The sequence below is a fragment of the Clostridium sp. C8-1-8 genome, assembly GCF_009928445.1.
GTDB lineage: Bacteria > Bacillota > Clostridia > Clostridiales > Clostridiaceae > Clostridium_AR.
Genome location: NZ_JAABNO010000014.1, coordinates 1 through 115,343 on the forward strand (window position 1 = coordinate 1; position 115,343 = coordinate 115,343).

Sequence of the window (115,343 nt, forward strand, 5' to 3'; positions counted from 1 at the left end):
TAATTGCTCGCTCATATAGCATCTCCTTCATGACCACTTAATTTCAACAATATTACTAAACATAGCTTAAATTTTTATTTTCTAAAATTTTTCTTATAAGGCGGAAAAAATTTAATAATTGATTTCAAAGTTAAGTGCTGCATTCTTAGTAACCTGCCAGATTCAAACTTCATATTATGGTAATAGGAGGGATGGCTATGGGAAGAATGAGAACCAAGATTAAAGTTAAAATTAATTATCCAACTACAAAAGAAGGTATAAAACGCTTTGAAGAAGCAAAAGCCAGAGGAGTTATTAGGGCTCTTAGAGCTAAACATAGTGAAGAGGAAGTAAGACTTGTAATAGAAAGGCTAAAACAAGAGTTAGAAGGCTCAGTTAATTAGATAATAAGTATACATAACATTAGAAAAGAAAATAATGAACATAAGTAAGGTGATTAAACTTATATTATTTGCCTTTTAGTACAAGTTGGATCTGCACCTTGACCAGTAGATAAATCTATATCTAGACCTTCTTCCTTGAAGAAACCTTGGCTCATAGCAGCGTACATAGGTGCATAGAATACTGATCTAGCAACCTCATTAAGCCTTACTTTAACTAATTTTTTTTCTCCAGATGTGTTGGTTTTAGAGCTTGTGCCTCCGCAACCAACAGCTGTAACAGCAAGTGCTGCTACTAATGCTGTAACTAGAAATGTTTTAATTTTTTTTATTTTCATCATCTTACCTCCTTGAAGCTGTTTATTTTTTTAAGATTTTATTGGCTCATCAAAACTCTATAAGTATTATTCAAGAGTTTTTAATTTCAACACAGTGTTTTATGGTTACTTATTTTCATATGTTTTGGTTTTGCATAGATGTACAACCTTCATAACAAACCTCTGATTTATAATATGATCGCTATATGTTAAATGTTAATTAATATAGTATATTTTGGTAATGAACATATTTTTGGTAAGTAATTGAAGATTGATATATTAGTATAAACAATCTGTTTCAATTGTAATAATATGTATAATTTTCATAGGGGGATTATAATTGAATTGATATTAAAACTTGAGTATAGTGGCCGTTGTAAGGCGCTTTATAATTAATATGTAAAATTTACATTAACATATTGAATTAACAAAAATCCAATGTTATATTGTTTTATGTGAATAGTAAGAAAATGTAATAGTGGAGGTGGCGTTTTTGATTACATGGAAAGATGAATATACAGTAGGTGTAAAGTTGATAGACGATCAGCATAGAAGATTATTAGAAATAGCGGATGATGTATATCAATTAACAAAAAATAACTTTATAACAGATAAGTATGATAAAATAGTGCAGGTAATAGAGGAGCTTAAGGACTATACAGTTTTTCACTTTAAATCAGAGGAAGAATATATGCTTAGTATAGGATATAAGAAGTTCTTATCTCACAAAGTAGAACATGATGATTTTGTTAATAAAATCAACAGCTTAGATCTTAAGCAAATCGATGAAAGTCAACAACAGTACTTATTAGAGATACTTGAATTTATCGTAAAATGGATAGATGAGCACATACTACAAAAGGACAAGCTTATAGTAGAATAAATACATATTTTTTTAAAAATAAAAATTAAAAGCCTAATCTAGTTGTTTTAGCTGGATTAGGCTTTTAATCATGTTCATAATTCGCATAGCAAATACTTGTAGTGTCAGGGTTATTTATTTTTATAAATAGTAGAATAAATGTTTATTGCTAAAGAAAAAATAGTTGAATAAGAAAGTTTTGGAGGTGTTATTTTGTTTAAACATGAAAAAAAGTTATTGCAAGATGTAAAAGTAGAAAGAGTAAATCCTCAATATGCTGTACTTATGCAAGAGCAACTAGGTGGAGCAAATGGAGAGCTTAAGGCAGCTCTTCAGTATATTTCTCAAAGCTTTAGAATCGAAGATCCAACAATAAAAGATTTGTTTCTTGACATTGGTGCAGAAGAAATGAGTCATATGGAGATGGTTGCTCAAACCATAAATCTTTTAAATGGCCATGAAGTTGATTATAGCAAAGTAACTTCAGGAGAAATAGAGTCCCAAGTACTGTATGGACTGAATCCAGGCCTAGTAAATTCCTCAGGAGATCCATGGACTGCACATTATGTAAATGCTACAGGAGATATATGTGCTGACCTTCTTTCTAACATAGCAGCTGAGCAAAGGGCTAAGGTTGTCTATGAGTATTTATATAGGCAAATTAACGATAAGTATGTAAGAGAAACTATAGATTTTTTATTAAATAGAGAAGAAGCGCACAATGCATTATTCAGAGAAGCTTTTAATAAAGTTAAGCTAGATGGTTCAAATAAAGATTTCGGAGTGACTGAAGACTCTAAGCTTTACTTTGACCTATCTACTCCAGGTAGATTCTTTGAAAACCCAAATCCTGTTCCACCGGAGTTTGTGAACCCAAGAAAATAGTAAAAAAGCTATGATAACTATAGATATTTTTCTTAATACAAATGATAATCATACTTATTATGGATATTAAGTAAAAAAGATAACTTGTTACCAAAACTCCTCTATAATAATAAATCTGTTTTCGAGCAAAATACTAATACGATAACCAATTAAGTAATTGAAATTTAAAATACTTAGTTTCTACTAAGGAAGTAAATAGACATTCTTAACTGAGTTATCAAATATATTATTTTAAAGGAGGACTTAGTCATGGCAAACAACAGAAATAGAGTTTTAGTACCTGAAGCAAAGGAAGGTCTAAGCAAGTTCAAATTTGAAACTGCTAGAGAGCTTGGAGTTGATTTAAAACAAGGTTACAATGGAGACCTAACTTCAAGAGAAAATGGTTCAGTAGGCGGATACATGGTTAAGAAAATGATCGAAAGCTATGAAAATGGATTAAAGTAATAAATGATATGGAGGCTCTGCAGAAATGCAGAGTCTTTATTTCTTTTAGAAAGTATAAAAAAATGCTAGCTATAACTATTTATCTCAAGTGCTTATAAAGCTATTTAGTATAAGCAATAAAAAAGAAATCTTATCATAATCCCAATTTTTATAATTTATATTTTGAAATGGAGAACAAAAAAAGGCTCACCTGAATTGATCAAGTGAGCTTCTATATTTAGGGATGAAAGTGGTATATATACCTGTGGTTAAAATGTAATATTTACACTGATTAGCTGTGTTGATAATTCATAATGATTGAATACATTTTAAATTTATATATTAAAATATAATATAGCAATATTTCACAGAAATATATCTAAGGACACTTTTAAAATATAATTTAGAAAATATCTAATTAAAATTGCTCTTGTAATACTTTATTAGCAGATTCAACATCTTGCTTAATTTGTTCTTGTGGGGTACCATATGCGTTATACCAACCTTTTGTTATTAGCATGTCAGATAACTTAAAGTGGCTAGCAATGCAGGCATTAAGTTGAGTACTTAATAACTGTCTAACCTCTGGATTTGTTGTTTCTGGTATAACCTTAGAAAGCATACCAATATCATTTTTAGACATTGCTAGTAAATCTAAAGCAATATCTTTGTCAGAAAGCTTAGTATTTCCGCTGTTTCCGCTTTGATCAGAACCTAATACTGTATCTATCCAAGACATTCTACTTCACCTCACATGTTTGTATTCTACTTACAATAGCTTGAAGATCATTTATATTAGTTTTTTTTGTGGTTAGAGTATTTTTCATGAATTCCTTTAATTCTTGATCCTTAACCATTGCCACAGTCGTGTTTAGTTTCTTTGCAGCAAGTACGCCTGTATTAAGAAGTTCATGCAGCTCTAGAGTTTCATGAGGAGCAAATTTGTTTATGTCATTCATGTTTATCACCTCCATGAAGATAGTATTTTAATAAGCATAGTTAGGTATACTGGTAATTATTTCACCTTTATAGGAAAATATATATTAGATAAAGCATTGGATAAGCATCAGTAGAGGGCTTAAATCAAAATATTTCCTAGGCAATTGTAGATTTAGACTTCTTTACATAAGTACAAGCAATGCTTATAATATTTATAAAAGGCAGAAAGGAATTTGATATGATAAAAGCAGTATTATTCGATCTAGATGGAACACTACTTGATACAAATGAGCTAATTATAAATTCGTTTAAATATACTTTTAAAAGTATGCTGAATATAGACGTTAGTGATGAAGAAATAACTAAAAACTTTGGATCACCTCTTTATGTATCTTTTAAGAACTATACTGAGGATAGAATTGAGGAAATGATAAAGGTTTATAGAGACTATAATGAAGAACGCCATGATACTATGTGTTATGCTTTTGATGGGGTAGAAATATTACTATCAAGCTTGAAGCAAATGGGTATTAAATTAGGTATAGTAACTTCAAAAAGAAGATCTCTAGCAGAGAAGGGGCTTAAAATAGCAGGAATATATGATTATTTAGATATAATAATAACTCCTGAAGATACAGAAAATCATAAGCCTCATGGTGAACCAGCATTAAAGGCTTGTAAGGAACTTGGTATATCTACTAAAGAGGCAATAATGGTGGGAGATTCACATTTTGATATTATGTGTGGAAAGAATGCTGGATGCTATACTTGTGGGGTAGAATATACAGCATTACCTATAACTTATCTAAAGGAACAAAACCCAGATTATTTTGTAAAAAGACCTGAGGAATTAGTTGATGTAGTAAAAAATATTAATGTTGCATAAGTTGATATAAGAATATATAAAGAAAAAAATAGGAATGAACCCCTATTTTTTCTTTTTTTTCTTCTGAACTGAGTAACCAAACTTGCCTATTGGTTTCTTAGGAAGAGGGTAGTATTCACCATGGCAGTAAGCGAGGAGATCAGCATTTTCAAAATGAATCTTTCCTCCAGCATCAATTAAGTCTTCATTAACGAGAGAACCTACAATATCAGCTGTGAACATATGATGAGAGCCTAGTTCTATGATATCTCTCACTTTACATTCTATATTTATAGGGCATTCAGCAATATGAGGAGTTTCGATGTTTTCACCTTCTAGCAGGGTGAAGCCCATTTCTTTAATCTTATCTACTTGTCTTCCAGATCTTACACCGCAATAGTCAACTTTTTTAGTAAGGCTTGAAGTAGGTAGATTCACAACAAATTCCATAGATTCTTTTATGTATTCATAGGATAGTCTTTCAGGCCTAATTGATATGGAGAGCATTGGCGGACGAGTACAGATTGTAGCGGCCCATCCCACGGTAAATACATTAACCTTCCCATCTCTATTTTTAGAAGTTATAAGTACTGCTGGTACAGGATTTAATATTGCACTTCCTTTAAATTTTCTCTTGTTCATAATATACTCCTAGTTAATTTATTTTCCTATGAAAAAGATAAACTTTTCCATTATAATTTGCAGAGGCTTTAGCCTTTATAAGCGATTTCTATATAAATAAAAATTAATAATACATAGATATAAAAATAAACAATCATATTAATTCTTTGCGCAAGCTCATCTAAGCATCGGATGACTGACAACTTAATTTCAACACGGTACTTTAACAGAGCCAAAAGTATAAATCTATATTAGTTAATTTACACTCATATCATTATACTAAAAAGCTGCCTATAACACAAAAATTATGTATTATAGACAGCAATATTTAAATTAGAATATATTCTTATTTCTTCTACTCTTTCTCTTTAACCTATTAATTGTTGCGATGACAAAAAGTATTAATACAATGACTATTATAACACCAGCTGCTAAACCAAAGTATAATCCAAGGTTTGCTTTTACTAGTTCAGAAGTTGAAATATTTGCTTTAACTGCATAGTCTTTGCTGTAATTTCTCTCTGCTACAGTAAGCTTTATTGAAGCGTTATCTTTAGCTAGTTTCCATGCATCCACATCAGTTAATTTAACATTCTGAGTAACTTCTTTTTTATTTATTTCATTTTCATAATACTTAACATCTTCTTGCACAACTAAAGGAACTTGAATTGTTTTTGTTGGACCAAAGAACTTAAGTGGTTTATAACTTACGTTCATTTTTTTTACTTCACTTCCAGACTTGATTAGAGTTGATTTATCTGCAGCGAAGCTATAGTCCATAATTTTCTTCATATCATTGAATACAGTCTGATCTTGAGCGTCATAGTAAGATTTAAGTACAACACCTATAATCTTATGTCCATTTCTTTCATAGATTGCGGCAAGACATCTGCCTGACTGAGAGGTATAACCAGTCTTTCCACCTATATTACCATCCTTATTAAGTTCCTTGTTTCTATTTTCTAGGTTTATTATTGCTCCATTGCTTATTTTAATAGATGATTTTTCTGTGGTCATTACTTCTTGAACCCAAGGTTGTTTATATGCTTCTCTAGCAATTACTGATAAATCGTAAGCAGTAGTATAATGATCAGGATCATGTAATCCATTAGGGTTTGCAAAATGAGTGTTCTTTAGATTTAACTCTTTTGCCTTAGCATTCATCATATCAACAAACTTATGATAATCACCATTTCCTATATAATCAGCTATCATGTAAGCTGAATCATTTGCTGAGTACATAAGAAGAGCTTTCATAACATCTTCGGCTGTCATCTTATCAGTTACTGCCATAGGTTTAAAGTTTACATTTAAAGAATACTCAGGTTGCTTTTTTGCATCCTCATTGTATGGAACTTCATCAGTTTTCTTAGCTTTTTCGCTGAACAATAAAGCTGTCATCATTTTTGTTGTACTTGCTGGATAGCGCTTAGCATCACCATTTTTGTAATAGATTATTTCGCCAGTATCATAATCTAATGTGATTGCTGAGTCTCCTACTATAGTTGGAAGCTTTGCTGTTGCTTTTTCTTCAGCTTTTGCTGTCAGTGGTGAAAACATGCTGATAGAAAAGGCGATTAAAAGTGAAGTAACTAATCCTTTGCGTTTCAAATCTCATCTCTCCTGTTTTTGGGTTACACGAAACTGCTAGTTTATATATGCGCGAAAATATTCAAAACATTATTTGATATGCAAATCTTATAATAAACTAAGGTGTAAATAAATTTTTTGTGAAATTTATAAAATTTTATCAATAATATTTTTGTACATGTATAAACTAAGTTTATAATAGGACCCTTTTTAATTTTTTTACAACATTTTAAGTATAGCACTAATAGTTTATAATAACAATTAAGATAAAGTTACATTTATGGCAGCTAGGAGGGGATTTAGTGGACTTTAATAACTTTAAACAATTATTTTCTAACCATAGGGCCAAACCTTTAGGACAGTATAAAGAAAGTTCAGTACTCATACCAATCTATAAGGAGGATGATGAACTATTTTTGATTTTTGAAAAAAGGGCATTGACCCTAAGAAGTCAACCAGGGGATATCTGCTTTCCTGGTGGTAGAGTAGAATTTGGTGAAGACAAGAAAGCAGCAGCTATAAGGGAAACAGTAGAAGAACTTAATGTTGCAATAGAAGATATTGAGTACTACGGAGCCATGGACTTTTTTATTTCTCCCTATGGGGCAATAATATATCCATTTGTTGCAGAACTGAAGCGATATCCTTCAAACCCAAGTTCAGAGGAAGTAGATCATATTTTTAAGGTTCCAATAAGTTATTTTATAAATAATAGCCCTATTAAGCATCAAATAGAAGTAGTGCCTAAGATAGGTGAAGATTTTCCCTTTGATTTGATACAAGGAGGAAAGGGATATAATTTTGCAAAGGGGAAAATGGATCAGTATTTTTATAAATATAATGAATATGTGATTTGGGGATTTACTGCAAGGATTGTGAAAGAGTTTTTAGATTTTATAAAATAAAATACTTTGATAAAATGCTGAAATTAAGTGGCCAGTCATCCAATGCTTTAATGAGCTTGAGATAATAAATAGCTCGCTCATAAGCATCTCCTTCATGACCACTTAATTTCAAAAACACTATTAAACTTAGACAAGTAGAAAAGAATAGTGTACTGATTACAAGAAAATTGCTTTAGCTATTTTTTTCTACATTGAAATATAAAAGTTATTACTATCTAGACCTAGTAATAATATTATTAAGTAGATTCAGTAAAAAACTTATTTTAGATTGCTTATCTAGTGACTCCTTTTCCAGAATCAGAAATATCTATAAGCTCTTCAGGATAAGGTTCCAAAAAGCTCTGCTCCAGAAGATATTCATTATTAAATCGTATGGCTTGTGATTTAAGAAGGTTTAGAAGGACACTTAGAGGTATCTTCCCAGCCCTATATTTTTCAACTACTGAAAGCATGAAGTCTCTTTCTTTCGGATTCAAGTATTCACTAAAATATCCAAACGCATGCATAAAAACATTGATGTTTGAAGTATATCTAGGAGTTTTTGAAAGAAGTTTTAGCAGTCCTGTATAATAGGCATTAATTATTTCAGTTTCTGATAGATAATCATGGTTGGCTACTATTCTACCTAGGTTCTTCAATTCAGTCTGATTGTAGGACATAAATAGTAACTTGTGTCTACTGTGGTATTTAAGGAGTGTTTGCAGATCTTGATGTTCTTGAACCTTTGAAAATTCCGATAAAGAAAATACGCTGGAAAGAAAATGATCTCTTATAGCAAAGTTTTTCAAACGGCCATCTTCCTCTATAGGTAGATAACTAAATCTATCCTGCACTAAACCGCCAAATATACCTTTCCCTTTAGAGCTTTGAGCTCCCTTGGCGGTACCTTGATATATCTTAACGTCTCTAGTTCCACAGGAAGGGGACCTGCTTTTTAAAAGGAAGCCATTAACTCCTTTTAAGTTATCAATGAAGTTTGTAGAAAAGTTAATCATATCTTCTGTATATTCCTTCAAAGAGCTAGACTCTACGAGCTTTATGTTATCTTTTTCTCTAACAAGTCTTATTACCTCTCTAGGAACTGGAAGGCCTATTGCCACTTCAGGACACACTTCTATAAATTCTACAAAAGGTTTAAGTTTTATATATAAACTGAAGGTAGATGCTTCACCGTTATATCTACAGGCAGTATTACCTAAACACTTACTTACAACTATTTTTGGCTTAGACCAAGTCTGCATATCGAATCCTCCATGTTTTTAATTTTTAGAGTTCCTCACTCAACTAATAATTTATACATGCCAGAAAGCTCCCAGAATCCGAGATTTTCGAACAAGTGTAAATTAAGTTTCCTTGTATGATCTCTATATATGAATATATTTTAATTAATAAATTTAATTATATACAAAGCAAATATATATTTATAAAAATATTAAATCATAAAAATTGCTTCTGTTAAACTACTGTATTGAGCATGACCATTTGATTTGAAGATTATTACTAAACATAGTCTAAAAATATAATATTTTATAGATAAATCAAAGGAAGCTGAAGTACAATATAGCAAATATTAACTGATATATATAATAGGATATAGACACAAAATAATATGGTAGAAAGTCAATTGTATAAGGTTTACATATGAATAGAGGTGGAGATAGTGAAGAAGACATTATGTATGTTATTGTTCTTTATTATCTTCTTTGGAAAAGAGGTTAAGTGCTTTCCGTTGAAATATCAGATGATTAATGATGACAAAGTAGTTGAGTATGTTCATAAAGTAAATTACGATAAAGTTGTCTTTTTAACCTTTGATGATGGGCCATCATATTTAAGTACAAAAAAGATCATTGATATATTAGATAGAAAAAATGTTAAAGCCAGCTTCTTTATTGTAGGAGAGAATGTGAAGAATAATAAGAATAGATTTACGGAAATGTATTATCATGATATGGATGTATTCCCTCATTGTTATAGTCATGTATATAAAAAGATATATAAAAACGAAAATGAATACCTTAAGGACTTAGAGAAATCAATGAGCATAACTGAAGTTTTAAGGAGTTCAGGTAGTAAAAAATTTGTAAGGTTTCCTGGAGGGTCGTATAATTCTTATTGTAAAAAAGATACTTCAACAAATATAAAAAACAATCTAAAAAAGTTAAATATTAATTATATAGATTGGAATGTAAGTTCAGGAGATGCTGCAAGTGCATTAGCCCCTAAAGAGGATTTAATAAAGAATATAAGAAGTATGGGAGATGCGTATAGGATTTCTGTGGTATTAATGCATGACGGAGATAATAAAACCACTACAGTTGAAGCACTTCCAGAAATTATAGACTATTATAAAGATAGAGGATATATATTTAAAAAATTAAGCGAGATGACCATAGAGGAATACGACTATCTAGAAAATATAAAAGTAATGAATAGAAGCTGAAAAATAATTGATACTTGGTCTATAAAGTAGAAAATTATCTGAATAATAAAAACAATCTCTAAGATAACTTAGAGATTGTTTTTATTAAGTCTACTTAATATATTTTCTTTAGCCTTATATTCAAGGGTGTCGTCTAGCGAATCTAAAGCTACTTCACCATACTTAAATTCAAGAGCATTTTTAATCATTCTATCAGCAAACTCTGGATTCTTTGATAGAAGGGAACCATGAAAATATGAGCCGTAGGTGTTTTTGTATATACAACCTTCTTGACCATCTTCTCCGTTATTGCCGTAACCATGAAGGCATTTTCCTAGTGGCTTATGATTATTTATAAAGGTCCTTCCAGAATGGTTTTCAAAACCTACATAAGTTTCACCGAACTCTTCATTTACAATAGCTGTATTGCCTATAAATCTGGTGTTTCCTGGTTCTGTATATATATCTAAAATACCTAGTCCTTCTAATTTTTCTCCTTCAGGAGTAGTATAGTATTTTCCAAGGAGTTGATAGCCTCCACAAATAGCTATAAATACTTTTCCTTCTTCAATATACTTTGCGATTGCATCCTTCTTAGTATTTATTAGATCATCAGAAACTATGGACTGCTCATAATCCTGACCGCCTCCAAAGAACACAATATCATACTTTTCTTCTTCAAAAGGATCATTAATTGATACATTGATAATATTAGTTGTAATACCTCTGCTCTCGGCACGATGCTTTAATATTAAAATATTTCCCATATCTCCATAAACATTTAATAAGTCTGGATAAAGATGGCATATATTTAGTTCCATAGTATCACCTCTTACCATAATTTTTTTATGTACCCTTTTGAATGCAGGTACTTTCTATAATTTATCATTGCAGTATAAGTAGCTAAGATGTATATTTTGTTACCAGTACTGATTTTTATATTTTCAGTTAGTGTTGAGAACTCTCCATCAATTTTGAACTTATCTACTGAAATTCCAGCTATTTTTAGTCTTATAGCCATGTCATACATTCTTTCACCAGATATAAATACATCTTTTATATCAAGTCCAGCTAACTTCTCAAAGTTTACGTCCCATATCCAAGAAACATCTCTTCCGTCAGCATAGTTATCGTTAAGCAAGAAAGCCACTGATAAACTGTCCTTGCTCAAACATAGAGTATCTATAGCTTGATTATAGCCTGCAGGATTCTTTACTAATATAATCTTTACTTCTTTGCCCTCAATATTTATTACTTCTTGACGACCAAAACTTGATTCTTGTTTATTTAAAGAGTTATATATAATTTTATCATCTATTCCTAGTTCTTTAGTAATAGCATAGGCACAAAGGGCATTGTAGATATTATATACTCCTGATTGAGTCACATTAAATTCCTTATGATTAAACTCTACTAAAGAGTTTTCAGAGGTTATATCTAATACATTAGTAAGAGTATATTTTAATTCTGGACGTTTATAGCCACAGCTTGGGCAATAAAAGTCTCCTAAGTGATTATAGGACACAAAATTGTATTCGTAATTTGTCTTACAGAACTTGCAAAACTTTGCATCTGAGTTTATGTCTATCACTTTGTCATTTGTAGGAGACAGACCAAAACCAAAATATGTAGTAGGGTTAGGCAACTTTAACTCACCTAACAAGGATTCATCGCCGTTTAATATTAACTTTGTTTCAGGAACAAGGGTAACACCTTCCATAATCTTAGAAAGGGTTGTATATACTTCACCATAACGATCCAGCTGATCTCTAAAAAGATTAGTTATAGTTATAGACCAAGGAGTTAGATGCTTAGTTATAAACTTTAAGTTTGCTTCGTCTACTTCTATAACTGCATAACGTTCTTTAGAACTGTTAAATTTATAGTTGTCTACAAAGCAGGAAGTAATACCGGGAAGCATATTTGCACCGGTACTATTAGTTATTACATCAAGCCCAGCTTCCTTTAAAATGTTATATATCATGCTAGTGGTAGTTGTTTTACCATTAGTTCCAGTAATCATGATAACTTTGTAATTCTTTGTTACGGTCTTTAGTATTGAATTATCCAATTTCAAAGCTACTTTTCCAGGAAAGTTACTTCCTCCCTTTAGGAACTTTTTTGAAAGAAATAATGTTAATTTTGCTGCGATTATACTAAATAAAGACTTAATTTTAATTTTTGACACCACCTTCATAATTAATTATATAACTATTTAAATATATAATAATAAATTAATAATCAATAAAGCTATATTTTTCGCTGATCTTAAAAGGTACATTAAAAGATCTTTCATTTAGATCCTTTATAACGGAATCTTTTTTTTCATAATCAATTATTATGAGCTTGATTCCAATTGAAACCGAGCTGTTTTTGTTAAAAACAAAAGAAAATTGGGGTACATAGCTTGTTTCTGTATTATTACAATTATTAACAAAAAATGTCTTGTTTATAAGTCTAAACTTATATTTATCATAACTATTTATAAGTACTAAATTTACACCTGTTTTAGAAAGAAAGCTAACATAATTATCAGTAAGAGGTTTTGAAGAGTTAACATAAACCACAACAGGTAAATTACTCTTTTTTAGATCCTCAATGGTAGAAAGCATTGTATTGAAATTATCTGAAGACTCATTATCTACATCTATATATAGAAAGTTTATTCTCTTACCTTGATAGTTTGCTTGAAAATATGATGAGGAAGAACAGTAATTAACACCTGTCTTGGATATGGTATCCAGTTGTGTATTACCTGCAAAAACTAAGTTAATTCCTTTTTCATTAATGAACTTTTTTATAAATGCACCATCCATATTCTCTGATCTATCTAAGTAACCTATAGTCAAGTCACTATTAGACAAAAGTGTTGAAACTATTTGTAGATTACTTGTTATAGGTACGGGGGTTAAATATATTTCACTTACATCATCAGAGTTTTTTGATTTCTGATAATCCATTTTATTTATATTTTTACCTAATAAGATTCCATTTAGAGAAAGGTTCATATTAGGAACAAATCTATATACAAGAATACCTAAAAAAATAAAAAGCAAGAATAATAATGCTAGCTCAACAATCCTTTTCCTTAATAAATTCATTCGCATCACAACCTACCTTATAAACTAAAGTATAGTATATCATAATATCAAATTTGTACCAACATGAAAGTGATAATAGGTTCCTGTATATATAGATTTTTTTTGTTCTTTTTGCTAGAATAATAGGAGAATTTAAAAATTGGAGGAATTATGAGTAAATTTACTGAATTCTTAAAAAGTGTGTTTAAAAGGGTTTCATCAAATGTAAGAAACATAAACTTAGTTTTTTTAAAGAATATTTATAAAGATAAATTTATACCTATGCTGAAAAAGATAAAAGGGTTTAAATTAAATAAACTTAAAAGTGGTTTGGAAAATGTGAATTTTAAAAATAAGAAGTTTAAGATTGCTGCTTTAGTTGTGGCTCTACTAGTAGTTGTAGCGGTTCCAACATCGTATTACTATTATAGACAAGCCCAGGATCAAACTGTGAAAATAGCTACAAACAAGGCTGAACAATATTTCTACAAAAATGAGTATGATAAGGCTTTAGAGGAATATACAAAGTTGAACGAAAAGGAAACTTGGCCTCTTTGGGATGTAAAGATAGCTGAAATATACTCAGTTGAAGGAAAGTTGGATAAATCAAGAGAAATTCTTAAGAAAGCATTAGATAAAAGAAATATTTATATAGAAAAAAATGGTGAAAAGAAGAAAGATTTTAAGGAAAAAGATGAATATCTACTAAACTATATAGTATTTACTAATTATATGAATAAAGATTTTGATGATGCATTAAAACAGGGAGATATAGCTCTATCAAAGTATAAAGATTATAAACCGCTAATAAAAACTATGTTTTCTACATATATGTCAAATAATAAAGTAGATAAGGCTAAGACTTTAATAGACACTTATCCTGTAGATACAAAGTCTGCGTATGACATGGCAGATTACTCAAGAATGAAGATGCTTGTAGATAATTGGGATGATGGCTTCAAATATCTTGAGAAAGCTTGGAATATAGATAAAGATGAGTATAAGGTATATGACGTACTATCACAAATAGCATCGTACAATAGGGACATTTTATTAGAAAAACTAATAGCACTTAAAGAGAAAAATAAAGATAGTGTAGCTTATACCATGTGGCTTGCAAAGGTTTATTCTATGACCTCAGAAACTTCTGATGATGCACTTAAGAATTTGGATGCTTTAAAGGATAAGGACACAGGTAAGATAGAAGTAAACCTAATAAAGGCTGCTGCTTTACAAAATACAAAAAATACAAAGGAAGCAGATCAGCTCCTTGACAAAGTAATAGAAAGTAATAAGGAAGACTATAGAGTTTATCATACTGCTGCATGGTATTACTTAGAAAAGGGAGATTATAAAAAGGCTTTAGAGTATTGTAATGATAGCATTCTTAAAAATAAAGATTATCCAGATAATTATGGCTTCTTAATGCCAGAAATTCTAAAAAAGATGAATAAAAACGAAGAAGCAGAACCTTTCTTTAGAACTGCTTTGCTAAAGGAACCGTACAATTATAATATTCTTCTAAATATAGCTAACTACTATTGGTATACAACACAAGATCTTAATAAGGCTTATGAATTCTTCTATAAGGCATCATTAATAAAGCCAAATGATAGTGAAATAGTATATAATATGGCTATCATAAAGCTAAAAGGGGATAAGAAGGATGAATGTGTTGAGTTGTTAAAGAAGGCTGTTTCTCTTAATGAATCAGAACCAAAGTACCATAGAACCTTAGGAACCATTTATTTAGGACAAAATAAAAATGCTGATGCTATAAAAGAAATAAGATATGCTTACGCTGCTGATAAAAATGATATTCTTACATTAAATAATGCAGGTTGTTTCTATATTTCAATCAATGGCGATCTTGAGAGAGGTATGGTGAACTTAAAGGCAGCTTATACTGGAATATTGGAATCAACTGATGAATATACTAAAAAAACAATTACAGATAACTATGAAAAAGCAAAAAAAATATATGATGATTATAATAAAGAAAATGGAGATACTTTAAAAGTTCCTGATTTTACGCTATTCTATTAATATGAGTCATTTATTGCTTGTTTTATTAAGCTATGGATTCATATTTTTATATATTTAATTAGTAAACATTTAGTTATTAAATTATACGTTTCACAGACATAATTTAATAAACGGGTTAGTTCTACAGTAATTTATACTATAAGATTCTGATCCTGTATAAACCAAAGGAGGAATACTATATGTATCCAATTATTTTTGATAATTTGTACTACGATAAGATCTGGGGAGGAAGAGATTTTGAGCTTTTTAGAGATAATCTTCCGGAAGGTGAAATCGGAGAAAGCTGGGATATAGCTTGCCACCCTAACGGAACAGGAATTGTTTCAAATGGACAATATAAAGGAACTTCATTTAAGGAATTAATTGAGAAGTTAGGTAGTGACCTTGTTGGAACTAAAGTAAGTAAGGAAAGATTCCCGCTTTTAGTTAAGTTGATCAATGCAAAGGATAAGCTTTCAGTTCAAGTTCATCCAAATGATGAATATGGTTTAAGAGTAGAGGGCGACTTAGGAAAGACAGAATGTTGGTATGTTCTTGAGGCTTTTGAAGGAGCAAATCTAGTTGTAGGAACTAAAAATTGTACAAAAGAGCAATTCGTTGAAGCTATAAATACCGGAAACTTTGACGAGTATTTAAATAAAATCGAAGTAAAGAAGGGCGAATTCTACTTTGTAAAAAGTGGATTAGTTCATGCTATAGGTGAAGGCGTTGTTGTTGCTGAAATTCAGCAAAATAGTGATACAACCTATAGAGTATATGACTATAACAGAGGAAGAGAAGTACATGTGGAAAAAGCTTTAGATGTTATAGATTTTGGCCTTAAAGGAGAAAACAACAACGGACTTAAGGCGATTCTTGATGGTGTAACAAAAACTTATTTAGCTCTATGTGATTATTTTACAATAATAAAATACGATGTAGAAAAATCAATAAAAGAAAGTAGTGATCCTGAAAGATTCTATATATTTACTTGCGTAGAGGGAAGTGGAGTTATAAAGTATTCTGAGGGAGAATTAGCAGTTAAAAAAGGTGACAGTGTATTCATCCCTGCAACTCTAGGACAATATGAAATAAGCGGAGAACTATCACTTCTTAAGAGTTTTGTACCAGATGTACAAAAGGTAGAAGAGGAAATACTTTCAGTAGTAAGAAAATAAGTTTTTCCTAAAAATCAAGCTGTAAAAGATATATCCAATGGATCTAGAAGAAATATTTTTATAGTTTAATTAATAGACGGTGTAACTAAAGTGCCAAGGAAAGGGTATGAGTAAATGTGCTCTATAATGAGTTGTTTATATCAGCTGCTTTTCTTGGTATTTTAAATTGTTTAGAGTAGTATAGAAACCTTTATTAGCCAAGTATAGAGGTGTAAGGGATGTATGACAAATTTTCGGATAAATAGTGAGAAAGTATATGATGCTGGCTTGCAAATTTGCCTAATATACATTCAGAAAGGCAACTACGCAAACAAAAGTTAATAATACTGTAATGCAAATTTAATAAATTTTTAATGGACAAAGGGTATACTAAAATTTATAATTAAGAAGTATGTCAAATAACAATTGAAAGTGAGTGAGCTTATGGCGTTAGATTTTTATTTTATTTTGAGAGCTATAATTGTTGCTATAGTAGAAGGTATAACTGAGTTTATTCCAGTTTCATCTACAGGCCATATGATAATAGTTGGAGATATAATCGGTTTTAGTGGTACTAAATTTACTAACATGTTTGAAATAGTAATACAATTAGGTGCCATATTAGCAGTAGTAGTATTATACTGGAACAAAATCTGGACTATGATCAAATCCTTCTTCAGATTTGAGAAGAAAGGTATAAAGTTTTGGATGGTAATAGTAGTTGGTACTATACCAGCATTTATTCTTGGACTAATCTTCAATGATTTGATAGATGAGTACTTATTTAGTGCAAAGACTGTGGCTATAGGATTTATAGTTGGAGGTATCTTATTAATACTTACAGAAAACAGTTATAGAAAAAGAGCAAAACATCTAAAGGTTGCTAAGGATGTTGATGATATAAGCTACGTTCAAGCACTCAAGGTTGGTATATTCCAATGTCTTGCTATGTGGCCAGGTATGTCTAGAAGTGCATCTACCATAATAGGTGGATGGGTAGGCGGCTTAAGTACAGCAATTGCTGCTGAATTTTCATTCTTTTTAGCTATTCCTGTAATGATTGGAGCTTCAGGGCTTAAGCTTAGAAAATTTGATTATTCTAAGATCACTTCAACTGAAGTAGTTGCATTAATAGCAGGTTTCATAGTTGCCTTTATAGTAGCTCTTCTAGTTGTAGATGGATTTATTGCTTTCTTAAAAAAGAAACCTATGAGAGTATTTGCTATATATAGAATATTTGCAGGATTTATACTTGTTGCATTAATCTTAGCAAATGTAATAAAATAATATTTGGAATTTAATTCAACACAAAAGATTAAAAAATTTGTGTTGAATTTTTTTGTTTTTAAGCAGATTATATTTTAATAAAGCTGTATATAAGTATGTGTACACGGCTTAAATTTAGATATCGGTGAAAGAATTAAAAAGAGAAATTATGCTGCCTGCCAGAATTTCTTTGCATATGATTAGAAAAATTAGATTTAGATAGAGATTATCAAATTTTGGGAAAATAAAATATTCATAGCAATGTGAAAACTTCCTCCTTTGCTATTGAATCTTTGAATTTTTAATATAGTTAAAGAGAACAATAAAATAAAAAGGAGTGATGATATGTCTGTTGCAGAAAGAATTAAAGAAATTATAGCTAAGAAGAAATGGAGTAAGAATGATTTAGGCATGTCTAGAATACAATTAAGTAAATTGATGATTGTAAAAAATAATTTGGTGCTGTTGATAAAAGGTGATACTATAGATGCACCAGTTTGGTCAAAGGTTGAGAATATACAATTAGTTGAAGAAGATATAATAATTTATTTCGATGGTGAATATGATATTGTATTAGGAAAAGAAGACTATGAAGATTACAAAGACTACGTGTCTAAAGAGGAATGGCAAGTATTATTTGAAACTGATACTGCTAAAAAATTAGAAGAAATGAATCTTATTGACGATAAAGGTTTTTATTTAGAGATGCATGCAAATATAAGAAAAACAGAGAATACAGGAGAAATTGAGAAATTTGAAGAAGTTTACAAGGAATTAATGATGAAATAAATCTAATTTTAAGAATATTTTATAAAATTTTCAATATTAAGAAAATATACTTTTCTTAGAGTTTTTAATGTGATATCATTAAATAGAAATTATAATGTACACATTTACAAAGTGTAATAAGAACAAGGAACAATAGGGTAAAGGGGGATATAAGATGGCAGATAAAGTTAAAAAAATCGCATTATTAACTGGTGGAGGAGATTGCCCGGGATTAAATGCAGTAATTAGGGCTGCTACGAGAACTGCTATATTACAATATGGGTACGAAGTATATGGTTACAAGTTTGGATATAGAGGTCTTTATAATAACGATATAGTTCCTCTAACACTTGACTCTGTATCAGGAATTCTTCATAGAGGAGGAACTATACTTTATAGTTCTAACAAAGATAATCTATTTGATTATCAAGTAGAAGAAGATGGAAAAATAGTAAAGAAAGATGTTTCAGATGTAGCTGTGGAAAACTTGAAAAAAGAAGGTATTGACACATTGGTAGTTATTGGAGGAGATGGAACTCTCACTTCTGCAAGAGATTTTTCTAGAAAAGGCATTAATGTAATAGGTGTTCCTAAGACAATTGATAACGATCTAGAAGCTACAGATGTAACCTTCGGATTTAATACTGCTATAGAGATTGCTACAGAGGCGCTAGATAGACTGCACACAACTGCAGAGTCACATCATAGAATAATGCTATTAGAAGTAATGGGAAGAAATGCTGGGTGGATAGCATTAGAATCAGGAATAGCTGGTTCAGCCGATGTTATACTAATACCAGAAATACCTTACGACATTAATAAGATTGTTGATAAAATAAGAGAAAGAGAAGCTCAAGGAAAGCCATTTTCAATAATAGTGGTAGCTGAAGGTGCTAAACCTCTAAATGGAGAGGTGGTTGTGTCCAAAGTTGTTGCAGATTCACCAGACCCTATAAGATTAGGCGGAATAGCTAACAAGCTTGCTATAGACTTAGAAAAGTTAATTAAAAATCATGAGGTTAGAAGTACTGTACTAGGTCATATTCAAAGAGGAGGAAATACTTCTACTTATGACAGAATACTTTCAACTAGATATGGTGTAGCTGCTGTTGAATTGATTAATGAAGGAAAATTTGGAAACATGGTTTGTCTAAAAGGTGATAAGATTTCTTATGAAAGCTTAGAAAACGTAATTGGCAAGACTAAAGATGTAAATCCAGATGGGGAGTTAGTAAGCATAGCAAAGAAAATAGGCATTTCCTTTGGAGATTAATATCAAGAGCACTAATTCTAAGAATTAGTGCTCTTATTTCAACAAATCATGAAGTGTAGTTTATAAATTAGCAAATACCAGCTTAATTTATATATGTTCTAAATATACCTTTTAGTTGGATCATGTATAAATTAATTGTTGGTTATTATATAAATTTTAACCTAAAATGAGGCGCTTACAATAAATTATAGGTTTACTAAAATAATATACTGCCGTTACAGAAAATTTGAATTTTATAAAGAAAAAAGCTGTTGTAGAATATTTATAAAATACTTCTAAATATTCTGAAAATATGATATAATTGATGTAGACATCAAACATAGAAAGCTGGAGGGTATTATGAAGGAGATAAAAAAATATTTAGAGACTAGGATCGGAACATATGGATTTTTCTTCGAGGATTTGGTGAGTGGGTATACTTATGGATTCAATGAAAACGTTAAGATGACAGCTGCAGGGTGTATGAAGTTACCAATAGCTATATCCATAATAAAGGAAGTTGAGTTAGAAAAGTTTAATTTCTTAGACAAGATACGAATCGAGAAAGAAGATAAGGTTTATGGAACTGGCATAATCCATGAGTTTAACGAAAGAGACTACACAATATTTGAACTTCTAGTAGCAATGCTTATTCAAAGCGATAATACAGCTGCAAACAAGATTATAGATATCGTTGGGATGGATAGGATAAACGAAATAATAAAAGAGATGGATTTAAAAAGTACTGAACTAAATAGGAAAACTAATGATGAAAGACATCAGCATTCTGATGTTGAAAATATAACCAGCGCTTATGATTTGTGCGTTATATGGAAGCACCTATATAGAGCAACTTATCTAAGTAAGGAAAACAGTACAATGCTAATAGATATATTAAGAAGACAGCAAATCAAAAATAAACTAGCTCTTTATATTCCTGATGACTTAAAATATGATATATCAAGCAAGACTGGAGATAAAACTGGTGTAGAAAATGATACTGAGCTTATAGAACTAAATAAAGGAAGTTTTGCTTTTTCAGTATTATCAATGGGAATACCAAATAGTGTATATGGCACCGTTACTTTAGCAAAGTGCGGGAAAATGATGTGGGATAATTTAATGAATAATTGGCATTGAGACTTGAGGCCTTGATAACTCCTAGGAAACTAGGAGTTATATTTTTTATTCTTCAGTAAATTATATTATAGATAAAGTGTGGAGAACTATGTGTAGATAGACTAAATGAATTTATTAGAGAAAGAATAAAAAAGAGAAATTATACCTATTTGATCCAAATGGCTTACGTGGAAAGTTTAATCTATTAATGAGTAGATAAAGATGGAACAGTATTAATTATACATTCAAAGATGACAAAAATAAATTAAAGAATAATTTTAGTTACAATAGCTCGAAAGTAATAGTTATAAATGCTTAATATTAATACAGAATTTAAGTATAAAAATTCAAAACTAGACAAATAAGTAAATAAATTGTAAAATGTAATGGTTGCTATAAAAGAACATATCTAAAAGGGGGATTTTTTTTGAAAAAGTTACAGAAAATTTGTGCACTACTGTTAGTAACATTAGTTACTATAATACCATTAACTTCATGTAGTGCTCCGAAATCAACACCAGAAGAAACTACAAAAGTTGTGTTAGATATATTGTTAAAGGATGATAAGAGCAATATAAGTAAGATTGGACTAACTGATAAATACTATAAAGAAATTAGAGATGATGTTGATACTGGTATTGATAAGGGTTTTGAGCAAGGCTTAGCTACAGGTGGTGTAGATAAAAGTGTACTTACAGATGATTTAAAGAAAGAGTTGAAAAAAGATATACTTACTGGTTTAAGTAAGATACAATATGATGTGACCAAAGTATCTGAAGATAAAAAATCTGCTAAGGTTCAAATAAAGGCAAAAGGGTTCGATATGAACAAAATTGTAGAGACAAGCAAGCCTAAGCTTTTAGAGAAAATAAAAGCAAATAAATCTATGACTGAAAAAGAAATGTATCAGGAGTCATTTAAGCTTGCAGGTGAAGGTATGGCAAATGGAATTTTAGTGGACACGCCTAAGACCTATGACCTTAATCTTACTAAAGAAAGTAATGTTTGGGTTCCTAACTCAGACGACTTAATTAAGTTAGCAATGGGTATATATGGCAACTAAGTAAAAGATAATGTAAATAATATTAAATAAAAATAATTATATAGATATGTTATACAACTAGAATGTTTTGTAGCATTTGAGCTATAAAGCATGAAACCTATGATACTAATTAAAAATATATGAATCAATAAAAATTAAGAAGTAGAGAAAATTTTAAAGATTTTCTCTGCTTCTTAATTTTTTAGGCTATGTTAAAGTACTGTGCTGAAATTAAGTGGTCAGTCATCTGATGCTTAGATGAGCTTGCGCTTATTGCTCGCTCATATAACATCTCCTTCTTAACCACTTAATTTCAACAATATTATTAACCATAGCCTCATTAAAAAATAATTCAAAGTTAAAAGTAGATACAAATAAGTATAAGAAAAGTTTGCTAGTTTAGTGGAAAGTTATTAACTAAGGTTATAACTGTACGAAAGGCAATAGGTGGCATAGCACATAATTCGCAAAGCTGAATATACTGATTAAGTAAATTATTTGCTAAGTGGAAAGGAAGAATTAATCTTTAAATTTATAAAATTATAGTTTTCTATAACATAAACCAATATTATCGTTTTTACTATTGTAGTATCCGATGACTAGTAATTTAAATTCGAAACATTTCTGTAACATTAACTTAATTAATTTTATAAGGGAGAAGTTTAATGAGAAAATTTAAAAATATTTGTATTTTACTTATAGTGGTATTACTTTCAACTTTGACACTTGTAGGCTGTGGAGAACCAAAAGTCACTCCAGAGGATAGTGCTAAGATTATTCTAGATATAATTATAAAAGATGATAAAAGTAACATTGATAAGGTTGGTATTACAGAAAAGGAATATACAAATATCAGAGAATCTTTTGAGGGTGGATTAATGAAGGGAATATCATCTTCTGGTTTAGACGAAAGTATATTAACAGATGAAGTTAAAAATAAATTGAAGAGTGATATACTTACAGGACTTAGTAAAGTAAGTTATGAAATTGGAGCAGTATCTAAAGAAAAAGATTCGGCCAAGGTAGAAATTAAAATAAAAGGGTTTGATATGGATAAGATATCTAAAACTGCTGAGGATAAGCTAAAAAAAGAATATGAAGACAATCAGTCTATGACGGAGAAACAGATATATCAAGAGTCTTTTAAGATAGTAGGAGAAGAGATTGCCAAGGGCACATTTGTAGAAAACCCTAAGACAGTGACTCTAACTTTCACAAAGGAAAATAATGTTTGGATGCCTAAGGAAAGTGAACTTGTGGATTTAATGAAGGAAATTTAGGGTTAGAGAAAAATTAAGACAATTAAGATTAAGTTGGATATACTATAATATTTTAGCTTGATAAGTTGACATCAAGTATAATAAATGGTATTCTATGTTTAACAATTAACCTTTAACTTGATCCAGAGAGATCAATAAGGAAGTTATATTAATGCTAAAATAGAAGATAGACCAAGATAATCTTTAGAATCATAAAATTGTTTGACTTAGGTAGTCAAGTTGTTAGCCACAAATTTTATGCTGGTTTATCTGAATGCCGAGATAGCGATTTATTATGCCTTCCTTTACAGGAAGGCTTTTTTATTCTTGAAAGATCCAATATAAAGTCTAGAGTCATTACAAAATTATAATGAAATTCAATAGTAAATTATATTTTTCATAAGGCTGTGGATAGGTAGGTGTAGAGGCCTAAACTGTAGATATTGGAGAAAGAATAAAAAGAGATAAGCGCCTGCTATATTTTTAGAATAGCTTTAAAATTGGCAGATTGGCAAAGAGCAACTAACAAAAGAGAAGTTGGCAATTCTAAAATATGCATTAGCATATATAAGAATATTAGCATTCTATATAGTTTTCCTTCTTTAAATTAACACAGGGATGTTAAAAAGGAGCGATGAATATGTTAAAAGGCAGAAGTTTAATAGACCCAATGGATTTATCTAATGATGAATTGGAAGATATATTGCAGTTAGCAAGTCAAATAATGTCATCTCCAGAGGAATTTTCTAAAGTTTGTGAAGGCAAGCTTCTAGCAACGCTTTTCTTTGAACCCAGTACCAGAACAAGATTTAGTTTTGAAGCAGCTATGATGAGATTAGGTGGGAAAGTAATTGGATTTTCAGAACCTAATTCAAGTTCAGTTTCTAAAGGGGAATCTCTTGCAGATACTATTAGAACAGTAAGTTGTTACGCAGATATAATAGCTATGAGGCACCCAAAGGAAGGGTCAGCTAAAGTAGCATCTATATATTCAGATATTCCAGTTATCAACGCTGGAGATGGGGGCCACCAACACCCAACACAAACCTTAACTGATCTACTTACTATTAAACAACTTAAAGGTAGCTTTAACAATATGACCATAGGAATATGTGGTGATTTAAAGTTTGGTAGAACAGTTCACTCCTTATTAAAAGCCATGTCAAGATATGAAAATAATAGGTATATCTTAATCTCTCCAAGTGAATTACAAATTCCTGATTATATTAGGGAAGAGGTACTAAAACATAACAATATAGAGTTTATGGAAGTTGAGAGCTTAGAAGAATCAATGGAATCTCTTGATATTCTATATATGACAAGAGTCCAGAAAGAAAGGTTCTTCAATGAAGCTGAGTACTTAAGACTTAGGGATAGCTATATATTAGATAGAGAAAAGCTAAAAAGAGCAAAGAAGGATTTGATGATTCTTCATCCACTACCAAGAGTAAATGAAATAGATTATTCCATAGATGAAGACGAAAGAGCATGTTACTTTAAGCAGGCTAAGTATGGAATGTATGTAAGAATGGCACTTATTGCAAAGCTTTTGGGGGTGAGATAATGCTTCAGGTTACAAGTATAAAAAGAGGAATTGTTATAGATCATATAACAGCTGGCATGGGCAATAGTATATATAAATATCTCAATCTAGACAATGCAGACTACTCAGTGGCACTTATAAAGAATGTTGAGAGTAAAAAGCTAGGAAAGAAAGATATTATTAAAATAGATAATGTTATAGATATAGATTATGAAATTCTTGGATTGATATCACCATCCATATCAATAAATATAGTAGAAGATGAAAGGATAATAAAAAAACTTAAGACAAGACTCCCAAATGTAGTTGAAAACTTAATAAAGTGCAAGAATCCAAGGTGTATAACTACTGTTGAAAATTATATTCCTCAAAAGTTTATATTAACTAACAGAGAAAAAGGAACCTATAGATGTGGATATTGCGATGAAGAACACAAGCTTACTATAAGACTGGAGGAATAAAAATGGATTTATTAATAAGGAATGCTAATATAGTTGATTTGAGTCACAACTTTTATGGTGACGTATATATAAGAGAAGGCAAGATTGAGGAAGTTGGAAGCAACATAGAGGATAAAGGTTGTAAAGTTATTGACGCAAAGGGAATGACTGTAATGCCAGCCTTTGTAGATATGCATGCACACTTTAGAGAACCAGGCTTCACATATAAAGAGGACATATATACTGGTTCAAGAACTGCAGCAAAGGGTGGTTACACAACTGTAAACCTAATGGCAAACACTAACCCTATTGTCAGCAGTAAGGAGATCTTAGATTATGTCTATAAAAAGAATGAGGAAGTAGGCCTTATTGACCTTCATCAATGCGTATCAATAACAAAAAACTTTGATGGTGCTACAATAGCTCATTTGGATCAGTTTTCTGAAGAAGTAAAAGCTATATCTGATGATGGAAAAGGAGTATCTGACTCCAGAGTTATGATGGAGGCTATGAAAAAAGCTAAGGAGATGGACTGGCTTGTTATATCCCATGCTGAGAGCCATGAATTTTCTGATATAGATATGAGATTAGCGGAGAACATGATGACTTGGAGAGATGTTAGTCTTGCGAAGTTTACTGGAAGCAAGCTTCATATGGCTCATGTAAGTACAAAAGAGGCGATGAAATATGTAATTGAAGCAAAATGTGATGGGGCAAAAGTTAGCTGTGAGGTTACTCCACATCATATAGCTTTAAGCGATGAGGTATCAAACTACAGAGTTAATCCACCAATAAGAGATAAAGAAGATGTGAATTTCCTTATTAAAGCTATAGCTCATGGAGATGTAGATGTTATTGGTACAGACCATGCACCTCACTCACAGGAAGATAAAGAAAAAGGTGCTCCAGGATTGATAGGATTGGAGACAGCATTCCCAATATGCTATACAAAGCTTGTAAAAGAAAAATATATCAATTTAAATAAGTTAAGTGAAATGATGAGTTCAAAACCAGCAGAACTTCTTAAATTAAATAAAGGTAAGATATGTCCAGGCTTCGAAGGAGACTTAGTAATTCTTAACCTAGGGGAATCTTTTAATGTAAGTGAAGAAACTATACTTTCAAAGAGCAAAAACACCCCATTCTTAGGTTGGGAGCTTTATGGCATAGTAGATAAGACGATTAAAGCTGGAAAAGTTATTTTTGATAGACAGGAGGCTGCTTTAAATGAGTAATCAAATAGTTGACAGATTATATGAAAAAGTAGAGAAAAATGGTGTGGTGTGTGTAGGCTTAGACACAGACATAAGCTACATACCAGAGGAAATAAGAAGTGATTTCGCTAATATTGAGGATGCTATTTTTGAGTATAACAGGAGAATTATTGATGCTACTTATGATGTAGTGGCTTGCTTTAAGCTTCAAATTGCTTACTATGAAGCGCTTGGTATAGCAGGGGTAATAGCTTATAAAAAGACCTTAGAGTATCTAAGAGAGAGAAAATTAATCACAATTGCTGATATAAAAAGAGGAGATATAGCAGCAACTGCTAAGATGTACGCAAAGGCTCACTTTACAGGAGAGTTTGAAAGCGACTTTATAACCTTAAATCCATATATGGGCATGGATAGTATAGAGCCATATCTTCCTTACTTAGAAAGTAAAAACAAGGGGATATTTGCACTGGTAAAGACTTCAAACAAGGGGTCAGGAGATATACAAGATTGCAATATAGATGGAAAAGGCACTGTATACGATCATGTGGGAAATATGATAGAAAGCTTAGGAAGAGATTTCATTGGGAATAGTGGATATAGCTCCTTAGGTGTAGTGGTAGGCTGTACTCATATAGAACAGGCAAAGAGACTAAGGGAAAACCTCCAATCATCATATTTCTTAATACCAGGATATGGGGCTCAAGGAGGAAAAGCTGAGGATGTGGCTGTATCTTTAAGAGCAGGTAACGGTGGAGTGGTAAATTCATCAAGAAAGATACTGCTTGCATATAAGGAAGAAGAAAACTATCTGCACTTTGAAGATAGCTCCAGAAAAGAAGCTATTAGAATGAGAGAAGATATAAGAAGATCAGTTCTTGAGCTGGAGGGGAAAAATGAAGGTTAACTATAAAAAAGTTAAGATTGAAAGTAATGTAAATCTATGTGGCAACATATTTAAACTTTCTATTCAGTGTGATGATTCAATAACAGCAGGTCAATTTTATATGTTAAAGCCTAGAAGAGCTCTTCTTGGAAGACCAATATCCATATGTGAAAAAAGTGATGGAATAATATCCTTTTTATATGCAGTGGTTGGTTCAGGTACTGAGGAGTTTAGAGATTTAGAAAAGGATGATTATATAGAAGTAATAGGACCGCTGGGCAACGGATTCGATGAAAAGAAAGAATATGGAAGAGTAGCTTTGGTTGCTGGTGGTATAGGCATAGCTCCAATGCTTCAGTTGGCTAAGGTTATAAAAGAAAATGGCAACTCTAAAACTTTAGATTTGTTCGCAGGATTTAGAGATGAAACCTACTTGTTAGAAGAGCTACAGGATTTTACCCATAATATATCCATAGCTACAGATAAAGGAACTTTTGGTCATAAGGGATTTGTTACAGATATAATAGATTACACTAAGTACGACACTATACTATGCTGTGGCCCAGAAGTAATGATGAAAAAAGTAATAGATAAGGCAAAGGAAAATGAAATTGCTATATATGCTTCTATGGAAAAGCATATGGCTTGTGGTGTTGGGGCTTGTCTTGTATGTACTTGTAAAACAAAAGAGGGAAATAAAAGAACTTGTAAAGATGGACCTGTGTTTAATGGTTATGATCTTGAGCTTTAGGGAGTGATGATATGCTAAAGGTAAATATAAATGGAATAGATTTCAAAAATCCTCTTATTGCTGCTTCAGGAACCTTTGGATTTGGAGAAGAATACGCAGATTTCTATGATGTAGGGATTTTGGGAGGTATAAGTTCAAAGGGATTAACTCTAAATAAACGCCAAGGAAATGATGGTATTAGGGTGTTTGAAACAGCCTCTGGGATGATGAATAGTGTAGGACTTCAAAACCCAGGAGTAGATGCCTTCATAGATGAAGTTTTGCCTAGGATGAGGAAAATTGATACTAACATAATAGCTAACTTAGGGGGGAGTACTATTGAGGACTACGAAATAGGTGCTTCAAAGTTAGATAAAACTGATATAGACATGATTGAATTAAATATATCTTGCCCTAATGTAAAATCTGGTGGAATGGCTTTTGGAATAAAGTGTGAAGTGGCAGAGGAAGTAGTTTCTAAGGTTAGAAAGGTAACAACTAAACCTCTCATGGTTAAGCTTTCGCCTAATGCAGAGAATATAGTGGACATGGCTTTAAGTTGTGTTAAAGCAGGGGCTGACTCCTTATCTTTAATAAATACGGTAAAAGCTATGGCTATAGATATAAAGAAGAGAAAGCCTGTGTTTGACAATACTTTTGCAGGTTTATCAGGACCGGCAGTTAAGCCAATAGCGTTAAGAATGGTATATGAAGTATCTAAGGCTGTAGATATACCTGTAATAGGTCTTGGGGGAATTATGAATGCCAATGATGTGATAGAATTCCTTATGGCAGGAGCAAAAGCTGTTCAGTTAGGTACTGTAAATTTTGTCAACCCTATGGCGGCAGTAGATATAATAAGAGATCTAGAAAGGTTCTTAGAAGAGCAAGGAATAAAAGATATAAACGAAATAGTTGGAGTTATATAAAAGTAATATATAAATTTATAATTTAAGAGGAGATGTAAGATATGGTTTTAGAGATATTAAAGGAAGTAGAAGCATTATTAGAGGGACATTTTTTGTTATCATCAGGAAAGCATTCAAATAGATACTGCCAATGTGCTAAGCTATTACAACATCCAGACAAAGCAGAAAAAGTACTAAGTGTTGTAGCAAAACAACTATCTGAAATTGATTTTGATATAGTAGTAGGACCAGCAATGGGGGGGGTTATAGTAGCTTATGAAGTAGGAAGACAGTTAGGTAAGCCTGCTATATTTACAGAAAGAGAAAACGGAGAAATGACTTTGAGAAGAGGCTTTACTATAAAACCAGGGCAAAGGGTTGTTATAACTGAAGATGTAGTAACTACCGGTAAATCCTTCAAAGAAGCTGCAAAGGTTATAGAAAGCCTAGGTGGAGAAGTTGTAGCAGTAGCTTGTATTGTTGATAGAACTACTAGTAAGGTAACTGATTATCCAATGGTAAGTGCTATAAAGCTTGAAATAGAATCCTATGAAAAAGATGAATGTCCATTATGTAAAGAAAATATTCCATATATAAAGCCTGGTAGCAGAAATATAAAATAGCATATATAATAATAAAAAATGTCTGTGAATACAGTACTGTTTTATTTAAACTCTCACTGTTAGTGAGAGTTTAATAGTTTTTTGCTTATTATACAATAAATGGTTTGATATGAGGAAATGTAGTTTTCTATTTTATGTAATTAGGTCCTCTAGGTTCCATTTACTTATGATAGTGAAATTGTTAAAGTATAAACAAAGATTATGGGTTTATATGCAAATTCATGTAGAAATACACCATAATTTAGGTATAATTTAATATAAGGCATAAAAAAATGATAATAGTATAATATATATTGAAACTGCATTTCAAATGAAAAAAGATATTAACAAATGTGTACTAATATAGTATAATATTAATATAATCTTTAAATGTAGCTATAAGCTGCAAAAAGGAGGTAATTTCATGTATAAACAATGGGATGGATTCAAATCAGGTACATGGCAGGAAAAGATTGACGTAAGGAACTTTATCCAAAAAAATTACACATTATATGAAGGAGACAAGAGCTTCTTAGTTGGTCCAACAGATAAAACTAAGAAAGTTTGGGAAATATCAAGCAATCTTATAGTTGAAGAAATTAAAAAGGGAATTATAGATGTTGCTGTAGATAGAGTATCAGGAATCGACAATTACGAACCTGGATACATAGACAAAGATAATGAAGTAATAGTTGGGCTACAAACTGATGCACCTCTTAAGAGAATTGTAAATCCTTTTGGTGGTTTCAGAATGGTAGAGCAATCTCTAGAAGCTTATGGCTATGAACTAGATAAAGATATAACTGAATATTTTCCTAAGTATAGAAAAACTCACAACCAAGGTGTTTTTGATGCTTATAGTGAAGAGACAAGAGCTGCTAGATCAGCAGGACTTTTAACTGGTCTTCCAGATGCTTATGGTAGAGGTAGAATAATTGGTGACTATAGAAGAGTAGCACTTTATGGAATAGATTATTTAATAGAAGAAAAGAAAAAGGACTTAAAAGAATTAAAAGGCGACTTTTTAGATGAGCTAATAAGAAAGAGAGAAGAAGTCTCAGAGCAAATAAGAGCTCTTAAAGATATTAAATCAATGGCTTCAAAGTATGGAGTGGATTTATCAGTTCCTGCAAGCAACGCAAAGGAAGCTGTTCAAGCTGTTTATTTAGGTTACTTAGCAGCTATTAAAGAAAATAATGGAGCTGCTATGTCTTTAGGAAGAACAAGTACATTCTTAGATATCTACATTGAAAGAGATTTAAGAAATGGTGTTATAACTGAAGCAGAAGCTCAAGAAATAATAGATCAATTTATAATTAAACTAAGATTGGTTAGACATCTTAGAACTCCTGAGTACAATGAGTTATTTGCAGGGGATCCAACTTGGGTTACTGAATCAATAGGCGGAGTTGGTATCAATGGTAAGCCTTTAGTTACAAAGAACTCCTTTAGATACCTTCATACATTGATCAATCTTGGAACTTCTCCAGAACCAAACTTAACAATACTATGGTCTGAAAAGCTGCCAGAAAACTTCAAGAAGTACTGTGCTGAAATGTCAATACTTACTGACTCAATTCAATATGAAAATGACGATGTTATGAGACCTATTTATGGCGACGATTATGCTATTGCTTGCTGTGTTTCAGCAATGAAGGTTGGAAAACAAATGCAGTTCTTTGGTGCTAGATGCAATCTAGCTAAGTCTTTACTTTATGCAATAAATGGTGGAGTAGATGAAAAGAAGGGATCACTTGTTATAAAAGGACTTGAACCTATTACGGATGAAGTTCTTGATTTCGATAAGGTTAAGGAAAGCTACGACAAAGTATTAGAATACGTTGCTAAGCTTTATGTTGATACAATGAACGTAATTCATTATATGCATGATAAGTATGCTTATGAGGCAGGCCAAATGGCACTGCATGATACGGAAGTAGGAAGACTTATGGCTTTTGGTATAGCAGGACTTTCAGTTGCTGTAGACTCATTAAGTGCCATAAAGTATGCTAAAGTTAAGCCAATAAGAGAAAATGGAATTGCTGTTGACTTTGAAATAGAAGGAGATTTCCCTAAGTACGGAAATGACGATGATGCTGTAGATGATTTAGCTGTACAATTAGTTGAAAAGTTCTCAACTGAATTAAAGAAGCATCCTCTATACAGAGATGCAAAGCATACACTTTCAGTACTTACAATAACATCAAATGTTGTTTATGGTAAGAAAACAGGAGCAACACCAGATGGAAGAAAAGCAGGTGAAGCTTTTGCACCAGGAGCAAACCCAATGCATGGAAGAGACGCTAATGGAGCTTTAGCATCCTTAAACTCTGTAGCTAAGATACCATATACTCCATTCTGTGAAGATGGTGTATCAAACACCTTCTCTATAGTACCAGATGCTTTAGGTAAAGAGCATGACATGAGAGTAGATAATCTAGTTTCAGTTATGGATGGATATTTCTCACAAGGAGCTCATCACCTAAATGTTAATGTATTTAATAGAGAGACTTTATTGGATGCAATGGATCACCCAGAAAAGTACCCAACACTAACAATAAGAGTATCTGGATACGCAGTTAACTTCAATAGACTAACAAGAAATCAACAATTAGAAGTAATAAGCAGAACATTCCACGAAACTTTATAATAAATTAAAGGAAGCTCAATAGAGCTTCCTTTATTTAAAGATAGCTTTTGGCTACAGTACAACAATTGGTAAAATTATGATTAAGCTTTAAAATAAGGCTATGTTTAAGAATATTGTTGAAATTAAGTGGTCATGAAGGAGATGCTATATGAGCGAGGAGTTATCGCAAGCTCATATAAGCATCGGATGACTGACCACTTAATTTCAACACAGTACTTTAACAGAGCCTAAAATAAAAGGGGTGGAAGCATGATAAAAGGAAAAATTCATTCTATAGAATCCATGGGGCTAGTTGACGGACCAGGTATAAGAGTTGTTGTGTTTTTTCAAGGCTGTAAGTTAAGATGTGCCTACTGTCATAATCCAGACACCTGGGACTGTAACAATAGCGGTACAGAAACAAGCGCTGAGGAGCTTATAAAGAAAATATTAAGGTTTAAACCCTATTTTGATAAATCGGGAGGAGGAGTGACCTTCTCTGGTGGAGAGCCGTTATTGCAGCCAGAATTTTTAATAGAGTGTTTAAAGCTATGTAAAGAGAATGGCATACATACAACCTTAGATACTGCTGGCTATGGCCTAGGCGCTTATGAAGAAATATTGGAATATGTGGACTTGATATTATTTGATATAAAGCACATAAAAAGAGAAGCGTATAAACAGTTAACTCTTTCAGAGGTAGATGAGTCTATAAAATTTTTAGAAGTAGCGCAAACACTAAATAAGAGGCTCTGGATACGACATGTTGTTGTGCCTGGCATAACTGATGGCGAGAAGCATTTAGAAGAGTTAGGACAGTATATATTGAATATTAAGAATGTAGAGAAGGTAGAGCTTCTTCCATATCATGTTTTAGGTGTAAACAAGTACGAAAACATGAATATGAAATATAGGCTTAAAGATGTTAAACCCATGGATAAGGAATATACGAAAGCATGGCAAGATAAAATTAACATTATGCTGAAAAATAAGTAGAATATTCTAAATGTAAGAGTTTTTTAGTTAAGTTCAAAAAATAACAAATAAAAAAACAAAGATTATAATTATAAATAACAAAAAGCTCTAGAATTCTAGAGCTTTTTCTTTAGTAATTATTATTCAACTACTGAAAATTGGTCCTTACCAACTCCACATAGAGGACATAGCCAATCTTCTGGAATATCTTCAAAAGAAGTTCCTGGAGCTATTCCGTTGTCTTCATCTCCTATAGCTGGATCGTAAACATACCCACATACATCACAAATATAACTTTTCATATCAAATTACCTCCTAAATTTATATAAAGTGTTATTAACAAATAATAATTATTAATTAATTCAATATTATTATAACATATGAAAATAATAAATCAAGTATATTTTTTCATAATTAGCAGAATTTATACTATAATATTAATAATGGAGGGAGGAGCTGTAATGAAAAAATTTGTACTCAATACTATTATAATCTTCATTTTTTTATTTTTTATAACATGTATTTTAACTTTTGGTATGCAACTAAGTCTAAAGTCTCAAATTAAAGCTACAAACAAGGTTGAATATAGGGTATCTGACAATAAGGTCTTGGTCCCACAACCTTCTCAAAGAGCTGTAGCTAATTATCAGTTTTCTAAATTATTTTTTGTTTTGAGATTAGTGGTCACTTTTTCAATACCTGCACTATTCATATTGTTAGGTGGGGTAAAAATTGCTTCTAGCTTAAAGGGAGTTGAGATAGTAAAACTTCTTAAGCTTACAGCATCTTATATGATCTTTGATCTTATTATATCTATACCACTGTCTTTCTTTAGCTCTTTTTATAGAGCAAAGATAATAGGAATTTCTAATTTGACTTTTTTGATGTGGTTAGAAGATTACATTAAGAACTTTACGGTTACTCTTATTATAACATTAATATTTGTTTTTGTTCCCTATATCATATTTATAAAATTTAAACGATGGTTTATTATATTAGGCCTTCTCACAATACCGGTGGGGTTTGTTGGCAGTATATTAGCGCCTGTACTTTTTGATCCTCTATTTAACGACTTTAAGCCTTTAGAAAATGTTCAAGTGAGGGATGCTATATCAGAAGTAGCCAAGAAGGCTAACATTGGAGATGTTAAGATATTGGAAGTGGACAAGAGTAAGGAAACAAAGGCACTAAATGCATATATGACAGGTATATTTAATACAAAAAGAATAGTTATATGGGATAATACTATAAACCAGTTAAGCACTGATGAGATCAAGTCCGTAGTTGCTCATGAGATAGGCCATTATAAGCTTAATCATATACCTAAGTCCATAATACTTTCTGGAATACTTTCAATACTGCTGTTATGGCTTACGGATTTAATATCAAAAAATATCATAACAAGGTTCAGTTTTCTGAAAAACAACATAAATAATTATAAATCTTTGGCTGCCATTCCGGTACTTATATTGGTATTTACCATATTATCTACCTTGTCAGATCCGCTTACCAATTGGTATTCTAGAAAAATTGAGATGGATGCTGATAAATTTGCAATAGAATTGACCCATGATAATTTAACAAATGCAAAATTGGAAGCAAGATTTATGGAGACTAATTTATCTATGGATGACGTAAATCCTATTTATAAGTTCTGGGTATATGATCATCCTACACCTAAGGAAAGGATAGATATGAGTAACGATTATAAACCTTGGGAAAGTGGTAAGTATAGATTTGATAAGATCATAAATGGAAGGTAACATTAATAATTTTATCAAAATCATGTGAAGAATATCAGCTAGGCTAGTGCTTTCAATAAGGTAACAATATATAAAGCTTTCATAGTGTATATTTTAAATAAATAAGATATAAAGCCCACAATAAGTTTAATAATAAAACTTATTGTGGGCTTTAATTAGAGTTATTATTTAGCCATCATTTTACTGAAGTATCCAGCTGGTATATGCTTTTGTTTTATCCCTTCTGTAACTGCAAGATAAGTTGCAGCTGTATCAAAACGTGCATCGTGGTAATTGCCGCTGCCTTCAAATAGGCTGTCTGCAGTTTGAGCAATCTTATCTTTGCTTATATTTAGAAATTTGATTAGTTCTTCTAGTTTAGGATTTTTGTATTCGCCGTTTGGCTTTAGCAGCTTACAGACATTCTTGTAATAATTCATAGTACAGAAGGTGCTTTTTGGTTCCCATTCTTCTCCCATGCCCAAAAGTTCGTGTTTTAAAAACTTTATATCAAAGGAGACATTATGTCCTATAACGAAGTCTGCTTTAATGAAGTCTTCATAAAAATCCTCTATTAAGTCCTCAAAGTACATACCGCTACTTAATTCGTATAACTTTTCCATTGAGAATCCATGAACTTCTTCTGCAGCAGGGTCCATCTGTTCAACTGTAAAGAAATAGTTTTTACCAATAGTTGTTTGAGGTTTAGTAGAAGAATCCACCACTATGTAACTTAGCTGGCATATGCTGCCCGGTCTAATACTTGTGGTTTCAGTATCAAAAAATAAAAGTTTCATTCTTATCCTCCAAAGTTATGTTAAGTCATCTAAAGTCTTATGTTGATTAAAGTTATGGCTTTACTAAAAATTTTGATTATACTGAAGTAATTTAAGTATAATCAAAATTTTTTTAATAAAGATAAAGTGCTTTTATAACACAAGACATAAGTAGATTAATTTTTTACATAAGTATCTCTAATAACATAATATAATAAAATTATTATTATGAAAAGTTTTAATAGTAAAAATTAATTGGTTATGTAGTAAAAAATTATGGCAGGCGACATAATTTCCTAAACAATAAAAAAATCTCGGATAAGAATCCGAGATTAGAGATTTTCAGATATTACTTTAAGCATTTTAATGCAGCTAGATAATGTTATATCTTCAACATCAAGTTTTGGATTAAACTCTACAAAGTCCATTGATCTTACTTTTCTAGTTGCTAGTACTGACTTTGTAATATCAGTAACCTCTTCTATTGATAAACCTTCACTTACAGGAGTTCCTGTACCAGGCACTAATGAAGAGTCTAAGCAGTCGATATCGAAGCTTAAATGAAAGTTGTTGATTTTAGCTGCTTGGATAGCATTATGAAATTCATTAATTACTGCTTCAGTTCCTTTATCTTTTATAGCTTTAGTAGTCCATACATTAAGCCCTAATTCTTTAATTAAATCCAATTCACCTTTATCTAAATCCCTTGCTCCTAATATAAAAATATTAGATGGTTTTACTTTTCTACCTTCTACATATATATCTACAAGCCCCTTGTAGCCTAGTCCCATTGAAGCGGCTAATGGCATACCATGTACATTTCCACTTGGAGAAGTAGTATCTGTATTTATATCACCATGGGCATCAATCCAAATTACTCCAAAGTCATCACCATGGAATCTAGCTGCACCAGCAACTGATCCTAAGCCCAATGAGTGATCTCCGCCTACAACGAAAGGAAAACAGTCAGAAGTTAAGGAATTATATACAATGTGAGCTAAATTAGTATTCACTTCAGTTATTGGAGATAAATACTTCATTACGCTATGGTTTATATATTTATCTTTTTCATCAACTGTCTCAACATATAAATTTCCTAAATCATAAATTTTGTGTTTACCATCTACACTAAGGATTTGTCTTAAATCATTATCTCTTAAGGCATTTGGTCCAAATTCTACGCCTGGTCTATCACATCCATAGAAAAGAGGAACACCTATCAAATTAATGTTCATATGAAGCACCTCCAATAATCTTTTGTTAGCCAAAAAAGATTATATATTATATTAGTACAAAATATAAGTATTTTTGAAAAAAAAATAAAAAAAATGGTATGTTAATTTTTCTTAACACAAATAAATGTTAAAAAAATATCATTCTACTTGATAATTATTATTAAATGATATAAAATATTGTTATAGGATAGTATATTTATAACTTAGCAAAAGGATACTAATTAATATATAGTTTTTAGTATAAAACATATTTTATACCAGTAACAAAATCCACTAATAGATTATATTTCTAACATAGGGATGAACATAAATAATATATCCTAATTCAAGGAGGATGATATAAATGTTAAGAGACAAAGCAAGTAAAATATCAATAATTGGAGCTGGATTTGTTGGTTCTACAACTGCATATGCATTGATGCTAGAGGGATTGGCTTCTGAGATTGTTATAGTGGATATAAATAAGGATAAGGCAGAAGCTGAAGCTATGGACTTGGCGCATGGAGCTGCCTTTGTAAAAGCAATAGATGTAATGGCAGGGGATTATGCAGATACTAAAGATTCAGATATAGTAATAATAACAGCTGGTATAGGGCAAAAGCCTGGTGAAACTAGACTTGATATAATAAATAAGAATTTAGCAGTTTTCAAGCAAATAGTTCCAGAAATAGTTAAATATAGCCCTAATGCTATACTACTTGTAGTTTCTAACCCAGTAGATATATTGACTTATATAACTTATAAGCTATCAGGATTACCACAAAATAGAGTTATAGGTTCTGGTACAGTTCTAGATACTTCAAGATTTAAGTCCATGTTAAGTGATCATTTCGAAATTGATCCAAGAAATATACACACTTATATAATTGGAGAACATGGTGATTCAGAAATAGCAGCTTGGAGTTTAACTAATATTGCTGGTATGAGTGCAGAAGACTATTGCAGTAAGACCTGTGAAAAATGCGACGGTGACTTTAAGTTTACTATACCAGAAAAGGTTAAGAATGCAGCTTATGAAATAATAAATAAAAAAGGTTATACAAACTATGCGGTAGGATTGGCTGTAAGAAGGATTGTGGAGGCTATTCTAAGAGATGAAAATTCAATATTAACAGTTTCATCCCTATTTAAAGGGCAATATGGTATTGATGACGTATATCTAGCTATACCGACTATCGTTAATAGAGATGGTGCTAACAAGATCCTTGAAGTACCTCTATCACAGGAAGAGCAGTCAAAACTTAACGAATCAGCAGAAATATTAAAGTCTCATTTAAGAGATGCGAAGCTTCAATAATATTAAAGTTTAATTGAACTTAAAAAAGAATAGTATCTGATGATAATAATTTAGCCATACTAAGGAGTTTCTTCTTGGTATGGTTAAATTTTTAATTAAAATTATGAGAAGAGTAATAATACTGTTAAAACTAATACGAAAATTTTTATCATGTTTGAAAGCGTGTTGAAAATACAAATTTGGATATACTAATTTTAGTAGAATTTATAAGGTATATTATATAAATTCTAATCTTAAGAAAGTATCTGTTCGCTGAAATAGATATTTGAAAATATTTAAATTTAAAGGAATCAAAGGTGATAGTTATGCAGAGCAAGGCTAAAAAAGTCTTTAAGATTACTTTTATAATATTATTGTTAATGCTTTTATCATGTTTATCGGCATATATTTATTTGAGAAATAGGATATATTCAAATGATGAAATAAGTTTTTTAGAAAAAGAGTCAGGTATTCCTAGATATTTTGATAGTTCATTCCAACAAATAAATCCTTTGGCAGGCACAATAGCTCTAGAAGAAAAAAATCAGGGCTTTAGTGACCAAGATTATAAAGAGCAAGAGGGAGTAACCAATGTACTGTTAATAGGTACTGATGGAAGGACATTGAATGAGAATTCCAGGTCTGATTCAATTATAATAGCTACATTAGACACAAATCATAAAAAGATTAAATATACATCAATAATGAGAGATTCCTACGTCCAGATTAAAGGCCATGGAGAAGACAAAATTAACAGTGCATTTGCTTATGGAGGGCCTAAACTTTTAATAGATACTATTTATAGAAATTTCAATATAAAATTAGATAAATACATATTGGTAAACTTTTGGGGGTTTGAAGATATAGTAAATGAATTAGGCGGTATAGATATAGAAATAAAAGATTACGAAATAAAGGAAATGAACAAATATATAGGAGAAGTAGATAAGGTAAAATCACCTAATATAGTAAGACCAGGACTACAGCACTTAGATGGACAACAAGCCTTGGCTTACTCAAGAATAAGAAAAGTAGGTAATGGCAGTTATGAAAGAACAGAGAGGCAAAGAAGGGTACTGACAGAGGTTGGAAGAAAAGTAATGAGTATAAATCCGGTTCAGTACCCAAGTATATTGAATACGATAATCCAATATTTTAAGACTAATGTTGAGCCAATTCAGTTGATGAATTATGCATATACCGCTTACACAATGGGAGATGTAGCCTTTGAAGGACTACAACTGCCAGCCAGTGAATTATGTGAAGGACAATTATATAGAGGAACCTGGGTATTTTTAATCGATAAACAGCAAAATGCAAGAATTCTTAATGAATTTATATTTAATGATAAAAAATACAATCCAAAGGATGTAGACCGAAAGCAAGTACAGAGAGTAATAGAACAATATAAGAATAATGAAGAATAAAAAAAGATATAGGAAGATGAACATCCTATATCAAACGAAAATAAAAATAAAGTTAAGAGGGCAAATTAAATTCCGTTCAAAGTATATATATTCGCCATATTAATAAAAATTCCTTCTATAATATATTGAAATATATAGTGAAGTTAAATAAAAATATACAAACTAACAAATTACCTATGGATATATTAATAATTAATAATTATCTTAAATTAACTAAACTAAGTTTGAAGTGTTGAACATATACATTTATAAAGGTACATTTATAAGTTTAAGCATAAAATTATTAAGTATAAAACGCTTCAGAAGTTTTTCAAATATGACACGGTTTATAGTTAAATATATGATAATTAATTTGAAGCGTATCTATAATAAGGGGGTTGTTAGTTTGAAGAAAACTTATGTACTTGATACCAACGTTTTGTTGTATTCGCCAGGAGCTGTGTTAACCTTCGAGGATAATGATGTGGTTATTCCAGAGGTTGTTTTGGAAGAACTAGACAATTTGAAAAAGACGAATAATGACTTAGGGTTAAATGCAAGACATGCAGCAAGATTACTAGATAAGCTAAGAAAAGAAGGTAATTTAAGTGAAGGCATTCAATTACCTGGTGGTGGCAGTTTACGAGTTGAATCAAATCACTATGGAACTAAAATACCTCCAAGCTGGGATGTTATGAAAGCTGATAACAGAATAATTCAAGTATGTAAAGCACTTAAAGAAAGCGGGGAGAATGTCCATCTTATAACAAAAGACATATTTGAAAGAATTAAAGCTGATACTGTAGGAATTGAGGTTGATGATTTTCATGAGGAAGTAGTCCCTGAGCAAGATAATCAATATACTGGTAGAATTGAAGTATATGCCCCTCAAGAAGTAATAGAAAAATTTTATAAAGATAAAGAATTAGATCCAAAAGAGCTTTATATATATGACGATACTAGGCAAATATATATAGAACCTAAATTAGAGGTTAACCAGTTTTTGATAATTCATTCGTCGGAAAATAATAAGCAGACTGCTTTAGGGAGATTCGATGGACAGAAGGTAGTTCAACTTATATATAAGGATAGTAAATCTTTTGGTTTATCTGCAAGAAATGTTGGCCAAAAGTTTATGATGGAATGCCTTTGGACCGAAGCTTCAAAAGCACCACTTACTATAATAAAAGGACCAGCAGGAACTGCTAAGACTCTATTTTCTTTAGCAACTGGACTTCAAAAAATATTAGAGGAAGCTAACAGTCAGTTTAGAAGAATATTGGTGTGTAGACCTAATGTAACCATGGACGAAGAAATAGGATATCTTCCAGGATCAGAACAGGAAAAAATAGCTCCTTTTATGAGGCCTATTTTTGATAATTTAGAAATACTTATAGACTCTGATGAAAATGAAAGATATAAGAATGAAAAGGAACTGAATGATAAAATAATGGAACTCTTTGATAGAAAGATAATTACTACAGAAGCAGTAGCCTATCTTAGAGGAAGATCAATAGTTAAGAACTGGGTAATAATTGATGAAGCCCAGAATCTTACTCCTAAGCAGGTAAAGGCTATAATAACAAGAGTTGGTGAAGGAACAAAACTTATTCTTATAGGGGATCCTGATCAAATAGATCAACCATTCCTAGATTCTAGATCCAATGGTCTATGTTATGCTTCGGAAAAAATGAAAGGAAGTAAGCTTTGCTATCAGGTCACATTGAAATATGACGAGTGTGAAAGAAGCCCAATTGCCTTTGAAGGTGCAAAAAGATTGTAAAAAAACTATAAACTCAATTGAATTATATTTTTGTTATGGATATAATAAAGCAGGTAGAAAATATTAAATACCTGCTTTTTTTATTTTTGACAAGTATAAACTTTATAAATTTAGGATAATAAAAGTAGTATAGTTATAAGTTAAATAACAAAAAAATATAACTCAATATAACCAATAAAGCACTAATGACTAAAAAAAGGATTTTTGTTAAAATTAAATAGAACTCTAAGATAAAATTAAGAGGTGTATAATTAATGGCTAAAAAAAACACAAATAAATCTTCAATTATGAAAAGACTATTTTTTCTATATTCTTTTATTTTAATGATATCTATAGTAGTTTCAGCATCAATTATAACTGTAAATAAATCGAAAGATACAGTAGAAATGGTAAAGAAAAGCGAAAACTTGGCAAGTAACAACAAAGAAAAAACTATTACTATTGATAACGAAAAGCAGGATACTATAGCTGAAAACAATGAGGCTAAGTTGACAAAGGATAAAGTTGATAATATAGCGCAAAAGGACTATAGACTTTTGCTTGTGAATAAGAATTATCCATTGGATAGTACCTTCAAACCTAATGAGCTAGTTCCCCCTAATGTTAAAAGAATTGGATCGGTTTCTTTAGAAAATAGAAAGATGAGTAGAGAAGCTGCCAAAGCCCTAGAAAGTATGTTTTTTGATGCAAAAAAAGATAAGATAAATTTAATTTTGGTATCTGCATATAGGAGTTATGAAAATCAAGCTGATGTATATGAAAGAAAAATTGAGACTGATGGAGCTACAGAAGCTAGTAAATACGTAGCTAAAGAAGGCTCAAGTGAACACCAAACTGGTCTTGCTGTTGATGTAAATTCTTCTCCATACTATGATTTAGCTGAAGATTTTGAAAAGACTAAGGAAGGAAAATGGGTTGCAGACAATGCTCATAAATATGGATTTGTTATAAGGTATCTAAAGGGTAAAAGTGATATAACAGGATATAATTATGAACCGTGGCATTTAAGATATGTAGGAACAGATGCGGCCAAATACATGTTTGATAATAATTTGTGCCTTGAAGAATATGTGCAGAAATTAGCATCGGAACAAAAATAACTTAAGTTCTATTGGAGGATTTTAATAGATGAAAAAAAATGAAAAGAAAAATAGAAGGTTTATTAATGTTTTTGGTCTGAATATATTTAATTTTATATTTGCAAATATTGTTATCGGACTTGTAATATCTGTGCCATTGGTTTTTTATGGTCCCTTTAATAACATAAAGGAATTAGTTGTTACTTCTGCTATGACTACACTTAGTCATCAATATTTAGCTACTGTATTTTTAAGTAAAGCTGAAATTGATGAAATAATGAACAAGAATAAAGTAGAAGACACTGTTAACTCAAATACCAATGAAATTAGTATACAAGAACCAACTTCTGATACTGTTAGCAAAGGTGATAGTGGTATAGAGTTAAAAGAAATAAAAGGTAATTCTTTTAATGGACATCTGCTTATAGTGAATGATGCTAAAAGGATACAACTTGGATTAACTGACAATTTAGGACGTTTTGGTATGAAGCTTGATGATATAGTGAAAAAAGAGAATGCAGTAGCAGGAATAAATGCAGGCGGATTTCAAGATGAAAATGGACAAGGTAACGGTGGTGTACCTACTGGAATGGTTGTAAAGGACGGTAAGATCGTCTTTGATGACCAGAAGGAAGATAAGGTTTCGCTTATAGGCTTTAATACAGATGGTGTTTTGGTAATGGGGAAATACAGTAAGAATGATATTGCGAGACTAAAGATTAAAGATGCAGTATCCTTCAGTCCTTTCTTAGTTATAAATGGACAAGGTGTAATTAAAAGTGGAAATGGTGGTTGGGGTATTGCACCTAGAACTGCTATAGGACAGAGAAAAGATGGCACAGTTTTAATGCTTGTAATTGATGGCAGACAAATAGGAAGCCTTGGAGCAACATTGAAAGATGTCCAAGAGATCATGATAGAAAATGGTGCATATAATGCTGCTAACTTGGATGGAGGATCATCAACTACAATGTTTTATGATGGTAAGATAATAAACAATCCTTCTAGTAAAGATGGTGTTAGATACATTCCAACTTCATTTATTATTAAATAGGGGGAAAATTATGATAAGATATATAAAAAACTTAGGAATATACATATTAGTAGCCATAGTATTACAGATTGGAGTATTATATTATATCAATAATAAGTATTTGGGTGGTTTTAGTGGAAGCTTGGAGCAAACAAAATCCAAAACAGTAGCAGCTAGTACTTCAGAAAATAATGTGAGCAAAGCTAATGGTACTAATTCCAGCAGTGTAACAGATGATAACATAACAAAATTTAATGTTCCAGAAGAAGCTAAAGAAATACAATTGTCAAAAGAAGCTGATAAATTAGCTTATGTTGTAGATGGCAATCTTCAGGTTGTATATAAGTCAGAGAAAGTATCCATAGACAGTGATGGATTGAAATTATTAAAGTATCAGTGGTTTAATGAAGGTAGTTTAATTCTTGCTTTAGCAAAAGAAAATAGTACATATGTATCTTTTTATAAATATGATCTTAGCACTAAGGATAAGACCTTATTATCCTCTTTGTCTCTTAAGGATAAAAAATCTTCAATTGATAGTATAATTAGTTCTCCCTTAAAAGACTTGATATTTGCAAGAGTGACTTCAAGTGCAGGAAGTAGCGATATATATAAATTAAATGTAAGAAATGAATTTGAAAAGGTTGATTTAAATGAAAGTAAAATTAAAGATGTATATTTAATACCTCATGAAGACAAGCTCGTGTATAATTCTTCTCTAAGTAATAATGTTTATGTAACTTACTTAGAAAATAAGTTGGCTTTCAATCAAAAAGGACTAACTAGAATACTTGGTGTGGATAAGTCAGAAAATGTTTATGTAGGAATAACAAGTGGCAACAGCATAAGTAAGATATTTTATGGTGCCATAAGTGAAAAAACCTCTAGCTGGAAAAGTATAATATTAAATAATCCAATACAAGTTGATGATTTGGATAGTATTTTTGTTGTAAATGATACTATATACAAGGTTAACAGAGAACAGAATAAATTAGAAGATTTAAATGGAAATAACAATATGTCTTTTAAAGGAACGTTTATTACTGTTTCTAATGGAAAGATTTTAAGCAAGGAAAATGGACAAGTATATATAAATTAGAAAAAATTATTTAGGATTTGCTAAAGTACATGTTGTAATTAAGTCGTCAGTTATACCACGCTTAAATGGGCTTGTGTAAAGAATTCGCTAGAGAAAATTGATTCTTTAGCGAATTTTTATTCCTACAAAGGATTAAATCTTATATAATTATGTTTAATAATATATAACAAATTTTAAATACCCTAATGGTAAGTAATTCTTATGTAGTAAGGATGGATTGAAGTAATCTGTGACTATATGATATAATTATACTTTAGACTAGACAGTATAGTATGCTTTTTATATTATTGTAAATAAGTAATAAAAACTCTGTAGTAAAGAGTGAAAAAGAATAGGAGAAAGTAGGACAAGATGAGAGAGAAACTATTAGATATTATCATAATGATTCCGGCTATATTAATCGGTTTTACATTTCATGAATATGCTCATGCTAAAGTTGCTGATATTGTTGGGGATAAGACTCCTAGGTTTCAAGGTAGATTAACATTAAATCCATTAGCACACATAGATCCAATTGGATTTTTATTAATACTTGTTATGAAGTTTGGTTGGGCAAAACCAGTTCAAGTGAACAGGAGAAATTTTAAAAACGGATATAAAGATGATTTAAAGGTTACAATAGCAGGCCCTTTAGCTAATTTATTTGTTGCTATAGTGTTTTCAGTCATATTTGGGTTAGCTTTTAGATTCTATTTTGTAGACAATTATTCACAGCTTTCTAAAGTTGTAATTGACATTTTAAATGCAATAATTGTGATAAATATTAACCTTTTTGTTTTTAACTTATTGCCGTTGCCGGGGCTTGATGGATTTGGAATATTAGAAGATTTATTTCCATCATTCTTTAGTAAGATATCTGATTCGCTTTATAGATATCAATTTATAATAATAGCATTGATAGCTTTTGGTGGTGCTAAATTTTTAGCTATACCAACGGGTGCTATTCAGGATTTGTGTGGTAAGCTGATTACAGCCATTGCTTTATAAATAGGAGGACTATATGAGACTTAGGAAAAAATGGTGGGCAAGACCAGAATTAGAACAAGCAGAAAATGTTGTTATCAATCCATCTGAGCTTAAAGGAAAGTGGAATGAGGAATTTAATAATAATAAACCTATCCACTTAGAGTTAGGATGCGGAAGAGGCAAGTTTATTAGTGAAAAAGCAGCAGCTTTTCCAGATATAAATCATATTGCAGTTGATTTAAAGGACGAAGTACTTATTTATGCATTAAAAAAAGTAAACGAAGCTGAGGTGCCAAATGTAAGACTGATACCAATGAATATATCATTTATTGGAGATGTTTTTGAAAAAGATGAGGTAAGTAAGATTTATATCAATTTCTGCAATCCTTGGCCAAAGGAAAGACATAAAAAGAGAAGACTTACTCATAGTGGTTTTCTGAATACGTATAAGAACTTCCTAGCGCCTAAAAGTGAAATTTGGTTTAAAACAGATGATATAGGTCTATTTGATGAATCTCAAGAGTACTTTAAGGAAAGTGGGTTTTCACTTGAATTTGTAACTTATGATCTACATAATTCAGATTTTAACGATAATATAATGACTGAGTATGAATCTAAGTTCACATCTTTAGGAATGAAAACTATGTTTTTGATAGCTAAACTTAAATAATTAATGTGGAAAGAAAGTCGCATCAGCGGCTTTTTTTGCTGTCTATGGAAGTGTAAAGTTTTTTCTGTATAAAACGACTAACTTCAAGGGCTCATAACATCTATTTAGGATTAACAGTAAAAAATAAAGTATATTAATCTGCTATATTTTCCTTACATACGTCAAGAAAGGTAGAAGCAAAAAATCAGCGATTTAGACATAGATAAGTAACATACATAAAAATAGTATTTAATCAAATAATAGATATAGCCATTAAAAGTTAATAAAAATCCTATAACACTAAAAGGAGTGGTGAAAATGAGCGAAAATTCAACAAGAACCATTGTAGGGGTTGTTAAGGATAGCAATGATGAGATAGAAGCATATAAGCTGGATAGCGGAGAGATAGTTCAAAAGGAAGAAGCTATAAGCCTAGCAAAGGAAGGAAAGATAACAGGAGTACAAGTTTCAACTTCTAGAAAAGGTGAGCCTTATTTGAGAAGTTATCCTGATGGTACTAAAGATAATAATTTAGATAGTTTACCAGAAGTAAAATATTAGGCAGATGCGAAAAAATAGCTAAAGAAAAACGCTTTAGCTATTTTATTCTTTAACAAAATACATTTTAAATATAACTTAGGATAATTATGGGTGGCCTGCTTAAAAGCTTATGAAATGAAAGAATAAAATAGAAAAAATATGTCGCCTGCCAGATTTTCCTCATATCCATTCGGAAAGGCAGATGCGAAAAAAATAGCTAAAGAAAAACGCTTTAGCTATTTTATTCTTTAACAAAATACATTTTAAATATAACTTAGGATAATTATGGGTGGCCTGCTTAAAAGCTTATGAAATGAAAGAATAAAATAGAAAAAATATGTCGCCTGCCAGATTTTCCTCATATCCATTCGGAAAGGCAGATGCGCAAAAAAATAGCTAAAGAAAAACGCTTTAGCTATTTTTTTACCACAACTAATTTCCTATCATAAATCTCATAAAATTTATTACTTGCTCTCATTGCTTGACCTATTTCTAAGATTAAATCATTTTCTGAGCTTAGACATAACAAAACTGTATCTTCATCTATGATTACCTCAAAATCCTTTATTGCCCCTTCTAAACTTCTGTCAAGTCCCTCAGCAATTCTTAAAAGAATACCTATACTTTCTATGGCGTCTATATCCATTCTGTTAATTATGCTGGAATACTTAATAAAAGGGAGCTGGAAATTGTTATTTCGATGCATTGATGCTATCAAAGCACTCATAAGGATCTCACGATGAGAGAGGCCGCTTATAGCTGAGTTAAGTATTATATAAAGGGAATGGATGTGATGATCATAGTACCTTATACTAGTTCCGCAATCATGCAATAGGGAAGCTGTTTTAATTATATTAGAATATTCATCTCCAAGTCGATGAAGTGGTTTTAGCTCTTTAAAAAGCTTACCAGTGATTTCGTGTACCTTAACAGCATGCTTTCTATTTATATTTAAGGTTTCGACTATACCGTCTATGCTATAATCCAATATATCATCCCAAGCTGTTGTATAATTGTTATTTAAGTATTCCTGAAGAATCCCTTCCCTGAGACCTCTGCCACAGATTTTTATATTCTTTATAGAAAGAAGTTGTACTAGTTTGTCAAGAATTATTATGCCGCCAAATATTACATCTGCTCTATCTACTGACAAACCTTCAACTTTACTTCGCCCTTTTAGATTTTTACATTTTAGAAGATTATATATTTCACTTAGATCATAATCATCAAAGGAATAATTGTGTAGAGTTCCTATTGGGTACCTCTTTGTGTGTTTTTGAATTTTAGCTATGTTTCTTATGGTGCCACCAATTCCTATTATGCTATCGAACTCAGTATCAAATAGCCAAGGTATACTTTTTATTGCATCTTCCACATAGCTAGTAGCTGCTAGACAATTATTGTAGCTTATAACGTCTGTAAGTTCATAGTCATTTGATATATTAATACATCCTAAGGGAATGGTTATCTTTTTTATTATTTCATTATTTTTTATCCAAGCTAAATGTGTATGATTGCCACTTATATCAACCATAAGTGAATTTTTATAATAAAGACTATTCTTTATGCTTAAATGATTATAGTAAATTTCTTCATCAAAGTTTAAAATTTTAATTTTTAAAGAAAGCTCTTTTTCTATTTTATCTTTAAGGATTTTTTTATTAGTAGCGCACCTTAAAGCTTCAGTTGCAACAAGAATAATTTCAGAGGCACCTGATTCTATACATAGAGCTTTAAATGCTCTTAGAGTAGATAAAGTCTTTTCCATCTTCTCTACAGATATAGCAGAGGTCTTTGATATATCTTCACCTAATCGTATAGTTTCTTTAATCTCATCAATTATTTTAAAGTAACCCGAATCTTCAACTTGAGCAAGCATAACTCTAGTTGAGTTAGATCCAAGATCTATTACTCCGAATCTTTTCATAAATAAATCTCCTTAACGTAGCCTATAATAAAATAGAATATTTGTTCAATAAATTCATAAAGGTATATTAATATATTAACATATTTAGCTGTACAACTTCATGATAAAATTTATATTTTTTGTTCTTTAGGTAACTATATTTTAGATATTTTTTGCATAAGTATATAGACATCTTAAATTTAGATATGGAAGAAAGAATAAAAAAAGCTTAAAATTTATTTATATTCAGTTGGTGTTGACAAGAAAAAAATTTATTGGATATAATATAGATAATAAAATAAAAAAAATCTAAGAAAAGAAGAGTACTTTACTTAATTCTTTTAGCGAGCAGGGGATGGTGTAAGCCCTGTAAGATAGAGTAAGGGAAAAGAGCCTTGGAGATGCTGCTTGAAAAATTGTAGTAGGGCATGCCGCATTATGCGTTATAATTATGAGTGGGTTATTTAACCAATAGAAGTGGTACCGCGGATATAAGTTCGTCTCTAAAAATCGAGACGGACTTTTTTTAACGTTTAAGCATTCTATATAAATAAAACAGTTTAATTAATAAGCAGAAGTTTGCCTTTTATAAAAGAAGCTATAAAAAGCAACTTTTAGAATTATATTTTTCTATGTAGAGTTTCAAGGCTATACAAACAAAAGGAAGAGTTGCAATAGAAATAAATTGCCATAGAGTAATTGTTTTTATATAGATTTAGGAGGAGATACAATGGATTATAAGAAGCTTACAGCTGAAAGACTAAAAGAGCATTTAGAAATAGATGTGGATACCTTAGAAGGCTTTATAGAGGTACCACCAAGACCAGAAATGGGAGACTTTGCATTTCCATGCTTCCAACTAGCGAAGTCTTTAAAGAAAGCACCTAATATAATAGCTTCAGAGCTAAAAGATAAGATCAATGCAGAAGGGTATGAAAGAGTAGAAAATTTAGGACCTTACGTAAACTTCTTTGTAGATAAAGGGACATTTACAAAAAATACAGTTGATAAGATATTAGTTGAAAAAGAGTGCTATGGTTCTTCAACAGCTGGCGATGGAGAAAATATAATAGTAGAATATTCATCTCCAAACATAGCTAAGCCATTTCATGTAGGACACTTATCAACAACAGTTATCGGAAATTCTCTTTATAAAATGTTTTCATTTGAAGGTTATAATGTGGAGAGGATAAACCATCTAGGAGACTGGGGAACACAGTTTGGTAAGCTTATATCAGCTTATAAGAGATGGGTTGATGAAGAAGCTTTAGAGAAACATCCTATTTCAGAACTACTTAGAATATATGTAAAATTCCATGATGAAGCAGATAAAGATCCTTCCTTAGAAGATGAAGGAAGAATGTACTTTAAGAAACTTGAACAAGGTGACAGTGAAGCTGTAGCTCTTTGGGATAGATTTAGAAAGCTTTCTTTAAAAGAATTTAACAATATATATGAAATGCTAAATGTAGACTTTGATTCTTGGGCAGGAGAAAGTTTCTACAATGATAAGATGGATAGCATAGTTAAAGAACTAGCGGAAAAGGGACTTTTGGTTGAGAGCAATGGAGCTAAAGTAGTTATGCTAGATGAGTATAACATGCCTCCGTGTATAGTGTTAAAGTCTGATGGCGCATCAATATATGCTACAAGAGATTTAGCTGCTGCTATGTATAGAAAGAAAACTTATGATTTCTCAAAGGCAATATATGTAGTTGGTAAGGATCAGGCGCTACATTTTAATCAAGTATTTAAGGTTTTAGAGTTAGCAGGTCATGAATGGGCTAAGAATTGTATTCACGTCCCATTTGGAATAGTAAGATTTGCTGAGAAAAAGCTATCTACTAGAAAAGGGGATGTAATACTATTAGATGAATTATTATCAGAAGCTGTATCTAAGACTTTAGAAGTAATAAATGAAAAAAATCCAACTCTTGAGAACAAAGAGGAAGTAGCTAAAAAGGTTGGAATTGGTGCAGTGGTATTTACTTATTTAAGAAATAGTAGAGAAAGAGATATAGTATTTGATTGGAAAGAGATATTGAACTTTGAAGGAGAGACAGGACCTTATGTTCAGTATACTTATGCTAGAGCAAAGAGCATACTTAGAAAAGTTGGAGAAGTATCAGAAGAAAGCGATTTTTCAAAGCTTCAATCAAAAGAAGAGTTTGAGCTTGTTAAGACTTTAGACGGATTCCAAGCTAGCATATTATATGCTATAGAAAAGCTTGAACCTTCTGTTGTTACTAGATATGTAATAGATGTAGCAAAGGCCTTCAATAAGTTCTATAATGCTCATTCTGTAGCAAATGTTGATGATATAAGCCTAAAGAGTGCCAGAATAAAACTAGTTGAAGCTACTTGTCAGGTAATAAAAAATGGCCTAGGTTTAATAGGCATAGAAACAGTTGAGAAGATGTAAGCATGGAGTTTATAACTCAAAACCATATTCTAAAGTTAGAGGAAGACTTATATAGTAAATATAATTTAAATAAGATTGCGTTTATTGATATAGAAGCAACTGGTTTTGATAAGCTAAATAATAAGGTCTTTGCTATCTCTGTAGGTAAGTTTGAAAATAAGATATTTAAAAATGAAATCTTGTTTTGTGAACATAATGAAGAAAAAATTCTTCTAGAAAGCTTTTTAAAGATTGTAAAAGATAGAAGGGTTTGGTGTACTTTCAATGGATTAGCTTTTGATGAACCATTCATACTTGAAAGATTGAGTATAAATAATCTTGAAATTCCTAAAATAGATAAACATATAGATTTTTATAGGGAGATAGCTCCCTATAAAAACTCATTAAACTTAAGTGGATGTTCGCTAAAAGATATGGAGAGGTATTTAGGAGTACAGAGAGAAGACAGTATTAATGGTAAAGAATGTAGAGATGCTTATTTTGATTATTTAAGTACTGGTGATGAAGAAATAAAAAAGAAAATAATACTTCATAATATGGAGGATGTGTCCAACTTGCCTTTATTATTTCTCATATTAAAGGATATCGAAATAAAAGGATTAAGAAGAGATGATTTACTTTCCAAAAATCAAAAACATTATATAAAGTATTTAAGTAAGAAAAAGGGTGTTGAATTAGACAAAAGAGCTTTTGGAAATATGTCAAAGAAAACTGCGTCTAAGATCATATATGAGCTTATTCAAAACAAAGTGAATACTAGTAAGATTAAAGAGATATTGGACAATAAGCAAGCTGGGCATCAATGATGCCCATAATATAAAAAAACGCTAAAGATTCTTTAGCGTTTTTTTATAATCTATTTCTTTATCGTTAATGGGGTAGTGCTAGATGAACAACCAGCACAGCTTGATGAAGAACAAGAACTACTACTGCTGCAATGACATTCACCTTTTGCAGAACTTCTTACGTTTTTAAATAATATAAAACCTGCAACTGCAACTATTGCTAAAGTTATTAATATTTCTATCATAAAAACACCTTCTTTAAAATATTAGTTTTCCTACAGTGAATACAATGAATGCTCCAATCCATGCAAGTATAAATTGATAACTTGCTGAGAAAGCAGTCATTTTGCCACCAAATTCTTTTTTCATAGTACCTAGAGCTGTAACACATGAAGTGTAAAGTAATACAAATACCATAAAGCCTAATGCACTTGCAGTAGTAAAGCCTGCAGATATAGCGGCATCTAGGTTACCTCCATATATAACTGTCATAGTTGAAACTACAGATTCTTTTGCAAGAACACCAGTTATTAAGGATACTGAAGCTTGCCAGTTTCCAAATCCTAAAGGTGCAAATATAGGAGCTACGAAGTTACCTATGTTAAATAAGAAGCTTTGATTTATGTCATCAACCTTACCAGAGAAGCTAAAGCTCTGTAAAAGCCAAATTAAAACAGTCATCGCAAATATTATTGTTCCAGCCTTAGCTAAGAAGCCCTTACCTTTATCCCAAGTGTTCTTAAGTACGGTTCTTACTTCAGGCATCTTGTATTCAGGTAGTTCTATAATAAATGGTTCTTCCTCTTTCTTGAATAAAGTATTCTTAAATAGCATACCTACTAAGAAAGCAACTACAATTCCTAGGAAGTATAAGCCGCCTACAACAAGTCCAGCTTTTGAACCGAAGAATAATGGAGCAAATACTGCATATATAGGTAATCTTGCGTTACAGCTCATAAGAGGTATAAGTAGCGCTGTAAGTTTTCTATCTTTTTCGCTTTCAAGTGTTCTTGCAGACATAATAGCAGGAACGTTACATCCAAATCCCATAAGCATTGGAATGAATGCTTTACCGGAAAGTCCAGCCTTTCTCATAAGACTGTCCATAATAAAAGCTGATCTAGCCATGTACCCGCTATCCTCAAGTACTGATACACATAAGAATAAAGTCATTACTAATGGTAGAAAAGTAATAATTCCACCTACACCAGCAACTATTCCATCTACTATTAAAGACTGGAACCATGGAGCAGTGCTTGATAAGAGATTGCTTAAAAATGGTATTAAGTTATCATTTAAAAGTCCATCCAATAAATCCTGCAAAGGCTTACCAACCCAAGCAAAGGTAAATTGAAATATAAAGGCCATAATAAGTACAAACATAGGATAAGCTAAAATAGGGTGTAATAAAACTTTATCTATCTTATCAGTAAGGGAAGTATTTCCTTTATCATTTTTAGCTCTTGAGGAAGCTATTATTCCGTCTATATAAGAGTATGCATCTTTTTCTGAATTGAAATAATAGTCATTATCATCTATTGTCAGTGATAATTCATTATTAACAAGCATCTTTTTAACCTGATCTATCCCCTTTTTCTTTGATGCTACCATAGGTATAACTTTTACTTTTAACTCTTCTTCAAGAGCTTTGTAGTCGATCTTAAAGCCTTTCTTTTCAGCCACATCTATCATGTTTAATAGAAGAACAATTGGTTTTTTAAACTGCTTTAATTGAAGTGTTAAGTATAAGTTTCTGTCTAAGTTAGAAGCATCTACTATATTGATTATAAGATCAACATTTTCATTTTCCAAAAAGGACTTTGATACCTTTTCTTCATTAGAGAAAGTATCCATTGCATAAATACCTGGCAAGTCTACTATTTTTATATTATTTAGCTTGCCTTCCTTTTTTTCAACTGTTACTCCTGGCCAGTTACCAACATATTGATTTGAACCAGTTAGCGCGTTAAAAAGAGTTGTCTTACCCACATTTGGGTTTCCCAATAGAGCTACTGTAGTCATTAAAAATCCCCCTTACTAAATTTCAATTACTTCTTTAATAGTATGTTTTTTGCATCGTTTTTTCTGATGGCTATATTAAATCCTCTTAAACTAATTATCAGTGGATCACCTAAAGGAGCTACTCTTTTTAGAGTTACTTCTGTTCCTTCGATACAACCTAGTGCCATTAATCTTTTTACTAATTTATCATCTCCAGAAATGTTGTCCACAACACCTGCTTGACCTGGTTTTAAATCATAAACGCACATTCTTTCCACCTCGCATTGAAAATCATTCTCAAGAAAATAATACCACCCTGTTAATAAAAAGTCAAGGATATACATGAAATAATAATATTTTGAAAAAACAGAAAATTTAGAAAAGGTTTTATAGATACTGTTGATAATGATAGATATGAATATAATAAATATATAAAAACCAAAAGAATAGATATTTATTATTGGTTAATAAACACTATTATCAAATGAAAAATGTTAATTTATAAACAAAGCTTTACTTAATAGAGGATTTCAATATATAATGGTATGAAAAATTATACAAAGTATTAATATGTGATAATATTATTAGCTTAGGAGGGATAACATGAAAAAAGTAGCAGCTTTTTTTGATATTGACGGAACCCTATACAGAGAAGGTTTAATAACAGAAATGTTCAAGAAAATGATAAAATATGAAATAATACAATCAGAAAAATGGTATAATGAAGTTAGACCGGAATTTTTGAAGTGGGATAAAAGACAAGGTGATTATGACGGATATTTACTTAAAATGATAGATATTTACCTAGAAGGAATAATAGGGCTTTATAAGCATCAAATAGAGTTTATTGCTAAAAAAGTTATAGAGCAAAAAGGTGAAAGATTATATACCTTTTCTAGAGATAGAATAAGATGGCATAAGGAACAAGGACATATGCTTATAACTATATCTGGTAGTCCTGAGGAACTAGTGAAAGAAATGTCCTTGAAACATGGATTTAATGACTTTAAAGGTGCACAATATTTATTAGATGGTGAAGGTAGATATACCGGTGAGGTTATTCCAATGTGGGATCATAAGAGTAAGATGGAAGCTATAAATTACTTTGTTAATAAATATGATATAGATTTGAGTGAAAGTTACGCTTACGGTGATACTGCCGGTGACTTCACAATGATGAGTCTTGTAAAAAATCCATACTGCATAAATCCAACAAGAGAATTGCTTAGCAAGATAGGAAGTGATAAGGAGGTAAAGGAAAAAATAAATATAATAGTAGAAAGAAAAGATGTTATATATAGTTTAAAACCTGACAGATTTGAAATTCTATAAGAAAAGAGTGATAAAGTGATAATAAAGGAGAGAGATGTACTGGTAGGAGAAGTTGATGATAGCTTTATTATAAAGGTTGATGATGAAGCCTATGATTGTAGCAAATCAATTTTCTTTGACTTAGAGCATTATGTTTACAAAAAACCTAAATGTGTTGGGGTTTTTGGTGCATGCATATATGATAAGGCCAAATCAGAGCTCATAGTTACTCAGTATATGATAGAAAACAAGTATGAAATAAAAGATATACTTATTTTAGCTGAGAAATACTTTTTAAATGCATATGAGGAGGGAAAAAGATACATAGTTACTTTTTCTGGCAATAACGATTTTACCGTTATAAACTATTTATTTAATCAATATGGCATTGAATTCAAATTTGAAGATTATTTTGTTTCTGTAGATCTTCAAAAAGAATATGAAAAATTAATAAAAATGGGAATTGGACTTAAAGCTTTAGAAAAGAAGTTTGATATAGTTAGGGAAGGGGAACTAATGAGTGGCTCAAACCTAGCTAAGACCTTTCACAAGGTTATTAAGGATAAAGATTATATCCTAAGAATGCCTAAGGAAAAGATAGATAAGATATTGCAGTATAACGAGCAAGATGTGGTGAATCTCTTTCATATATGCATGACTTGGAACAAGTACATCAAACTTAATGAGAATGAAGGAGATAATAACAGCACCTGTATTAATGAATAATACAGGTGCTGTTATTTTTTACTGTTAAGACCAGTGACCAGTATAAAATTTTTTGCTAGCTAAACCAACCAATATCACTGGCTTAGACTGGCTATTTTACTGATATATTGTTTCCGTCAGAGGTTATCACTATGGTTCCAGATAAATCAGTTCTATATACTTTTACCTTTAGCTGTTCTAAGGTTTTAAGTGTTTCCTTATGGGGATGACCATAGTCATTTCCTTTACCACAAGAAATAACGGCTATAGAAGGAGCTACCTTAGATAAAAAATCTTTGCCTGTTGAGCTACTGCTACCATGATGACCTACCTTTAGAACATCCGCCTTTAAATCATAATTTTTTTGAAGAACTTCTTTTTCTTCTAACTTTTCCGCATCACCGGTGAAAAGAAAAGAATTTTTTCCATAACTGATCTTTATTATAGGAGAATAATTGTTAAGATCCTCATACTTCTCACTATTTGGTGAGAAAACTTCAACCTTGGTGTTATCGCCTAAATTTATGTCGCTTCCCATTCCAGGTTTTAAAATATTTATCTTTAAATTTTTATCCTTTAAAGCAAGTATCATATTCTGAAAGGTTTTAGTGGTTGTAGTTGCTTTAGGAGCATAAAATTTTCCTATGGAGTAATCCTTAATTACACTTGTCATTCCACCTATATGATCTTCATGAGGATGAGTAGTTACAACATAGTCCAATTTCTTTATGTTTAGCTTTTTTAGATAAGTAAGTAATTTATCTTCATTTTCTTTTGGACCAGCATCTATGAGCATTGTTTTGTCATTAGTTTGAATTAATATTGAATCACCTTGACCTACATCGATATAATTAGCTACAAATTTGGAAGCAGTGTTATTGCTAGATCTATTATTAGTAGTAGCGGAATTTGAGCAGCCTAGTAACGTAAGGGATAGTGTTAAAATCAATATTATAGATACGTGATATAGTTTTTTCATAAATTAATCCTTTCCAATACTTTTATTAGATGTTTATCGAAGTTAAACATCAGTTTAGATTACTCTTATCAAAAATAGTTTATTATCAACTTTAACAAATGTAAAGTCTAAAATATTGCTTAAAGCCATAAGCACAAGTATAATAAGATGTGCAAGATACAAAGATGTACTATTTTAATCCGAAATGATACATCAACAACAATATAATTTTTGAGGTGTTTATAGTGAAAATTTATTTTTTGATGATTTGTTATGGTTTGTATATGATATTAGAGTTTTTTAGGGCAGGAGTTATATTTGTCTTAAAGAAGTTTTCTAGTAAAGAAACCGTAGACAGGTATGTAAAGAAGAAATATGTTGCGTGGGCCAGGTTTACCATGAATATATTAAATCATAAAATTGAATCAAAAGGTGTTGAGAATATTCCAGAAGGTCCTTGTGTATTTGTAATGAATCATCAAAGTATATTTGATATTCCAACTTTAGTTTTAAATGCAGATAGGCTTATAGGTTTTATTGCTAAAAAGGAACTTCTAAAGGTGCCTATTCTAGGATTATGGCTAAAAGCAGTACATAGCGTTCCAATAGATAGAGATAATATAAGGGAAGCTATAAATGTTATCAATAAAGGTGTAGATAATCTTCATGAAGGCTATTCTATGGCCATATTTCCAGAAGGTACTAGAGCTAAGGATGGGACGCTGAAGAGCTTTAAAAAGGGCAGCTTAAAGCTTGCAACAAAAGCAAATGTACCTATAGTTCCTGTAACTATAGACGGCTCTTATAAAGGCTATGAAGAAAGTAAGAAGTTTAGAGGAGCAAATATTAAAATTATATTTGATGAACCTATATATCCTGAAAAGCTTACAAAAGAAGAACAAAGAGATTTAGCAGAAATAATACATGATAAAATTGAAGAAAACTTGAAAAAAATGAGAGCATAGATAAAAATATATAGACTAAAAAAATTTTTGAACTATTACAAATATAACATGTGTAAACAAAAAAACGCTGAAGAAAGTTTTATCAGCGTTTTTTTGTTTTAAGCCAATTATATATAAGTATGTAAAATATTGGTTGAATTAAAGTTGAAAAGTATGGAATATAAGAATTTATTTACAAGGTTTTAAAAAAATAAGATATACAAAAAATAAAATATATTTATCTAGATATAAGTTAAAAAGGATGAAATTTTAATAATTAATTAAAATTATGAAGGAAAGTAGAATTTCAAATTCATTTTTTTTAATAAAATGATAATACTTAAAGATTTTCATTATGAATTTTATCACATATTTTCATTACTTTTTATACTATAATAATGAGGAAAAATGAAAAAAAGTATTGGTTAAGTTGCATAAGTTGTGGTATAATCGACTCAAGGTTTATATATTTATTATGAATATGCAATTTATAAAAAAAAAAGATTCATGAGGGGGCCGCAAATGCGTAAAGAATTTTCAATGAGCAATGACAAGGTGACTATTAATTTTACTGAGAAGTATTGCAGCAATTATGAGAGCTTATTACAAAGCTATGGTTTTAGAAGAGTGCTTGATACATTTTTCAAGAAAGCTCAAGCAAGAAATTCTCACAGTTATAAAATATTATCACAAAAACTAGGGACTACAGATATAAAAGAGATAAGTAAGGCTCTAGTGAGATCATTTCAATTATTAACAATAATGAGTGCTGATGAAATAATTTCATACAATGAAGATGTAGAAAAGATACTTGAAGATAGAGAAGGATTTATATCAATCATAGAGGATATATATTCATTTTGGAGAAGACTTGAAAGATATACAATAATTCATAATAATAGAATAAGAGACGGAATAGCATCTGTAAGCTTTTTGGAAGCAAATTCTCAATTTTCAATGCTAATACTTAATTTCTATAGAACTATTGAGAAAAATGTTGTTGGTACTATGCCTAATATATTTAGACAATTACCAGCTGGTGGAAATGCTTGCATATTAATAAATAATCCTGTTTGGACAGTACCAGAAGAGTATAAAGCTTTAGAAGAAATTCCTTTTATAGAAACAATAGCTCTTGAAACACCTTTTATAACATATCCTAAAAAGAATACAAGAGATGGTATGTTTAACGAAGTTTATGAAAATCCATTAGTGAATGCAAAGATTGATAAAGATAACTGGTTCTGCTATCCTGCAAAGATCGGTGAGCTTTTAGCATTTGTATATTTCCATAGAGATTTTATGGAACATGGTATAACTCTAAGTAACCTATTTGAACTTGCAAGAGAAGAGGAATATAGAGGGAAGAAACCTGACATTGTTTATACTTTTGGAGCAGAAGAAGAAGAAGGTAGTGAGCTTAAGACTGTTTTCTATGAAGATAAGAAGTATGATATAATGTTTGGTTATGTAAACTACAATGATAATATTGATTATTTTGGATATATGAAAAAGATGTGTTTAACTTTACACAATCTTATTATGATAAAGAGAGGCTATTTACCAATACATGGTGCTATGGTTAACATAGTTCTAAAGAATGGTAAAAATGCTAATGTAGTAATTATCGGAGATAGTGGTGCTGGTAAGTCAGAAAGCTTAGAAGCTTTCAGAGCATTAAGTGAAGATCATGTAAGTGAAATGACAGTAGTATTTGACGACATGGGCTCATTTAAACTTAAAGAAGATGGAATTTATGGATACGGGACAGAAGTTGGTGCATTTGTAAGACTTGATGACCTTGATCAAGGCTACGCATTTAAAGAAATAGATAGAAGTATATTTATGAACCCAGACAAAATAAATGCTAGACTTGTAATGCCTGTATCTACTTATAAAGAAATTATAAAGGGTTATAAGGTGGATATACTACTTTATGCTAACAATTACGAAACAGTTAATGAAGGTGGTAAGGCAATAGAACTCTTTGAAACTCCTACACAAGCAATAGATATATTTAAGGCTGGAGCTAGAATGGCAAAGGGAACAACTACAGAGACAGGATTAGTTACTTCTTATTTTGCAAATCCTTTTGGACCGGCTCAAAAGCAATCTGAAACAGATGTTTTAATAGATAGATACTTCAATAGAAGCTTTGAAGACAAGATAAAGGTAGGTCAAATAAAGACTTGTCTAGCAGTAGCAGGACTTGAGAAGAATGGACCAAAGAATGCTGCACTAGAATTATTTGATCTTATAAAGACACTTTAATTTCAACAATGTTCTTAGCAAATTCAAGTTTTAAGAACTATTAAAATGCAGGACAAAAAATCACTAAAGATTTCTTTAGTGATTTTTTATTGTTCATAAAGTTGTATTTTAGATAAAGCCTTAGATGAATAGCCTAGGTTCCTAAATGAATATGTATGAAAAAGAATAAAATTAATTATGGCGCATGACATATTTTCCTAATGTACATTTGAAAAGTCAGATGCGTAAAAAAACGCTAAAGAAGGTAGCTTTAGCGTTTTTTTTACTTTATTAAATCCCGAATAGAAGAGATTTTTTCTTTTAGTTCTGTAATTATAGTATTAAAGGAGGTTGATTTCATATCAGGAAAAGCTTTCATTAACCTCTTGTGATTGAAGTTTATCTTTGATAAGTTATTATTATAGTTGTCTACTAATTCCTTAAAACCATCTTCCATATCTTGTGCGGTACCCATAGCTTTCTCCTTAGTTGCTGAAACTATATATGAATACCTTCTCTTTAATTCTCCACTAATGAAAGTAAGTTTAGTAAGAATAATATTAAACTGTATCAGAGAACTAATAGTAAGTATCAAATCGATAATAAAATAGCTTACTAGAATATAAAAAACATATACACCTGTATTAAAAGCGGATACATTTACTAAAATATAAAAGATTGGATGAATTATTTTTATTATTGCAACAGCAGCAAGTCCCCAAGCTAATGAAAAGTGTAGGCATATTCTGCCGTGTAAGTTGAAAGGATCTTCTGTGTAGTCCCACCACTTAGATTTGAATATTTTTTCTAACAAATATCCCGTTACGTATTCTATTATAGATGTCAATAAAGTTGATAAGATATATAGAGCAATTAAATTATCTTTAAATTTATCAAGAAAGACAATTATAGCTACAAAACCCACTCCATAAATAGGGCAGAAGGGACCATATAAAAAGCCTCTATTAACAAAATAACCTCTATTAGTATAGGCATAAGCCACTTCAATACACCATCCTAAGAATGAATATATTGCGAAGAAAAATACTATTTCATATAAAGAAAAACCATTTAATATTGGTGTGAGCATGATTCACCTCCTTTTGAAGATTATGGACATTTAATATCTATTATATACTAAAATCTACAAGAGTAATTTACAAAATTGTAAATTATGAAATATTATCTATATAGATGCATAATTTCATATTAAAATGTATATTTTCAGAACTACTCTCGGAGCCAAGAGGAGTTCTGAAAATAGATTTATGATTGAAATGTTGAATATTTGTAAACATAATAATAAATCCCCTTAAATAATTAAGGGGATTTATTATTAATTATTCAGCATTATTAGTATATCTATCTTTTGCAAAGAATGAAATAGCATAAAGTCCTGCAATTCCTACAATTGCATATATAACTCTACTTATCGCTGACATATCTCCGAAGAGAGCGGCAACTAAATCAAATCGGAAAAAACCAATTAGTCCCCAATTTATTGCACCTATTATAACTAAAACTAGTGCTATTATATCTAGAGTTTTCATTCAAATCACTCCTTTGCTTACTTTTCTCTTATAGTATTGCCGCAAAATAAAATTTTATGTATACATATATAATTTATATATGTATTTATAAGAGTAAATAAAAGCATGTGGAATGGATAAAAGTAATTATTAAAAAGAAAAAGAGCAATATGCTCTTTATAGTTGAATATTACGATCAATTGGTTGAGATAATGAAATAAATGTATCAGTTCTTTCTATACCAGCTATTGTATTTACCTTATTCATAAGTATATCCTGAAGATCAGCGATACTCTTGCAAATAACTTTAGCAAATACAGAATAGTTTCCAGTGATAAGATGAAGCTCAACAACTTCTTTAATCTTTGATAACTCATCAAATACTGCAGAGAAAGAAGATGTTTTATCAACATAAATACCAACATAACAACAAACGTCATATCCTAACTTTGGAAGATTCAATAGTATCCTTGTCCCTTTTATGATGCCTAAGTCTTCCATTTTCTTCATTCTAACATGTATTGTTCCACCACTAACGTGACACATTCTTGCTATCTCTAAATAAGGAGTTCTACAATCTTTAATTAAAATGTCTAATATCTGCAAATCTAATTCATCCAAATTTACATTTTGCATATGCAAAAATTCACCTCTTCTATGTTTTATATCCTAATACTGTAAAAATACCATTGTTCAATTTATATTTTATCAAAAAAACCAATTCATTTCTACTAAAAAATTAAAAAAAGTAGGAGTATTTTTTTATAATCATCAAATTTAAGCTAAATTATGGGACAAGAACTATGTTTTATTATAAAAAGAGAAACATATGAAAGTGCTAGGAGATTTTAATATATTGAAAATGTTTAGATTTTCGTCTAATATATTAATTAAAGAATTACATTTTTTTCGTATTGGAGGAGCATAATAATGACGACTTTTATGAGAGTTCTTTTCCTGATATTATTTGCAATAATAGTCTTAGCTGTATTCAACTTGCTTAAGATATTTGTTTTGAGTAAGCTTAAGGTAAATAAGTGGATAGTATTAGCATTAGCAATCATAGCTTTTGTATTACCTATAGTGCTAAGAATACAGGGCAATATAGCGACACCAGTTTTTTCAGGCCTATTTGTGATTTTGTTATTGTGGTTTATTGATCTACAGCAAGGAAGAATTAAGAAAAAAGATGAGAAAAAGGTAAATATAAGACCTAAGGCTAAGCCAAACAGAGTTAAACATATGAACAAAGATAATAATAAATAGTTAACATAACCAAAATAAAAAACTCCTTTAGGAGTTTTTTATTTTTATAAAGATTGGAGAACTTATAGCCTCCTTATTATTTTTTTGAATAACTTTTATTACGTACCATTTCTCTTTTTCTGAGTAAGGTAGAGTTAAGGAATATTTAATGCTATATAGAGAAATGTTCTTCAAATGTTTTACAACTCTACCACCGTAAGAAATTATTTGAATTTCTTCAATAGGATGAAACTTATCTTCTGCAAATATATAAAAATTTAATGATTCATTTTTTTCAATTAGAAGCTCATCCCCCATAAAGGAATTGTTGATACTAAAATAAAATTTTAGGTTTCTAGATTCTGTGGAATAACATCTTCGGCATCTAAGTCCATCTATTATTGATGATTTATCTAGTTTGTTTACAATAACCACTGTTAGGTTTTCAGTATCACCAAAGTTTAGATGATGATTATCTTGAGCATTTACTGCACCTAGGATCCATCCCTTGTCAAGCATGGAGTAGTATCTTTTAGAGTATCTTTTATATTTGTTTGGGGGTGAACCGTTACCTACCTCTATGGTGTTAATAAATTTATTTAAGAATGGACTAAAAGGTATTTGTTCCACTATACTTCCAGGATGGTTAATTGAAATATAGCTATTTTTATTGGAAAGCATCCAAAGCATCAAATTATTGAAATTTCTAATTATTCCTGTAAAACATGAGGATGGATTAACAATGTTTAAATGACCCCAAGGGTTAGATCTTGCTTCAAAGCCAGGTATTGCTACGAAGTCATCATTCTTTTTATTAAATCTGTCTAAGTTCTTCTTAAGCTCATCCCACTTTGGGAACTTTTCGCTGTGAGAGCTGCTTGAAAAGTACCTATTATGATCTGTTAATATCATAAAGTCTAATTTATTTCTTTTGCCATATTCTAAGACCTCGATCACTGAACCCTCACCAGTAGAAATATTCGTATGACAATGAGGAATACCATATATAAATCTTATATTTGAAGGATCAAATAATTGTACATTCTCTGATCTATGTTTCCTATGTTTACTCAAAGTATGACTCCTATTATTGCTATAATATATAATATTATTCTTAGCTGTTTTTATTAACTATAATTTATACATTAATTATATTTTTATTAGACAAATCATTTTGCAACGAAGTGGTACATCTTTATCTTCTCTTTACATTAAAATGTTATATATAAGTATATTTATTTATTCTTTAGGAAATTATATTTTGGATAAAGTTGTGGGTAAGTATGTATAGATTGTTTAAATGTACATAATATGATAAAGAATAAGGAAGCTAAATTATGTAAGAGTAAATTAAACTCTATAAAATATGGATAATAAGCCTTTACTATGATAAAATAATAGTCATGCATGGGAGGAGATATAATGATTCATTCATTTGAAAATATTTATCCTAAAATAGCTGAAGGTGCTTATATAGCAGAGAATGTGGAAGTAATAGGAAAAGTAAATATAGAAGAAAAAGTTAATATTTGGTTTGGTACCGTTATAAGAGGTGATATAAACAGTATTTCCATAGGGAAATGTACAAATATTCAAGATAATAGCACTGTGCATGTAGATACAAACAATCCTGTTATGATAGGAGAGAATGTTACTATAGGCCATAATTCAATTATTCATGGCTGTAGTATCGGCAATAATGTTTTAGTAGGTATGGGATCCATAATACTAAATGGAGCAATTATTGGTGAGAATACAATAATAGGAGCTGGAAGTATAGTTACGGAAAATAAAAAAATTCCATCTGGAGTGTTATGCTTTGGATCTCCTGCCAAAGTAGTAAGAGAGCTTACTGAAGAAGAGATAGCTAATATAAAAGCATCTTCTACAAGATATATAGATTTATCAGTAAAATATAAAAAGAGTACGGAGGACATATGATTAAACTAGGTGATTTCAATGATTTAGAGGTAATAAGAGAAAGTTCAATTGGTTATTATTTAGATGGGACTGATGACGGAATATTGTTACCATATGGTAATACTTTAGAAAGAAAACTTGAACTAGGCGAGAAGATTCATGCGTTTATATATAGAGATTCTAAAGATAGATTGATTGCTACACTAAAAACCCCACTTGCTACAATTCATACAGTAGCTTATCTTGAGGTAAAGTCCATAACTGAATTAGGGGCATTTGTTGATTTTGGACTAGAAAGAGATATTTTGGTTCCAATAAAGGAACAGAAATACAAGCTTGAACTAGGAAAGAAGTATTTGTTTTATATCTATGAAGATAAAACCCATAGATTAGCGGCAACTACAGATATAGATAGAGCCTTGGATATATGGGAAGATGTAACCTTGGGAGAAGAAACTACTGGTACTATCTATGGTTATCAAACTAATGGATCTCTTATGATAGCTGTAAATGGTCTTTGTAGAGGGGTAATACTTAATAATGAGTACTTCTCAGACTTGAGACCTGGAGATGAAGTAAAGGTAAGAGTTAAGAAGATATATGAAGATGGAAAAGTAGGGGTAACACCAAGAAGACAGAAGCTAGAAGAGAGAAGCGAACTTCAAGAAAAAATATTGCAGTACCTTAAGGATAATGGTGGGGCTATGTCCTACAATGATAAGACTTCACCAGAAACTATTAAAGAAATCTTTAATTCAAGCAAAAATTATTTCAAGATGGCACTTGGCGGCTTGATGAGAGAAAATCTTATTACTCAAGATGAGAATGGTACAAAGTTAATAAAAAAATAAAATAATTTGTAAGTAGCGTATCTATAAATATAATATGAACCATACTATTACTAAAGTAAAAAAGGAGGTTCATATATATGAGAAAAATTCTACAAAAAACAATTGCAATTATGATTTTATTTTTATTTGCTACCAACTTCAAGGTCTTTGCTTCAGATTTTGATAAGCTTACAAGAGTTCAAGTTTTAAATACTGGACAAAGTGATGCTATACTAATACTAAGTAAGGACTTCAATATTCTAATCGATACAGGTGTTAAAGAGCAGAGTTCTAAGCTTATAGCACAGCTTAAAAGTGAGTCTATTAATAAATTAGACTATGTCATACTTACACACTATCACGATGATCATTACGGTGGATTAGAAGATGTTTTAAAATCAGTAAAAGTGTCTCACTTAATGCTTCCAGAATTTTGTGCAAAACAAGAGGAAAAAGCTAAAGTGATGAAAGTTGTAGAAGCCTCCAAGGTAAAATATGAGTATGTAAAAGCTGGGTGGTATATGGAACATAATGATATACACCTTAAAGCTATAGCACCTACAAAGCCAAGTAAGTTTCTAGAAAATAATAACTCCTTAGTACTTTTGGGACAAATTGGTGATTTAAGGTATTTGTTCATGGCAGATGCTGAAAGAGATTTAGAAAAACAAGTCATGAAGAATAAAGATATTGCTGATGTAGATGTAATAAAAGTAGCTCATCATGGTATAGGTACTGGATCTTATAAAGATTTTGTAAGAAAAGTTAGGCCAGGTGTAGCTATAATAACTTCTAACGGAGTAGAAAGTCCTAACAGCAAAGTAGTAAAGAACTTTACTGATCTCAAATGTAATGTGTTCAGAACAGATCAATATGGTGATATTATGGTACTTAGCGAAAAGGATGATAATGGAGTGGTTCACTTGCAAGTGTATTCCAGGAAGAATTAAGTTATTAAGAATTTAAATTTGCATCTATCAAGTATCGTATTAAAATTGGGCTATATTTCATTTTGTTTTTTAACGAGTTTGTGAAAAAAGTACTATAAACATATTTAAAGTTAGAAGCCATGCATATAAAGGTAAGTTATTTTCCTTTTATGCATGGCTTCTATTTATAGTAATTAATAAATATTCTTAGCAGAAAGGTTAATAGAACTATTTTTCTTTATTCCTTAGAATTAACTTAGTCAGTTCATTTATTACCAAAGGTACAAGGGAGAGTATAATGACAAACCCCCAATCTTTTAATGTAAGTGAATAAACTTTAAATAATTGAGCTATTGGATTAATAGTTATAACTGAGGCTTGAAGTATAATTCCTACAATTATAGCTATTATCAAAAAGTGATTAGAGAATACTCCGATTTGGAATATGGATTTCCTATCATTTCTTATTGAAAGTGCGTAAAATAATTGAGAGATACTAAGTACGACAAAGGCCATAGTTCTAGCGTGAGGAATAGAATCAGGATATAAGTTTTCTCCAACTCTAAAAGCAACTAGAGTTAATGCACCTATAAGTATTCCATTTAAAGGAAGCATTAGCTTAGTTGTTCCACCAAAAATGCTTTCTTTAGGATTTCTTGGTGGAAGATCCATTACGCCCTTATCTCCAGGATCCACACCAAGTGCTAAAGCAGGTAAGCTATCTGTTATTAGATTTACCCAAAGCAGGTGGATTGGAAGAAGAGGAGAATCCCAATTCAATAATATTGCTACAAATAAAGTTATTATTTCTCCTAAATTACAAGAAAGTAGAAATACTATTGATTTTTTTATATTGCTAAAAATATTTCTGCCTTCTTCCACAGCGGAAACAATAGTTGTAAAGTTATCATCAGTTAAAACCATATCTGCAGCACCTTTTGCAACGTCCGTTCCTGTTATCCCCATGGCAACTCCAATATCAGCTGCCTTTAGTGAAGGGGCATCATTAACACCGTCACCGGTCATTGAAACTATGTTACCGTGAGCTTTAAAAGCTTTAACTATCTTAACCTTATGCTCTGGTGAAACTCTAGCAAAAACTCTTAGGCTTTTTACTTTATTACTAAAATCTTCGTCATTGAGTTTATCAATATCTTCACCAGATATTGATTGATCTAGATTTTCTGCTATACCAAGCTCCTTAGCTATAGCGAAGGCTGTATTCTTATAATCCCCGGTTATCATAACTGGAGTTATTCCAGCATGTTTACATAAAGCTATAGAGTCTTTTACCTCAAGTCTTGGAGGATCAATCATTCCCATCATTCCTATAAAGATTAGATCCTTTTCTATTTCATCGATATTAATGTGGGCTGAAGGCACTTCTTTGTATGCTGCAGCTAAAACTCTTAGCGCATCATCTGACATTAAATCTACGGCTTTTAAGATATCTTTTTTCATATCTTCGGTTAAGTCTAGAAGTTCACCTCTAAGAAGTAGTTTATTACAAATCTTTAGGATACTATCGATAGCTCCTTTAGTAAAAACTCTGTATTTATCATCATAAGCATTTACTGTAGACATTAGCTTTCTGTCCGAATCAAAAGGAATTTCATCAACTCTCTTATGCTTATTATTTATAGATTCTTTTGTTATATCATACCTAAAGCCAGCTTCTAGCAAGGCTATTTCTGTGGGATCTCCTGTTTTTGAGTTCTCTGAGTATGTAGCATCATTACATAACATCATACAATCAATAAGTAATCTACCGGTTTTATTTTTATAGTCTAATGCATCTATCTTTAGAAGTTTATCATCGGCGTAGAATTTTGTTACTGTCATCTTGTTTTGTGTAAGTGTACCGGTTTTATCAGAACATATTATATTTACTGATCCCAAGGTTTCAACAGCAGGAAGTTTTCTTATGATAGCATTTTCTTTTATCATTCTCTGAACCCCCATGGCTAGAACAATAGCCACAATGGCAGGTAAACCCTCTGGTATAGCGGCTACAGCAAGACTGATAGATGTAAGCAGCATCTCAAATATATCTCTTTTTTGAAATAATGAAACTAAAAATATAATTAGACAAATACCTATGGAGCCGATACCTAGATATTTTCCTAACTGCTCAAGTTTCTTTTGGAGAGGGGTAGAGTCTTCTTCTTCTTGCTCAAGCATCTTAGCGATTTTTCCTATCTCTGTATCCATTCCTGTACCAACAACTACTCCCATACCTCTACCATAGGTTGAAAGGGTAGACATAAAAACCATATTATGCTGGTCGCCTACTCCAACTTTACCGTCAATAACAGCCTTGGCGTCTTTTTCTGCTGGTACTGACTCTCCAGTGAATGCGGATTCTTCCATCTTTAAGTTAGCACTCTCAATCAATCTAAGGTCTGCTGGAATGTATCTTCCAGCATCTATTATTATGATATCTCCAGGTACTACTTCTTCCGAGGGAATTTCTACTAAGGCACCATCCCTTTTTACTACAGCTTTTGGAGTGGATAACTGTTTTAGGGCTTCCAAGGCTTTTTCTGCTTTAGATTCTTGAACTACTCCAACAATTGCGTTTACCAGTATTACGATTACAATTATTATAGCATCGCTGATTTCTCCCATTAACCCTGAAATAAACGCCGCAGCAAATAAGATATAAATCATGAAGTCAGCCAATTGAGCTAAAAAAAGTTGGAAGATACTTTTTTTCTTCTTACTTGCTAACTTATTCTCACCATATTTTGATAGTCTATTTTTTGCTTCTTCGGTAGATAAACCTACTTTTTCATCCACATTTAAATCCTTTAATACTTCGGTAGTATTTTTAGAATACCACATAGAACTTATCACCTCATTATACAGTATTAAATAACATTAATTAGGACATCTATTATAAGTATATCACATATTGAATATTATGAAATATTTGGAATGTAAAAAACTTCGACATAATATAACTAAAACTTATATGTTCCCTAACTCAACTATTAATTTATAAATTCAATAAAATAACCAACAGCCTTGGTTTTTAGTCAACTATAAACTAAGTTTTTATATAGGAACTCTTTAGTTGTTTAATAAATTATAATTTGATATAATAATACACACTAATATTAGTAATTAACATAATAATTATGCAGATATATGTGAATTTTAAAATAGATGAGTCTATGAATATACTATTTCTATTATTATTAATTAACCGTTATTTAATACTAATAAAAAAGCAGGTGAGGATTTGTGGAAATTTCAAGGGTAGGAAGAAAGAGCACTGTACAAAGCGAAGAAAGAAAAAAGATTGACACTAAGCAAGATTTCTCTCATAGCTTCAATCAAGAAAGAAGAAAAAGATCTGAAGAACAATTAAAGAACTTAATGGACGATATAAAGAAAAAGGGTAATAGGCTTGTAATAACAAAGAGCTATGCTGATGTTAGAGCTTATAAAAACCAAATAAAAGAGTATCTAAAATCGGTTTTAGAGTATATGTATAGTGTGAAGAAGGATATTAGTTTTTGGCAGACTCAATATTTTATAACTGTAGATACCATTGATTCAAAGCTACAAGAACTTACAGATTCACTTTTATCAGAGGAAAAAGATAATATTTCTATTGCATCTACTGTTGATGAAATACAGGGTTTGATGGTAGATATATACAGATAACTGCTAAAGAATCAAAAATCGCTAAAATTATATTGTTTAGCGATTTTTTTTCTAATTAGAGTTTTTGAATAAATAAAAGAACAACAAGATATTATTGCAAAGTCTTGTTGTTCTTTTATTACGAAGTAGACTATATATTGAGATTTTATTTAGTATTTAAGCCAACTGTTAACGGAAGCATCAGATGGCATTCTCCAATCACCTCTTGGAGATAAGCTTATAGTACCAACCTTAGGGCCATCAGGTAAAGCAGATCTCTTGAATTGTTGAGAGAAGAATCTATTAAGGAACTTATCTAGCCATTTTCTAATAGTTTCCTCATCATATGAATCTTTAAAAGCAGCCTTTGCTAGGAAAAGTATTCTTTCCGGCGAAGATCCATGTCTAATAAAATGATACAGAAAGAAATCGTGAAGTTCGTATGGACCTACGATATCTTCAGTCTTTTGGGCTATCTCTCCATTTTCATCCTTTGGAAGAAGCTCTGGACTTACTGGTGTATCCAATATATCGTACAAGGTATCAGAAGCATTTTTACTTACTTCATATTTTGCAACATAATCAACTAAATATCTAACCAAGGTTTTAGGGATAGATGAGTTAACGGAATACATTGACATATGATCTCCATTGTAAGTGCACCAGCCTAATGCTAGTTCAGAAAGATCTCCAGTTCCTACAAGTATTCCACCTTCTTTATTGGCAAGGTCCATAAGTATCTGAGTTCTTTCTCTCGCTTGAACATTTTCATAAGTAACATCATGTATATTCTTATCATGACCAATATCTTCAAAGTGTTGAAGTGCAGCCTTTACTATATTTATTTCTCTAAGATCACAGCCAAGTTCGGTGCAAAGAGTTAGAGCATTGTTATAGGTTCTATCTGTGGTACCGAAGCCAGGCATAGTAATTGTTATTATATTTTTCCTAGGTAAGTTTAGAAGATCAAAGGTTTTGACAGCTACAAGTAGCGCTAGGGTAGAATCAAGTCCACCAGATATACCAATTACAACTTTTTTTAGTGTTGTATGTTCCAGTCTTTTAGCTAGAGCAGAAGCTTGAATATTAAAAATTTCTTTGCATCTATCCTTTCTTTGAATCTCAGAAGAAGGAACAAAAGGATGTTTATCAACAAATCTATCAAAATATTTTATGTTTACATCACTAAAGTTGAAATCTATGTTTCTAAATTCTAGGGTATTTAATTTAGCTGTATCTCTAAAGCTAACATTTTTTAATCTTTCAGAATTAAGTTTATATAAATCTACTATTGAAGAAATTACCTCATTTTCTCTTTGAAAACGTTGGTTTTCAGAAAGCTTAGACCCGTTTTCGGAAATTAGCATATGACCGCTAAATAGTAAGTCTGTAGTTGACTCATGAACACCTGCTGAGGTATAAATATAAGAACTCATGCATCTAGCACTTTGATCAGCTACTAAAGATTTTCTATAATCACTCTTTGATACTAGTTCATTAGATGCAGATAAGTTTCCGATTATATTAGCTCCAGCAATAGCTAAATAAGAGCTTGGAGGAACTACAGTCCAAAGATCTTCACAAATTTCAAATCCAAAACGGGCATCCTCATAGCTGAAAATAAGATCGGTACCAAAAGGAATAGATTTCTGGAATGGAAGGTCTATTACTTTGTTCTTTAATCCAATTCCTTCAGTAAACCATCTTTTTTCATAGAACTCTGTGTAGTTTGGAATATAACTCTTAGGAACTATACCCAGTACTTTTCCCTCAAAGATAATAAATGCACAGTTATATAGGCAATTATTATTAATAAGAGGGTTACCTACAGCAATAAGCATATCTTTTCCAATAGAATATTCACAAATTTTCTCAACACCATTTAATGAATCTCTAATCAATCTAGCTTGAGAAAATAAATCTCCACAAGTGTAAGCAGTTATAGAAAGCTCTGGGAAAACTAATGACTTCACATTGCTTTTTAATGCCTCATCTATACACTTCTTTATATTGTCAACATTATAGTCAATATCTGCTACTTTTACCTTAGGGCAAGCAGCTCCTACTCTTATAAAATCCATATGATCAACTCCATCTTTATGTATTTTTCTTTTTTTACAAAGTCTCTATAGATGTACCACTTCAATATCTTAGAATTAGAATAAAGTCTTTAACGAATTTACGAAGCTTTATTTTGGTAGATTTAACTTTGAAGTAGTATGTCTATATATCTGGTTAAAGTAATAAATACGAAAGCTCACCCTATAGGACTAAGCTTATAACTATATTAATTACTATTAGAAGCTTCGATGCTATAAATATATAAATTTATATATTTATGTTAATTGTAAATCAAAATAAAATCAAGACATCCTTAGTTTTTATATTGCTTTCATACAATAAGTAAAAAAAATTAAAAGTAGTAATAGCATTGATTTTCGTGGCTACAATGAAACTTTGAGAACATATGAATAAGAAAAATATATTGACATTAATTAGGGAAAGTGATATATAAAAAATATAGATTAGCACTCACTATTAACGAGTGCTAACAAGAAAAATCTAGTTAATAAGCATGTTGCATCATGCATCATGTATGTCTTTTATTGCGAAAGGAGAGGTTTTATGATGGAAACAAAACAATTTAAAGCGGAATCCAAAAGACTTTTGGATCTTATGATTAACTCTATCTATACTCACAGGGAGATATTTTTAAGAGAACTTATCTCAAATGCTAGTGATGCCATAGACAAAATATATTATAAGGCATTGACAGATGAAAGCATAACCTTCAATAAGGATGATTATTTTATTAAGGTGACTGTTGATAAAGACAACAGAACAATAAAGATTTCAGATACTGGAATAGGTATGACCAAGGAAGAGTTAGATGACAACCTGGGGGTTATAGCAAAAAGTGGATCCTTGAAGTTTAAAAAAGAGAATGAGCTAAAAGATGGATATGATATAATCGGTCAATTTGGTGTTGGATTTTATTCTGCATTTTTAGTTGCTGATACTGTTACTGTTTCAAGTAAAGCTTTCGGCAGTGAGGAAGCATTTAAATGGGAATCAAAAGGAGTAGAAGGTTATACTATAGAACCTTGTGAAAAAACTTCTGTAGGTACAGATATAATTCTTAAAATAAAAGATAATACAGAAGACGAGAGCTTTGATGAATATTTAGAAGAATATAGACTAAAGTCCATAATAAAGAAATACTCAGATTTTATAAGATATCCTATTAAGATGGATGTTACAGAAAGCAAGCTAAAAGAAGGTACTGAGAATGAATATGAAAACTATACTGAAGAAAAGACAATAAATAGTATGGTTCCAATATGGAGAAAAAATAAATCAGAGCTTAAGGATGAAGACTATGATAACTTCTATTCAGAGAAACATTTTGGTTTCGATAAGCCTCTAAAACATATTCATATAAGCGTTGATGGTGCTGTGAGCTATAATGCTATATTATTTATTCCTGAAAGAACTCCATATGATTTCTATACAAAGGAATATGAAAAAGGCTTAGAACTATATTCAAGCGGTGTAATGATAATGAACAAGTGTGGAGATCTACTTCCAGATTATTTTGGTTTTGTTAAGGGAATAGTTGACTCTGAAGACTTGTCTTTAAATATATCAAGAGAAATACTTCAACATGATAGACAGCTTAAGCTTATAGCTAAGAACATAAAGAACAAGATAAAGAGCGAACTTGAAAGCATGCTTAAAAATGATAGGGAGAAGTATGAAAAGTTCTATGAAGCCTTTGGAAGACAACTAAAGTATGGTTTATACAGTGAATATGGAAGTAATAAAGATGTACTTCAAGACTTAATCATGTTCTATTCTTCTAAAGAAAAGAAGATGGTTACACTTTCTGAGTATGTTGATAGAATGGCAGAAAGCCAGAAGTATATTTACTATGCAGCAGGCGAATCAAAGGAAAGAATAGAAAAACTTCCTCAAACTGAGCTTCTTGTTGATAAAGGATATGAAATATTATACTTTACTGATGAAGTAGATGAATTTGCTATAAAGATGCTAATGTCTTATAAGGAAAAAGAGTTTAGATCTGTATCCAGCAATGATCTTGGAATTGAAGAAGAAAATAATGAAACTTCAAAAGAAGAAGAAAAAGAAAATAAGGATATCTTTGAAGGCATGAAGTCAGTATTGACTGGAAAAGTAAAAGAAGTTAGAGCTTCAAAGAGACTTAAGAATCATCCAGTATGCCTTGCAAACGATGGCGAACTTTCAATAGAGATGGAAAAGATACTTAACTCAATGCCAAATAACCAAGGAGTTAAGGCTGATAAGGTATTAGAGATAAATATAAACCATGAGGTATTTAAATCTCTAAAGACTGCATATGAAGAGGATAAAGATAAATTTAATTTGTATACAGACATTCTTTACAATCAAGCACTACTTATTGAAGGCTTATCAATAGGGGATCCTGTTGAGTTTACAAATAGCATCTGTAAGATAATGAAATAATCATTCAACTTTTTTAAGACATTCCTAAAATTCATTTTAGGAATGTCTTTTTCATTAACTTCTAATATTTGATGAAATAACATACTTTAGATATATATAGATATACCAGTTCAAAGAAAGAGCTTCTACTTTTCGAGAGGGAAGGTTTAAACTTTTTATAAGTCTCCATAGAGATTTTGAAACTAGTTTTGTAATATCAATGCTACATTTTTAACCTAAAATACTTAGAAGACAATTTAAAAATGGAATTAAGTTGAATTAGTAGTTGTATTTGAGATTTATTAACATTAAACTTAAATTGTTGATGTTTTTTTCTTGCACAACAACTATAATATTAAATAGAGTTGTGAATTAAATAATAGTACATAAAAAAAGGGGGGCTAGGTTTGAATTTTTATAATCCTAACGAGAAAATAAGGCTTATGCGAAAAAGATTTAATATGAATCAAGCAGATCTAGAAGATGCAAATATGACCAGAGCTTTTATAAGCATGATGGAGAGTGGCAAAAGAAATGTAAGTAAAGCTAGTTCTAGAATTCTAGCAAGTAAGTTTAACGCTAAGGCAATTGAATTTGGAGTAGATATAAGCCTAGACGATGAGTACTTTTATAGAAAACCACAGGAAGATGCAAGATTTTATTGTAATAATGAGCTTCTAAAAGATAATACACATGAGCAGCTGGAAGAGCTTATAGAAATAGCAAAGAAATTCGAGTTAGATGATATTCTTGCGGAAATATATAAACTTAATGCAGATAAATATTTTCTAGAGTCTAATTTTATATATGCTTTTATCAACTATAGTAATTGCCTAGGCAAATATAAAGAACTGAAGAATATTAAGGAGCAAGTATATATTTATAACTCTTTGGGAATTTGCAAAGCAAAGAGGAGTGAGCATGAAGAGGCTATATTTTATTATAACCAAGCTATAGTATATGCAAAGGAAGAAAATGATGATAACTACTTTTTAAAAGCTAGCTTCAACTTGGCACTAGCTTATTCATATCTAAAAAAGTATGAAGAATGCATAGAATTGTTAGATAAAAATATATTTACCTCCAATATCCAGATAACTGAAGACATTATAATAAATGCAAAAGTGCTAAAAGCTAATATGCTTTATAATATGGGAAAAAAAGATGAAGTACTTAAAGAATATATTGATACTATAGATTCAGCGAAAGATAAAGAAAGCAATCTTATGGGAGTGGTATATAATAATCTGGCTTTATTTTATTGTGATTCCGGTAATTTTGAAGAGTCACTAAAATACATTGGATATTCTCAGAAGATAAAGAACAAGGTAGACAAGACTACTCTATCAAATGTTTTAAATACTAAAGCAAGACTATTTTTAAAACAAGGGTATTATGATCAGAGCATTATGCTTTTTGAACTAGCAATAAGCTTAGCGGAGCAGTATAAGAACTTCTTATCACTTATACAAAATTATATGGAACTTATAAAAGCTTTGGAATTATCTCAAGACTTAGAAAAATTAGAATATACCATTATAAGTTTTATTAACTTTTTAGAGGAACACGAAATTGGCGAAGGAAGAAATTATGCTTTAAGTAAGCTTGCAGAGACACTTGTGAAACAAAAAAAGAATGAACAAGCTTTAAAAACTTTACATAAGTTATCAAAAATACTTGTTTAAGTGTAACTTTTTTAGCTTAATTATCAAGATAATATGGAAAAGTTCTGGAAATGTGATACAATATTAATATATGATGTTAATGAGGTGTATTAATGAAATCAAAATTACCCAAAATCATTTTTAGTGCTTTTCTAACAATTACTTTATTTATTCCTATATTAGGGAGTGTTAACTTTAATGTAGGATCAAATGGACACGAGATGATAAATATAAATACTGAAGATCCAGCAGAAATGAGGTAAAAGCTTTTATACCATGGGTTAGTAAGATAGACTTACTAGCCTATTTTTACTGTTAAGGCAATTTATACAAAAAAAGCTAGCTAAGTATAGTAACATCAAGGGCTTAGAACAAATGTTTAGGGTAAATAGTAAAAAAAAATTATATCGCCTACTAGATTTCTGTCATATGAATTCCAAAAGGTATATGTGTAAATATTATTAATTATAGTAAAGCTTATATTTATGATAAGATTTATAATAATAAAGTGAATTTATTTATTACTACAATAGTTAGGAGTAAAGATATGATGTTTACCATAGAAAACTATAATATTGAGGGATATGAAGTTAATGTATATCTCCCACCAGAGTATAATACAAGCAATTTTTATTATCCTGTACTATATATAAATGGTGCTGACGATATTGTTGATATTGCACAAGTAGTAGAGCCTCGCTTTTCGTTACAATATAAGCCTTTTATTATAGTTAATGTGAAGTCTAATGCTTGGGGGGCAGATTATACTCCTTGGTATTCACCAGCTATTAATAAAAATGGAGAGGAATTTAAAGGAGAGGCGGATAGATATATTAAAATTTTAACTGGTACGATAAAGTTATTTATAGATGAGAGCTATAGAACTATAAGAGATCCTGAAAGCACAGCTTTAATAGGATATTCCCTAGCCGGGCTTGCGGCATTATATACTTTCTATAGCTGTGATTGTTTTGGTAGAATAGGAAGCTTATCAGGTTCTTTATGGTATGATGGCTCGATAGATTTTGTATGTTCAAATAAACCAGTAAATAAAGATGCAAAAGTATATTTGTCTTTAGGATTAAAGGAAAGTAAGAGTAGAAATGTAAAAATGGCTGCAGTTGGAGAATGTACAGAGAAAAACTATTATAGCTTGAAGGAGCAACTAACAAATAATGATAACATTAAATTAGAATATAATGATGGAGGACATTTTACTGAAATATTAAAAAGATTCGAAAAAGCAATTTTGTGGTTAATGAGTGATATTAAATGTTAATTTGAAAATTTAGATTTACTTAAGTATTATATATAACAAAAAGAAAGAAGGAATATAAATGAAGATAGCTTTACCAATAAGTGGAGATGTTGTAAACTCCCATTTTGGAAGAAGTGAAAGCTTTGCTTTTGCTACAATAGAGGAAAAAAGGATACTGGATATTGAAGTTGTATCTACAGAGGAACTGGTACATAATCATGATGGATTAGTAAATTTATTTATACATAAAGGCGTTGAAGCTGTAATAGCTAATGGCATTGGCCAAGGTGCAATAAATGCCATAAAGGATAAAGGTTTTGAGCTAATAAGAGGGGCATCAGGAAGATACATAGATGTGCTACAACAATATATTGACGGTACCCTTGAAGATAAAAATATAGTATGTAATAACCATAAAAAGCATTCTGAAAAGTAGCTACAAAGTCAATTAAAAACAATAGTCCTATGCATTCTTAAAATGCATAGGACTATTGTTTTTTAAAATATTTATTAAATGCTATACAAATAAAATTATTATGTAGAAACTTAATTTTTAATGTAATCCAAATAAAAGCACACCATATAGAAAAATTTTCGCTATAGCGTAGAAAGACAATATAACTCAATAAGCGTAAAAATGTAATGAATTTTAGTGGGAAAAATGATATTAATTTAGTAATTGCTTGAAATTAATGGAATAAAAGGTTAAAATTATATGTAAATATATGTAATTTAATCCTAAATAAAGTCGAAGCTATTTGCATATATTATAGAGTTTCTAAATATACCATACAGTCCAAAGAACACGGAGTTTTAGAACAAGCATAAATGAGATTTCAATATAGGAACTCTTTAAACAGTCTTTAAAGCATATCTATAATCCAATAATAACCTTAACTTTAAGAGATTTTATGAAGAAAGGAAGAATGTCATCTTGAGTTTGGTAAATGAATTGAGAAGTAGGCATGGAGTTAAAGTACCTAGACATATTGCAATAATTTGTGACGGTAATGGAAGGTGGGCAAAAAATAAAGGCTTAAATAGAACTTTCGGACATAAAGCAGGAACAAAGCCTATTGAGGAAATTACAAGAGCTTGTGTGGAAATGGGTGTAGAAGTTCTTACTTTCTATGCTTTCTCTACTGAAAATTGGAATAGGACTGAGGAGGAAGTTAGTTTTTTAATGAAGCTTTTTAAAGACTTTTTTATTAAACTAAGAAAAGAAGCCGAAAACAATGTGAAAGTAAGACATATAGGATTTACAGATAAGCTTTCCAAGGAATTGTTAAGGGAAATCAGGAAAACAGAAGATGCGACAATGCATAACTCAGGGTTAATACTGAATATAGCTTTAAATTATGGAAGTAGAATAGAGATAACCGATGCTATAAAAAGGATTGTTGAGGATGTAAATTCAGATAGTATCAGCTTAGATAGTATAAATGAGAGCTTAGTTAGTAGTTATATGCTAACAGCAGGGTTACCAGATGTAGACTTACTTATCAGAACCAGTGGAGAAAAAAGAATAAGTAACTTTCTGCTGTGGCAGTCTGCAAAAGCTCAGCTTTGGTATACTGATGACTGTTGGCCTGACTTTACTTGCAAACATTTGAAGCAGGCAGTTAATAGTTATAATAGAAGCCTGATGACAGGTTCATAGTAAAGTGCAATAATTACATATATGTTTTATATAATTTATATATGAATATTATTAGTATTTAGTATTTTAAAGTCTATTGATTGCCAAATAGATAATTTGCTAGTGCTATTTATCAAATTTATCAGAATGAATGATAATATTTGGTAGTTTGTCAATAAATATTGACAGCTAGATTATCCTGTTGTACACTGTTTATAGAATTTAATAAGGCCTCACTTTTTATCAGTGGGGTAGAGGCGCGGTATTTAACAGTCTTAAGTGGAGCTAGAGAGAGCTAAGAAACCTAGGAGAAGGAAATGTCGCCGAAGCTTATAATATGTCTCAGTATTATTTGCTGGGTCTGCAGTTAAGAATTGCAGGACTGTCTCAATAAACATCCCGGTTTATTGAGTTGTGCTATCTCATTTTGGGAAAAAGAAGGGGGCATTAGGCTAATTATGTTTATTAAGACCTGAGCTCATCTCAGGTCTTTTTTTATTTACTCAAAAACAGTATAATTTCAAACTTAAGTTATATTTGGTGAAATTATTGTTCGAATTTAGGACAAGTAAAAAGCTCTACAGTAGAAATAAAATTAAAAAGGGGATTTTAAGATGAAGAAGAAATTATCATTATTAATAGCAATGACTATTGCAGCAACAACAATTTTTACAGGATGTGGAACAAAGGCAAGTGCAGATAAATCAGCAAATAGCGGTACTTTTAAAATAGGATTGGAAGCAGCATATGCACCATTCAACTGGACTCAAAAAGATGACTCTAATGGAGCAGTTAAAATTGATGGAAGTTCAGAGTATGCAGGTGGATACGATATAGAGATTGCAAAAAAAATAGCTAAGGACTTAGGAAAGCAACTAGTTGTAGTTAAAACAGAATGGGATGGACTTGTGCCAGCTTTAACTTCTGGAAAGATAGATGCTATTATAGCAGGTATGTCTCCAACAGCAGAGCGTATGAAGACAATAGACTTTACTAATAACTACTACAAATCAAACTTAGTTATGGTTGTCAAAAAAGGTGGAAAATTTGACGATGCTACATCTATACAAGATTTTAAGGGAGCAAAGATAACAGCTCAGTTAAACACCTTCCACTATAGTGTAATTGATCAAATAAATGGAGTTCAAAAGCAACCAGCTATGGATAACTTCCCAGCAATGAGAGTTGCTCTAGAATCAGGTATAATAGATGGTTATGTATCAGAACGTCCAGAAGGTGTAAGTGCTGAAACTGCCAATTCAAAATATAAGATGGTAGAGTTTAAGACAGGATTTAAAACTTCAGATGAGGATACTTCAGTAGCAGTAGGAATTGTTAAAAATAGTGATTTGAAAGATAAGATAAATAAAACTTTAGCAGGTATTTCAGAAGATGAAAGAAAGACAATAATGGATACTGCTATAAAGAATCAACCAGCAGCAAAATAGTTTTAATATTTTACTGTCTATAGAGGTGTGAATTTTTATAAACCGAATGTAGCTTACCACATTCGGTTTAATAATTGAAGGAGGAAGAAAATGAGTTTAGATTGGGTAATTAAAATTGTTTCAGATAACTGGCAGATGTTTCTAAGAGGTGCTGGTATTACACTTTTAGTTGCATTGACTGGTACTATAATAGGGTTTGTAATTGGATTATTAGTTGGAGTTGTAAGAACTGTTCCAATGCCTGAAAAGGGTATTAAAAGATATTTTCTTAAGCTTGTAAATGCAATACTTTTTGTTTATATTGAATTATTCCGTGGAACTCCAATGATAGTACAAGCAATGGTAATTTACTATGGTGCTGCACTAGCTTTTGATATAAATATGGACAGACTTTTTGCAGCAGTTCTTATAGTATCTATAAATACAGGAGCATATATGTCAGAAATAATTCGTGGTGGTATTGTTTCTATAGATAAGGGACAATTTGAAGCTGCTGATGCTATAGGTATGACACATTTTCAGACTATGATAAATGTTATACTACCTCAAGCAATACGTAATATATTGCCAGCTACAGGTAATGAATTTGTTATTAACATAAAAGATACTTCAGTACTTAATGTTATTTCAGTAACAGAACTTTATTTCCAAACAAAATCAGTAGCAGGAAACAACTTTAGATACTTTGAGTCATTCTTTGTAGCCAGTGTGCTTTACTTTGTAATGACTTTTACAGTAACAAGAATATTAAGATTAATAGAGAGAAAGCTTGATGGACCAGATAACTATATCATGTATGCTAATCAGATGCAGGTAGAAACCCCAGAGGATATGGCTAGAAAAAATCAAGTTAACACATATTAAACGAAGGAGGGAATAGTATGGAAAATGTAATTGAAATAAAACACTTGAGTAAATCCTTTGGAACTCATGAAGTATTAAAGGACATAGACTTTTCAGTAAGAAAAGGAGAAGTGGTATGTATCATAGGATCTTCAGGGTCAGGAAAATCAACCCTTCTTCGTTGTGTCAATCTGCTAGAAAAACCGACAGGTGGAGAAATAATATATAAAGGTGAAAATATATTAGATGACAAGCATGATATCTATGCATATCGTACAAAGCTTGGAATGGTATTTCAGTCTTTTAACTTATTTAATAATCACAACGTACTAAGTAACTGTGTTGTAGGTCAGGTTAAAGTGTTAAAGCGTTCGAAAGCAGAAGCAGAAGCAGTTGCTAAAAAGTATTTAAAAGTTGTTGGTATGGAACAGTATATTAATGCTAAGCCGAAGCAGCTTTCAGGTGGTCAAAGACAACGTGTTGCTATAGCTAGAGCTCTTTCTATGGAGCCAGATGTAATGCTGTTTGATGAACCAACTTCAGCTCTTGATCCAGAAATGGTAGGAGAAGTTCTAAAGGTTATGAAGGAACTTGCTGATAGCGGTCTTACAATGCTTATAGTAACTCATGAAATGGGCTTTGCTGAAGAGGTATCTGACAGAGTAGTATTCATGGATAAGGGAGTTATAGCAGAAGAAGGAACTCCAGAGCAAATATTTAAGAAGCCAACACAAGAACGTACAAGAGAATTCTTAAAGCGTACTTTAAAATAAGGCTTTGTTAATTTTAACAATATATTAAATATAACGTAAAATTAAAGATGTTTTTAGTTTCCGTGATTTAAACTGGGTCTAAAATATAATAATAAGAAGGTAAAGGCTATGAAATTTTTCATAGCTTTTACTTTTTTAAAGGATAATAGATATATGATTTTCAATGAGGTTTATTCATAAAGATCTTTTAAATATTCTTAGTTTTGAGTATCATCTTTATGAGGAAGAATATATAGGATATACTTAAATCTAATATTAAAAAACATATAAAATAGGAGTTAATATTATGGAAAGTACAGTTTACAAAAAGATGAGATTGAAAGAAGGAACTTCAGGAGTGTATCTATATGCACCTGAAGCTTATATTGATATGGCAGTAGAGCAAAGTTTTATAAACTTTGCTGAGAAGGATAAATACGATTTTGTACATTTATTTGTAAGCTCAAAAAAAGATTATGAAGATAGAATTGACGAAGCTATATCAAAACTTGAGAACGGAGGAGTTCTTTGGATTTCTTATCCTAAGTCTGATAGAAAAAATAAATATGATATAAATAGGGATATATTATTTGCATTGACACCAGAAAAAGGTTATATAGCTTGTAGCAGTGTTGCGCTGGATGAAGTTTGGGCTGCTATGAGATTTAAGAAAATATAAATTTTAAGTTACTTTAAAAATCCTGTAGCTAAGGGAGATTAACTACAGGATTTTTTATTCCTTGGGAAATTATATTTTAGATAATACATATGGAAAAAAATTATTTACCACTTGGATCATCCATAACTCCCATAAATACTGGAAGTTTGGTGCGATTGTCTATAACAGCATAGACAAAAGGACGATTAAAGGTAATTGGATTAGATATCATTGCAGATTTTGTTATTTCTGTTTTAGTTACGGAAGCAGCTTTAGTGCCATTTTCATCTAAGCTTAAATAGCTATTTTGTGTGATGCTCTTTACAAATAAACCGTCTTTATTTTGACTCATCTTACTGAGATTTGATTTGCTTGCATCAAATATATCCTTCATTCCTAATGAGGATAATTCATTATTTAGTTCTTTACAAAATTCTATTTTGAACTTTGGTAGGTTAATGATTACCTCACTAGACTTTAAAGTATTAATTTTACTGCTTATAACATCATCGTTAAGATTTGCGATGTAAGTTCTTATATCGGTATTATCTTTTGGCATCATTGCTACAAAGGTAAAAATCTCATCCTTATAAGGAAGTGCAATTAGCTGCTCAACACTATTTGAAAGATTTCGAACTACGCTTTTTTGACTCATAAAATCTGTTTCTATAGTTGAATTATTATCTGTAATAAAGTTTCCTTTATGTGTATTTTCCTTTGGAAAAGCATATTTCCATTGATTGTCGAAATATATGCTTGAAAAAATAAGCATAGCAGCGCTAGGATCTATACTATTAACTATCTTATCAATCTTATTATTGGTTGAGTTGGTTACCCATTTGTTCATAGTTTCTATGGTATTAGGTTTTTGTAGATCAAGCTTGTAGGCGCTGGTATTATAGTAAGTTTTAGTGGCTTTAAGAAAATCCTTATTTATAGCCAGCTTATCGTCATACCATATGGAATTTGAGATGTTTAATACTTTCTTATCTTTTGAAAGGTCACTTATCAAGCCTTTGCAGTAGACATTGATGTCATTTTCAGTTAAGCCATATTTAGATAATGCTTTTAAAAGCTGTTCCTTTGTATCGCAGTCTGTTCCGTTAAGTACAGTTCCAAGGGAAAGATATAAGGAAGTTGGTGAGTATAGAGCATTTTTCTCCTTTGAAAGCTGTTTAAACATAGAAAAAGAAAAGCTTGAAACAGAATCTAAGAATTCTTTTGAAAAAGTGCCTTTTGTCTCAACTTTATCCGCTTTAATTCCCTGAAGTAAATCTTCAGCTTTTACAGTGTTGTTAAAGGGCCCTTTGAAAATAAAAAATGTAAATATTATAGCTACAAATAAAAAAGATGTAATTGGCAGCAAGAATGATCTTCTGAGAAAGATAATAGTTTTTTTCTTTTCACCTAAAGAACTTTGCATTTTTGCTATAGTTCTGTTTTTTAAATCCTCACTAAGGTTAATATTGTCTAAATCCTTTTTAAATTTTTCACTCATAAAAGTAATCACCTTCCAACTTTTCTTTAAGCTTTTCTCTCGCACGCTTCAATCTAGTACGAATAGTAGCTTCCTTAACTTTTAGAATTTCTGATATCTCTGAAGTTGAATATCCCTCGTAATAGTACATAAAGATTACAATCTTATAGTTGTTATCCAAAGCAGCTACTGCTGTAATAACTTCATTTGAGTCATTTTCTTCTATAGGAGAATCAACATTTTCAATAGAAATAATATTTTTATTCCAATAGTTCTTTAAGAAATCCTTACATTTATTTGAGGTAACTTTAATAAGCCACGCCTTTTCGTGTTCACTATCTTTAAATACAGGCTTCTTTTCAATTAAGGTTAAGAAAACCTGTTGAAATACATCCTCTACATCGGCCTCGCTTTTTAAGTAAAGCTTGCATATTTTATAAACCGTATTACCATGGGCTTCAACAACATAAGAGCAGTAATCGCAATCGTACTGCGATTTTTTAGTCATACGCTAACCCCCTTTCAATATATACACGATTGACAAGGTGAAAAAGTTTCAAAGTATAAGAAAAAAATTACTTTTTAGCCATAAACTTAGAAGAATTTGTAATTTTAAAAATGATATTCATAAAAGCATTGTGTGGCAATATAAAAACATATAGATATAACAATTTATAAATTTAACAATATAACAAGTTAAGAATTTATAGGAAACAAGCCACTTTCAAGGCAATTGCTAAATATATTTGGTATATAAAAGACAAGCTTTTTAATTGTAAGCTGTTGGTACTTTGGCATTGATAGAGGATTTATAAAAAGTAGAAAACTTAACTGTAGGTTAAGTTTTTATTTATAAATTAACTATAAATCCATTGGGATACTGTGTAAGTTAATTTATACTATACCTATGAGTGCATTGCTTCAAAATAGTAGTATTAAGGAATATAGTAGTTTAATTATAGCTGAAGAGTATTTATATGACAAAGATGATTAATATATAGAAGGTGAGGATAAGTATGGACAAGATAAAAATCGGGGAAGTTATCTTTAAAATGAGAAAGGAAAGAGGAATTACTCAGGAGCAGCTTTCATGCTTTGTGGGAGTATCCACTGCAGCGGTATCAAAGTGGGAGAGTGGAGTCTCATATCCAGATATAACTTTTCTACCGGTATTAGCGTCCTTTTTTAATATTTCTATCGATGAGCTTTTAAATTATAAGACAGAACTTTCTAAAGAAGAAGTTATGTCATTATATAAGGAGTGTGAACTTTTATTTAGTGGGGATGAGGTAGACAAAGCCGTAGAGCTTAGCTGGCAGTATATTGATAAATATTCTAATAGCTACTTCTTAAAGATGAGAATAGCTTTTCTATTTCGAGTATATTCCTTTAAAAAAGGCAGTGAAGAAGGTATAGAGGAAATGCTAAAGAAATCTGTTAGCTTACTTGAGGATATTGCTAACAATTGCAATGACCAAAAGCTTGTAGAAGAAGCGTTGTTTTGCTTAGGCGCTGAGTACTCGAGTTTAGGAGAAGAAGATAAGGCTATTGAAGTCTTAGGTAAGATCAAGAAAAGTGAATTAAATCCAGACCAACTACTTGCTAATATTTACATAAGGAAAGGTGAATTTAAGAAGGCAAGAAAAATGCTTCAAGGTAGGCTTTTTCAAAATATATGGATGCTATCATTAATATGCTCATTTCTTTCTAATTCCTATTATGCGGAAAGCAAAGATTTAAGTATGGTTGAAAAATATCTTGATCTAGCTATAAATATAAAAAAGGCTTTTATGCCAGAAGGAAGAAAGGCATTAATCTTATATCATAATTATTTGCTATATGCTAGTATTTATATGAAGTTTGGTGAGAAGGAAAAGGCAATAAATATGTTAAACAATATGCTTGAAGATATTGGAGAAGATGATATAAACAAGTATCCAGAGTTTCAATCTGTATGGTGTTTTAATGAGATGGAAAAAAATCAAAGTGAAACCATAACCTTTAATTTATTTGATACAATCCTAATTACGCTAGAAGATGAAACGTTTAATCCTATTAAAGAAAATGGAGAGTTCTTAAAGGTAGTGAATAGAGTAAAGGAATTAAAAGAAAATTCCTTAAAGAAGAATCTGTAGTCTGAATAGATAGAGATTTATATACATCTATAAATTTCTATCTATAATTCATAAATTCTCATTGTATACGTTTTACAACTGTTTTGTTAAAATATATTATAGGATAAGTAGTGTTTAAGTAACTTAAAATGTCATTGACGATTACTTAGAAAGGAAAGAAAACTTATGGGAATAACATATAATGAGAATAATAAAACTTTTCATCTTAAAGCATTGGATACAAGCTATGTGATGCAGGTAGTAAAGGATGGATATCTAGCACATCTATATTGGGGGAAAAAGCTCAGAAATGTGAATGCAGAAGAGCTTTTAGTTTTAAGGGGAAGAACATCTTTTTCTGCCAATCCAGAGGATAGTGACAAAGTTTTTTCTTTAGATACGCTACCTCAAGAGTATCCTGCATATGGCAATACGGATTTTCGTACACCAGCATATCAAGTACAATTGGAAAATGGTACTACCATAACAGATTTAAGATACGAAAAGCATAGAATTTTTAAAGGAAAACCAAAGCTTCAAGGATTACCTGCAACCTATACTGAAAGTGATGATGAAGCAGAATCTCTGGAGATAGTTTTGTATGATAAGGTAATCGGGCTTAAGGTATATCTTGTATATACCGTTTTTGAGAATTTAAATGTAATAACTAGAAGTGTACAGTTTAAAAATGAAGGAGAATATAATCTGAAGCTTCTTAGAGCCTTAAGTATGAGTGTGGATTTTATAAGAGAAGACTTTGATTTCTTACATTTAAATGGTTCTTGGGCCAGGGAGAGGCATATCATAAGGGAAAAACTTACTCCTGGAATTCATTCCATAGAAAGTAGAAGAGGCTCTAGCAGTCATGAGCATAATCCTTTTATTGCGCTTTTAAGCAAAGACTGTACAGAAGATAAAGGTGAGGCATATGGCTTAAGCTTAGTATACAGTGGTAGCTTTCTGGTTCAAGCTGAGATTAATATGTACAAGTCTACTAGGATTAATATAGGAATAAATCCTTTTGATTTCTCATGGTTATTAGAAGCTGGTGAAGTATTTCAGACTCCTGAGGCAGTTATGGTGTATTCTTCAGAAGGGATAGGTTCTATGTCTAGAACTTATCATAAACTATATAGAGCAAGACTTTGTAGAGGAAAGTATAGAGATGAAGCAAGACCAGTGCTTATAAATAACTGGGAAGGAACTTATTTTGATTTTAATGAAGAAAAGCTTCTTGCTATAGCTAAGGAAGGTAAGAAACTTGGAATAGAGCTCTTTGTACTGGATGATGGCTGGTTCGGTAAAAGAAATAGCGACAATTGTTCCTTAGGCGACTGGGTGGTGGATAAGAACAAACTACCAAATGGCTTAACCCATCTGGGTAAGCAACTTGAGGCAATCAATATGAAATTTGGGTTGTGGTTTGAGCCTGAGATGGTTTCTCCGGATAGTGATTTATACAGAAGTCACCCTGATTGGTGCTTGCATGTGCCTGATAGAACTAGATCTACGGCTAGAACTCAGCTAATATTGGATCTGTCAAGAGAAGATGTTTGTGAGTATATAATAAACTCTATTTCAGATGTTTTGAGAAATGCACCTATAAGCTATGTAAAGTGGGATATGAATAGAAACATGACTGAAATTGGATCATCATTACTTCCTGCAGAGAGGCAGAGAGAAACCGCTCATAGATACATGTTAGGCTTATACAAAGTAATGGATAAGTTAACTACAGAGTTCCAAGATGTACTTTTTGAAGGCTGCTCTGGTGGTGGTGGAAGATTTGATCCAGGTATTTTGTATTACATGCCTCAAATATGGACTAGCGATGATTCAGATGCAGTGGAAAGACTTAAAATACAATATGGCACTAGTATAGTTTATCCAGCTAGTACTATGGGAGCTCATGTGTCAGCGGTACCTAACCATCAAGTTGGAAGAATCACATCACTTAAGATGAGAGGTGATGTAGCTATGTCTGGTAACTTTGGATATGAACTTGATCTTACAAAATTTAGTGAAGAAGAAAAAGAAGAAGTTAGAGCACAAGTGAATAATTATAAAGAGTTAAGAGCTCTTATTCAATTTGGAGATATGTATAGACTTATAAGTCCTTTTGAAGATAGTAGAAATGAAACTTCCTGGATGTATGTTGCAGAAGATAAAAGTGAAGCTTTTGTAGCTTATTTCAGAATTCTTGCTGAGGCAGATGCACCAATAAGAAAGTTGAGACTTAAGGGGTTAGATCCTAGTAAAGATTATATAGTAGATGGAATAGACGGAGTATTTGGTGGCGATGAGCTGATGTATAGTGGAATTACCATACCGTTTCTATTTGGTGACTACCAGAGTGTTGTATGGAAAGTTAAGGTAGTTAATCCGGTGTAGATTCATTGATTATAAAAAAGCAATGTCTATATTTCTAAGTACAGCTTAATTTGTTTAATTGAAGTTATAAATACAAAAGTGCAAATCTTCTATGCTGAAGGAGATTTGCACTTTTTTTTACTGTTTAGAAAATTATAATATTCTTCTTAGCTGGGCCTAGTAATATTAAGGATTTAGAGTATAATTTAAAGAGACTCTTATTATCTGTAGAAAACCATAAAGAAGTGTGGTTATAAGTCGATAATAGAAGTACTAGAAAAGAAGGTATTATTTTAAAAATAATATGGATAAAATTAGTATACTTTTCTAATATTTAAGTATTTAAATATAACTAATAGGATTATGAATATATAACCATATTATTTTAATAAGAGGGTTGGGATATGTTGCTAAACTTTTTAAGTAAGTTATTAAAATCGAATACTATAGATGAGGATAAACTACTTGATTATTTGAAGTATGACTACGATATTAGACCTGCTAAAGAAGCGTTAAGGATAACGCTAATATATGGAATTGTAGGAGTGCTGTGGATAATAGGATCCGATGAGATTTTAAGTTTGATTGTCAAGGATGTAGATACCTTTAAAACTTTAGCTGTACTTAAGGGATGGTTTTATGTACTTATAACCATGATAATAGTTTATTCACTTATTTTTACTAAGCTTACTCTTTTTAAGAGGGCTTTAGAAAAAATACATGATAACTATGAAAGTATGAGTTCAGCAAATGAAGAACTTGTAGCTCTGCAAGAAGATTTAAAAGAACAATTTATAGAATCTGAAAAGCACCGTAATGCACTTATTACTAGCGAGCAGAGATATGAACTAGCAGTTGAAGGTGCGGATTGTGGTATATGGGATTGGGATGTTGAAAATGATCAGTGGTATTTTTCAGCTAAGTGTAGAAGATATTTGGGCTTTGAAGACAATGAGCTTAAAAATGATATTAAAGACTGGACAAGATTACTTGATCCAGATACGAAGGAGCAAGCTTTAAGTAGAATAAGTGATTATGTTATGTCAGGAGATACAGCCTATGAAAATACCTTTAGAATGAGATGCAAGGATGGCAGTTATAAATGGATGCTAAGCAAAGGCAAGAGCACTAGAAATTCTGAGGGAAAGGTTATAAGAATAGCTGGTTCTTTTGCTGATATAACAGCTTATGTAGAAATGAATGAGAAGTTGAACTCAATGGCGTATTATGATATGTTGACAGGACTACCAAATAGATTTTTACTTGAGGATAAACTACAAGAGCTAATAAAGGAAGCAAGTGAGAGTAAAAGAAGATTTGCCTTAGTTTATATGGATGTAGATAATTTTAAAAATATAAATGATACAATGGGGCATTTGTGTGGAGATAAGCTACTAAAAGATGTATCAACAATACTAAAAGAAAAAATTAAGCATCCTAATATTATAGCAAGACTTGGTGGAGATGAATTTGCAATAGTTTTTGTAGATATAGAGGATAAGAAGCAAGTGGTAAGTAAAGTTAAGGAATTAATACAATACTTAAGAAAACCATGGGTTATAGAGGGGCAAGAATTCTTCATATCTTTTAGTGCAGGAATTGCATTGTATCCAGGACATGGTGAAACTTTATCTATACTTATGAAAAATGCTGATATGGCTATGTATTATGTGAAGAAGAATATGAAAGATGATTACTGCTTTTATAATTCAGAAATGGAAGAATTAAATTTAAATCAAGTAAAGCTAGTTAATGATTTAAGACGAGCTATTGACAATGAGCAATTTATCTTGTATTATCAACCAATAATAAATTTGTATGATAGTCAAGTTAACGGAGTAGAGGCACTTATAAGGTGGTACCACCCTGAAAAAGGAATGATACCTCCTATTGATTTTATTCCTTTAGCCGAAGAAGCTGGACTTATTTACGATATAGAAAAATGGGTATTAAGAACTGCACTTATTCAGAAGAAGCAATGGGAAGAAAAAGGGTATCATAATATTAAGATGTCCGTAAATATTTCTGGAAAAGCTGTAGTTAGCGAAGGGTTTATAGACTACATAAAGAATCTTACAGAAGAGATTAATTTAAATTACGATGATGTACAATTTGAGGTTACTGAAACAGCCTTTATGGAAGACTTAGATTTAGCGATAAATAACTTAAAGCAGATAAAGAAAACAGGAATAAAGATTGCCCTTGATGATTTTGGCACAGGGTATTCGTCTCTAACCTATCTGAAAAAGTTGCCAATTGATGTTGTTAAACTAGATAGAGGATTTATAAAGACTACAACAAATATTGAAGAAGAGCCAATTATACATTACGTTATTAAACTGATAAATAGATTAGAATTAAAACTAGTGGCAGAAGGAGTAGAAACCATCAAACAGCTTAACTTTCTTAAAAAAAATAATTGTGATTATGCGCAAGGATATTTGTTTAGTAGACCAGTAGAAAGTAAGGAAGTTGAAATCTATTTTACCACAATGAAACAGGATTTGTTTTGAAGCCATAAGATGAATGGATGTGATTTCGTTAGATGAATATAGGTGATGAGTTAAACTTAGAGCTTATTAAAGATAATATTGATATCCTTAAGAAACTATATGATGTAATAAGGATAGTAGATCCTGTAACAAAAAAAGTCTTATTATATGATGAAGGAAAACTTATAGAAAAAGGAAGTTCTTGCTTCAGCAAAATAGAAAAAGAACAAATGTGTAAAAACTGTATTTCGCTAAGGGCGTTAAAGGATAATAAGACTTATATGAAATTAGAAAATTCAGAGGATAAATCTTATCTAATTACTGTAATGCCTATGGAGTTAGAAGATAAAATCATAATTGTTGAGTTAATAAAAGAAGTTACAGACACTCTCTTTTATGGACATAGTTTAGATACAAAAGGATGTAAAGTCAATAATATAATTCAAGAAATGAAGCAGCTTACTATAAAAGACTCTTTGACGGAGATCGCCAATAGAAGGTTTATAGATGAAAGGCTGCCCGTAGATATGAAGATATGTTATAAAAGCAAACAACCTATATCTATAATAATGGTAGACGTAGATCATTTTAAAAATATAAATGATCAATTTGGACATGTAGCAGGAGATGAAGTCTTAAGGGAGTTTGCTGATGCTCTAAAAAGTTGCATAAGGGATAAAAGGGACTGGATAGGCAGATATGGTGGTGAAGAATTCTTAGTTTGTGTTCCAGGCGCAGCTGCAGAAGCTGCTCTAGTTATAGCAGAAAGAATGAAGACAAATATAGAGAAGAAAAACTTTGTGCTTAATGGAGAAAACATAAAGATAACAGCATCTTTTGGAATATGTACAACCTATGATAAAGAGATTACCGTAGAGCAGTTTTTAAAATGTGCTGACCAAAAGCTTTACGATGCAAAAAATGCAGGGAGAAATAGAATAATACTTTAATATAAGCAGTGGAGGATTAATATATATTAACCCTTACTGCTTTTTTGCTATACAAGTAATTTGAAAAAGTCCTTTAGTACATTTCTTATCACATAAACTTCACATTATAATTTGATACTGGTACAACATTTATTAACTAAAATCTATATTATAGATAGCTAAACAAGAAGGGATGTGAATCTATGAAGATTGGAAAGGCAAGTATAATAAAGATTTTTCTAGCTGTTGCACTTATATTTTCAATATTTGTATGTGGATATACTGTTATAAATTATAAAGGAACTAATCAGAGTACTTATTTTACTATGAATAATAGAGGTGGGGGGCAAGGCTTTGGCAATAATATGGGCAGTCCACCAAATGACTTACAGGAAGGCAGAAGTAGCAATAAAAACTCTGGTGAAAATGATAGAAGTTTAAATAATCAAGACGCTGGTAGCGGTTCCAGTTCTGTAAATGACAATAGTAAGGAAAGTTCATCAGACAATAGTTTGAAGAGTAGGCCTCAATGGCAAGGTGGGACTAAGGGAAATTTCATGAGAATTGGGCAAAGTAGTACTGGCTCAGCATATTCCAAATACTTTTATGTTTACGCAGGTGTTTTTATATGTGTTGCTATAGGGCTTTACTATTATTTCATAAGAAAGAAAGCTTTAATAAATCCCAAAAATGAAAAAATACTAATATTATTATTTTTTGGAATAGGATTTCTATTGAGAGTTGCATTGGCACTTTTAATATACGGACATAATGACATGAACATATTTAAAGGTTGGGCGCAATCTGTTTCATCAAACTTAACTAAATTCTATACCAATACTATGATGAGTGACTATCCTCCTCTTTATATGTATGTATTATATGTGATAGGAAATTTGGCTAAGATAACAGCATTAAATAAGTACTATGTATTGCTTTTAAAACTACCATCGATAATAGCTGATGTTATTTCATCATATCTCATATTTAGGGTATCCAAAAGGTATGTAAGTAGTGAAATAAGTTTGATTATATCTATAATATACCTATATAACCCTGCAGTATTTATAAATTCAACTGTATGGGGACAAGTAGACTCTTTATTTGCATTAATTATAGTAATAGCACTTTACTTATTATCGAAGAATAAGCTAGTTATGTCTTCTTTTGTATTTACCGTAGCTGTACTTATGAAACCTCAAGGTATTATTTTTCTACCAGTGCTTTTCTTTGAGCATGTAAGACAAAAGAAACTAAAGAATTTTGTTGTATCTTTAGTTGTTGCTATAGTTACAGCGCTAATTATAATAACACCTTTTACTTCAGGTAGAGATATAACTTGGATTTTTAAACTTTATTCAAGTACTGTATCTGAATATCCTTATGCAACAGTAAGTGCATTTAATTTCTTTTACCTAATGGGAGCAAACTACGTTAAGGATAGCTCAATATTCATTTTTATGAGCTATCATACCTGGGGAATGTTATTTATAGTACTTACCACATTACTATCATGGTATATATATTATAAAGGTAGAGAAGCAAAATATGTTTTTGCTGCAGCTTTGATACAAATAGCAGGGGTTTTTACTTTCTCAGTAGGTATGCATGAGAGATACCTGTTCCCAGCTATAATTCTGTCGATATTCGCCTTCATCAAATTTAGAGATAAGAGGATGCTGCTAATAAGTTTAGGATATAGTATTACGATATATCTAAACACACACTTAATCTTATTTAATTTCTTAGGTGGAAATGAAAAAAGAGGAGGTAGCGAGCCGATAGGTATATTTGTATCAATATTAAATATAGTGCTATTTGCATATGTTATTAAAGTTGTTTTTGATAGTTTTTCTAAGAAATCTGTTATAAAGATGTAGCGGATTAGTTGGAAGGTAATTATAAAGATGCTGTTTTAAATAGAATATTTGTAGTTCTTAAATAAAAGCCATGCATATAGGAAGGTTAGGATACCTTTTAATACATGGCTTTTAACTTTAAAAGATATAATTTAATTTTAATATGGGTATCTACAGCTATTAACTTATGTCAATAAAACAGAATAACAACACAAAATTAATATAAAATAGCTTCACTTCATAGCATATTTATAAAAGATTTGTGCGTATATTTAAAGAAAACAATATTTATTTTTCTTAAATATTGTTAAAGTTTGGAGGTTATGATGTACACATTTTCTGAGCTCATTTCCAAGGGGATACAAATTTTCTTTATTAATTTGGTTTTGTCTGGGGATAACGTTGGAGTAATTGCCCTGGCAATAAAAGACCTTCCACCAAAAAAAGCAAAGCTTGCCAACATTATGGGGGTATGCGTAGCATTTTTTCTGAGAATATTTTTTGTAGGTATTATCGGCTATTTATATACCTTAGAATGGTTACATATAGACATAATAGGTGCTATTTTACTTTTATATATAACCTTTAATATGCTGCAAGAACAGCATAAAAGCTTGCAGGGAAAAAGTAGACAAACTGGTGGGTTCTTTAAGGCTATAATATCAATAACTGTTGCAGATATTAGCATGAGTCTTGATAATGTACTAGCTATCGTGGCTATTGCTATGACAGATACAGGACAAATTACAGGACAGCAGATGGGGCTTGTGGTATTCGGTCTTATGGTATGTATGCCAATTATATTTTGGGGAAGTGAATTTATTGCTGATATGATGGTGAAGTTTCCTGTTATTATATATATTTGTGCAGCGCTTTTAGTATATACTGCAGTAAAAATGATATTTGATGATAAACTAATATCAGCAGCGATTAGCGGTATTAATCCAGCGCTAGGTTTAATATTCTCAATACTATGTGCTTTGGCTGTGATAGTTTACGGTTTTGAAAATATATAGTATAAACATATTAGTGACTAATTTATTTTACTTTCTAGGAAGTTATACAATTTTAGTTGAACCAAGTAAAATCAATTTTCTGGAGTAGATATTTAGGATAAACAGCTTTTATAGAAATTATTAGCTGAAGAAAGTGGACAAGGTGATGAAGAATGGATGAAATAAAAGGAATTTTAAAGGTTATAAATCTAGGGGAAAAGCTAAAATATGAATTAAGACATAGTTTTTTATCTAATGGAAGACAAGAAAGTGTGGCAGAGCATACATGGAGAGTTTCTCTTATGGCTATGCTGCTAGAAAAATACCTATCAAAGCCAATAGATACCGAGAAACTTCTAAAAATGATTATAATACATGATCTTGTAGAGGCAGAGGCTGGAGATATACCTGCTTTCAACAGCATGAATAATGAAGAAGTAAAGAAATTAAAGCATGAAAATGAAGTAAGAGCAATAGAAAGGATAAGAGATATGCTTGGAGTAGCTCTAGGTCCTGAACTTTATGATTTATGGATGGAGTTTGAAGAGAAAGAAACCTATGAAGCTAAAGTGGCTAATGGCTTAGACAAGCTTGAAGCTCAGGTGCAGCATAATGAAGCGGAGTTAGCTACTTGGATAGATATAGAATATGATATGTGCTATATGATGGATAAACATGTAGAGTTCGAGCCGGCACTTATGGAATTAAAAAGTTTAATTCTTGATCAGGCTGAAAAGAAGATGAAAAATGGTGGTATAGATATTGAAGCTATAAAGGAAAAGGGCGGAAAGTAAAAATTTAGGTGTAGAAAAACAGCTAGAGCAAAAAATGCTACAGCTGTTTTTATTTTTGGATTTGTTAAATTACCGTGTTTAAATTAAGCAGGCTTCTCTAAATAAGTTTATAGTATATGTATAAATTAATATAATTGGTAAATAATATAAATATGACTCGAAAGGTCATTACGTAGGATTTTGCCGCCATATGGCGGTATTTTTTTATTGTCTAGAAAAATATTTTTTAGAGAAAGATATGGACAACTACCTGTAGATGGCTTTAACAACTTTTTTATTTCTTGTATTTAGTATCCATATTCATAAATAAACATAAGAAAAAAATACCTACTATTATATATGAAAGTGCTTTCATGGGTAGTAGCGGTTTTTCAGTTTGTAGTGAAAGTTAAAAATTAATTCAAAATGTTATTTTTATAGTATATAATATTGAATTAATGGGAAGGTGATATATGTATGGATACTGGAACAGTAGTAAAAGCAGTGGTTGTAATATTGTTAGGAGCAGCCTACCTTTGGACAAATTCCAAAAGATACAAGGATTAAAAGTAGAAAGGAACATCATATGAAGAACTTTTGGTGCGATGTGTACTTAGATAAGATTAAAAATAACGTTGATAGAATAAAACAATTAACCAATAATAAAAAATTGATTGCAGTTGTTAAGGGTAATGCTTATGGTTTAGGAATTGAGGGAGTAACAGGGTATTTAGATTCCTTTGTGGATTTATTTGCAGTAGGAGATATAGAAGAGGCAAAAAGAGTTAAAAGTGAGAAGGAAATATTGCTTTTAAGTCCGCTTGTAACTGCAACAGATTTTAATATAGATATGGACAACGTAATATTTACCATAGACAATGAAAGCATACTAGAAAAGTTGCCAAACGAGGTGAAGTTTAAGATTCATCTTTATATAGATACTGGAATGAATAGAATGGGTATTAGACCTGACAGATTAGATCTTGTTATTGATAAAATTAGAAATGACTATAAAAACATAATTATTGATGGGATATATACTCACTTACATAATGGAAGCGATGTCAAGTATACAAAGAATCAAATAAGCTTATTTAAAAGTGCAGTGGAAAAGTATTTGGGAGTGATCCCTAATATACATTGTTTGAATTCTACATGCACGTTGAATAGTGAATATAGGGAGATGACAGACTTTACTAATTGCGTGAGAGCTGGGAATCTTTTATATGGATATGATGGTTTAACTCAAGGATTTAAGAAAGCCTATGGATTTTTTGCAAAGCCTGTAAACATGCATTTTGTGAAGAAGGGTGAGCCTGTAGGCTATAGCTGTAGGTACAAGGCTAAGCAAGATATGCATGTGGGAGTGCTTGGTTTTGGTAATATAGAACATTTTGGATTTAATAAAGCTGTAAAGCATAACTTATTTTACGACATAATAAAGGTTATTTATAATCATATAAAATTTAGACCGGTGATATTTGCTGGCAACAAAGGCGTAAGAGTACTTGGAACTGCCAATATGAATACCACCCTGATATCCATGGAAGGTATAGGATTAGAGAGTATACTTAGAATCGATATATCACCTATATTAGCAGATTCGTCAGTGGAGAAAAATTACATCACGAATTATAAGTAAGAATAAACAGTTTAACGTTCGGTTATATACGAATGTTGAACTGTTTGTTTTGTTTTATTATTGACAAAGTATGGTGAAAGTGTTATTTTAATTTTGTAAAGACGAATAAATAATAAAAAAGTATAAGCATAATTCGTAATCAAAGGTGATTGCTTTCCTGAGTATCTCCTTGGGAATTTTTTTTTGCCGATAAAGATGTATTAGTTCGATCAGAAAACTATTTTAAAAACTCCTCTGGGTTTTGAGAGGAGAATTTGAAAATTTAAATTTAAAACGAAGTTATACGTCATAACCATATTAAATCTGAATATTTGTGTTTTGGGAGGAAATCATGATTAGAACTTTGTATGTAGAAAAAAAACAAGGCTTTGACATCGAAGCAAAAGCACTACTAGAGGACTTCAAAACAAATTTAGGAATTAATACTATTGAAAATGTACGTTTATTAAATAAATATTCCTTTAATGAAGTTGAAAAAGATGTTTATGAAAAAGCGAAAGCTATAATATTTTCTGAACCTATGGTAGATAAAGTTTATGAAGAACAATTTCCTATCTTAGAAGGAGAAGCGGTTTTTGCAGTAGAATACCTTCCAGGCCAATATGATCAAAGAGCTGATTCTGCTGAACAGTGCTTTCAGATCCTTACCTCTGGAGAAAAGCTAGAAATAAAGTCCTCCAAGGTAGTATGTTTAAGTGGAGATATAAGCAAAGATGAACTTGCGAAAATAAAGCAATATTACATAAATCCTGTTGATTCAAGAGAGGTTGATCCTCTATCTAAAGAACTATTCTCATCCTATGAAATTCCAAGCGAAGTTGAAGATATAGATAATTTTACAAGTTTAGACAGTGAAGGCTTAAGTGATCTGCATAAAGAATTAGGCTTAGCTATGACAGTAGAAGATTTAAAACTAATAAAAGATTACTTTTTAGAAGAGAAAAGAAATCCTACTATCACTGAGATAAAAGTTATAGACACCTATTGGTCCGATCACTGCAGACATACTACTTTCTTAACTTCTATAGAAAATGTTGAAATAGAAGACAGCATCTATTCAAGTCCTATTGTAAAAAGCTTTAATAGATACAAAGAAGCTAGAGAAGTTTTGTACAAGAATAAAGAAAAAGATATGACTTTAATGGATATAGCTGTAATAGCAATGAAGGAACTAAAAAGTAAGGGTGTGTTAGAAGATTTGGACATATCTGATGAAATAAACGCCTGTTCCATAAAAGTAAAGGTTGAAACTGAAAAGGGAACTGAAGATTACTTAGTAATGTTTAAGAACGAAACTCATAACCATCCAACGGAGATAGAACCCTTTGGTGGGGCAGCAACCTGTCTTGGTGGGGCTATAAGAGACCCATTGTCAGGCAGAACTTATGTATACCAAGCAATGAGAGTTACAGGAAGTGGTGATCCTACAGTACCAATAGAAGAAACCTTAAAGGGTAAGCTTCCTCAAAGAAAGATAACTCTAGGAGCTGCTCATGGTTATAGTTCTTATGGAAATCAGATAGGTTTAGCAACAGGACAGGTCAATGAAATATATGATCCTGGTTACGTAGCTAAAAGAATGGAGATTGGAGCTGTTATAGCAGCAGCACCTTTTAAGAACGTTAGAAGAGAAGAGCCTTTAGAAGGAGACATAATAGTTCTTCTAGGTGGAAGAACAGGAAGAGATGGCTGTGGTGGGGCAACTGGATCATCAAAGGAGCATACAGTAGAGTCTATCGAACAGTGCGGAGCAGAAGTTCAAAAAGGTAATGCACCTACAGAAAGAAAGCTTCAAAGACTTTTCAGAAATCCAAAAGTATCTACTATGATAAAGAGATGTAACGATTTTGGTGCCGGTGGAGTTTCTGTAGCAATAGGAGAACTTTGCAGAGGTCTTGATATAAATCTTGATCTAGTTCCTAAAAAGTATGAAGGTCTTGATGGTACAGAACTTGCTATATCAGAGTCTCAGGAAAGAATGGCCGTAGTTATAGCTAAGGAAGATGGAGAAAAGTTTATAAAGCTTGCACTTGAAGAAAACTTAGAAGCAACTATAGTAGCTGAAGTAACTGATCTTGAAAGGATGAGAATGTTCTGGAATGGAAAGAAAATAGTTGATCTTTCAAGAGCCTTCCTTGATACAAATGGAGCTAAGCAAATAACAAGCGCTATATTAAAAGCACCTAAGGCTGAAGAAAATATATATAAGAGCGAAGGTGCTGAAGATTTAAAGAAGCTATGGTTTGAAACTATGGAAGATTTAAATGTGGCATCTCAAAAAGGATTAGTTGAAAGATTTGATGGAACTATAGGAGCAGGAACTGTATTGATGCCATTTGGAGGAAAGTATCAGCTTACTCCATCAGAAGGAATGGCTGCAAGGATACCAACTCTAGAAGGAGAAGCAGAGGAAGCTACTATAATGACCTTTGGTTTTAATGCAAAGCTATCAAAATGGAGCCCATATCACAGTGCATATAATGCAGTGGTGGAATCAGTTTCTAAGATAGTAGCCACAGGTGGTAAGAGTAAGAAAGTATGGCTTACCTTCCAAGAGTACTTTGAAAAGCTTGGAAAGAACCCTGAGAGATGGGGAAAACCACTAGCAGCGTTACTTGGAGCTTATCAAGCTCAGATAGACTTAGGAATAGCAGCTATTGGAGGAAAGGATAGTATGTCTGGAAGCTTTGGCGATATGGATGTACCACCTACTTTAGTTTCCTTTGCTGTGGCAGTGGAAAAGGCTAAAAATATAATTTCTCCAGAGTTTAAAAAGGCAAACTCTCAAGTTGTTTATGTAAGTACAAGCAGAGATGAAAGTGAACTTATAAATATAGAAGAATTTAAGAAAAACGTTGAAGTAATAGAAAGACTCATTGAAGAAAAGAAGGTTATCTCAGCATATTCCTTGAAAAATGGGGGCATTTGTGAAGGAATATCAAAAATGTGTTTCGGAAACAAAATTGGGGTTAGGCTTTCAGCATTAAGCAAGGAAGAACTTTTCTCTTTAAGTTATGGAAGCTTTATTCTTGAAGTTTCAGAAGGCTTAGAGGTTGATAAAGAATTCCAAGGGGCTAGTTACAAGAAGATTGGTGAAACAAAGGCAGAACCAAGTATTGAAGTTTTAGATCATTGCTTTGCAATAGATGAGCTCATAGCTTTATGGGAAGGCAAGCTAAGTAAGGTATTTAAGATAAAGACTGAAGATAAAAATGAAAAAGTAGCTTCTATCTTATTTGAAAATCCTTATAAAAAGACTGTAGCTATAAAAACTGCTAAACCAAGAGTATTCATTCCAGTATTCCCTGGTACAAACTGTGAGTATGACTGTGCAAAAGCTTTTGAAAAAGAAGGAGCAGTAGTAAAGCAACTAGTACTCAAGAATCTTACTAAGGAAAGCCTTTTAGATTCCTTAGTAGAGATGGAGAAGGCTATAAAGAATAGTGAGATAATTATGCTTCCAGGAGGCTTTAGTGCTGGAGATGAGCCAGATGGTTCTGCAAAGTTCATAGCAACAGTATTTAGAAATGAGAGAATAAGTAATGCTGTAATGGAACTTCTAAAGAATAGAGATGGACTTATGTTAGGTATTTGTAATGGCTTCCAAGCTCTTGTAAAACTAGGTTTGTTACCATACGGAGAAATAGTAGATATGGAAGAAGATATGGCAACCTTAACCTTCAATACTATAGGAAGACATATGAGTTCCATCATAAATACAAAGGTGGTATCAACCCTTTCACCTTGGTTCAATGAGGTTAGTTTAGGGGATATACATGCTATACCAATATCTCATGGAGAAGGAAGATTTGTAGCACCAGAAGGTCTTTTAAGAGAGCTTCAGGCAAAAGGGCAGATAGCAACTCAATATGTAGACTTTAATGGTGAAGCAACGCTTGATATGCCTTACAATCCAAATGGATCAATGCTTGCTATTGAAGGTATAACAAGTCCAGATGGAAGAATATTAGGTAAGATGGGACACTCAGAAAGAATAGGAAACAACCTGTACAAGAACATTCCAGGAGACTTTGATCAGAAGTTGTTTAAATCAGGAGTTAATTACTTCAAGTAAACTTAACATAATAGATTATTTAAGATATTAATTATAGGCTCTGCCAAAGTAATGTTTGAAATTAAGTGGGCAATTGTCCGATGCTTTGATGAGCTTTCGCTAATTGCTCGCTCATATATTATCTTCTTCGTAACCACTTAATTTCAACAATATTATTGAACATAGCCTAATATTAATAATGCTAATATAAATAAGAGGACAATCTATAAAAATATTGGAGGTAACTATGAAAGTAGCAATTTTCTTTGGTTCAAAATCAGATACTGATGTAATGAAGGGAGCAGCAAACGCTCTTAAGGAATTTGGAGTAGAGTACAAGGCTTTTGTACTATCTGCTCATAGAGTTCCAGAAAAGCTAATGGAGACTCTACATGAAATAGATGAACAGGGTTTTGAAGTGATAATTGCAGGAGCTGGACTTGCAGCTCATCTTCCTGGAGTTATAGCATCACACACAACAATGCCAGTAATTGGAGTACCTGTAAATGCAGCGATAAATGGATTAGATGCTTTATATTCAATAGTGCAAATGCCTAAATCTATACCAGTAGCTACCGTTGGAATAAATAACAGCTATAATGCAGGAATGCTTGCAGTACAGATGCTTTCATTAAAATATCCTGAGCTTAAAGAAAAGCTTATAAATTTCCGTAAGGACATGAAGGAAAAATTTATTAAGGAAAATGGAGAAGGAGTGGAACTATAATGGAAAAATTAGAAATGATGTATGAAGGAAAAGCAAAGAAAATATATGCAACAGACAAGGCTGATGAAGTAATAGTATATTACAAGGACGATGCAACAGCATTTAACGGAGAAAAGAAGGGCCAAATAGAAGATAAAGGTGTTTTAAACAACGCAATAACTTCTGTACTTTTCAATCTTCTTGAAAAAGAAGGAGTTAAGACTCACTTTATAGAAAAGTTAAATGAAAGAGAACAACTTTGCAAAAAGGTTGAAATAGTACCTCTTGAAGTTATAGTTAGAAACGTAGCAGCAGGAAGCATGGCAAAGAGATTAGGCTTAGAAGAAGGCTTCCCACTAAAGACTACAGTTTTTGAAATCTGCTTAAAAGACGATGCACTAGGCGATCCATTAATAAATGACTACCATGCAGTAGGTATTGGAGCAGCTTCTTTTGAAGAATTAAATAAAATATATGAAATGACTGCAAAGGTTAATGATGTACTAAAGGAATTCTTCTTAAAGCAAAACATAAAGCTAATAGACTTTAAGTTAGAGTTTGGTAGATACAATGGAGAAATATTATTAGCTGATGAAATATCACCAGATACTTGCAGATTCTGGGATGCAACAACTAATGAAAAACTAGACAAGGATAGATTTAGAAGAGATCTTGGCAACGTTAAAGATGCTTATGTAGAAATACTTAATAGAATCAACCAGTAATTATTAGTGAAAGGAATCTGATTATGAGAATAGAGCCAATTGAAGATAAGTTTAAAGAAGAATGTGGAGTATTTGGAGTGTTTTCCAAGAACAACTTAGATGTAGCAAGAATCACATACTATGGACTTTATGCATTGCAACACAGAGGACAAGAAAGTGCGGGTATTGCAGTTTCTGATGGTGAAAGTTTAAAACTTCATAAAGATCTAGGTCTTATTACTGAAGCTTTTAAAGAAAAGCACATTCAGGAATTAAAAGGACATATAGCAATTGGACACGTTAGATATTCAACTACAGGATCAACTAATGTGGAAAATGCACAACCACTATTAAGCTCATACAAGCTTGGCTCTATTGCCATAGCGCATAACGGAAATCTAGTAAATGCTGATGTACTTAGGGAGCTTTTAGAGGATTCGGGCCATGTTTTTCATACCTCAATAGACTCAGAAGTAATAATAAGTCTTATAGCTAGAGGAGCGAAGAGAGGAATAGAAAGAGCTATAGCTGATGCTGTTCAAACCATCAAAGGCTCCTTTGCTTTAGTCATGATGACTAAGGATAAGCTAATAGGGGTAAGAGATTCTAATGGAATAAGACCTCTATGTATTGGGAAAATTGGTGACAGCTATATCTTAGCTTCTGAGAGCTGTGCTTTAGATACGGTTGGAGCTGACTTTGTAAGAGATGTAGAACCAGGAGAAATTGTAATAATAGATGAACATGGAATTGAAAGTGTAAAGTATTCAGAGCAGACACAGTGTGAAACTTGTGTATTTGAATATATATATTTTGCAAGACCAGATAGTACTATTGATGGTATTAATGTTCACCAATCAAGAGTAAAAGCAGGAGAAATGTTGTTCAAGGAATCACCAGTGGAAGCAGATGTTGTTATAGGTGTTCCAGACTCAGGAATATCTGCAGCTATAGGTTATTCTAGAGCTTCAGGAATTCCTTTTGAAACCGGCTTTGTAAAGAATAAGTATGTTGGAAGAACCTTTATAACTCCAAATCAGGAGATGAGAGAAAGAGCTGTATCCGTAAAGCTTAATCCACTAAAGGCCAATGTAGAAGGAAAAAGAGTTATATTAATTGATGATTCTATAGTAAGAGGAACTACTTCAAGACACTTAGTTGAGTCTTTAAGAAAAGCTGGAGCTACAGAAGTTCACTTTAGAGTAGCATCTCCTATTGTAGGGTATCCATGTTACTTTGGAATAGACATATCCTATAGAAAAGAATTGGTTGGGTCAGAGAGATCAGTCGATGAAATCAATGCAGTGATTGGAGCAGATTCCCTTGCTTATATTTCAGTAGAAAGCTTGTTAAAGTGCTTCGGAGATAAAAAAGGATTTTGTTTAGGCTGCTTTAATGGAATATACCCAGTTTCAACCCCAATAGAAACAGCAAAAGATCATCTTGAAAGGTAGTGAAGAAATGTTAACATACAAACAAGCAGGAGTAGACATAGAAGAGGGATACAAATCTGTTAAACTTATAAAGGATTATGCAAGTAGAACTTTATCACAGTACGTTTTAAATGGACTAGGAAGCTTTGCAGGAATGGTTGAACTTCCAGAAGGCTACAAGAAACCAGTATTGGTTTCAGGAACTGATGGAGTAGGAACAAAGCTTGATATTGCCTTTAAGACAAAGAAATACGATACTGTAGGAATAGACTGTGTTGCTATGTGTGTGAATGACATACTTTGCCATGGAGCAAAACCTTTATTTTTCCTTGACTATCTAGCTTGCGGCAAGCTTGAAGCGGAAGTGGCAGCTGACTTAGTAAAGGGAGTATCTGAAGGATGTCTTCAAGGGGACTGTTCTTTAATAGGTGGAGAAACTGCTGAAATGCCAGGTTTCTATAGTGAAGGAGAATATGATCTAGCTGGTTTTGCAGTAGGAGTTGTTGATAAAGATAAGATAATAAACGGAAGTAATATAGAAGAAGGCAATGTTCTTATAGGAATAGCTTCTTCAGGGATACATTCTAATGGATTTTCTCTAGTGAGAAAGATTTTTTCAGATTTAGATGAAGAGTTTGAAGGAAAACCAGTTTGGCAAACTTTAATAGAGCCTACAAAAATCTATGTTAAACCAGTAATGAGAGTCTTAGAAAGCTATGACATAAAGGGGATGGCTCATATAACTGGTGGCGGCTTCATAGAAAATGTACCAAGAATGTTTGGTGAAGGTTCCTTTACAGCAGTTATTAAGAAAAATAGTTACCCCCTTCCAAGCATATTCCAAGAGATAATTAATAGAGGTGTTGAAAAGGATCATATGTACAATACCTTTAATATGGGGATTGGATTTGTACTTGCTGTAGATGCTAAGGATAAGGACGCTGTACTTGAGCTTTTAATATCACAAGGCGAGAGAGCTTACGACATTGGATATGTAAGAGCTGGAGGTGAGGGTGTTTGCTTAGAATAGCAGTATTGGTTTCAGGGGGAGGAAGTAACCTAGGGGCTATAATAGAAAGTATTGAAAAGGGAGATTTAAACTGTTCTATTGAAGCGGTTATTTCTGATAAAGATAGTGCTTATGCTTTAACCAGAGCTAGAGAAAAGAATATCCCAGCCTTTGTAGTATCTAAAAAGGAGTTTGGGGCTGAAAGTTCCAATAGGATATTAGAACTTATAAAAGGTAAGGTTGATTTGATAGTACTTGCAGGATATTTATCTATTTTAAATGGGGAGATCTTAAGGCAATTTAAGAATAAAATAATAAATATCCATCCATCACTTATTCCAGCATTCTCTGGGGCGGGAATGTATGGAATAAAGGTTCACGAAGCTGTTATTAAAAAAGGTGTAAGATACTCAGGCTGTACAGTGCACTTTGTTAATGAAGAGGTTGACGGGGGAGAAATACTTCTTCAAGAGGCAGTACAGGTATTGCAAGAGGATGATGCAGCTACACTACAAAAAAGAGTGCTTGAAAAAGAGCATGAGATTTTACCAAAAGCTATAAAGCTTATAAGTGAGGGAAAAGTTACAATAAAAGACGGAAAAACTTTTTTACTATAAAGAAGCTCGCTTCAGCGAATTTTTTACTGTTAAGTAAGTCTAAATCTAAGGAGGTTTTTTGATGATTAAGAGAGCTTTACTAAGCGTATATGATAAAACTGGCATACTTGATTTTGCTAAGTTTCTTGCAAGTAACGATGTTGAGATAATTTCTTCAGGTGGAACATATAAATATCTTCTAGAAAACGGTGTTGTGGTAAAGGAGATAGCTGAGATCACAAAGGCACCAGAAATGCTTGATGGAAGAGTTAAGACTCTTCATCCTGTGATTCATGGAGGTATATTAGCTATAAGAGACAACGAAGAGCATATGAAGACCATTAAGGAAAGAGGTATTGACACAATAGATCTAGTTGTAGTAAATCTATATCCTTTCTTTGAAAAGGTAAAGGAAGATTTGAGCTTTGAAGAAAAGGTTGAATTTATAGATATCGGTGGTCCTACAATGCTTAGAGCTGCTGCTAAAAACTTTAGGGATGTTGTAGTTATAAGCAATATAGAGGATTACAGCAAAGTTAAAGAAGAAATTGAGCAAAGTAAAGACGTTAGTCTTAAGACAAGAAAAGTACTAGCTGGTAAGGTATTTAACTTAATGAGTGCTTATGATGGAGCTATAAGTAACTTCCTTCTAGAAGGTGAAGAGGAGTATCCAGAATATCTTTCAATTTCTTATAAGAAAAAGCAGGAATTAAGATATGGAGAAAATCCTCACCAAAGCGCAGCTTACTACTCAAACAATGAAGTAGATGGCGCTATGAATACCTTCGAGGTTCTTAACGGAAAAGAGCTTTCTTACAACAACTTAAAGGATTTAGATATAGCTTGGAAGGTTGTAAATGAATTTGAAGAGATAGTAACTTGTGGACTTAAGCACAATACTCCATGTGGAGTTGCTATTGGAGAAACTGTTTATGATAGCTATATGAAGGCATATGAATGTGATCCAACTTCAATATTTGGCGGCATAGTTGCTGTTAACAGAAAGCTAGACAAGGCTACAGCAGAAGAGATGAGCAAGATATTCTTAGAGGTAGTAGCAGCACCAGAATATGAAGAAGAGGCTTTAGAGGTTTTAAGAAAGAAGAAGAACTTAAGAGTTATAAAGGTTAATTCTGCTCCTAAGGCTGATAAGTACATGGTTACAGTGGATGGTGGAATACTAGTACAAGAAGAAGATAGAAAGCTTATAGAAGAAATTAAGGTGGTTACAGAAAAAACACCAACAGAGGCTGAGATGAAGGACATGATCTTCGGCATGAAGGTGGTTAAGTATGTTAAGTCAAATGCTATAGTTGTAATAAATGATGGCAAAGCAGTAGGAATCGGTGGAGGTCAAGTTAATAGAATATGGCCTACAATAGATGCACTAAAGAGAGGGACAGGAGCTACTGTGCTTGCATCAGATGCCTTCTTCCCATTCGGAGATGTAGTAGAAGAAGCTGCAAAATACGATATTAAGGCAATTATTCAGCCAGGCGGATCTATAAGAGATCAGGAGTCTATAGATCAATGCAATAAGCATGGAATTAGCATGGTGTTCACAGGTATAAGACATTTCAAACACTAAGATAGATGGAGTGATAATTGATGAATATTTTACTGGTTGGAGGCGGAGGCAGAGAACATGCCATAGCATGGAAACTGGCTAAGAGCTCAAAGGTAGAGAAAATATATGTGACACCTGGTAATGGTGGAACAGCACTAGAGAATAAATGTGAGAATATAAATTTAGGTACATTTGAAGAAATGGCTGAATTTGCCAAGGGCAACAACATCGATTTGACTGTGGTAGGACCAGAAGAACCATTAACAAAGGGTATAGTAGATTTATTTAAAAAAGAGAACTTAAAGATTTTTGGACCAGAACAGAGAGCAGCTATGCTTGAAGGCAGCAAGAGCTTTTCAAAGGATTTTATGAAGAAATACAATATAAAGACCGCTGCTTATGAGGTTTTTTACCATAGTAATGAGGCTATAGAATACCTTAAAAGCTCTGAATATCCAATAGTTATAAAAGCTGATGGTTTGGCAGCTGGTAAAGGGGTAGCCATTTGCGAAAACTTTAAAGAAGCTGAGGATACCATAAAGGAATTCATGGTACAAGATAAGTTTAAAGGTGCAGGTCAAAAGATTGTTATTGAAGAGTTTTTAAAAGGGGTAGAAGCTTCAATACTTTCTATAACTGATGGAAAAACAATAATACCATTCTTATCTGCCAAGGATCATAAGCAGATCTTTGATGGTGGAGTTGGTCCCAATACTGGTGGCATGGGAGTAATAGCTCCTAACCCATATGTTACTGAAGAAGTGTTTAAAGACTTTGAAGATAATATAATGAAGCCTACACTTTTAGGAATAAGAGAAGAAGGCTTTGACTATAAGGGAATAATCTTCTTTGGTGTTATGATAACTGAAAAAGGCTGTTACCTTTTAGAGTACAATGTAAGAATGGGAGATCCAGAGACTCAATCTGTACTTTCCTTAATGGATAGTGATTTCCTTGAACTTATAGAGCTTTCCCTAGAAGAAAAATTAAGTGAAGCTAAAGTAAGTTGGAAAAAAGGAGCTTGCTGCAATGTGGTGTTAGCTTCTAAAGGTTACCCAGGAGACTTTGAAAAAGGCTTTAAGATAGATATAGAGCCTTCTGTAAAAGAGAATGTATTTATCGCAGGGGGAGTTATTAAGGATGATACCTTAGTGACTTCTGGCGGAAGAGTACTTTCTGTGGTAGGCATAGGGGATACCATAGAGGCTGCGAGAGAAAAAGCTTATGCAAATATAGCTTCAGTGGACTTTGATGGAAAATATTTTAGAAAAGATATAGGGCTTGTTACAGAATAAGAAGAGCATAAAATGCTTACTCAACTATTAATTTATACGTGCTTCAAAATACCCACAAGGTGGAAGCTTGGAACAAGTATAAATTAAGTTTTGATATAAGAAATTTAAAAAGTTACCATTTGAAACCTAATATATATCTTAAAGGGCTGTCTAAATAAAAATATTATTAGGCAGTCCTTTTTCCTTTTTTAGCATAATAGATAAATCTCTAAAATATATTGTAAAGATGAGCAATATTGAAAGAAGGATTTTTATTTATTGGAGGAAGATATATGGTTCCAGATGAAAAAGCAGAGCTAACGGAAAAGGATAGTGTAGATTTTAATAATAACTATAAGATTATTTTTATTACTTTTGCAATTATATCAATAGCATTATTATTTGTCATTATAAGATACATAATTAAATACGACTTAAAAGTGGAATTCATAGCATTAATGGCATTTTTTATAACCATAATAGCTGATACCTTTATGTTGTGGAAATTTATTAATATGAAGCTGATAAAAGCTGAAAACACCATAGAACAGCTTAATAAGGAAAATGCTAAATTAAAAGAAGAAGCAACTTTGGACAACCTAACTGGTGCTTTTAATAGAAGAAAGCTAGAGGAAATTTTAGCTGTTGAGCTTGAAAGATGTAATAGGTATGGTACTTCCTTATCTATGGCTATCATTGATATAGATGACTTTAAGAAGATAAATGATAGATATGGACATAGTAGAGGGGATATTGTGCTGAAAAATATATCAAAAGTAGTTAGCTCAAAGCTTAGAAAAACAGATTTTTTCGTAAGATGGGGTGGAGAGGAATTTGTGATAATAGCCCCTGAAACAAAAATCCAAGGGGCACTAAAGCTAGGAGAAAAGCTTAGAAAATTAATATACGAAAATATTTATGTAGAGCTTGAGAAAGTTACTGTAAGTATTGGTGTTGCTGAGTATGAAAAAGGTACTGATTATGAAAGGCTTTTTGATAAAGTAGATAAGGCTCTATATATAGCAAAAAACAGCGGAAAAAACAATGTTAAATTTGTAGAATAAAATATATTTTTGAAGCCTTTTGTTTTAGAGGATTTTTATCTGTTTTGTAGAAATATTATTTAAAATAATTATATAGGTTGTTAAGTTTTATTTAATGTGATTCATCAGTTAATATTCAAAAGAATATTTAGTTCAATTCTTTTTATGAATAAAACTTATTAGAACTTATATGTTAGTTATTTTCGTAAAGTTATAGTTTTGAGGAGATGATTAGGATGAGGAGGAATTTTGAACAAAAATTAGACTATAGTCAAATAAGGGATATCGACTTTAGAGTATCTTTTATAAATACAGAAGAATTTAATGGATATGTTCACTTAGCTTCGATTCATAAAGTGAGTGAGGCCATTTTTAGAAGTGTTGATGACAAAAGGATAAAAATAATGGATAATGGATATAGATGGCTTCAGATTACTCCATTAAATGCTAACTACAATCTAATAACTATAATTGACGAAAAGAACCAAATACTGCAATGGGAATTCCATATAATAGATAGTAATGATAATGATGAAAACATTAGTCTGATGTTTGAGGATTTAATTTTAAGTTTACTAGTACTTCCTGATGGTTATAAAAAGGTACTTGGAGAAGAGGAAATAAAAGAAGCCTTATGCAGTAACTCAATGGACTTTTGCCAATATGATAAAGCTTATAGAGAAATTAGAATACTTGAGCAGGTTGTTTCTATAGACAAACTATTCGAGCTAAGTAAAGCTATGTTAGGCAAAATGCTAGGAGATACCAACGAGAGAAGTGAACTTAAATGTAGGATTTAGCTATATTTTATTATCTATTGGAGGTGGCTATGTTCAATAATTCTTTTTTTAAAGATAATAAATATGATAAGGAAAACTATAATAATGAAGGCAGTTATACTTTTCTAAAGAAAGCGACCTTTAAGATCTTAAAGATTAATTGCATTTACGATAGTGAAGAAGACCAATATATGACCTTAGCTACATGCATGAATGAAAAGTATGAAGTTGAAACTGTTAATATAGAAGGTTTTACTATTGAATATTCCGTTACAGAACTAGAAGGAGCCTATATTGAAATTGACATATATGAAGATGAAGACGAAGAATACTATAAAGGAAGAATATACACTCAATAACGCAGCAATAAATTAAATTTGGGGACTAGGGGGTAAAAATTATGAAACTATTCTTAATGGGAAAACAAAGTGCTGATAAGGATAACCCTCTAAACAAGGCTCTTATCAGTGAGATAAAGAAAGGAAAGGGTAGAATCGCATATATACCATCTTCCTCTGAGAAAAGCATTGAATATTATAAAGATATTTCAGACTTTTACAGGGAGCTTGGCTATGGAGAGATATTATTCTTTGATCTTGGAGCACAGTACAATCCAGGTCTTATAACAAAACTTTTAAATTCAGATGTTATATATTTATCGGGGGAAAATACCTATAAGTTTTTACTTCTTCTAAGAAAGAGAAAACTCACGGAAGCTTTAAAGGAGTTTGCAAAGAGAAATGGAATAATTGTTGGGGTAGGCGGGGGCAGCATACTCTTAACACAGGATATATCTTTATCCTCCTTAATATATGACAATTCCTATGAAGCACTACAGACCAGAGGCTTTGGGTTAACAAAATTTGAAGTTTTACCACATTGGCAAGAAAATAAGGTACTACTTCCAAAACTCATTGATTACTCTATCAACACCGAGAAAAACATATATGCCTTCAACGATGGCTACGGAGTTTCCATGATAGGAGATAGAGTGGAATTTTTCGGAGATATAATAAACATAAAGAATGGTTCAGTTTCCGTATACAAAGGAAACTACAAAGTCTTTTAGGCATTGGGAGATGGTTCTAATGTCTCGGAGTTGCGGTGAAAATATTCTACTTTTCACAGTATAGGAAAGCATGTTTTTTGTTAGCTGAGCCTATCAATATTAAGGCTTTGAAGTAGATATTTAGGGGAACAGTAAAAGAATATGCCGCCTGCCAGAATCTCTTCACATAGGTACATAAAAGGCAGACGGACAAACTCAATGAAGAAATTCACTTTAGCGGCTTTTTATTATGTGCTTTAGCGTTTAAAGAAAACCACCTGCTAATGGGGTGAGCATGACTAAATGTAACATATATAAATCAATAAAATTACTAATTTGGAGGTAAAGAGATGGCAGTAGATTTCATTACAAACCTAGAAAAAGGGATGGAAAAATTACATAAATCAGGAGCATTTTTAACTGTTAAGTCAGGAAACATAACTAATACAATGACTATAAGCTGGGGAAGTATTGGTTTCATATGGGGAAAGCCGAGCTTTACTGCATTAGTAAGAGAATCAAGATATACTCATGAATTGCTTGAAAAAGCCGATAGCTTTACTATAAGCATACCTTACAATGAAGAAATGAAAAAGGCCTTAGCCATATGCGGAAGTAAATCAGGAAGAGACATAGATAAGGAAAAGGAAACAGGAATTAAGTTTGTACCTTCTAAGGAAGTTGAAAGTCCTATAGTTGATAACTGTAATTTATATTACGAATGCAAAATAGTATATAAACAAGACATGGATCCAAAGATGGTCGATAAAGCAGTTGCAGAACAGGCCTACGCAAATGGAAACTATCATACCGTATATTATGGAGAAATAGTAGCTAGCTACGAGAAGTAAGATAGCATTTTTGACTAGGTGTATATTAAAGCAACCTGTTGAAAGTGAGCTGTTAACTAGGATAGGCTTCTATAATCATAATAGCTTGTGAATATAGCATATTCTTTATAGTAGTTAAATTAGAAGTATAATATAGAATTTAGAACGAGTAAAGTTTTTAAAATATAATCAGTAATTAAAGCTTGTTCAACACTGGCTTTTAAATTAAGGTGTCACTACTAATTGGTATTGGCACCTTAATGTTTTTAATGTTAGGCAAAGTGTGAAGTTTTTTGTTAGATAAACCTAGCGATATCAAGGCTTTAGAACAGCTAGTTAGGGTGGACAGTAAAAAAAATATTCGCCTGCCAGATTTTCCTCATATACATTCGGAAAGGCAGATGCGCAAAAAAATTCACTAAAGAAGGTCGCTTTAGAGAATTTTTTATAACTAATATTTGAAAACACACAGAAGAAAGTCATATAATTAGCTAGTAAGTATTAATTAGGATGTGAGAATTAGTGTACAGACCATTAGCAGATAGAATAAGACCAGAAACCTTGGATGAGGTGGTAGGTCAGCAACATATTTTGGGAAAAGGAAAGATTTTAAATAGAATAGTTGAAGGTGGAACCATATCAAATATGATTTTTTATGGCCCTCCTGGTGTTGGAAAAACCACAGTGGCAAATATTATAGCAACCAGAGCAAATAAAAAGTTCTATAAATTGAATGCTACCAATGCATCCCTAAAGGATATTCAGGATATAATTGGAGGCTTAGATACCTTTGATGGATTAAATGGAGTTGTTTTATACCTAGACGAGATTCAAAACTTTAATAAGAAGCAACAGCAGTCTCTTCTTGAATTTATAGAAGATGGAAGAATAACTCTTATATCCAGCACTACAGAAAATCCATATCACTACATATTTAAGGCCATAATAAGCAGATCAACAGTATTTGAATTTAAGACCATGCAAGACTCAGACATAATCAAGGCGCTAAATAGAGCAGTGGAGCTAGTTAAAGCAGATCATAAGAATACTACAATCCAAGTAGAAAAAGAAGCTCTAAATTACTTTGCAGCCTCCTCAAATGGTGATGTTAGAAAAGCCATAAATGGGCTGGAGGTAGCTATAAACTCCACAAATCCTAATAGCGAAGGAATAATATTAATAGATGAAGAAATAGCAAGAGACTGTACACAAAGCAAAGTATTCAACTACGATATGCTAGGGGATAGTCACTATGATATACTAAGCGCATTTCAAAAATCCATAAGAGGTAGTGATCCAGATGGAGCTATTCACTACCTTGCAAGACTAGTTAAGGCAGGAGATATTCAGTCTATTTGCAGAAGACTTATGGTAATAGCCTCTGAAGATATTGGCCTTGCTTATCCTAATGCAGCAGTAATAGTAAAATCTTGCGTGGATTCAGCAAATCAGTTAGGTTTCCCAGAAGCACGGATACCACTAGCACAAGCAACTCTAGTACTGGCAACTGCACCAAAATCAAACTCAGTGGTATGTGCTATAGACGCAGCACTTCAAGACATAGAGCAAGTAAATATCGGTGATATACCACTACACCTAAAAGATGCCCACTACAGCGGAGCAAAAGCTTTAGGAAGAGGTGTAGAATACAAATATCCTCATAACTACGAAAATAACTATGTACAGCAGCAGTATCTTCCAGACAATATTAAGGATAGAAATTACTATGTGCCAGGAAAGAACAAGAATGAAAAGGCTGCATATGATTATTGGAAGAAGATAAAGGAATAGTGATGGAGATAGGATTAACAATATAGAGTACTCAAGGGTGTTTTGGATGTAAATAAAAGTGAATAAGGTTAATTAAAGGGGTAGTAATATGCTTGCAGAATTATGTAATGCTGCACTAGTTGGGCTAATCTTTATTGGTTTAGGTTTCTTGATTTCAAGAGGAGCGTTAGTATTAAGTAAAAAAATATTAACCTTTTTTACTGTAATCTTAGACTTTTTTATAGACATAGTAAAACTTATAAGAAGTAAATTCTCGCATAAGTAAAAAACAAAAACACTTTACTAACAGGTTTACTTTAGAGGCTCAAAACAAAAATAAACATCAAGTTAAGAAAAGCAACTTTAGAAGTAAAGATATAATTAGATATTGAAATGTAGATTTTATTAATAGTCTCAATTATCAGAGGATGATAGTTGGGGCTTTTTTGTTTGTATATTTTGTATATATAGATAGATTAGTTCAAAGTGAAATATCTAAATGTGGATGGTAATGGAAATATAACCACTTATGAGTATACAGGCTTTGGCAAGGTAAAGAAGGTAGCTTACCATGGTGATAGTACTATAGCAGCTTATTATGTTATCTATCAATACGATACTGTTGGAAGAGTTATTAGGAAGCAGGATTCTGTAGGGGTAGCGAATATTTACACTTACGACAGTGCAGGAAGAGAACTTACCTCCACAGAAGAAAATGTAGATGGAACTGAAGCTATAGAGGTAGCAACAACCTATGATAAGAACGGAAATAAGAGATTCTTAACTGATGGTAATGGCGTAGTTACAGAAAATGTTTATGATGAACTTAACAAATTAGTAACTAGTACAATCTACGTTACTGACGGTAGTGGAAATAAAGTTAAGCATACAACCAGCTATATCTACGATAAGAATAACAATTTATTAAAAGAGATTGATTGGCTGGGAAATGAAAAAACTTATGTTTATGATGCTTTAGATAGGGTTGTTGAAAAATACGATCAAAATAATAAGCTAATACAAAAGTTAGAATACTACCACAATGGAACACAATC

General features: G+C 31.5%; 104 protein-coding genes, 1 riboswitch and 1 other annotated feature (1 of these 106 running past the window's edge). Of the genes, 79 read left to right on the top strand and 25 right to left on the bottom strand.

Going from position 1 to position 115,343, the window contains the following annotated elements:
* Positions 1-197: 197 nt before the first annotated feature.
* Positions 198-383 (top strand): hypothetical protein, encoded by a 186-nt coding sequence (locus GXK57_RS14680; protein WP_160677817.1) that lies wholly within the window; start codon positions 198-200, stop codon positions 381-383.
* 59 nt (positions 384-442) lie between these two features.
* On the opposite strand, the gene GXK57_RS14685 is transcribed toward GXK57_RS14680, so the two are convergent.
* A complete protein-coding gene (locus tag GXK57_RS14685; protein ID WP_160677819.1) occupies positions 443-721 on the bottom strand; it encodes an ABC transporter substrate-binding protein in 279 nt (92 codons plus the stop codon).
* Positions 722-1,190: 469 nt separating this feature from the next.
* Between GXK57_RS14685 and GXK57_RS14690 the strand changes: the two genes are divergently transcribed.
* From GXK57_RS14690 to GXK57_RS14700, 3 genes are all read left to right on the top strand, one after another.
* A complete protein-coding gene (locus GXK57_RS14690) occupies positions 1,191-1,580 on the top strand; it encodes a bacteriohemerythrin (protein ID WP_160677821.1) in 390 nt (129 codons plus the stop codon).
* Positions 1,581-1,772: 192 nt separating this feature from the next.
* Positions 1,773-2,444 (top strand): manganese catalase family protein, encoded by a 672-nt coding sequence (locus GXK57_RS14695; RefSeq protein ID WP_160677823.1) that lies wholly within the window; start codon positions 1,773-1,775, stop codon positions 2,442-2,444.
* 249 nt (positions 2,445-2,693) lie between these two features.
* On the top strand, positions 2,694-2,891 hold the full coding sequence (locus GXK57_RS14700) for an alpha/beta-type small acid-soluble spore protein (RefSeq protein WP_128214628.1): 198 nt from the start codon (positions 2,694-2,696) through the stop codon (positions 2,889-2,891).
* Positions 2,892-3,288: 397 nt separating this feature from the next.
* Here the strand turns inward: GXK57_RS14700 and GXK57_RS14705 are convergent, their stop codons facing one another.
* Positions 3,289-3,609: a spore coat protein gene (locus tag GXK57_RS14705; protein ID WP_160677825.1), complete on the bottom strand. Its 321-nt coding sequence runs from the start codon at positions 3,607-3,609 to the stop codon at positions 3,289-3,291.
* A 1-nt stretch (position 3,610) separates the two neighbouring features.
* Complete coding sequence (locus GXK57_RS14710; RefSeq protein ID WP_243156440.1) at positions 3,611-3,829, bottom strand: hypothetical protein; 219 nt, start codon at positions 3,827-3,829, stop codon at positions 3,611-3,613.
* Positions 3,830-4,047: 218 nt separating this feature from the next.
* Between GXK57_RS14710 and ppaX the strand changes: the two genes are divergently transcribed.
* Positions 4,048-4,695, top strand: coding sequence for a pyrophosphatase PpaX (ppaX, locus tag GXK57_RS14715; protein WP_160677829.1), 648 nt, complete (start codon positions 4,048-4,050; stop codon positions 4,693-4,695).
* A gap of 42 nt (positions 4,696-4,737) precedes the next feature.
* On the opposite strand, the gene GXK57_RS14720 is transcribed toward ppaX, so the two are convergent.
* Both GXK57_RS14720 and GXK57_RS14725 read right to left on the bottom strand, forming a co-directional pair.
* Entirely contained in the window at positions 4,738-5,316 is a 579-nt protein-coding gene (locus GXK57_RS14720; RefSeq protein ID WP_160677831.1) for a flavin reductase family protein, read from the bottom strand.
* A 312-nt stretch (positions 5,317-5,628) separates the two neighbouring features.
* Complete coding sequence (locus GXK57_RS14725; protein ID WP_243156441.1) at positions 5,629-6,906, bottom strand: D-alanyl-D-alanine carboxypeptidase family protein; 1,278 nt, start codon at positions 6,904-6,906, stop codon at positions 5,629-5,631.
* 281 nt (positions 6,907-7,187) lie between these two features.
* On the opposite strand from GXK57_RS14725, the gene GXK57_RS14730 reads away from it, so the two are divergent.
* The gene (locus tag GXK57_RS14730; RefSeq protein WP_160677833.1) at positions 7,188-7,790 is read left to right on the top strand and encodes a CoA pyrophosphatase; all 603 of its coding nucleotides are present in this window, start codon (positions 7,188-7,190) and stop codon (positions 7,788-7,790) included.
* 272 nt (positions 7,791-8,062) lie between these two features.
* Here GXK57_RS14730 and GXK57_RS14735 read toward each other — a convergent pair whose 3' ends face one another.
* A complete protein-coding gene (locus GXK57_RS14735) occupies positions 8,063-9,031 on the bottom strand; it encodes a DUF523 and DUF1722 domain-containing protein (protein ID WP_160677835.1) in 969 nt (322 codons plus the stop codon).
* A gap of 419 nt (positions 9,032-9,450) precedes the next feature.
* Between GXK57_RS14735 and GXK57_RS14740 the strand changes: the two genes are divergently transcribed.
* Complete coding sequence (locus tag GXK57_RS14740; protein WP_160677837.1) at positions 9,451-10,233, top strand: polysaccharide deacetylase family protein; 783 nt, start codon at positions 9,451-9,453, stop codon at positions 10,231-10,233.
* A gap of 68 nt (positions 10,234-10,301) precedes the next feature.
* Here the strand turns inward: GXK57_RS14740 and GXK57_RS14745 are convergent, their stop codons facing one another.
* The 3 genes from GXK57_RS14745 to GXK57_RS14755 are packed head-to-tail and all read right to left on the bottom strand — an operon-like array spanning position 10,302 to position 13,313.
* On the bottom strand, positions 10,302-11,033 hold the full coding sequence (locus GXK57_RS14745) for a type 1 glutamine amidotransferase (RefSeq protein WP_160677839.1): 732 nt from the start codon (positions 11,031-11,033) through the stop codon (positions 10,302-10,304).
* 11 nt (positions 11,034-11,044) lie between these two features.
* Positions 11,045-12,400 (bottom strand): Mur ligase family protein, encoded by a 1,356-nt coding sequence (locus tag GXK57_RS14750; RefSeq protein WP_160677841.1) that lies wholly within the window; start codon positions 12,398-12,400, stop codon positions 11,045-11,047.
* A gap of 46 nt (positions 12,401-12,446) precedes the next feature.
* Complete coding sequence (locus GXK57_RS14755) at positions 12,447-13,313, bottom strand: hypothetical protein (protein WP_160677843.1); 867 nt, start codon at positions 13,311-13,313, stop codon at positions 12,447-12,449.
* A gap of 150 nt (positions 13,314-13,463) precedes the next feature.
* On the opposite strand from GXK57_RS14755, the gene GXK57_RS14760 reads away from it, so the two are divergent.
* The 17 genes from GXK57_RS14760 to pflA all read left to right on the top strand — a co-directional run bounded on the left by GXK57_RS14760 (position 13,464) and on the right by pflA (position 33,128).
* Positions 13,464-15,338 (top strand): hypothetical protein, encoded by a 1,875-nt coding sequence (locus tag GXK57_RS14760; protein WP_160677845.1) that lies wholly within the window; start codon positions 13,464-13,466, stop codon positions 15,336-15,338.
* A 179-nt stretch (positions 15,339-15,517) separates the two neighbouring features.
* Entirely contained in the window at positions 15,518-16,495 is a 978-nt protein-coding gene (manA, locus tag GXK57_RS14765; protein ID WP_160677847.1) for a mannose-6-phosphate isomerase, class I, read from the top strand.
* 423 nt (positions 16,496-16,918) lie between these two features.
* Positions 16,919-17,761, top strand: a complete 843-nt coding sequence (locus GXK57_RS14770; protein ID WP_160677849.1) for an undecaprenyl-diphosphate phosphatase — start codon at positions 16,919-16,921, stop codon at positions 17,759-17,761.
* A gap of 324 nt (positions 17,762-18,085) precedes the next feature.
* Positions 18,086-18,529, top strand: a complete 444-nt coding sequence (locus tag GXK57_RS14775; RefSeq protein WP_160677851.1) for a hypothetical protein — start codon at positions 18,086-18,088, stop codon at positions 18,527-18,529.
* 154 nt (positions 18,530-18,683) lie between these two features.
* Complete coding sequence (locus tag GXK57_RS14780; protein ID WP_160677853.1) at positions 18,684-19,781, top strand: 6-phosphofructokinase; 1,098 nt, start codon at positions 18,684-18,686, stop codon at positions 19,779-19,781.
* Positions 19,782-20,120: 339 nt separating this feature from the next.
* Positions 20,121-20,900, top strand: a complete 780-nt coding sequence (locus GXK57_RS14785; protein ID WP_160677855.1) for a serine hydrolase — start codon at positions 20,121-20,123, stop codon at positions 20,898-20,900.
* 406 nt (positions 20,901-21,306) lie between these two features.
* Positions 21,307-21,942, top strand: a complete 636-nt coding sequence (locus GXK57_RS14790; protein WP_160677857.1) for a DUF5105 domain-containing protein — start codon at positions 21,307-21,309, stop codon at positions 21,940-21,942.
* Between the two features lie 644 nt (positions 21,943-22,586).
* Positions 22,587-23,201: a DUF5105 domain-containing protein gene (locus GXK57_RS14795; RefSeq protein WP_160677859.1), complete on the top strand. Its 615-nt coding sequence runs from the start codon at positions 22,587-22,589 to the stop codon at positions 23,199-23,201.
* A 619-nt stretch (positions 23,202-23,820) separates the two neighbouring features.
* The gene (pyrB, locus tag GXK57_RS14800; RefSeq protein ID WP_160677861.1) at positions 23,821-24,744 is read left to right on the top strand and encodes an aspartate carbamoyltransferase; all 924 of its coding nucleotides are present in this window, start codon (positions 23,821-23,823) and stop codon (positions 24,742-24,744) included.
* A complete protein-coding gene (locus GXK57_RS14805; RefSeq protein WP_160677863.1) occupies positions 24,744-25,184 on the top strand; it encodes an aspartate carbamoyltransferase regulatory subunit in 441 nt (146 codons plus the stop codon). Before pyrB ends, GXK57_RS14805 begins: the two co-directional genes overlap by 1 nt.
* A gap of 2 nt (positions 25,185-25,186) precedes the next feature.
* Positions 25,187-26,398, top strand: coding sequence for a dihydroorotase (locus GXK57_RS14810; protein ID WP_160677865.1), 1,212 nt, complete (start codon positions 25,187-25,189; stop codon positions 26,396-26,398).
* Entirely contained in the window at positions 26,391-27,284 is an 894-nt protein-coding gene (pyrF, locus tag GXK57_RS14815; protein ID WP_160677867.1) for an orotidine-5'-phosphate decarboxylase, read from the top strand. The genes GXK57_RS14810 and pyrF overlap by 8 nt, the downstream gene beginning before the upstream one ends.
* Positions 27,274-28,014, top strand: coding sequence for a dihydroorotate dehydrogenase electron transfer subunit (locus tag GXK57_RS14820; RefSeq protein WP_160677869.1), 741 nt, complete (start codon positions 27,274-27,276; stop codon positions 28,012-28,014). The genes pyrF and GXK57_RS14820 overlap by 11 nt, the downstream gene beginning before the upstream one ends.
* A gap of 11 nt (positions 28,015-28,025) precedes the next feature.
* Positions 28,026-28,922 carry a dihydroorotate dehydrogenase gene (locus GXK57_RS14825; protein ID WP_160677871.1) on the top strand — a complete coding sequence of 299 codons (897 nt, stop codon included), beginning with the start codon at positions 28,026-28,028 and terminating at the stop codon, positions 28,920-28,922.
* Positions 28,923-28,963: 41 nt separating this feature from the next.
* Positions 28,964-29,524, top strand: a complete 561-nt coding sequence (gene pyrE / locus GXK57_RS14830; protein ID WP_160677873.1) for an orotate phosphoribosyltransferase — start codon at positions 28,964-28,966, stop codon at positions 29,522-29,524.
* A 403-nt stretch (positions 29,525-29,927) separates the two neighbouring features.
* A complete protein-coding gene (gene pflB, locus GXK57_RS14835; protein WP_160677875.1) occupies positions 29,928-32,153 on the top strand; it encodes a formate C-acetyltransferase in 2,226 nt (741 codons plus the stop codon).
* Positions 32,154-32,402: 249 nt separating this feature from the next.
* Entirely contained in the window at positions 32,403-33,128 is a 726-nt protein-coding gene (gene pflA, locus GXK57_RS14840; protein ID WP_160677877.1) for a pyruvate formate-lyase-activating protein, read from the top strand.
* 119 nt (positions 33,129-33,247) lie between these two features.
* On the opposite strand, the gene rd is transcribed toward pflA, so the two are convergent.
* The gene (gene rd, locus GXK57_RS14845; RefSeq protein ID WP_128214602.1) at positions 33,248-33,409 is read right to left on the bottom strand and encodes a rubredoxin; all 162 of its coding nucleotides are present in this window, start codon (positions 33,407-33,409) and stop codon (positions 33,248-33,250) included.
* Between the two features lie 159 nt (positions 33,410-33,568).
* Here rd and GXK57_RS14850 point away from each other — a divergent pair, with 159 nt between their 5' ends.
* Entirely contained in the window at positions 33,569-34,870 is a 1,302-nt protein-coding gene (locus GXK57_RS14850) for a M48 family metallopeptidase (protein WP_160677879.1), read from the top strand.
* A gap of 164 nt (positions 34,871-35,034) precedes the next feature.
* Here the strand turns inward: GXK57_RS14850 and GXK57_RS14855 are convergent, their stop codons facing one another.
* Together GXK57_RS14855 and rocF are read right to left on the bottom strand one after the other, a co-directional pair.
* A complete protein-coding gene (locus tag GXK57_RS14855) occupies positions 35,035-35,646 on the bottom strand; it encodes a 3'-5' exonuclease (RefSeq protein ID WP_160677881.1) in 612 nt (203 codons plus the stop codon).
* 311 nt (positions 35,647-35,957) lie between these two features.
* The gene (gene rocF, locus GXK57_RS14860) at positions 35,958-36,860 is read right to left on the bottom strand and encodes an arginase (RefSeq protein WP_160677883.1); all 903 of its coding nucleotides are present in this window, start codon (positions 36,858-36,860) and stop codon (positions 35,958-35,960) included.
* A gap of 343 nt (positions 36,861-37,203) precedes the next feature.
* Between rocF and GXK57_RS14865 the strand changes: the two genes are divergently transcribed.
* From GXK57_RS14865 to GXK57_RS14905, 9 genes are all read left to right on the top strand, one after another.
* Entirely contained in the window at positions 37,204-38,157 is a 954-nt protein-coding gene (locus GXK57_RS14865; RefSeq protein WP_160677885.1) for an L-lactate dehydrogenase, read from the top strand.
* Positions 38,158-38,462: 305 nt separating this feature from the next.
* Positions 38,463-39,563, top strand: coding sequence for an LCP family protein (locus tag GXK57_RS14870; RefSeq protein WP_160677887.1), 1,101 nt, complete (start codon positions 38,463-38,465; stop codon positions 39,561-39,563).
* A 385-nt stretch (positions 39,564-39,948) separates the two neighbouring features.
* Positions 39,949-41,325: a PhoH family protein gene (locus GXK57_RS14875; RefSeq protein WP_160677889.1), complete on the top strand. Its 1,377-nt coding sequence runs from the start codon at positions 39,949-39,951 to the stop codon at positions 41,323-41,325.
* A gap of 254 nt (positions 41,326-41,579) precedes the next feature.
* On the top strand, positions 41,580-42,425 hold the full coding sequence (locus GXK57_RS14880; RefSeq protein WP_160677891.1) for a M15 family metallopeptidase: 846 nt from the start codon (positions 41,580-41,582) through the stop codon (positions 42,423-42,425).
* Positions 42,426-42,453: 28 nt separating this feature from the next.
* Entirely contained in the window at positions 42,454-43,458 is a 1,005-nt protein-coding gene (locus GXK57_RS14885) for a phosphodiester glycosidase family protein (RefSeq protein ID WP_160677893.1), read from the top strand.
* Between the two features lie 10 nt (positions 43,459-43,468).
* Positions 43,469-44,536: a hypothetical protein gene (locus GXK57_RS14890; RefSeq protein WP_160677895.1), complete on the top strand. Its 1,068-nt coding sequence runs from the start codon at positions 43,469-43,471 to the stop codon at positions 44,534-44,536.
* A 351-nt stretch (positions 44,537-44,887) separates the two neighbouring features.
* Positions 44,888-45,523, top strand: a complete 636-nt coding sequence (locus GXK57_RS14895; RefSeq protein WP_160677897.1) for a site-2 protease family protein — start codon at positions 44,888-44,890, stop codon at positions 45,521-45,523.
* Between the two features lie 13 nt (positions 45,524-45,536).
* Entirely contained in the window at positions 45,537-46,172 is a 636-nt protein-coding gene (trmB, locus tag GXK57_RS14900) for a tRNA (guanosine(46)-N7)-methyltransferase TrmB (protein ID WP_160677899.1), read from the top strand.
* A 297-nt stretch (positions 46,173-46,469) separates the two neighbouring features.
* The gene (locus GXK57_RS14905; RefSeq protein ID WP_160677901.1) at positions 46,470-46,712 is read left to right on the top strand and encodes a DUF3892 domain-containing protein; all 243 of its coding nucleotides are present in this window, start codon (positions 46,470-46,472) and stop codon (positions 46,710-46,712) included.
* 394 nt (positions 46,713-47,106) lie between these two features.
* Here GXK57_RS14905 and GXK57_RS14910 read toward each other — a convergent pair whose 3' ends face one another.
* Positions 47,107-48,618: a Ppx/GppA phosphatase family protein gene (locus tag GXK57_RS14910; RefSeq protein WP_160677903.1), complete on the bottom strand. Its 1,512-nt coding sequence runs from the start codon at positions 48,616-48,618 to the stop codon at positions 47,107-47,109.
* A 281-nt stretch (positions 48,619-48,899) separates the two neighbouring features.
* Positions 48,900-49,104: a binding site (T-box leader), on the top strand.
* A 223-nt stretch (positions 49,105-49,327) separates the two neighbouring features.
* On the opposite strand from GXK57_RS14910, the gene argS reads away from it, so the two are divergent.
* Positions 49,328-51,019, top strand: coding sequence for an arginine--tRNA ligase (gene argS, locus GXK57_RS14915; protein WP_160677905.1), 1,692 nt, complete (start codon positions 49,328-49,330; stop codon positions 51,017-51,019).
* 2 nt (positions 51,020-51,021) lie between these two features.
* A complete protein-coding gene (locus GXK57_RS14920) occupies positions 51,022-51,825 on the top strand; it encodes a ribonuclease H-like domain-containing protein (RefSeq protein WP_160677907.1) in 804 nt (267 codons plus the stop codon).
* A gap of 50 nt (positions 51,826-51,875) precedes the next feature.
* Here GXK57_RS14920 and GXK57_RS14925 read toward each other — a convergent pair whose 3' ends face one another.
* From GXK57_RS14925 to GXK57_RS14935, 3 genes are read right to left on the bottom strand one after another with little or no spacing between them, the layout of a single operon-like run.
* Positions 51,876-52,049: a FeoB-associated Cys-rich membrane protein gene (locus GXK57_RS14925; RefSeq protein WP_160677909.1), complete on the bottom strand. Its 174-nt coding sequence runs from the start codon at positions 52,047-52,049 to the stop codon at positions 51,876-51,878.
* A gap of 13 nt (positions 52,050-52,062) precedes the next feature.
* Positions 52,063-53,826: a ferrous iron transport protein B gene (gene feoB / locus GXK57_RS14930; protein WP_160677911.1), complete on the bottom strand. Its 1,764-nt coding sequence runs from the start codon at positions 53,824-53,826 to the stop codon at positions 52,063-52,065.
* A 26-nt stretch (positions 53,827-53,852) separates the two neighbouring features.
* A complete protein-coding gene (locus GXK57_RS14935; protein WP_160677913.1) occupies positions 53,853-54,074 on the bottom strand; it encodes a ferrous iron transport protein A in 222 nt (73 codons plus the stop codon).
* Between the two features lie 334 nt (positions 54,075-54,408).
* Between GXK57_RS14935 and GXK57_RS14940 the strand changes: the two genes are divergently transcribed.
* Positions 54,409-55,137, top strand: a complete 729-nt coding sequence (locus GXK57_RS14940; protein ID WP_160677915.1) for an HAD-IB family hydrolase — start codon at positions 54,409-54,411, stop codon at positions 55,135-55,137.
* A gap of 15 nt (positions 55,138-55,152) precedes the next feature.
* On the top strand, positions 55,153-55,842 hold the full coding sequence (locus GXK57_RS14945) for a ribonuclease H-like domain-containing protein (RefSeq protein WP_160677917.1): 690 nt from the start codon (positions 55,153-55,155) through the stop codon (positions 55,840-55,842).
* A 91-nt stretch (positions 55,843-55,933) separates the two neighbouring features.
* Here the strand turns inward: GXK57_RS14945 and GXK57_RS14950 are convergent, their stop codons facing one another.
* Positions 55,934-56,800: a ComEC/Rec2 family competence protein gene (locus GXK57_RS14950; RefSeq protein WP_160677919.1), complete on the bottom strand. Its 867-nt coding sequence runs from the start codon at positions 56,798-56,800 to the stop codon at positions 55,934-55,936.
* A 224-nt stretch (positions 56,801-57,024) separates the two neighbouring features.
* Here GXK57_RS14950 and GXK57_RS14955 point away from each other — a divergent pair, with 224 nt between their 5' ends.
* Positions 57,025-57,744 (top strand): lysophospholipid acyltransferase family protein, encoded by a 720-nt coding sequence (locus GXK57_RS14955; RefSeq protein ID WP_160677921.1) that lies wholly within the window; start codon positions 57,025-57,027, stop codon positions 57,742-57,744.
* 501 nt (positions 57,745-58,245) lie between these two features.
* Complete coding sequence (locus GXK57_RS14960; protein ID WP_160677923.1) at positions 58,246-59,994, top strand: phosphoenolpyruvate carboxykinase; 1,749 nt, start codon at positions 58,246-58,248, stop codon at positions 59,992-59,994.
* A gap of 262 nt (positions 59,995-60,256) precedes the next feature.
* On the opposite strand, the gene GXK57_RS14965 is transcribed toward GXK57_RS14960, so the two are convergent.
* The 3 genes from GXK57_RS14965 to GXK57_RS14975 all read right to left on the bottom strand — a co-directional run bounded on the left by GXK57_RS14965 (position 60,257) and on the right by GXK57_RS14975 (position 62,138).
* Entirely contained in the window at positions 60,257-61,063 is an 807-nt protein-coding gene (locus GXK57_RS14965) for a putative ABC transporter permease (protein WP_160677925.1), read from the bottom strand.
* Between the two features lie 250 nt (positions 61,064-61,313).
* Positions 61,314-61,523, bottom strand: a complete 210-nt coding sequence (locus tag GXK57_RS14970; protein ID WP_128214577.1) for a DUF378 domain-containing protein — start codon at positions 61,521-61,523, stop codon at positions 61,314-61,316.
* A 156-nt stretch (positions 61,524-61,679) separates the two neighbouring features.
* Positions 61,680-62,138, bottom strand: a complete 459-nt coding sequence (locus tag GXK57_RS14975; protein ID WP_128214576.1) for an Lrp/AsnC ligand binding domain-containing protein — start codon at positions 62,136-62,138, stop codon at positions 61,680-61,682.
* A gap of 294 nt (positions 62,139-62,432) precedes the next feature.
* Here GXK57_RS14975 and GXK57_RS14980 point away from each other — a divergent pair, with 294 nt between their 5' ends.
* A complete protein-coding gene (locus GXK57_RS14980) occupies positions 62,433-62,768 on the top strand; it encodes a hypothetical protein (RefSeq protein WP_160677927.1) in 336 nt (111 codons plus the stop codon).
* Positions 62,769-62,795: 27 nt separating this feature from the next.
* On the opposite strand, the gene GXK57_RS14985 is transcribed toward GXK57_RS14980, so the two are convergent.
* On the bottom strand, positions 62,796-63,821 hold the full coding sequence (locus GXK57_RS14985; protein ID WP_160677929.1) for a CehA/McbA family metallohydrolase: 1,026 nt from the start codon (positions 63,819-63,821) through the stop codon (positions 62,796-62,798).
* Positions 63,822-64,169: 348 nt separating this feature from the next.
* On the opposite strand from GXK57_RS14985, the gene GXK57_RS14990 reads away from it, so the two are divergent.
* The 3 genes from GXK57_RS14990 to GXK57_RS15000 all read left to right on the top strand — a co-directional run bounded on the left by GXK57_RS14990 (position 64,170) and on the right by GXK57_RS15000 (position 66,447).
* Entirely contained in the window at positions 64,170-64,688 is a 519-nt protein-coding gene (locus GXK57_RS14990) for a gamma carbonic anhydrase family protein (protein WP_160677931.1), read from the top strand.
* Positions 64,685-65,518, top strand: a complete 834-nt coding sequence (locus tag GXK57_RS14995) for a S1-like domain-containing RNA-binding protein (RefSeq protein ID WP_160677933.1) — start codon at positions 64,685-64,687, stop codon at positions 65,516-65,518. Before GXK57_RS14990 ends, GXK57_RS14995 begins: the two co-directional genes overlap by 4 nt.
* Positions 65,519-65,595: 77 nt before the next feature.
* Positions 65,596-66,447 (top strand): MBL fold metallo-hydrolase, encoded by an 852-nt coding sequence (locus tag GXK57_RS15000; RefSeq protein WP_160677935.1) that lies wholly within the window; start codon positions 65,596-65,598, stop codon positions 66,445-66,447.
* A 207-nt stretch (positions 66,448-66,654) separates the two neighbouring features.
* Here the strand turns inward: GXK57_RS15000 and GXK57_RS15005 are convergent, their stop codons facing one another.
* Positions 66,655-69,270, bottom strand: coding sequence for a calcium-translocating P-type ATPase, PMCA-type (locus GXK57_RS15005; protein ID WP_160677937.1), 2,616 nt, complete (start codon positions 69,268-69,270; stop codon positions 66,655-66,657).
* A 402-nt stretch (positions 69,271-69,672) separates the two neighbouring features.
* Between GXK57_RS15005 and GXK57_RS15010 the strand changes: the two genes are divergently transcribed.
* Positions 69,673-70,098, top strand: a complete 426-nt coding sequence (locus GXK57_RS15010) for a DUF327 family protein (RefSeq protein WP_160677939.1) — start codon at positions 69,673-69,675, stop codon at positions 70,096-70,098.
* 149 nt (positions 70,099-70,247) lie between these two features.
* Here GXK57_RS15010 and GXK57_RS15015 read toward each other — a convergent pair whose 3' ends face one another.
* On the bottom strand, positions 70,248-72,158 hold the full coding sequence (locus tag GXK57_RS15015; RefSeq protein ID WP_160677941.1) for an NAD(+) synthase: 1,911 nt from the start codon (positions 72,156-72,158) through the stop codon (positions 70,248-70,250).
* A gap of 547 nt (positions 72,159-72,705) precedes the next feature.
* Between GXK57_RS15015 and htpG the strand changes: the two genes are divergently transcribed.
* The 10 genes from htpG (at position 72,706) to GXK57_RS15065 (ending at position 82,845) form a co-directional block, all read left to right on the top strand.
* Positions 72,706-74,583 (top strand): molecular chaperone HtpG, encoded by a 1,878-nt coding sequence (gene htpG / locus GXK57_RS15020; RefSeq protein WP_160678035.1) that lies wholly within the window; start codon positions 72,706-72,708, stop codon positions 74,581-74,583.
* A 386-nt stretch (positions 74,584-74,969) separates the two neighbouring features.
* Positions 74,970-76,247, top strand: a complete 1,278-nt coding sequence (locus GXK57_RS15025; protein ID WP_160677943.1) for a helix-turn-helix transcriptional regulator — start codon at positions 74,970-74,972, stop codon at positions 76,245-76,247.
* A gap of 92 nt (positions 76,248-76,339) precedes the next feature.
* Complete coding sequence (locus tag GXK57_RS15030; protein ID WP_160677945.1) at positions 76,340-76,489, top strand: hypothetical protein; 150 nt, start codon at positions 76,340-76,342, stop codon at positions 76,487-76,489.
* A gap of 284 nt (positions 76,490-76,773) precedes the next feature.
* A complete protein-coding gene (locus GXK57_RS15035; protein WP_160677947.1) occupies positions 76,774-77,505 on the top strand; it encodes an alpha/beta hydrolase-fold protein in 732 nt (243 codons plus the stop codon).
* 58 nt (positions 77,506-77,563) lie between these two features.
* Entirely contained in the window at positions 77,564-77,920 is a 357-nt protein-coding gene (locus GXK57_RS15040; protein WP_160677949.1) for a NifB/NifX family molybdenum-iron cluster-binding protein, read from the top strand.
* Positions 77,921-78,418: 498 nt separating this feature from the next.
* Entirely contained in the window at positions 78,419-79,144 is a 726-nt protein-coding gene (gene uppS, locus GXK57_RS15045; RefSeq protein WP_243156442.1) for a polyprenyl diphosphate synthase, read from the top strand.
* A 223-nt stretch (positions 79,145-79,367) separates the two neighbouring features.
* Positions 79,368-79,551: riboswitch (Lysine riboswitch) on the top strand.
* A gap of 186 nt (positions 79,552-79,737) precedes the next feature.
* Complete coding sequence (locus GXK57_RS15050; RefSeq protein ID WP_160677951.1) at positions 79,738-80,571, top strand: transporter substrate-binding domain-containing protein; 834 nt, start codon at positions 79,738-79,740, stop codon at positions 80,569-80,571.
* A 90-nt stretch (positions 80,572-80,661) separates the two neighbouring features.
* The gene (locus GXK57_RS15055) at positions 80,662-81,435 is read left to right on the top strand and encodes an amino acid ABC transporter permease (RefSeq protein WP_160677953.1); all 774 of its coding nucleotides are present in this window, start codon (positions 80,662-80,664) and stop codon (positions 81,433-81,435) included.
* 17 nt (positions 81,436-81,452) lie between these two features.
* Entirely contained in the window at positions 81,453-82,187 is a 735-nt protein-coding gene (locus tag GXK57_RS15060; RefSeq protein WP_160677955.1) for an amino acid ABC transporter ATP-binding protein, read from the top strand.
* Between the two features lie 286 nt (positions 82,188-82,473).
* Complete coding sequence (locus tag GXK57_RS15065) at positions 82,474-82,845, top strand: DUF3052 family protein (RefSeq protein WP_160677957.1); 372 nt, start codon at positions 82,474-82,476, stop codon at positions 82,843-82,845.
* A gap of 100 nt (positions 82,846-82,945) precedes the next feature.
* Here GXK57_RS15065 and GXK57_RS15070 read toward each other — a convergent pair whose 3' ends face one another.
* Together GXK57_RS15070 and GXK57_RS15075 are read right to left on the bottom strand one after the other, a co-directional pair.
* The gene (locus tag GXK57_RS15070; protein ID WP_160677959.1) at positions 82,946-84,322 is read right to left on the bottom strand and encodes a serpin family protein; all 1,377 of its coding nucleotides are present in this window, start codon (positions 84,320-84,322) and stop codon (positions 82,946-82,948) included.
* Positions 84,315-84,809: a sigma-70 family RNA polymerase sigma factor gene (locus GXK57_RS15075; RefSeq protein WP_160677961.1), complete on the bottom strand. Its 495-nt coding sequence runs from the start codon at positions 84,807-84,809 to the stop codon at positions 84,315-84,317. The genes GXK57_RS15070 and GXK57_RS15075 overlap by 8 nt, the downstream gene beginning before the upstream one ends.
* Before the next feature lie 508 nt (positions 84,810-85,317).
* On the opposite strand from GXK57_RS15075, the gene GXK57_RS15080 reads away from it, so the two are divergent.
* From GXK57_RS15080 to GXK57_RS15195, 24 genes are all read left to right on the top strand, one after another.
* Positions 85,318-86,436, top strand: coding sequence for a helix-turn-helix transcriptional regulator (locus GXK57_RS15080; RefSeq protein ID WP_160677963.1), 1,119 nt, complete (start codon positions 85,318-85,320; stop codon positions 86,434-86,436).
* 165 nt (positions 86,437-86,601) lie between these two features.
* On the top strand, positions 86,602-88,806 hold the full coding sequence (locus GXK57_RS15085) for an alpha-galactosidase (RefSeq protein WP_160677965.1): 2,205 nt from the start codon (positions 86,602-86,604) through the stop codon (positions 88,804-88,806).
* 383 nt (positions 88,807-89,189) lie between these two features.
* Positions 89,190-91,298 (top strand): GGDEF domain-containing phosphodiesterase, encoded by a 2,109-nt coding sequence (locus GXK57_RS15090; RefSeq protein WP_160677967.1) that lies wholly within the window; start codon positions 89,190-89,192, stop codon positions 91,296-91,298.
* A 32-nt stretch (positions 91,299-91,330) separates the two neighbouring features.
* The gene (locus tag GXK57_RS15095; protein ID WP_160677969.1) at positions 91,331-92,227 is read left to right on the top strand and encodes a GGDEF domain-containing protein; all 897 of its coding nucleotides are present in this window, start codon (positions 91,331-91,333) and stop codon (positions 92,225-92,227) included.
* A 182-nt stretch (positions 92,228-92,409) separates the two neighbouring features.
* Positions 92,410-94,086, top strand: a complete 1,677-nt coding sequence (locus GXK57_RS15100) for a glycosyltransferase 87 family protein (RefSeq protein ID WP_160677971.1) — start codon at positions 92,410-92,412, stop codon at positions 94,084-94,086.
* 302 nt (positions 94,087-94,388) lie between these two features.
* Positions 94,389-95,081 carry a YjbE family putative metal transport protein gene (locus tag GXK57_RS15105; RefSeq protein WP_207710236.1) on the top strand — a complete coding sequence of 231 codons (693 nt, stop codon included), beginning with the start codon at positions 94,389-94,391 and terminating at the stop codon, positions 95,079-95,081.
* Between the two features lie 152 nt (positions 95,082-95,233).
* Entirely contained in the window at positions 95,234-95,854 is a 621-nt protein-coding gene (locus GXK57_RS15110) for an HD domain-containing protein (RefSeq protein ID WP_160677975.1), read from the top strand.
* Between the two features lie 565 nt (positions 95,855-96,419).
* Positions 96,420-97,475, top strand: coding sequence for an alanine racemase (locus tag GXK57_RS15115; protein ID WP_160677977.1), 1,056 nt, complete (start codon positions 96,420-96,422; stop codon positions 97,473-97,475).
* 331 nt (positions 97,476-97,806) lie between these two features.
* Positions 97,807-101,550: a phosphoribosylformylglycinamidine synthase gene (locus tag GXK57_RS15120; protein ID WP_160677979.1), complete on the top strand. Its 3,744-nt coding sequence runs from the start codon at positions 97,807-97,809 to the stop codon at positions 101,548-101,550.
* A 226-nt stretch (positions 101,551-101,776) separates the two neighbouring features.
* Positions 101,777-102,256 carry a 5-(carboxyamino)imidazole ribonucleotide mutase gene (purE, locus tag GXK57_RS15125; protein ID WP_128214549.1) on the top strand — a complete coding sequence of 160 codons (480 nt, stop codon included), beginning with the start codon at positions 101,777-101,779 and terminating at the stop codon, positions 102,254-102,256.
* Positions 102,256-102,960, top strand: coding sequence for a phosphoribosylaminoimidazolesuccinocarboxamide synthase (purC, locus tag GXK57_RS15130; RefSeq protein ID WP_128214548.1), 705 nt, complete (start codon positions 102,256-102,258; stop codon positions 102,958-102,960). Before purE ends, purC begins: the two co-directional genes overlap by 1 nt.
* Positions 102,961-102,983: 23 nt before the next feature.
* Positions 102,984-104,393 carry an amidophosphoribosyltransferase gene (purF, locus tag GXK57_RS15135; protein WP_160677981.1) on the top strand — a complete coding sequence of 470 codons (1,410 nt, stop codon included), beginning with the start codon at positions 102,984-102,986 and terminating at the stop codon, positions 104,391-104,393.
* A gap of 7 nt (positions 104,394-104,400) precedes the next feature.
* Positions 104,401-105,402, top strand: coding sequence for a phosphoribosylformylglycinamidine cyclo-ligase (gene purM, locus GXK57_RS15140; protein WP_160677983.1), 1,002 nt, complete (start codon positions 104,401-104,403; stop codon positions 105,400-105,402).
* Positions 105,390-105,998 (top strand): phosphoribosylglycinamide formyltransferase, encoded by a 609-nt coding sequence (gene purN, locus GXK57_RS15145; protein ID WP_160677985.1) that lies wholly within the window; start codon positions 105,390-105,392, stop codon positions 105,996-105,998. Before purM ends, purN begins: the two co-directional genes overlap by 13 nt.
* Positions 105,999-106,059: 61 nt before the next feature.
* A complete protein-coding gene (purH, locus tag GXK57_RS15150) occupies positions 106,060-107,565 on the top strand; it encodes a bifunctional phosphoribosylaminoimidazolecarboxamide formyltransferase/IMP cyclohydrolase (protein WP_160677987.1) in 1,506 nt (501 codons plus the stop codon).
* A gap of 20 nt (positions 107,566-107,585) precedes the next feature.
* A complete protein-coding gene (gene purD, locus GXK57_RS15155) occupies positions 107,586-108,839 on the top strand; it encodes a phosphoribosylamine--glycine ligase (protein ID WP_160677989.1) in 1,254 nt (417 codons plus the stop codon).
* A gap of 272 nt (positions 108,840-109,111) precedes the next feature.
* The gene (locus GXK57_RS15160) at positions 109,112-109,882 is read left to right on the top strand and encodes a GGDEF domain-containing protein (protein ID WP_160677991.1); all 771 of its coding nucleotides are present in this window, start codon (positions 109,112-109,114) and stop codon (positions 109,880-109,882) included.
* A gap of 215 nt (positions 109,883-110,097) precedes the next feature.
* The gene (locus GXK57_RS15165; RefSeq protein WP_160677993.1) at positions 110,098-110,661 is read left to right on the top strand and encodes a hypothetical protein; all 564 of its coding nucleotides are present in this window, start codon (positions 110,098-110,100) and stop codon (positions 110,659-110,661) included.
* A gap of 29 nt (positions 110,662-110,690) precedes the next feature.
* Positions 110,691-110,999: a hypothetical protein gene (locus GXK57_RS15170; RefSeq protein ID WP_160677995.1), complete on the top strand. Its 309-nt coding sequence runs from the start codon at positions 110,691-110,693 to the stop codon at positions 110,997-110,999.
* A gap of 41 nt (positions 111,000-111,040) precedes the next feature.
* Positions 111,041-111,709: a Type 1 glutamine amidotransferase-like domain-containing protein gene (locus GXK57_RS15175; protein ID WP_160677997.1), complete on the top strand. Its 669-nt coding sequence runs from the start codon at positions 111,041-111,043 to the stop codon at positions 111,707-111,709.
* Between the two features lie 329 nt (positions 111,710-112,038).
* On the top strand, positions 112,039-112,539 hold the full coding sequence (locus GXK57_RS15180; protein ID WP_160677999.1) for a flavin reductase family protein: 501 nt from the start codon (positions 112,039-112,041) through the stop codon (positions 112,537-112,539).
* 501 nt (positions 112,540-113,040) lie between these two features.
* The gene (locus tag GXK57_RS15185; protein ID WP_160678001.1) at positions 113,041-114,309 is read left to right on the top strand and encodes a replication-associated recombination protein A; all 1,269 of its coding nucleotides are present in this window, start codon (positions 113,041-113,043) and stop codon (positions 114,307-114,309) included.
* 88 nt (positions 114,310-114,397) lie between these two features.
* Positions 114,398-114,574 carry a hypothetical protein gene (locus tag GXK57_RS15190; RefSeq protein ID WP_160678003.1) on the top strand — a complete coding sequence of 59 codons (177 nt, stop codon included), beginning with the start codon at positions 114,398-114,400 and terminating at the stop codon, positions 114,572-114,574.
* Positions 114,575-114,774: 200 nt separating this feature from the next.
* Positions 114,775-115,343, top strand: partial view of an RHS repeat-associated core domain-containing protein gene (locus GXK57_RS15195; protein ID WP_160678005.1) — the beginning only. It continues 2,830 nt past the right edge of the window; only the first 569 of its 3,399 coding nucleotides appear in the window; its start codon is at positions 114,775-114,777; its stop codon lies beyond the right edge, outside the window.

What these genes read in the sequence shown, in the direction of transcription:
- feoB (WP_160677911.1), bottom strand. Translation starts at nt 53,826, where the DNA reads ATGACTACAGTAGCTCTATTGGGAAACCCAAATGTGGGTAAGACAACT.
- GXK57_RS14950 (WP_160677919.1), bottom strand. Translation starts at nt 56,800, where the DNA reads ATGAAAAAACTATATCACGTATCTATAATATTGATTTTAACACTATCC.
- GXK57_RS15000 (WP_160677935.1), top strand. Translation starts at nt 65,596, where the DNA reads ATGAGAAAAATTCTACAAAAAACAATTGCAATTATGATTTTATTTTTA.
- htpG (WP_160678035.1), top strand. Translation starts at nt 72,706, where the DNA reads ATGGAAACAAAACAATTTAAAGCGGAATCCAAAAGACTTTTGGATCTT.
- GXK57_RS15050 (WP_160677951.1), top strand. Translation starts at nt 79,738, where the DNA reads ATGAAGAAGAAATTATCATTATTAATAGCAATGACTATTGCAGCAACA.
- GXK57_RS14805 (WP_160677863.1), top strand. Translation starts at nt 24,744, where the DNA reads ATGCTTCAGGTTACAAGTATAAAAAGAGGAATTGTTATAGATCATATA.
- GXK57_RS14970 (WP_128214577.1), bottom strand. Translation starts at nt 61,523, where the DNA reads ATGAAAACTCTAGATATAATAGCACTAGTTTTAGTTATAATAGGTGCA.
- GXK57_RS15095 (WP_160677969.1), top strand. Translation starts at nt 91,331, where the DNA reads ATGAATATAGGTGATGAGTTAAACTTAGAGCTTATTAAAGATAATATT.
- GXK57_RS15060 (WP_160677955.1), top strand. Translation starts at nt 81,453, where the DNA reads ATGGAAAATGTAATTGAAATAAAACACTTGAGTAAATCCTTTGGAACT.
- purH (WP_160677987.1), top strand. Translation starts at nt 106,060, where the DNA reads ATGATTAAGAGAGCTTTACTAAGCGTATATGATAAAACTGGCATACTT.
- GXK57_RS14760 (WP_160677845.1), top strand. Translation starts at nt 13,464, where the DNA reads ATGAGTAAATTTACTGAATTCTTAAAAAGTGTGTTTAAAAGGGTTTCA.
- GXK57_RS15105 (WP_207710236.1), top strand. Translation starts at nt 94,389, where the DNA reads ATGATGTACACATTTTCTGAGCTCATTTCCAAGGGGATACAAATTTTC.
- GXK57_RS14710 (WP_243156440.1), bottom strand. Translation starts at nt 3,829, where the DNA reads ATGAATGACATAAACAAATTTGCTCCTCATGAAACTCTAGAGCTGCAT.
- GXK57_RS14895 (WP_160677897.1), top strand. Translation starts at nt 44,888, where the DNA reads ATGAGAGAGAAACTATTAGATATTATCATAATGATTCCGGCTATATTA.
- GXK57_RS15055 (WP_160677953.1), top strand. Translation starts at nt 80,662, where the DNA reads ATGAGTTTAGATTGGGTAATTAAAATTGTTTCAGATAACTGGCAGATG.
- GXK57_RS15080 (WP_160677963.1), top strand. Translation starts at nt 85,318, where the DNA reads ATGGACAAGATAAAAATCGGGGAAGTTATCTTTAAAATGAGAAAGGAA.
- GXK57_RS15100 (WP_160677971.1), top strand. Translation starts at nt 92,410, where the DNA reads ATGAAGATTGGAAAGGCAAGTATAATAAAGATTTTTCTAGCTGTTGCA.
- GXK57_RS14720 (WP_160677831.1), bottom strand. Translation starts at nt 5,316, where the DNA reads ATGAACAAGAGAAAATTTAAAGGAAGTGCAATATTAAATCCTGTACCA.
- GXK57_RS15030 (WP_160677945.1), top strand. Translation starts at nt 76,340, where the DNA reads ATGAAATCAAAATTACCCAAAATCATTTTTAGTGCTTTTCTAACAATT.
- GXK57_RS14885 (WP_160677893.1), top strand. Translation starts at nt 42,454, where the DNA reads ATGAAAAAAAATGAAAAGAAAAATAGAAGGTTTATTAATGTTTTTGGT.
- GXK57_RS14940 (WP_160677915.1), top strand. Translation starts at nt 54,409, where the DNA reads ATGAAAAAAGTAGCAGCTTTTTTTGATATTGACGGAACCCTATACAGA.
- GXK57_RS14925 (WP_160677909.1), bottom strand. Translation starts at nt 52,049, where the DNA reads ATGATAGAAATATTAATAACTTTAGCAATAGTTGCAGTTGCAGGTTTT.
- GXK57_RS14960 (WP_160677923.1), top strand. Translation starts at nt 58,246, where the DNA reads ATGCGTAAAGAATTTTCAATGAGCAATGACAAGGTGACTATTAATTTT.
- GXK57_RS14890 (WP_160677895.1), top strand. Translation starts at nt 43,469, where the DNA reads ATGATAAGATATATAAAAAACTTAGGAATATACATATTAGTAGCCATA.
- GXK57_RS15115 (WP_160677977.1), top strand. Translation starts at nt 96,420, where the DNA reads ATGAAGAACTTTTGGTGCGATGTGTACTTAGATAAGATTAAAAATAAC.
- GXK57_RS14965 (WP_160677925.1), bottom strand. Translation starts at nt 61,063, where the DNA reads ATGCTCACACCAATATTAAATGGTTTTTCTTTATATGAAATAGTATTT.
- pflA (WP_160677877.1), top strand. Translation starts at nt 32,403, where the DNA reads ATGATAAAAGGAAAAATTCATTCTATAGAATCCATGGGGCTAGTTGAC.
- GXK57_RS14935 (WP_160677913.1), bottom strand. Translation starts at nt 54,074, where the DNA reads ATGTGCGTTTATGATTTAAAACCAGGTCAAGCAGGTGTTGTGGACAAC.
- GXK57_RS15160 (WP_160677991.1), top strand. Translation starts at nt 109,112, where the DNA reads ATGGTTCCAGATGAAAAAGCAGAGCTAACGGAAAAGGATAGTGTAGAT.
- pyrB (WP_160677861.1), top strand. Translation starts at nt 23,821, where the DNA reads ATGTTAAAAGGCAGAAGTTTAATAGACCCAATGGATTTATCTAATGAT.
- GXK57_RS14880 (WP_160677891.1), top strand. Translation starts at nt 41,580, where the DNA reads ATGGCTAAAAAAAACACAAATAAATCTTCAATTATGAAAAGACTATTT.
- GXK57_RS14680 (WP_160677817.1), top strand. Translation starts at nt 198, where the DNA reads ATGGGAAGAATGAGAACCAAGATTAAAGTTAAAATTAATTATCCAACT.
- GXK57_RS15120 (WP_160677979.1), top strand. Translation starts at nt 97,807, where the DNA reads ATGATTAGAACTTTGTATGTAGAAAAAAAACAAGGCTTTGACATCGAA.
- GXK57_RS14980 (WP_160677927.1), top strand. Translation starts at nt 62,433, where the DNA reads ATGACGACTTTTATGAGAGTTCTTTTCCTGATATTATTTGCAATAATA.
- GXK57_RS14975 (WP_128214576.1), bottom strand. Translation starts at nt 62,138, where the DNA reads ATGCAAAATGTAAATTTGGATGAATTAGATTTGCAGATATTAGACATT.
- GXK57_RS14855 (WP_160677881.1), bottom strand. Translation starts at nt 35,646, where the DNA reads ATGAAACTTTTATTTTTTGATACTGAAACCACAAGTATTAGACCGGGC.
- GXK57_RS15040 (WP_160677949.1), top strand. Translation starts at nt 77,564, where the DNA reads ATGAAGATAGCTTTACCAATAAGTGGAGATGTTGTAAACTCCCATTTT.
- rd (WP_128214602.1), bottom strand. Translation starts at nt 33,409, where the DNA reads ATGAAAAGTTATATTTGTGATGTATGTGGGTATGTTTACGATCCAGCT.
- GXK57_RS15090 (WP_160677967.1), top strand. Translation starts at nt 89,190, where the DNA reads ATGTTGCTAAACTTTTTAAGTAAGTTATTAAAATCGAATACTATAGAT.
- GXK57_RS15070 (WP_160677959.1), bottom strand. Translation starts at nt 84,322, where the DNA reads ATGAGTGAAAAATTTAAAAAGGATTTAGACAATATTAACCTTAGTGAG.
- argS (WP_160677905.1), top strand. Translation starts at nt 49,328, where the DNA reads ATGGATTATAAGAAGCTTACAGCTGAAAGACTAAAAGAGCATTTAGAA.
- purD (WP_160677989.1), top strand. Translation starts at nt 107,586, where the DNA reads ATGAATATTTTACTGGTTGGAGGCGGAGGCAGAGAACATGCCATAGCA.
- GXK57_RS14810 (WP_160677865.1), top strand. Translation starts at nt 25,187, where the DNA reads ATGGATTTATTAATAAGGAATGCTAATATAGTTGATTTGAGTCACAAC.
- GXK57_RS14735 (WP_160677835.1), bottom strand. Translation starts at nt 9,031, where the DNA reads ATGCAGACTTGGTCTAAGCCAAAAATAGTTGTAAGTAAGTGTTTAGGT.
- GXK57_RS14995 (WP_160677933.1), top strand. Translation starts at nt 64,685, where the DNA reads ATGATTAAACTAGGTGATTTCAATGATTTAGAGGTAATAAGAGAAAGT.
- GXK57_RS15015 (WP_160677941.1), bottom strand. Translation starts at nt 72,158, where the DNA reads ATGGATTTTATAAGAGTAGGAGCTGCTTGCCCTAAGGTAAAAGTAGCA.
- GXK57_RS14820 (WP_160677869.1), top strand. Translation starts at nt 27,274, where the DNA reads ATGAAGGTTAACTATAAAAAAGTTAAGATTGAAAGTAATGTAAATCTA.
- GXK57_RS14705 (WP_160677825.1), bottom strand. Translation starts at nt 3,609, where the DNA reads ATGTCTTGGATAGATACAGTATTAGGTTCTGATCAAAGCGGAAACAGC.
- GXK57_RS14850 (WP_160677879.1), top strand. Translation starts at nt 33,569, where the DNA reads ATGAAAAAATTTGTACTCAATACTATTATAATCTTCATTTTTTTATTT.
- trmB (WP_160677899.1), top strand. Translation starts at nt 45,537, where the DNA reads ATGAGACTTAGGAAAAAATGGTGGGCAAGACCAGAATTAGAACAAGCA.
- GXK57_RS14865 (WP_160677885.1), top strand. Translation starts at nt 37,204, where the DNA reads ATGTTAAGAGACAAAGCAAGTAAAATATCAATAATTGGAGCTGGATTT.
- GXK57_RS14910 (WP_160677903.1), bottom strand. Translation starts at nt 48,618, where the DNA reads ATGAAAAGATTCGGAGTAATAGATCTTGGATCTAACTCAACTAGAGTT.
- pyrE (WP_160677873.1), top strand. Translation starts at nt 28,964, where the DNA reads ATGGTTTTAGAGATATTAAAGGAAGTAGAAGCATTATTAGAGGGACAT.
- purE (WP_128214549.1), top strand. Translation starts at nt 101,777, where the DNA reads ATGAAAGTAGCAATTTTCTTTGGTTCAAAATCAGATACTGATGTAATG.
- GXK57_RS14745 (WP_160677839.1), bottom strand. Translation starts at nt 11,033, where the DNA reads ATGGAACTAAATATATGCCATCTTTATCCAGACTTATTAAATGTTTAT.
- manA (WP_160677847.1), top strand. Translation starts at nt 15,518, where the DNA reads ATGTATCCAATTATTTTTGATAATTTGTACTACGATAAGATCTGGGGA.
- GXK57_RS14780 (WP_160677853.1), top strand. Translation starts at nt 18,684, where the DNA reads ATGGCAGATAAAGTTAAAAAAATCGCATTATTAACTGGTGGAGGAGAT.
- purM (WP_160677983.1), top strand. Translation starts at nt 104,401, where the DNA reads ATGTTAACATACAAACAAGCAGGAGTAGACATAGAAGAGGGATACAAA.
- GXK57_RS14755 (WP_160677843.1), bottom strand. Translation starts at nt 13,313, where the DNA reads ATGAATTTATTAAGGAAAAGGATTGTTGAGCTAGCATTATTATTCTTG.
- purC (WP_128214548.1), top strand. Translation starts at nt 102,256, where the DNA reads ATGGAAAAATTAGAAATGATGTATGAAGGAAAAGCAAAGAAAATATAT.
- GXK57_RS14770 (WP_160677849.1), top strand. Translation starts at nt 16,919, where the DNA reads ATGGCGTTAGATTTTTATTTTATTTTGAGAGCTATAATTGTTGCTATA.
- GXK57_RS15180 (WP_160677999.1), top strand. Translation starts at nt 112,039, where the DNA reads ATGGCAGTAGATTTCATTACAAACCTAGAAAAAGGGATGGAAAAATTA.
- GXK57_RS15035 (WP_160677947.1), top strand. Translation starts at nt 76,774, where the DNA reads ATGATGTTTACCATAGAAAACTATAATATTGAGGGATATGAAGTTAAT.
- GXK57_RS15065 (WP_160677957.1), top strand. Translation starts at nt 82,474, where the DNA reads ATGGAAAGTACAGTTTACAAAAAGATGAGATTGAAAGAAGGAACTTCA.
- GXK57_RS14825 (WP_160677871.1), top strand. Translation starts at nt 28,026, where the DNA reads ATGCTAAAGGTAAATATAAATGGAATAGATTTCAAAAATCCTCTTATT.
- GXK57_RS15175 (WP_160677997.1), top strand. Translation starts at nt 111,041, where the DNA reads ATGAAACTATTCTTAATGGGAAAACAAAGTGCTGATAAGGATAACCCT.
- GXK57_RS14905 (WP_160677901.1), top strand. Translation starts at nt 46,470, where the DNA reads ATGAGCGAAAATTCAACAAGAACCATTGTAGGGGTTGTTAAGGATAGC.
- GXK57_RS14700 (WP_128214628.1), top strand. Translation starts at nt 2,694, where the DNA reads ATGGCAAACAACAGAAATAGAGTTTTAGTACCTGAAGCAAAGGAAGGT.
- pyrF (WP_160677867.1), top strand. Translation starts at nt 26,391, where the DNA reads ATGAGTAATCAAATAGTTGACAGATTATATGAAAAAGTAGAGAAAAAT.
- GXK57_RS14785 (WP_160677855.1), top strand. Translation starts at nt 20,121, where the DNA reads ATGAAGGAGATAAAAAAATATTTAGAGACTAGGATCGGAACATATGGA.
- purF (WP_160677981.1), top strand. Translation starts at nt 102,984, where the DNA reads ATGAGAATAGAGCCAATTGAAGATAAGTTTAAAGAAGAATGTGGAGTA.
- GXK57_RS15165 (WP_160677993.1), top strand. Translation starts at nt 110,098, where the DNA reads ATGAGGAGGAATTTTGAACAAAAATTAGACTATAGTCAAATAAGGGAT.
- pflB (WP_160677875.1), top strand. Translation starts at nt 29,928, where the DNA reads ATGTATAAACAATGGGATGGATTCAAATCAGGTACATGGCAGGAAAAG.
- GXK57_RS15005 (WP_160677937.1), bottom strand. Translation starts at nt 69,270, where the DNA reads ATGTGGTATTCTAAAAATACTACCGAAGTATTAAAGGATTTAAATGTG.
- GXK57_RS14685 (WP_160677819.1), bottom strand. Translation starts at nt 721, where the DNA reads ATGATGAAAATAAAAAAAATTAAAACATTTCTAGTTACAGCATTAGTA.
- GXK57_RS15190 (WP_160678003.1), top strand. Translation starts at nt 114,398, where the DNA reads ATGCTTGCAGAATTATGTAATGCTGCACTAGTTGGGCTAATCTTTATT.
- GXK57_RS14870 (WP_160677887.1), top strand. Translation starts at nt 38,463, where the DNA reads ATGCAGAGCAAGGCTAAAAAAGTCTTTAAGATTACTTTTATAATATTA.
- ppaX (WP_160677829.1), top strand. Translation starts at nt 4,048, where the DNA reads ATGATAAAAGCAGTATTATTCGATCTAGATGGAACACTACTTGATACA.
- GXK57_RS15075 (WP_160677961.1), bottom strand. Translation starts at nt 84,809, where the DNA reads ATGACTAAAAAATCGCAGTACGATTGCGATTACTGCTCTTATGTTGTT.
- GXK57_RS14920 (WP_160677907.1), top strand. Translation starts at nt 51,022, where the DNA reads ATGGAGTTTATAACTCAAAACCATATTCTAAAGTTAGAGGAAGACTTA.
- GXK57_RS15170 (WP_160677995.1), top strand. Translation starts at nt 110,691, where the DNA reads ATGTTCAATAATTCTTTTTTTAAAGATAATAAATATGATAAGGAAAAC.
- GXK57_RS15085 (WP_160677965.1), top strand. Translation starts at nt 86,602, where the DNA reads ATGGGAATAACATATAATGAGAATAATAAAACTTTTCATCTTAAAGCA.
- GXK57_RS14795 (WP_160677859.1), top strand. Translation starts at nt 22,587, where the DNA reads ATGAGAAAATTTAAAAATATTTGTATTTTACTTATAGTGGTATTACTT.
- GXK57_RS14990 (WP_160677931.1), top strand. Translation starts at nt 64,170, where the DNA reads ATGATTCATTCATTTGAAAATATTTATCCTAAAATAGCTGAAGGTGCT.
- GXK57_RS14775 (WP_160677851.1), top strand. Translation starts at nt 18,086, where the DNA reads ATGTCTGTTGCAGAAAGAATTAAAGAAATTATAGCTAAGAAGAAATGG.
- GXK57_RS15110 (WP_160677975.1), top strand. Translation starts at nt 95,234, where the DNA reads ATGGATGAAATAAAAGGAATTTTAAAGGTTATAAATCTAGGGGAAAAG.
- rocF (WP_160677883.1), bottom strand. Translation starts at nt 36,860, where the DNA reads ATGAACATTAATTTGATAGGTGTTCCTCTTTTCTATGGATGTGATAGA.